Genomic DNA, 115343 nt, shown 5'->3' on the forward strand with positions numbered 1-115343 from the left:
TGTTCAATACAATAATAATTGGTCTACCAAAAAGCTCAGGGGTTTTGCTATGGCTTATGATGATCTTCAGGAGATGTTTAACCTGAAGTACTCATAAATCTATTTACACAAAAATGTTGACACTATCACGGTTTCGGTTTCTATATCTATTAAGTATATATAATGTTACATATCTACTAACATATAGACACTATTCTATGCTTTTTTCATATCTCCAGGTATAATCAGGTATTAGCTCCTCATCTTCTTGGGGCAAGGTTATTCGAGTTAATATTTCCATATGGTTTTCTTTGATGATTGCCTTTCTGTTTTCCCAGTAATCATAATATTCTGTACTTTGATAATTATACTCAGGCCATATCATATTCCATTGATTATTCTCAAGTATCCACTTACCTCCATAGCAGGATTCCCAGCCCTGATAGATGGTACATCCACCATAATACAATTCTACAGTAGTGTCATCTACACTAAGTAAATACTCATATACATCTGCCGGAAATGATAGTAATTCAGTTACCATTTCTTTCTCTGCTTCATCGATTATAGCAATATAAATTGGCTTAAAGCCGGCAACATGAGCATTACTCTCCTCCTCAATTACTACAACTTTACCATAACTGCTTCTTTTGGTGTCAATGATTCTGAATGTCCTAAGTATACCACTTTCTTTATCTACGGCTAAGTAATAAGTATCTTCGGAGAAAAATTCATACTCAGGAAATATTAGCTGTAACATTCTTAAATCAGTCAAAGGAGAGGTGGTTTTATCTGTATGATCGGATATTTCTTCCTGCTCTTTGGTTTCGTTCTCTTTGGTTTCGTTCTGTTCTTTTGTATCGTTCTGCTCAGAAAGGGATACTAAAACAAGAATGAGTAACAGAATCAGAATAGGTATCTTTGCTCTCATTATTTTGAACATTTCAATTCCGCCTTAATTGTTTTTATATCATCTTAAATATCCCAGCTGGGTAAAATAAGCATGATCCATTAACTATATCTTATAGCTATCATTATATGAAATCAACCTATTTATTAACGATCTATTATTCTTTAATCTTATTCAAAGAAACAATTAGAGCAGTATTCATGCCTACTCTAGACTAGCTTAACCTATAAAAGCGTGTGATGAGTCATCACACGCTTTTATACCCATATATTTTTGAGGTTCTTGTTCACGCTCGTAAAATTATGCTAAAACTATCATCTTACTAACTTAATTCATCCTAATTACTTAGTTGTTCTAATCTCTCAGTAACCTGCCTCATCATATCTGTATATTTCTCTTGCTTTGCCCGCTCCTCCGCCAATTTGCTTTCCGGTGCCTTGTTAACGAAGTTTGGATTAGAAAGCATACCGTTTACTCGCTTTAATTCACCTTCAAGACGTTGCTTTTCCTTCGTAAGTCTTTCAATTTCCTTCTCGATATCAACCAGATCGGCAAACGGTATATAGATAACAGCTCCCGGAATGACTGTAGATACAGCATCCTCTGGTATACCTGCTTTATCCTTCTGAATTAAAACCTCATTCGCATATCCAAGTGTTGCAAAGAATACTTTACTTTCGGTGAAAATATCCCTGATCTTATCGTTATCGGATACAACGATAACCGTTGCTTTCCTGCTCGGAGGAACGTTCATCTCGGTACGTACATTACGTATTCCTTTCACAGCTTCCTTAATCAGTTCTACTGCTTCCGACTCCTTATCATATTCTCTGTTACTATTATATACAGGCCACTGGGAAATCATGATAGATTCCTCATTATTTTGACCGGACATTTCCTGTAAAGTACAGAAAATCTCTTCCGTAACGAAAGGCATATAAGGGTGAAGCAGTTTTAGAGAAATCGTAAGTACATGCTTTAACGTCCATAGTGCTGCCGCTTTCGTCTCATCGGTTTCACTATATAATCTGGGTTTCACCATCTCAATATACCAATCGCAGAATTCCTCCCAGATAAAATCATAGATTTTTTGAACCGCTATACCAAGTTCAAAGGTTTCAAGATTTTCCGTTGCTTCCTTAACCAGGGTATTTGCTTTTGACAAAATCCACTTATCAGCAACAGTCAGTAACTTCTCATCGATTGTTTCTCCGATGTCTGCCTTCTCCAGATTCATCATAATGAAACGGGAAGCATTCCATACTTTGTTGGCAAAGTTTCTACTTGCCTCAACTCTCTCCCAGTAAAAACGCATATCATTACCGGGAGCGTTACCGGTAACCAAGGAAAGACGAAGAGCATCTGCGCCGTATTTATCAATAATTTCAAGAGGATCGATACCATTACCCAAGGACTTACTCATCTTACGACCTTGGGAGTCTCTAATTAACCCATGAATTAATACCTTACTGAAGGGCTTTTCTCCCATCTGCTTATAACCCGAGAATACCATACGGATAACCCAGAAGAATATAATATCATATCCGGTTACCAAGACATCCGTGGGGTAAAAGTAATCCAGGTCTTCTGTCTTATCCGGCCAGCCCAAGGTTGAGAAAGGCCACAGGGCGGAGGAGAACCAGGTATCCAAGGTATCCTCATCCTGTCTCAGAGTGGTATGACCACATTTCGTACATCTGGAGGGCTCTTCTTTCGCAATAATTATTTCGCCGCAGCCGTCACAGTAATAGGCCGGGATACGATGGCCCCACCAAAGCTGTCTGGAGATACACCAGTCTCTAATATTGTCAGTCCAGTTAAAATATATCTTATCAAAGCGTTCCGGTACAAACTGGATTTCACCGGATTTTACCGCCTCTACTGCCGGTTTAATAAGTTCATCCATTTTAACAAACCACTGCTGCTTTACTAATGGTTCAACCGTAGTGTTACATCTGTCATGCATACCAACGTTATGAACATGGTCCTTTACCTTAACTAGCAGACCCAACTCCTCCAGATCCCTAACCATCTGCTTACGGGCTTCATAACGATCCATTCCTGCATATTTTCCACCATTTTCATTAATTGTAGCATCATTGTTCATTACATTGATTTCAGGCAGATTGTGTCTTTTGCCCACTTCAAAATCATTTGGGTCATGAGCAGGGGTTATCTTAACAACACCGGTACCAAACTCCTTATCTACATAAGTATCTGCAATTACCGGAATCTCCTTATTAAGTAACGGGAGAATAACCTTCTTACCAATCAGATGCTGATATCTCTCATCCTCCGGATGAACGGCTACTGCCGTATCTCCGAGCATTGTCTCCGGTCTGGTGGTGGCAACTTCTACGAAACCGTCTTCTCCGGCAATCGGGTATTTGATATGCCAAAAATGTCCTGCCTTTTCTTCATGCTCAACCTCTGCATCGGAAATGGTTGTTTGACAAACCGGGCACCAGTTAATGATTTTAGAACCCTTATAGATATAGCCTTCCTCATATAACTTAACGAATACTTCCAGTACAGCATCGGAACAGCCTTCGTCCATGGTAAAGCGTTCTCTCTCCCAGTCACAGGAGGAACCCAGTTTCTTTAGCTGGGAGATAATCCTACCACCATATTCTTCCTTCCACTGCCAAGCTCTATCAAGAAAGCCTTCTCTTCCTAAATCTTCTTTTTCAATACCTTCTTTACGAAGTTGTTCTATTATTTTAACCTCGGTTGCGATACTGGCATGATCGGTTCCCGGCTGCCACAGGGTATTATAGCCCTGCATTCTTTTAAGACGAATGATAATATCTTGCATGGTATTATCTAAGGCATGGCCCATATGGAGCTGTCCTGTAATGTTTGGCGGGGGAATCACAATCGTAAAGGGTTTTTTGCTTTTATCGACTTTCGCATGAAAATAATTCTTATCCATCCATTTCTGATACAGTCTCTCTTCTATGTCCTTGGGATCATAGGTTTTAGCGAGTTCTTTTTTCATAGTAATCTCTCCTTCTACTCAAAGTGACGGTGCTTTCGTATCGGAAATATATTTTTATTCCGGTTATAATTTTCAAGAATCACTATGCATCAATTTTGTAACGAAAGCAGTCTGTCGGTGTGAAGCGACATCCATGTCACTCACACCTAAAATGTCCCTCCATGGACATTTTCCAGACTATTCGTCACAAAATCTCTGCTAGTGCTTCTACGAAAATTATAAAGTCGTACAAATTTATTTCCGATACGCAAGCACCTGTGTATTGAGAATTTGATGAATTATATACGAATTAAATATGCATATAATCCTATAATGAAAAACTATCAATACACCGTTAGTATAGGGCGCATTTTCCTATACAATAAAAAAGGTTCTGCGTCTCAAAGGACGAAGAACCGTGGTACCACCTTTATTTATGACCATGCATCGATTAGGTAAGATGCTTTTAGGTCAACTCAATGCGTCTGTAACGGGACATCCCGGCAATTCCTACACACCACAAGGCTTCAGATATGCTGTTCAGGAGCTACCGTAGGTAAGCTTGCTTTAGACCACCTTTCAGCCGGTGAGTGGCCCTCTCTGGTAAGCGGATCTTATCTATCCCTCTCCATCATTACATTTACCATATGAAATATTAGTTATATACTATGCAAAGATTTTCATAATGTCAAGTGTTTTTTCGATTTATAATTAGTATTATATCTGTTTTCTTACAATTTTATAATCATCACTTTGTTGATAATAGGGGCAATTATAGAATGTATTTCGTAAAAACTGAGACATTTCATCCTCATCTAAATTGGCCTGGCATACATAACAGTCATAGTCTTCATCGAAGTAATAATTATGACAGCTTTCACAAATTGTTGTATTATTTATCATATTATATATTCCATTCTTTTTTTGTAAATATAAAATTCATTCACTATGCGTCATCTAGTGATATCATATGTTGTCTTTTATAGCTGTTTCGTTAGTAAAATCTCATCATAAAACATTTTTCCGGTGTTGACAAATCCTAAGTCTTCATATAATTTTAATGCCACCTTATTCTCAGGTTCTACACTGGTGTAAAACAAAACATTTCCATGGCGTAGTTGAACCAGATCAAGCAGCTGTAACAAAGCTTCTCTTCCATAACCCTTTTTCTGATGTTTTTCATCTATCATTAAGCGGCACATACCCCACAGTTGAAGCTCATCATCATAGTCATACATCATAAATCCTACCATCTCATCTTCCTTATATATAGCTAAGGGATATAGATTCGCTTCATAAGCCGCTTGCGCAAGGGAAAATGCATTTGGCGCAACATAGCTCTTTTGACTGTCATGAACTTTTAGGTTAACACAGGCGAGCCAGTTATCCGACGTAATTTCTTTTAATTGAATGTTCATATTTTATCACTCTTTCCTCCACATTAATACTCAGCTTCAAATACGTAGATTAACGTAGAATCCATAATACCCTTTCTTCTTCTAGATTTTGGCTATTTATCTATGTACTTTCTTATAATATCTAATAATTTCTCCTTCTCCTTTTCCGGTACCCATTCACTCAGACGTGCAGCTGCCACCGGGATCTCCCATTTTTTAATATCTTTCATAGTAAGACCGGAAATTCTTAGATATTCTTTTCTATAGTTTTGATATATCCAGTTTTGAAGTAACTTAATAACATATCCAACAACCTTGGATATTCTGGGAACCTCAGCATATTTTAACATTAGACAGGTACGGGCAACATCAGCTTTGTAATCACCTACACAGGCTGTCATCCAGTCAATAATATATTTTCTTTCCTTATTAATAATTATATTATCAGGATGAAAATCAAAATGACATAAGAAATTCCCCTCCGGCAAGGTATCGATGTACCTAAAAATCTTTTCTTTGTCTGAATCAGACAGCTCCGTTACCTTTTTAATTTCAAACCTTAGTTTATCCTTAACAGAATAAATCTGAAAATCTACTTCTTGTTGAATTTCTTTATGGTAATGTGCTAATAATTTTGCTTGTTTTCGAACCGTCCATACTTTTGCCAACATGCATTTGAGCATAGTGATTCCGTCTACTTTTTCGTATATTGCTCCTATCCTTCCATCGGTATGAACGACTTCATAAGCTTTAGGGCAAACTCCTAATAAACGGCTCACATTTTGTGTAACGTAAAATTCATGTTCGCATGCCTCCTTGGGTATACCATCACGATAAAGCTTTAAGATCCTATCCGGAGGTATCTCATATATTTCAGCCGTATTACCTTGACCGATTAATCTACCTTTTTCTACTTTATTACTATTCTCCATAATTACCTCTCTGTGTATATTATTTAATACATTGGCCCTGTACAGAATGAACTACAAGGCTCTTTTGCATTATTTTCATCTCTTTGTTATCATTATTGAGTAATGAAATCCATTCCATAATTCTCTATATTCCTGTTAATCATCCAGTCTTTTCTTACCAAACCAATACCATAGGATTGGTTGATAGCCCAATTTACTATACCATTTATCTAAATAGGTATAATGAATGTAGGATTCATCGCAACCGTTCTTTCTCAGTTCATTGGTTCCATGGGCAACCATCGCAAGGCCTATTCCACAACTTCTTTTACTGGGAATTACTCCGACACAACCAAACATTCCTACTTTATTGTAACCATTACTACATAGGGTTGTATCATCAAAGCTTAATATCGTAAACCCTACACAGGTTCCGTGCTCCATTGCCACATAAATAGGTAAATCATATTCAAAATATGTAACCCAGTCTTCCTCCACTTCTTTTACAGCCTTAAGAAGTTCGGTCTTATCTTTCTTCGTCCAATATTCAAAGGATATATTTTTAGGATATAGCTCTATATTTAAGTGTTCCAGATTATAGTTTTTTAATTGCATAACCATCTCAAGACACCCATTATTCGCCGTATAACCAAACTTTTCAAAGAAATAATTATGTTTCTCTTGCCATTCTTTTTCTGTCGTGGGTGCACCGAGAAAAAACTTTGACGACGTGTCTCCAAGAACGATTGTATTATATCCTTTCCTCTTAATAAGCTCTTCACTTTCCAGTAAAAGATGCCGTCCATAGCCCCTGTGCTGATATTTGGGAGCTACACATAGCAATAGAATGTTGTTATCTCGTACAGCCGAAAAACCGATCAGAATATTATCCTCATGTTTTGTTATAATATTACAATTCTTATAATCAAACAGGGAATAAAAAATATCCTCTGTGATGGGAATACTAAAAAAACACTCTTTAAAGAGATTGAATATTTGACTTTTCATTTCTATCCCTCATAACCGTATTATAGATCCATATCCAAAATGTGAGAATTGGGCTTTGACCACTGGAAACACAAATTGATATATCGTGTATTTTACCTAATCTTACAACGATTGCACAGCCTACCGCTCTTTATCTTTGTTCCGCATTTTTCACAATTAAACCAGGCATCCTTTGACTCTTCTGAAAATTCTAAACGGTCCTGTCTGACCCATTCTAATAGTTTGGTTGGTGCTACATCATTCACTTCTGATATCTGGACTATGGTCGCCCTCGGATGAGTCATTATATAATCTCTTACCTGCTCAAATTTCTCTTCATCCTCCTTCACCAGTGGTGTTAAGGTGGCTTTCATATGTTTATTGTTTTGATCCTGTTCTTCCTTGGGTATCAATTTTAAGCAATCCGGACATAAATCGGGCCCATAGATATATTTAAACAGTCTTCTACAATTTTTGCAAACCTTTACTTCCATTCTGTCATCTCCCTGTTTTTTACAACACGTTGTTCTGGTTTTACATGTTATTATCCTTACTTGTTTTTATTTATTATAAATAAACATAAGACCTTTTTTATTATATGATACTAATCCTCTAACGATATATGATATCCTTGTAAGAGATACCCCACCTCATCTATGCAATCCGGGTATGCCTTTAATGTTTTCTTTATAGAATGAAGTGCTTCCTCTTTTTGCTTTGTGTTGGTATCCATGCCTTCTCTTAGTTTTTGTCTTCGTACATTAAGTCTGTGTCTGACCTCTACCATCTCTCTGTTATCTAAGATAGCTGAGGGTTGATAAATCCATATCTCTGAATCTTTGATATGAAACTTTTTCAATTCCTGAATCAATTGATTGTTATAAAACTCTAATAGCTCTGTATTGTTTTGATATCTTCTGGTCTCATCTTTTATCCTTACGTATTCTTCCCAAAGACTTTTTAAATGTTCATAACTATCCACCATATATTTGCTATAGCTATATTCTAGAAAGTTTCGGTTATTAACCGATTTAATCTTCACCTTATTCATTAGCATAATCTGTCTATTTTGTTTTATGCCTATCACTTTGAGATCATGGGTATTCTTTCTTGTCTCCATAAAAATGTAAAGAGAAGATGCCATTCCCATTAATACGGTCAGCAAAAACGGTAATGTAAGGTTAGCCTTTGTATAGTTTGACAGCAAAGCAAAAAAACCAAATAATAAAATGACGATAACAAATGTTGTAATTGAAATCCCCTTCAAATAACCCTGTTTATTAATAATATCTTTCTCTGCCTCTTGTAGCCCCTGCTTTTCCTTATCAAGATATTCGATATCCTTTTGAATCACTCCCTGGTACTGCTCACTTTCCTTTAGTGCGGCAAGTTCTTTCGGAATCTGCATTTCATATCGCTCCAGCATCCGGTATTGAATATCTGAGATATTAGAGCTTTTCTTCTGAAATTTAGAGCGTTCCTTGTTCAAATTAAAAATTTGACGGGCAGCATCCTCTAAAAGCTCTCTTTGCTCGGAAGGAATTAAATCTATCTTTTGCATATCCGTCAGATAGGAGGTAACTGCCTGATATTCTATCTTCGCTTCCTCAATACGGCGCTCACTTTCCGTAATTAATTCACAATTATCTTTAATGAACGTAATTCGATCGGATTTCGTACCCAAGCTTACAGACTTTTTTCCGTCCCTTGTTAAGGCAGTTAGCTTCGGCTCATTCTGCCCAATATCTTTTTGTCTATTTCTTGCTTTTTTAGACGAAAACAATCCCATGAATCCCATATTTTTCTCTCCTGTACCAACCATTCTTTGGTTTTTTAAAGTCTTTTTAATTCTGTCAAACAGATACTTCTATCATGCGATGAAATTACTTTTTTGTTTAATAATAGGAGTTGCACATGCTGATTTTATTTAAGCCACTTCATAAAGCTAGGCCTTAGCTATTTCTGACCAGGGACATCCAACGTTCCAATATTCCTTCTGCTTTTTGATGAAATTCATGTATTTTACCGGCTATCCTCAAGTTCTTTAAGTGCTTGATTTCATCCATCATATCACTTTCATTCGCTTCTTCAATCTCCCTATCCATCTTTTTTAGTAATTCTTCCTTTACATCATTACTTATCTGATACTCTTCACATTTTTTACAAAATAGATCTATGTTATTACTAAGTCTAATAGAGTAAAGATAATGTAGCAGGGTTTTTTCCCTATTATTTCGCTCATAGGCTTCCCGAAAGATATCAATTGCCTCCTTGCTACCCTTACTATGTATTATGGCAACCGCCAGATTATGCAAAATATCCCCGTATTCCTCCGGCGTAAGGCCTATCACTTCATCGGAGTTTAAAATTCTTTCATATTCACCTGCCGCCTCAATATATTGTTGATTTTTAAGGTAGCTGTTCGCCCGAATGAAATTCCTCTTTACCAGGGGCATATCTGCAATTTCATCAACCATTTTTAAGATGCTTTTAATCTCATATTCCGAATAATAATCCGCACTACAAAGAATCGCTGTTACCAATGTTTTCAAATCTGCGTTATTCTCTCTTAAAACCCGTAGCTTCTCTGCCCGATGAGTTAAGTTGAGCTCTGCACCAATCCAATCAATAAGAGCCTCAGAAAACATATCCTTATCTATAAAATAGATTTGCTTCCAGATATAATAGCATAGCTCTTCAATGGAATAGATACGGATACCGGTTGTTGTAAAAACATATGGTCTTGTTGTTCTTAAACCGCTGCAAAGTATCATCTTGCCCATACTTAATTTCCTCTCTTCATCAGATATCTAATAGATATTCCCAAGTAAGTCCGCTCGGAGGATAAAGATCCCCAAAACCCAGATCAGTTACCCTGATTTTAACTTTGGATTTATCAATACATGTCAAATTGATTTCCATTCTGGTCATTCTATTTGGCCTGTCAGGAAGCTTCGTAATCTGAAATCGTTCCCGTCTTATCTCTCTGGTCATAATATTACGAAATACAAATTCCAGCTCCGTTTCATCATCCGGTATTACCTCAATGGTCTGATCAATATCATACCATGGGATTGCTGCATCAGTTAAGGCAATCTCCTTCATAGAGGCATCAGAGTAAACTCGTATCCATACCGAACTTACAATCATCTCATCATTTAACAGAATGAAATCACTCAGTTTACAATCTCCAACCAGCTCCTTTGCCGCAAAACATGCACCCTTTGTATACAAATTATGTCCTAAGAATACTCTTCGACCTGTGCAAAGACTTTTTATTACCTCATCGGCCCAATTACCTTCAAATCCCTTACCGGTAAAATAAATCGTTGAAATTATCTGTTTATGTAATACATTATTCACTATATTTTCAAAGATATAGCTTATATTTAAACCATTTTCCTTTAGCATGGAATAGCTTAAGGTATCTGTAAACTCTTTTTTTTCCATACCCGCAATCATAGGTGTTACCCTACGATTAATACTGATTTGGTAATAATTTAAGCTGTTCTCATTAAAATCAAATAAAGCTACATCATTTACCCATAAGGAACGGTCCTGACTTAATGCAAAATACATATAGGCGCTGGCATGGCTCATGATAACAGCCCTGTCCTTTAAAATACCAAGTATCGATAATGCTTCATAGATACCTTCCACTACAACAGGCTCCATCTCACGAACTGTTATAACCAATTTTGTAATCGTATCTGTCGGAAAATAATTCTTAATCAGAGTTAAAGTCTTTCTTAGGAATTTTTCCATAAGATCCACACCGGATAACCTTTGTTCATAAACTTCAATCTGTTCTTTGTTACGAAGTCTGGAAATAAGCCCATCGATAAGGATACCCTCGTCATTTAAGGAACCGTTAATTGCTTCTTTACCATAATACCACAACCTTGTATCATTTTTTATGAAGAGGGCTGTTGGTATCAGGCTACTTTCTTCCTCTCTTTCATTTTGACAGATCGGAATAGGTTCAAATGTTTTATAACTATAACAACTTATTTGAGAAAAATCTTCACACAAATCATAGCCTACGATTAATTTTCTTTGAGTTTCCATACTAATCTCCATTCATCTTACACCGAAACTTTAGTCCTTAACACAATATCTGCAAATCGATTTCTTGAGTTATCTAACATATATTGAATCTGGACATCCGCTAATTTAGGGGTTCGAAATTTTTGGATATGATATATTCTGATTTAATATAATTCTCCATTAGCTCCAGTAATGTCATTTCATCCTTCATTTCCATTGCCATAAGCATTAAATTGATCTGATTAAATTTTGACTCTTCCTCCTCAGGTACTTCTTTGTCGTAATGTACATGAAAACTCTCCGTAATTGTCACATCATCCTCTGATTCCTCGGTGATATAGTATTGCAGTACTTCATTATAAAAGAGCATAAATTCTTTTACATGTATCCCAAGAAAAACATTCGGCAACCGTTCCGTAATATAATCATTTTCGCTATCATTTCTCAATATTCGATAATGAATATAAACCTGTTTTTTAATATCTGTTTTATACTCAATGTAACACTTATTTATGATCCGTTCCGGTAGTTTAACAAACTTCTCAAATTCAGGGAAGAAGGGCAATACAATACCCTTTTTCTCCAATCTATGTAGATGAAAATCTATGAAGCTAATATCTGTTTCTGAGAGTTCTTGATTTTTTGCATTATATTTTAGCCAAGCAAAAAGACAGATGTCATTTTCTTCATAGTTTATCTCCCGTCTCATTATAGGAAACAGCTCTTCATTGATCACCCTGTCATGCACCAGATATTTATAAGCATTGTAAGTAAGATAAGCCTTAACAAGAATCCGATTCGATACATTCTTATAATATTCTTGAAAAACCATAAAGCTATCCTGAACATAGCTTTCAGCGAACAGCATATGAACTAATAATCTCTCCTCCAGTTGATGGGTCTCCATCTCAAAACCTTTCGCCGCTTTCCATATGGTAAACATAGCGGCAGTGGGACCATGATAATAAGCTACAAGATATTTTAAGATAGTATCATCATACTTACCATGGATAAATACATAGTGACATAGATTTAATAGAATATCCTTTTTAGAATCCATCCCGGTGTGGGTTAACCATCCGGAACACAGCTTAACCAGACGGTTTACTGCAACTCCCTCAAATCCAAAAGTTTCTAAGGCCTCCAATGCTTTATCATAGTGTCCCCGCATAACCATATATTCTAAAAATTTAATCCGTTCTTTTGTTTTAATCTTGTTTAAATCAAGACTTAACAGATACTGTTCTAATAACTCTTCATTATAATTTTCAAAATAGTATTCTATTAATGTCATCAAACAGCGTATAACATATGCTTCCTTTAAGCCATCAATTTCTAAAACCTGCTTTCGTAAAGAAATTGCATGATCCGTTAATACCCGGTTATTGTGATATCTTTCAAAAAGATGTAATAGAAGCATTGGATGATTGCAATAAGGGGCAATACAGTCTTCATAATCCTCCGGTGGTAAAAACGATTTCATCTTATAATCGATGGAAGCTGTATATCGGTTTCCAAAGGCATCAGTAAAGAAAATCTCCGCATTCTTATTAAACAAGGTAATGATTGCTTTCCCATGTATTAAGGGTTGGCTATCTTCCTCATCTAATTCCTTATGAAACACGGTAACTCCTACCATATTGGGATTCGTACAAACCAGCTCATGTTTGAACATGATATGAGGAAGAAGATTGGCCACCTCTGCATCCACCCTTTCCTTATCGATGAACTCCTTATATAAAACAGCCAAATCCCTGCTTATGTTATGCGCCTCCAGTTGTTTTCTCGCAAATACCTCCATCTTTTTATAATAAGAACGGTAGATAGCTTCAATATTATCTTTATTTTTTATAATATTTGCATATAAGAATGCCAACTTTTTTTCGTTAATATTGCTGTTATAAATAAAGTAAAGCAGTACCGGTTGCGCCAAAGTTACTTCGGCCTCATCATCAATTGAATACATATAATATTCATAAAGTTCCGTGATACGAAGTTGTTCTTCTACCCCAAGCCGATACCATTCAAAGTATTTTGACGACCTTTTTAATCCTTTAATTAATATGCAGCATATGGCGGACAGTATCTCTGTATCTTTATACTCCCGGTATAACCTTGTTAATCCTTTAAATATAACCGGATGAAAATTTTTCAACTTATTTGCCAGATAAGTATATTGTTTTACTACCTCCGTGGAAAGGAGCTTGTATTTAATTCCAAAGTTCAAAGCCTGAATCTCAAAATATCCTAATCCCCGCAATTGAAACGGTTCTTCGTTATAGATACAGACTGCTTCAAAATACAGGATAGGACTATGGCATCCAGCCACCAACTGTTCCTTTATATCTGCTAATTTAAGGCTTTTATTCTTATCATAGCGTTTATCCGTATAGAGTAAAAACCACAAAATTCTCCAATCAAAGTTTCCACTGCTATAAAATCTTCTAATGGTATCTGTAACATAACGAATCGTATCTTCATCCTTATGATAAAGTGCATCCAAATACAAATAAGCACAATACTCTACAGTCGATTTTTTACGTAGGATCACTTCATTCTTAGCTAATTCCTCAAGCAGCTGACCTGCTACTTTGCTTTTCCCGGAGATAATCGCTAGATGTATCTTCATAAGGCCGACTAAATTACTATCTTCCCTTACAGTTATCTTCTCCAATAAATCCTCCGTTTTTACCAGATAATCCGTTAAATGTATCCGTTCAGTTCGAAAATCCAAATAATTTTTCGTTAGCAGATATTCCATCTGCCGTATGGATCTATGCTCCTTATTATCTTCTCCACCCTTGTGGTAGCTGCAAACCACATCAACTATAATTGTCTGATGGACTGTCTTGATCCATATTCGCCCATAATTTTTACCGGGTCTCATAAATTCCGGATTTAAAACATAGGAAATCTGGTGTGTATTCCCTATGAATCGGTCGGCCCATACGAATTTTTGTTCTAACTGAATAAAGGGTACATCTGTACTTACCCTTATCTCCGCATAGCCCCAATGATCTTTGGTTAGGATAAGCTTGTCCATCAATTCATCTTCATTCACACTGTACTCTACCAAAGTTTTGTCTATGCTTAAAAATATCTTTGATTTTTTATGTATCGCAATTAGAAATTCCTCTAAGGCTTGGCTGGTTGAAATGCTTTTTACAAGGTTTTTATAAGTTACTTTATATTTTTCATCATCCCGTAAGATAACCCTCTCAAAATCCTCACTGCGAAATACTTTCTTCGCTTCCGTCCAATCCATCCTTGCCAAGTTGGTAAATTGAAACAAATCTCCTACCTTACCGACGGAGGTTAAGCAATACGGTGCTTCCACATGAACTGAAAACGGTAAGGATCGTTCTCCGCAGTCGCTAATAATATTAACTTCACCTTTTATTGTATCTCCCGGATTTAAATAAGCTGCATTTAATTGATAAGTGAGCGTATTGATGGCCCCGATAAACGTATTGTTCTTCAAAGTAAAAAATCTACTGGAGGAGTATACAACACCTTTCATCTTTCTGTTAATGCTATTACTGATTGTAAAGCTGCCTTCATATGACTTCCCTGACTCGACATTTATCCTGATTTCCTCCACAGATAAATTAATATAAGGCTGCTCGTATTCAAATTCCCCGTTTGACAAACGCTCAATCTTTTCCTTCAATCTATCACCCCAGCTTAGTATTATTGCAATTTAAATAAAATCGGATATAATAGAAACAAGACTTATAAACCAAAATATAACTTGTTACGAATAATTATAATCGAAATCCCTAAAAAAATCTAGTCTATGGAGCCTTTTTTTGGCAGTATTAACAGATATACACTCCATAATTACGCATGAATTCATCGTTATTTTTATTTTCTAGGAATAAGGACCTATCTTAATATCTAACATTCTAACAACCATTAAGATAAAAAGACAGATAAAATCAGTATTATCGGAAAGGAGCATTATGATAAGACATACGGATCATTTTCACGGAAGTGATTTAGAAACAATAGAAAAGGTATATGGTATAAAGAAGGAGGAAATTGTAAGCTTCTCTGCGAATGTAAATCCTCTTGGTATTTCCCCGAAACTAAAAGCTACTCTTTCAGAGCGAATTGATGCAATCATGAGCTATCCTGACAGAGATTATACTTCTTTGAGAAACAGGATAGCTGAATATATAAGAGCGGAAGCAGATGATATTATTGTAGGAAACGGTTCTACCGAGCTAATCTCTTTATTTATACAGATCAAGCATCCAAAGAAAGCATTAATCGTAGGCCCCACTTACTCAGAATATGAAAGGGAAGTAGCCCTGGGAGGAGGCAGTACTCTTTATTACCGTCTGGAGGAAGAAAATGATTTTATTCTTGATATCCCCTCCCTTGATAAAGAACTGACCTCGGATGTTGAACTGCTTGTAATCTGCAATCCGAATAACCCAACCTCTTCTGCCATATCAAGAACTGATATGCGAAAAATTCTTGACATCTGCAAAAAGAAAGGTATCTTCGTGATGGTTGATGAAACCTATGTTGAATTTGCTGAGGATATTCGGGGAATTACATCTGCTCCTTTAACCAATTATTATAATAACCTGATTATACTTAGAGGCATTTCCAAATTCTTTGCCGCCCCCGGACTGCGCCTCGGTTATGCAATCTGTGGGAATGCCGATCTGTTAAAGGAAATGAATCAAAGAAAAAATCCATGGACGATAAACAGTCTGGCAGCGATCGCCGGAGAGATTATGTTCGCTGATGAAGCATACATTAAGGAAACCAGAACGCTAATTGCTAATGAAAGAAAACGTATCTGCTCTATCCTAAAGACAAATAAAAATGTAAAATGCTTTAATCCGATTGCAAACTTTGTATTGGTAAAAATACTAAAAGATGACATAACCTCCCTTGATTTATTCGAAGCAGCCATAAGAGAAGGGCTCATGATCAGAGACTGCTCTACCTTCCCATTCTTAAACAATAAGTATATCCGCTTCTGCTTTATGACACCGGAGTTAAATAATAAGCTACTTCAGGTATTGCTGGAGGTACTGAAGTAAATCTATCTCCAAGTAATCGGAAGAGGCTGTTTCATATTTTAGTTCTGTGTAAAGATAAGACAGAACATTGGAGGCACCACACACACTCGTTGGAGGACACATCCCCTATTTTGTTTGCCTACTTCGTACATTAATGTCCGCATTAGGCAAAACAAAACAGTGAATATGTCCGCCAAATAGTAAGGTGCCCCCCCATATTCTGCCTTATCTATATCGTTTTCTAAGCATGAAACAGCTCTGTTAACCGTTTCTAAGATTTGCAGCTAGTACCATCTTTCTTTATAGAAGAAGCTGAATTTCACATTCTTATGTTCTAAGGATGTATGATTCTCTATTCTGTAATAGACTCTAAATATCTCTTCTCTTGCCAAAACCTTATCAATTCTTGTTACGCATCCATTCAAACTCTCAATATGGTTATGTATCTTTCTTATACACCTTCTTACTCTCCATAGCTTTTCGTATACAAATACCAGCAACAAAAATACAATGACCCATAGCATATCATACACCTCTCTCCTATCTTCCGTGTAATTATCTTGTTATATCTAAAGTCATTATTTCTATACAATTATTTCCACATTATTATACACAAGATATCTTCTCCATTCAATGATAATCCGGTGGGTTTGTACGATTTATTAAAATAAAATTAAATACTCTTTTTTTATTAAATCTTTATTGACTTAATATACCATTGTGCTATAATACAAAATCATTAGGCACCTAATTAATTTGTACATAAACTATAAAGGAGATGCAGCATGGAACAAGAAAGAGAGGATATTAAGAACTTTATTGATGCATTCTCGGAGGTAATTAAGTTAATTCATCAACGCTCCTATGATAATCTGGATGAGCTAAAGCTTTATCCCGGGCAGGCGAAACTGCTGGCTTTGATTAAAGAACATGAAGGAATTACCCAAAAGGAACTCTCAGAGAAGAATTTTGTTAAACCTGCCACCATAACCGGAATGTTGAATAAATTAGAGGCGAATGGGCTGGTTAAGCGTATACTTGACGAAGAAGACAAACGTATTATGAGGGTCTATCTTACTGATGATGGCCAAAGATTAGCCAAAAAGGGTAAAGAGTTTCTATTCAGTCTAACAGGACAAATGCTCAAAGGATTTACCGAAGAGGAAGTAAAATCCTATCTTATGTTATTAGATAAAATCAAAAGAAATTTGCAGGAATAGCCATGAAATAAACACAGCACAAGCAAAAATATCAGAAAGGAAATATTATGTTTATTATATTAAAGCATCTTAAGAAATCGGTAGCTGCTATGCTAACCGTAACAATCCTGCTGATTTTGCAGGCTTATTGTGATTTATCACTACCTACTTATACCTCTCAAATAGTAAACGTCGGAATTATGCAGGGCGGAATCGAAAGCCCGGTTCCTGAAGTAATACGACAATCTGAATTAGATTTATTAACCTTATTCCTGGATGAAGATGAAATAAACACCGTATACCTCCATTATTCTCCTATGGAACAAAGTCAATACAATACCACGAAATGGTCTGATTATACCAAGAAGTATCCCGTGCTTAAAACGGAGAACCTTTATATCTGGGATAAGAATGAGGAGGATCGTCTGGAAACTATCCTATCCATCCCAATGATGCTTACCTTTGGTGCCAAAAACCAAAGCGAAGAAACCTTAGCAATGAGGGATCAGCTTCTCTCCACTCTGTCACCCGAGATAGTTAATGAAGATATGGATTTACTATCCATACTATCAATACTGCCTCCTCAACAAAGATCTTCTATTGTTAGTGGGATGAAGGACGCCATAGCTCAGATGCCGGAGATGATTGTCACTCAATCAGCGATCACCTACTTGAAAGCGGAGTATGAAGTGATTGGTGTTGATGTGGATCAGCTACAATCTAATTATATTTTATTGGCAGGTCTGAAAATGGTCGGTCTTGCCTTAGCAGCAACCCTGGCCTCCATATTGGTGACCCTGTTTGCTGCCAGAATCGCAGCTAAAATGGGAAGGGACTTAAGAAGCAGAACATTTCAAAAGGTATTATCCTTTACCAATACAGAGATGGATCAGTTTTCCACTGCCTCCCTTATTACAAGAAGTACCAATGACATCCAGCAGGTTCAGATGCTGGCGGTAATGTTAATTCGAATCGTAATCTACTCCCCAATTTTAGCAGCCGGCGGTGTATTTAAGATCTTAAATACAAATACCTCAATGGCATGGACCTTAGCGGTTGGTGTCGGTGCAATTATGACTTTAATCACAACCCTAATGGTTGTTGCTATGCCCAAATTCAAGCTGATGCAGAAATTAGTTGACCGGATTAACTTAGTAACCAGAGAAATTCTAACCGGATTACCGGTTATTCGGGCGTTTAGTACCGAAACCCACGAAAGGAAGCGTTTTGATAAAGTAAACATAGATTTAACGAAAAATCATCTGTTTGTTAATCGTGTTATGACCTTTATGATGCCGGCTCTTATGTTGATTATGAACCTGGTCTCCATCTTAATTCTATGGGTTGGAGCTGATAAAATCAACGGTGGGACAATGCAGGTTGGTGATATTATGGCTTTTATTCAATATACCATGCAGATTATTATGTCCTTCCTCATGTTAACCATGATATCCGTTATTCTTCCCAGAGCTGCCATATCTGCAAAACGTATCGATGAAGTTTTATCCGTTGAAACTGTAATTCATGATCCGGAAACAGAGGAAGAACCCATAGATAAGAAGAGAAAAGGACATCTGGAGTTTAACAATGTAACATTCCGTTATCCAAATGCCAAAGAGGATGTATTATCGGACATCAGTTTTGTTGCAAAACCGGGTGAAACGACGGCCATCATCGGCAGTACCGGCAGCGGTAAATCCACTTTAATTAATCTGATACCCCGGTTTTATGATGTAACGGCCGGAAGCATCCGTATAAATGGTGTAGATATCAGAAAGATGAAACAAAATTCCTTAAGAAACAAACTGGGTTATGTTCCCCAAAAAGGAGTTCTATTCTCCGGTTCGATTGAATCCAATATCGCCTTTGGCAAGTCCGATGCCACGAAAGAGGATATAAAATCAGCTGCCAGAATTGCACAGGCTACTGAATTTATCGAAGCAAAACCTGAAGGTTTCAATGCTCCGATATCACAAGGAGGAACCAATGTTTCCGGCGGGCAAAAGCAGAGGTTATCCATAGCAAGAGCCATTGCTAAAAACCCTGAAATCTATATCTTTGATGACAGTTTTTCGGCTCTGGATTATAAAACCGATTCCGTACTTAGAAAAACCTTGAAAGAGGAGCTCACAGAAAGCACCGTTATCATTGTAGCTCAAAGAATTAGTACGATCATGCATGCAGAGCAGATTTTAGTACTTGACGAAGGGCGAATTGTTGGTAAGGGAACTCATAAGGATCTACTTAAAACCTGTGAGGTATATCGTCAGATTGCATCTTCCCAATTATCAAAGGAGGAGTTGGAATATGAATAGAAAAGAGAAAAGACTCAATGAAAATCAACAACACGGATCCGATATATCGCTAAATAATTCCATACAAGAACAGCAGTCAATGGATTTAGATGCAGGACAAAATCCTTCAAATACAGCACTGGAACAAACCCCAGTTAGTATGGAACAGCAGCCAAGTCCGGCTGCCCCCGGACAAAAGCCTATAGGCTCTGCCCCCGGCAGACGCCCCATGGGCCCGGGTTTTGGCCCTGGAGGAATGGGCCGTCCCGGTGAGAAAGCTAAGGATTTCAAAGGCACCATGAGAAAGCTTACGGGTTATCTATCTAAATACAAGCTAGGCTTTTTGATTGTGTTTCTTTTTGCAATAGGCAGTACTGTATTTGCTATTATAGGTCCTACCATTATGGGTAATGCTACCACGGAGATCGCCAATGGTATCGTAAGCAAAATTGGCGGTGGAAGCGGCATCGATTTTAGTAAACTGGGTAGAATTTTGTTACTACTCATCTTCCTGTATTCGATATCCTCCCTATTCTCTTTCATCATGGGTCTGCTGACAACAGGTATTGCACAAAAGGTATCCTATAAGTTTCGAAGAGAAATATCTGAGAAGATACATCGGATGCCGATGAACTACTTTGATACAATGAATCATGGTGAGATTCTATCCCGGGTAACCAACGATGTTGATACCTTAAGCCAAAGCTTAAATCAAAGCTTAACCCAGCTGATTACCTCTGTTATCAGTATCATAGGTATCTTAATCATGATGCTTCGTATCAGTGTTGCCATGACTTTGCTTGCTCTTATGATTATGCCGGTTTCTATGCTTATCATGAGTAAGATCATCAAAAAATCACAGAAATATTTTAGCCAACAACAGGAATACTTAGGCCATGTCAATGGTCAGGTGGAAGAAGTATTTGGCGGTCACAATATTGTGAAAGTATTTAACAAGGAAGAGGATGCTCTGAGAGAATTTGATGAGCAGAATGCGAAATTATATGAATCCGCATGGAAATCACAGTTTCTCTCTGGTATGATGCATCCGATTATGCAGTTTGTCGGTAATATCGGTTATGTAGGTGTTGCTATCCTGGGTGGATACCTTACCGTTCAGGGAAAGATTAAGATTGGTCAGATCCAGTCCTTCTTCCAGTATATCCGTAGTTTTACCATGCCAATCGGACAGCTTTCCCAGGTGGCGAATATGTTCCAATCCACAGCAGCTGCCGCCGAACGGGTGTTTCAATTTTTGGAGGAAGAGGAAGAATCCGAGGCTCCAAAAAATGCGAAATCGATCGAAGGCCTAGAGGGTAACGTAGAATTTAAACAGGTTTATTTTGGTTATCATCCCGACAAAATTATCATTAATAATTTTAACGCAAAAGCTAATAAGGGACAAAAAATAGCGATTGTAGGTCCAACCGGAGCCGGTAAGACTACCATAGTTAAGCTGTTAATGCGTTTTTACGATGTAAACAGCGGTGAAATTTTGATTGACGGACACAATATCAAGGATTTTGACAGAAATGAATTAAGGAAGATGTTTGGAATGGTGTTACAGGATGCCTGGTTATTTAACGGAACAATCATGGATAATATAAGATACTCTAAACTAGATGCTACGGATGAGGAGGTAATCGCTGCTGCCAAAGCCGCCCACGTTGACCATTTTATCTTAACTTTACCTGACGGTTACCAGATGGTTTTAAATGAAGAAGCCAACAATGTGTCCCAGGGTCAGAAACAGCTTTTAACCATTGCTCGGGCAATACTGGCTGATCCCAAAATTCTAATTCTTGACGAGGCGACCAGCTCGGTGGATACCAGAACCGAAATCCTAATTCAAAAAGCAATGGACCACTTAATGAAGGGAAGAACCAGTTTCATCATCGCACACCGACTTTCTACCATACGGGATGCTGATTTAATTCTGGTCATGAATGAAGGAGATATCGTAGAACAGGGTAATCATGAAGAACTGCTGGCAAAAGACGGTTTCTATGCGAAACTGTACAATTCACAGTTTGAAAGAACAGCATAAACGAAGAAAGTGGCAACAGCACTTTTGGCGTTTCTGAGGTGTTGCATAATTGGTATGACGGGAGCAATATAAACCTATAATTAAGGAGGAGGTTCACAATGGAAGCAAAATATCAGAAATTGGGTATTACCTTATCATCTGAGGAAAAGAAGCAATTACTTGAAGAAATTGTCTATTATTTTGAAACAGAGCGGGATGAGAAGCTTGGAATCATTGGATCTGAAAATATTCTGGATTTCTTTATGGACACTCTGGGTTGCTACATCTATAACAAAGCACTGGATGATACGAAACTATGGTATAGTAAAAGAATGGAGGACATCGAAGGAGATTTCTATGCCTTATATAAAAACCTTAATTAATTTCGTTATAGTCATCTTAGAAGAACCAACGAAACGAAATAATCGAAGCGTTTAGAAGAGTCTGTTGAAAATTGAACACAAGGGGTCTGACTTACCGTAATACACTGTTTGACGAACATGTTGTTGATTTTGTCTGCACAAAGCGAACAAATATGTTCGATAAGTGCAGACAAAATCAATGATATGTCCTTCAACCTGTGTGTGAGGTAAGTTATACCCCTTGTCACTTCGATTTTCAACAGACTCTTTCGTTACACTGATGATTCTTACATAAAATTTCTCTCTGATTACTTCCCATTTTTTGATGCTTCAATCTGTTCTGCAAGATCATTTAGATACACCCATCGCTCCATTTTATCCTCCAGTTGCTTAATCAGAACACCTTTCTTTTTCATAAGCTCATTTAATTTGGAATATTCGGTTGCGGATTTCTCAATCTCGATTTCTGTCTCTTCGATTTGATTCTCTATCTCAGCTATTACTTCGTCAATCGTTTCAAACTCTCTTTGTTCCTGATAGCTGAATTTAAGCTTCGTATCTCTCTGCTTCCAGGTGGCTGTTGCGGCAGATACTTTTTCTTTAGAAGAATTCGCTGCTTCCCCTTTATTATCCATAGCTTCTAAATCAAGAATTTCTCTGGCTGCTTTATAATCCGAAAAATTACCTTCATATTGTCTGATTACCCCATTGTCTTCGAAGGCAAAGATCCGTGTCGTAATCTTGTCCAGAAAATAACGGTCATGGGATACGGTTACTACAATTCCAGAGAATGTCATCAGATATTCCTCTAGAATATTTAAAGTCTGAATATCCAGGTCATTGGTGGGCTCATCCAGAACCAAAACATTGGGTGCTTCCATCAGTACCTTTAATAGATACAATCTTCTCTTCTCTCCCCCGGAAAGTTTGGCTATGACCGTATATTGCATGGAACCGGTAAACAGAAATTTCTCACACATCTGGGATGCCGTCACCGTACCCTCCGAGGTCTGTATATACTCTGCTGTATCTTTAATATAATCAATTACTTTTAGACTTTCATCCATATATTCATTTTCTTGAGAAAAATACCCCAGCTTTATGGTACTTCCCATCTCTACACTACCTTCATCGGGAACTAACTTACCGGTAAGTATATTAAGTAGGGTAGATTTACCGCAACCGTTTGGACCGATAATGCCAATCCGGTCTCCGGGTAACAGGATGTAGGTGAAATTCTGAAATAATACTTTACCGTCATAGGCCTTCCCAATTCCATCTAATTCAATCGTCTTCTTACCCATTCGGGATGATAAGGCATTTATTTCAACTTTCCCGTCCGTCTCAATTACTTTCCGATCTCTTAACTCTTCAAAGCGTTGGATGTGTGCCTTTTGCTTTGTAGACCTGGCTCTGGCACCTCTTTGCATCCACTCTAACTCAACGCGAAAGAGACTCTTGGCCTTCCTCTCTGAGGCAAGTTGCATTTCCTCCCTCTCAGCCTTTAATTCAAGAAACTTCGAATAATTTGCTGTATAGGAATAGATGCTTCCTTTATCAATCTCAATAATTTTATTGGTTACCTTGTCAAGAAAATACCGGTCATGGGTTATCATGATAAAGGCACCGCGGTATTTCGCCAGATAATCTTCTAACCATTCCGTCATTGTGCTATCCAAATGATTGGTGGGCTCATCCAGCACCAAGATATCTGCCGGTGTAAGAAGCGCCCTTACTAGAGCAACCCTCTTTTTTTGACCTCCGGATAGCACTTTGGGTGTTCCTTCCGGATCGGTTATACCCAGTTTTATCAGCATTGCCCTTGCTTCACCCTCCAGATTTCGGTACTCCTCTTCTGCCTTCTGACCCTGAACCACATTTTGAAGAATATTCAAATCCTCATCAAATACCGGAGTCTGGGACAGATACGAGATCCTAACCTTCTTTCCTTTCGTAACAACCCCATCATCAGGCTCTTCCAGACCCGCTATTATTTTTAACAGTGTTGATTTTCCTGTTCCGTTAATACCGATGACTCCGATTTTATCTCCCTCATTAATACCAAGGCTTACATGATCAAAGAGCATTCGTTCTGTGTAGCTTTTACTCATATTCTCTATTGTTAGTAAATTCATAATTTCTGAACCTTTCTATCGCATATCCATTTATGTCTGTTTATCGTATCATAAGAACCTATAAAAGTCTACAAAGAAAGAACAAGGTCAATCTTACAGAAACCATAATGATCAATCTACTATATAATAAATTGTATATACATATAAATGTATATGAGGATGTTGTAATATGAATATGTCTGGGTTTTAACTTACCCTTAATATTCATTTTACAACATCCCCGTTTATCTCAGCTTTTTCAAAACATATCGATTATCCTCATGGATATAAGTAGCTATATAATTAACACCATTCTTGTATTCGATGTCTTCATTAGCCAAATGAACCGAATCATAATAATTCTTCGTATCCGCATCCGCCGGGCCGCTAATTTTAATACCTATATTCAAATTCTTTCCTTCAAAGATTTGTGGAACATTGGCGGTTATTTTTAGAGTATCTTCTGACATCCCTTTTATAAGGTGAATTTGTTCTTTATCACATTGGAATTTTGCCACAATTCCGTTATTTTCAATGATCAGCCAGGTTACATACTCTTCTTTTATGGCTGAAAACCCTGTATTTTTTACTGTTATTTTTACATCGAATTGCTTTTTTATCTTTAAATCTTTTGGGAGTGTTACACTTTTTAAGCTATATCGATACCCCAATCGGTTGTTGATATCATCAAAAGCGTTCCTCCCATTCAAAGTTTCTTTCTTCCAGCTTTCTAGGACCTCTTTATTATATCTGGAATTTAAGTAAGTTAGATTTAGCTTTTCAAATTCCGCTGTTGCATTTGTTGCGGAGGAAAATACACTAACTTTTGGCATCTCGCCTCCGTTCATATGATGTGACATATTTTTTGAAACCCACTCTAACTCCTGAGTACGGGAATACTTCGGATCATCGTAGGTACCCATATCACTGTCCGTTGACAGTAGTGCATCATTGTGAAAGCCTAGCCTCTGAGTATCCAATCCTGCTTCTAACGCATCCCGAATAAACCTCGGCCTTCTTACATTTATAACTATGTTGTTGTCTAGATTTTTTATCAATTCACCCAGAATCGTATTTCTGTTTTTCTTACTTTGTTGTTCCTCCTCCGGTAACAGATTACTGTGGTGCCATTCACCCCAGGGTCCTAAAAACCCTGCCTGTACACAGAGGATATTACTTCTATATTCATTTACTATTGGAGCTATCTGCCTAATATGACCCAGAGTAATTTCGATATCTTTGGGATCTTTATATTCATATTCTGCTTCAAACCCATAAGCTGCACGAAATATCACTTTAATCCCATATTCCTTGGCTGTTTCCAAAGCTTGTCTTAATTCCTCAAGCTTTTCTAAACTGATTGGTTCCCTTACATAATCTTTGATATCATATCCCATCAAAGCCAGCGTGATACCTTCTTTACGAAGTGTTTCCAATTTACTGATCCTGCTACTGTCAAACTGAATATAAAAACCTCGTGCCGGGTTTGTCAGGGCCTCCTGGCTTTCTGTAAATAGTAATTTAATTTTTTTAGCATATAGTATCATATACATTAATCCAAATATGAAAAGCACAATCACTAATGCGATGATTATTTTTTTCGCTGTACTCATCAATCCCTGGGACCCCTTTTAATCACTTATTCACCGAAATCTCCGGTGTATTCAACCAAAGCTGCACTATAAACACCTTCCACTTCTGAAAGAAGAGTTACAAAGGAGGTGTTATCCACTTTTGCTTTCACTTCAACGGTTAATTCTGTCTTTCCACCAAGTACTGTTTTATTTTTCAAAACATGTTTTACGTTAACAAGTATTTTTTGTACATCCTCATTTGCTTCGTTTTTGAATTTTACAATTAACAGATAGACTCTAGCTGTATTTTTATATGTAATTAATAGAACATAGATTACTGCGATAACAAAGGTAGATAAAAAGGACATGAAATAAAGCCCGGCTCCACAGGTAATACCGATTGATATGGCCCAGAATAGAAAGCCTACATCTAAGGGGTCCTTGACCGCTGTACGAAACCGTACAATTGAAAGGGCACCTACCATGCCTAAGGATAATACGACATTCGAACTGATGGTAATAACGATAAAAGTAGTGATAAGAGAGACAAGTACAAGCAGTATATTAAAATTGTTATTATAGATGATACCCTTATAAAACTTCCGGTATATAAAATATATGATCATTCCGCAAAGGAATGACGAGATTAAGGCCATTAACACATTCGGTATCTGTAAATCCACCGCATTCCCTTCCATAAAACTTTTTTTGAATATATCTGAAAAACTTTTCATACTTGTGTTACCCTCCTATTTAATTTCCTACACATCACATATTTTGATATGGCGCACTTTTGTGCTTTGGATATTTGAATCAGATCCCATATGTATTTTGGGATAAAGTCATCATATTTTACTTCTAAAACCATTAAGCCCTGAGGTAAAACTTCCATTGTCTCATATTCTTCACCAAACATATCCAGAGAAAAAAGAGAAGCAGATATATTTTTATCAAATGTTATCCTTACGTTTCCAAGGTCGGATACATAGGCTTCTCTCAGATATTCAACAACTGTAACCGGTGCAAGCAATCTGGAATTATGATAAGCGTATAGTTCTTTGCACACTGCTTCCTTCCGGTTTAATAAAAAATCATATTCATCATTTAAAATCCGGTTGTATTCTTCCCGATTTAATGTCGCACTTTCCTTTGCAATAAAGCTATCGAATTTACTCTTGCACTCTAGTTTAATTATGTTATCACTTCGATCATAAATGCGTATTCGGTATTTACGACGAAATCTTGTTCCATTCACTTTTTGTTCCAGGGCTGAATGAAATACATCATCAAAATACAGACTACTGATCAAATACCCTTCTTCATCCACCATATTCTCATCCGGCTTTAGGAGATATCGAAACCGTTCTCTTAAGGTTCGATAGACTTCGTCTGTGATATAATATTTTAACTCATGTCGTAATTTATGATTTTGGTATTTCATAATCATGTCCTCCTATTACTGCAATACAACCTGCCGAATTCCATATTTGTAGACCTTCTGACTTTCATTTTTATAATAATCCAGACTGATCTGTCTGTTTCCTTCACTATCAGTTGCAGTAACTTCCAGATAATACGTACCCTCAGGTATTGGTTTTGTATAAGCATAGTATGTGTCAACGATTCCCTCTTCACTAAATACAATATCCTGCATTGTATGATCCCTGGCCAAAGTAATGCCATAGGTAATCAAATCTCCTTGATAATCATGGGAGGCTTCCCACCGAAACTCGGTAGTCGTTTCTTTTGTCCGCTCCGGTTCGCTGACAAAGAAAGGCATAGGATATTTTAATGAACCGGAATATTTCTCATAATTTAGTTGTATCTGCTCATAAAACTGATCATGGTAGTCCTTGTATTCACTGGGATCCATGGATGAAATCAAAAGATCCGGAGGCAAATACATCGTCTTGTTTAATACAGTTTGATAGGAATTAAGTAAATTTTCTACCCTGCTTTTTGAAAAAGCAGTTTCCAGCAGTTCCTCGACTTTTTTTGTTAATTTTTCTAAATTTCCATTCTGCTTAAAGTATCTGCGATGCAGCTGTACTCCTGTTAATCTTTGTATTCCTTTTAAGGTATAAGGAGTTGCATTTGTTGATTCGAACTCTCCAAACTGAAAGGTACCGTCATAATCCCAGGGAAGAAAATACCAGGTCAGAGAATTCGTAGGATTATATAAAATGTAGTTATGTGATATTGTATCTTCATTTCCTAAGAGGATATTACAAGCTAACCAGGTAAGATAATTCTCCTCATTAAAATATGTGGTAAACACCTGATGAAAGTCTTTGTTTGGATCATTGACCTCTTCTAGCATCTTTAATATCTTTGAATGATCTTTCCCTTCCCTTATGGAGAGAACACTTTCAAATTCTTCTTGATTATAAGCCGGGTCATCAACGTTCTTTAACTGGGGTGTCAGTCGAAACTCAAAATTAGTTGCCTTATATAAAGTACCATTATCATCAAATCCTCTTATTCTCAGATAATTTTTATTTGGCTGTTCCACATGGGTATAAAGTCCATAGTATTCATACTCCTGATTATCGGCGGGTAACGATGCATCCCTTATATATACTACCATAAAGTTCGTTCGAAGACTTGCTATGTTCTCAATACGGGACATAATATCCATGCTGAATTTATTGGCAATCTTACTGTCATCAAATTGATGCTTATTTAAATTCAAAACAGATTGTCCGTAAAAGGTATCTGCTCCGTCTTTCATCTTAATTCTATAAGATTTATAGGACGCACCCCTTGAGGAATTACCTCTTACTTGAATGGTTGCATTCACTGAATTTATATTTTGATTTTGATTTAGCTCATCCTTTTCATTCACAATCTGTACATTGGCATTCAAAATCGGATTATACTTTTTATCCAATGATTTATGTAAATCAAAAGCCGAAAAGTTTAGGATATCGCCCTCTTCATCTTCCGTAGGAAATACTGTTATATATACTTTGGTTAACTTCTTCGGATCTTGGTCCAGATATATGTTTTTATTTTCTCTAAGAGCTGCCCCGTTCAACAAACTACTCTCCAGGGTCCAATCATCCATAATCACATCTGATGAGTATAATTCTTCTGTATCATATTTTGTATTTTGATATAGCATATAGAACGTTATAACCGATATAACCATGAGACCTAGTATAATACCGCTGATTGTAGTGTTTTTTAACTTCATAAGATACACGCTTCCTTCCTTGCTGCCTACTTTAAAATACCGCAGAATATATTGGCATTAATATCTTTTAATATATACTTTAATCTTAAAAATGCATAGATCCATCCGACAATAGCTCCGGTCAAGGGAGCGATTGCATAATAACCATTGCCTAATTTAATCGCAATTAAGGAGGCTATTACTGTTACACCAAAAAAGAGTGCGGTTGCTATAAAGCTACCGAATTGATCTGAAAAATAATATAGAAATACAACAGTAAAATACATTGAAAATATAGCATAATATGCAATTCCCAGCAATAAGAAAAAGTCTAAGGTTAATCCGCCTATCCCTAACATGGGAAAAAACATAACAGATAAACAGGTTAAAATTATCGTTATGATAAGCTGTATTTCATAGATAAAAAACAAGTTGATATGTATGGTATTGTTCATGTTTTTTCTGGCTTTTTCAATGACGGCATAGTTAGCATTGTTTAATGCCATCACGTACAATTTATATTTTTCAAAAAACTGTGTTTCCACTTTTACCGTATATATCACAATAGCAGAGAGGTTAACTATGACTGCTAAAAAAGTGGCCATATCATAGGACGGTGCAACATGAAACAGAGTAACCACGGTTGCTATGTCAGAATAAAACCAAAATATAATATTGGATATATATAACCCCAATACATAGAACAAACCACTCAAAAATAATTTAGGATATTTTATGTAATACTTAAGAAACTCAAAATATCGGTGATTTGATTTTTCAAAAAATGTTATGATATAGTAAATCAAAAATACGTTAATAAGCAAAAAGCCAAGAGCTAAACTGTAGATAATACAGTTAATTACCGATAACCCCATATACCGTTGAGCAATAAAAAATATTGCTACAGCGGATAAAAGTCCTACAAAAAAGGATGCTGTTATTTTGGCATATTCTTTGATTGCAGAAATAAAAGTCATGATACAATAGGTTACTGTTATCATAATACCAAATAAATAATATCCAATAAGAAATACCGGATTAATGTCATATTTTGCAAATAAAACAATACATATAATGAAATTAGGAATTGCTGCTGCAAAGGAGCCGATCATTATGGTTCCAAACATAGTAGCGGGAATATATTCATCTTTTTCTATGAATATCATATCGGATATAAAACGGGTACTGATTGTATTTAGGGCTCCGGATATCATGGTTGCAAAAATAAACAGATAAAGACTGGCAGAAGAAAAAAATATTTGCTCCTTATAGGGTACATCGAATATATTCATCACATATCGAATTCCCAAGAGTAACAACATAAACATGATCGTAGGACCTATCGTTGTCATAGAAGCATAAATGACACCCTTGACCTTGCCGTGAATCGTTTCATCCTTAAATATTTTTCTTAGTTCAAATCCTACGCCTGCCATGAAAGGCTCCTCCCATTTCTATATACATGTCTTGATATTGATTTAGGAAATTCTCTTTTTGGTAATATTTCATTACTCGATTACAACCGATATCACCCATTACTTTTCTAAGCTTTTCATTCGTTGCTAATGAAATAATCGCATTTGCAATAGAATTAATATTCATCACCGGAACAATAATTCCAGCTTGCCCTAATTGATCGGAAGGACTTCCATACAGAAGTTCCATGCAGCTGCCAACATTAGTACAAATCTGTGGAATTCCTGCTGCCATTCCTTCCAAAACAGCCAGGGGCTGACCCTCACTGATGCTGGTTAACAGCATGATATCTAACTTAGGAAGGTAATCTGTCACATTAACTCTTCCTTCAAATACTACATCTTCGATACTCATCTCTTCAATTAAAGCAACACATTCCTTATAATATTCCAAGTCCTCATCATAGGGCCCTAAAATGAATAATTTAAGATTCGGGATCTGCTTTTTGGCAATATCATAAGATAATAAAGTTGTCTTTATGTCCTTAATCGGTACTACTCTGGCTAGGATACCTATATGAATAAACTCGTTCTTTTGCTGTGTTCTTCTGGGGATTAGACTAAGCTTATCTGCATCTATTCCATTGGGTATAATCCTTATTTTTTCTAACGGACAGCCCAGTTCCACTTGTAGGGTCTTATTGGTTTCAAACAAAGAAATCACTTTATCGGCTTGTTTGTAAGCAATACGGGAAAGCTTATTAAAAAAGTCAATCCAGATTTCTTTATAGATACCTACGACCCAATCAGATTTAATAATCTCTTCTTCCCGTTCTCTGGTATAAATCCCATGCTCCGTCAGCAGAAAAGATTTCTCAAACAAGTGTGAGGCTACACCGCCAAGTACCCCGGCATAACCGGTAGATACTGCATGATATACATCCGCCTTCGGTATCTCATGGGATAATATATATAGCAACGGAAAATACATGGACCTGATATTCCATAAAAATGTGCTAAACGTAATTCTTGTATAAGCATTCTTATAGATTTCTACAACGATATCAAAGAAATCCTTGCTCATAATAATATCTGTAAGACGTTCTCTATGTATCTTGAGAAATTGCAATATATCCTCCCAATTTATCTTATCATTGGATTCCATAAGAAAGGTTTTGAGTATGGCTTTATCCTTGGTATCTAATTTGATTTTTTTATGTTTATTTACAAACTTGATATCATTTAAATAAACCGTCTTGACTTTTACTATATTAGAAGGAAGTTCATATTTATAATCTTTCATTTCCTCTCTGCTGGTAGCAATGGACCAGATGACAAATTCAATATCCTTATGTTCACTAATCAACATCTGTACCCAACCGGATACTCCTCCCGCAATATAGGGATAACTTCCTTCACAAATGATACATACCCGCATAGTAACCAACCCTTCCGGTAATTTATAATAACGCCTTTATTAACATAGGATAACTCTCACAAAACTTCTATGTTTCGTACATTATTTTTCCAAATGAACTCTATAAATGTATTTTCTGTCGCCGTTTATACTCCTATTGATAAAATATTATAAGCTCCGGCTCTATTGCTTCTATATAATAATAACTGTCATTAATTTTCGTCGCTTGTCCGCCGGACAGTTCTTTGATATTTTTATAGCTTCTTAAAAAAAAGGCTTGTCCGCTTCTAAAATCACTACAGTAGACCTTAATATAATCTTCTTTATATTCCACCGACATTTTAAGGCTATAATAAGCCTTCGTATTCTTGGCACTCTCAGATAGGGTTTTTGCCTTTAGCCATGATGTCGTCCCAAAATAAGCCTCTGCCAGATCATTAAATTCATCACTTAACCGGGTCCAGCTACTGTCTTTCTCCTGAAATAACGTACGTATATTAAAACTATGGGAAACTACTCCGTACAGTGAAAGCCCGGATAAAAATTCATAGAACATTCCATGGCTTTTGCTAAATCCTGAACTGATTACAGGATAGTGGACGAAACTATCCTTAACTTCAAACTTCTGAATCGTCTGCGTTGTTTCATCTCCCTGGTAAAATCCTCTTACTGTATAGATCCCACCCAATACCTCGCTTACTGTTTTTAAAATATCCTGATTTGTTTTCCCATATAATACAGAATACCCGCTGATTTTATAGTTGGGGAACATTCTTTTGAACTCGTTATAATAGTGTGACAATAAATTCGTACGAAATGAACTTGAATTAGAAAAGTCTCCTTGTAGAATAACTTCTCCATGATAACGAAGAATTTCCTTTAGTAAATATTTTGTCAAACGTTCGTTTTCCAACAAAAGATTGTTCTCTTTATCAACAAAGCTTAAGATACCTGCCGTATATTTTATATCATACCTGGAGGAACTTCTTAGAAGCTCCGGCCATAAAACATCTCTTAAAAACGACTCTGCCCCTCGGCCATATAACTGATTGGACTTGATATCATCCATACTTTGGATAGGAGGAAACTCATCCAAATAAACCGTTTTTACACCGATTACCGGATAGATTAAGTCTCCCTTTAATTCTCCTAAAGCACTGCTAAAAAAACCCCCGCTGCTAATGTTATCCATCAAAGAGCCATTGATCACTACTACCTTTCCTCTTTCATAGCCGTGACTATATATCATCGGTACTTTGTTCGTATCCTCCATCAATACGTTTACCGAAGGATTCAGCGTTAAATTTGAAGATGAATTATATCCACTATAATCAAAAGTAATCTCAGGATAGGGCATAAATTGTCTGTTTATATGCAATTGTTTCGTCTCAACCGGTGTTCCCTTCTCCATAATTCCCCATATCGGATAAAGATACGAATCCTTAGATCCCTCAGGAAGTCCCGCAGCAAAGAGTACTTTTCCACCGTTACTGATATAGTTTGCCAATTGCTTTAAATCCATAACCTTGCTTGGTGTTTTTGTACAAATGATTAATATAGGTTGTTTTATCAGATCATCCTCGTTAATGATTATCTTTTCACTAAACTTAAGTTTCATATAGGATAATGCCTGCTTAACATTCGTTATTATATTTTTTTCGTACTCATCTTTAGCATCCCCTACAATATAATAGATATCGGTTTTCATTGTTTCAGGTAGTGATGTCTTAACCAAAATTAACTCATCCTGAAAAGTATTAATGTCCTTTGTGGGTTCTGTTGTATAATTACTGACATTAAATAATAAAAAAGCAATTGAAATCGTAGTTATGATAATAATGATTAAGATTAACCGTTTTGTAGATAACATACAGGTCACCCCCTCGCAATCCAGAATCTAAGCTGATCGAGTCCTATTGCCGACAAAACCACCGTTGAATTTCTTAGTCTTTGTAATACCTTATCAAATTCATTTTTATTTTGAAGTCGATAATAAATCTCTAGAAGACGCATGTATATATCTTCATCTTCAAATTCACTTAACCTATTTTTTGCTACTTCTTCTGCTTCATATAACTGATTTAATTCCAGATAGAAATCTATCAAATGAATATAGTCACTTTCTAATGTAACCGTTGAATACTCATTCATTGTTTCCTGTATAAGTTTTATATACTTATTCATTTGTATAAGTCGATCCCTACTGGAGAGTACACCGCTATCAATAAAGTTATATAGTTTATCCAGATAATCTCTACGTTTTTCAGGTGATTCCTTACTCTGAAGAAATACAGTTTCTGATTTTTGAAGCTCATTTCTAAGTTTTCTAGCTATTTCCATAGTTGCAGCTGCAGCATAATGAGAGGTTTCTGAATCACTGTCCTCAAGGGCTGACATTGTTACTTTGTAATTGTCAGCCATATTCCCTTTTAGTAATTCTAGTAAAAGATTTCTTTTTTCTCCGGTTTGACTTACCGCTAAAGCCTCATCGAAAGGAACTATATTTAATTCCTCCTCCACTTTCGGTCTGGCGGCATAATCTTCTCTTAACTTCATTGATATAATATCATCCTTGTTATATAAATTAGTCTTATGTATCATGCGAAACATAAAATGAGGTATATAATAAATTGCAAATCCAAAAACGGGTACAATAAAAAACATTGTCCCAAATAAAATTCCCTGTTTTTTGTCTTTACTTTTCAAAAGAAAGATCAAAGTGAAAATAGTATTTAGAAAAATAATAAAACCGATGATCTCCATCCTTACCCACTTTCTTATGTTCATAAAATAAATTAAATGAAATATATGTATCATTATAAATTGATAATTTCTGCCTCAATATCATTTTGTCTTAGTCGCTCTAATACGTATCCCACTTCATCAAAGGAGGTATTATTCAGTAATACAAACAGTTCCCTTTTCTCATTAACTCCAAAGAAATCTGTATTGCGGGTTGAATTTACCACCTTATAATAGGTATCTTTGATATCTTCTTCTGCTTTTAGTTTAATAATACTGTAGTCTGCAATTCCTTTTTTCTTACCTTCCTGCTTGATTTTAATGAGCTTTTCAAACTCCTTCGCATTTAATATCTCCGTTTCATCAATATACTGCGATGATCGGACTGCAGCCTCATATTCCTTTGCTTTTGCTATGGAAGATGATATCAACACAGTAAGGGTACGGAATAAGTTTAGTTGATATAAATTAAGACTTTTAAACTTCATTTTATTAATTATGATAATAGCAATGCATTTTCCCTCATGGAAAATCGGTGCCGCCAAAGAGGGCTCCTGATCATCCCATTGGGAACCGATAAACAATTCATTGCTATTGATCTTGTCCCTCATAGCGGGATATTCCTTTAGGTTGATTGATTTACCTTTAAAAACCGCATCCGGTTTTGAGGATGCAATCAGACGAATATAACTGCTCTTTTCGTTACCAAGATATACTGCTACCGTATCCGTATCCATAATATCCTTAATAACATCAATTGCTTCTGCAAAGATTGTCTCGGGTTCCAGAACGGTCAGTCTACTTATGATGGAATATAATTTAGGTAAACTTGTTTTATAGGTTAATATCCTCTTCTCATACTCACGTTTAATTAATATATTATCTTCATTAATTTCTCTTATTTCCTGATATTCTTTCCTTAAATACTCGTACTCCGTATCTTTCTCCTGTAACATAGTACGATAATGATCAACAGCATAGCCTACTGCAATTCCCATAAATATATATCTAGCCAGGGTCATAATAAAGTCTATATTCGTTAACACATTTAAGATATTCCATCCTGCGATACCATGTTGCCCCAGATAAAATCCAAAAGATAAGATTACCGATAGCATGGATTGGCGAACACCAAGTAATAAAGCGATTAAGATGATGTAAATCGTCATGACGTCCATAGTTTTCAAAAAAGAATGATTTGAAAACAGCATAGTTATAAGCGCGAATAGGATAAAGACAATTATGTTCTCCAGGGAAATTAATATTGGTTTCTTTGGGATTATTCTTCTTATTTTTGGTATTTCCGGTTCTTGTTGGTAGGTTAAATTCATATCGCTCTGACTTATGACAGAAGAAAATCTATGGTAACCTACCCATTCCAGTTCGGATTTGATCTTGTCCGCGTTCATAGCGTAGGAGATGATTTCCCCCTCATATGGTTCAATCTTTGCATTGATTTTCAGAGTTTCTTTTAATATCACAGCCACCTGATATTCACTCAGTGCATCCGAACATCCAACATTATAAATGAAGCTTGGAGTATAGTCTTTGGCCCGATAAATAGCTTCCACACAATCTTTAATATGAATTGGATAGAGGATTTTATTCTTATTCGCTTTATAGATACCCTTTCGATAATAGTCCTTCACAATATTCGATACAAAATCCTGCTCTTCCTCCATAACATGGGTGCCATATATATTTTCCAACCGTAATATCACTGCATTCATTTGATGTTTTTCATGAAAACCCATTACCAGCTCTTCACCGATGCTACATAATTCCCCTTTGTAGGTAGTTGGATGCTTTAAATCCGTTTCTTTATGAGTAAGATTCCCTACCGAATATACTTCATTGGTGGATAGGTAGATAAACTTATTAACATTGTGAATACTGGAAAGGTTTAATATATTTAATAAACGAGATAAGTATTCATTGGTGTCAGTACAATACTGCCAGGTTTCTTTTAGGAATATGTCTCCAGCAAAAATAACAACATCCGGGCTAATACTTGAAAAAATTTTCTTTAGCCCTATGTCGTTACTATTATACTTATACCATTTATAATGCAGTGCAGGCTTTGTATATTTATCAAAATCCTGTTTTGCAATGATATATACTTGATCCTCTTCTTTCACTAATCTGTCTACCAGCTTAGAAGCCAAAGAGTTACAAGTACCAAGATAAATAACTTTCATCAATATATTCTCCCGTGAACTATCAAGCAATAATAAGTCAAATAATCCTGTACCTTTTAAGCTATTCTTACATATTTTACCATGCTAATGTTTAAAACGCAATAAAATACAAGTATTTTTTTGTCTATTGATACTTAATTTTGTAGTTATTTGTTCATTATAACAGATTAACTGATAAAAAACAAAAGAAGCTCAAAATGAAACTTTTGGGAAAATAATAAGGGATTGTTACAAACTTATAATTTTTGCAACAACCCTTATTATTGTCTGTATCATTTTGAGCCTTTTATGGTATATCTATCTGCTTTTTTATTTTTTTATAATTTCTTCTCTGCCCGGGCCGTTAGACACCAAGGTAATTGGCACTTCCAGCTCCTTTTCGATAAACTCAATGTATTTTTTACAATTTTCGGGCAGCTCTTCATAATTTCTTATGCCTCTAATATCCTGTTTCCATCCGGGCAGATACTCATAAATCGGTTTTGCTTTCGCCAGCTTAACAGTTGTCGGGAAATCCTTCGTTACCACTCCGTCTATATCATAGCCGACACAAACCGGAAGCGTATCCAGATAACCAAGTACATCTAGAACCGTTAGTGCCACCTCCGTTGCTCCCTGCATTCTACAGCCGTAGCGGGACGCTACTGCATCAAACCATCCCATTCGTCTGGGTCTTCCTGTGGTTGCACCGAATTCACCGGCATCTCCACCTCTTCTGCGTAATTCATCTGCTTCTTCACCGAAGATTTCACTGACAAATTCACCAGCTCCAACAGCGCTTGAATATGCTTTTACAACTGTAACCACGTTCTTTATTTCATAAGCAGGAATTCCTGCTCCGATTGCACCATATGCTGCTAAAGTAGAAGAAGAGGTAACCATCGGATAAATTCCAAAGTCCGGATCCTTAAGAGCTCCCAGTTGTCCCTCTAACAGAATGTTTTTACCTTCTTTAATTGCATCATGCAGATAAGCAGATACATCACATACATAAGGCTCTACCATATTTCTATATTCAATCATCGTTTCATATAATTCATTCGGATCAATTGCAGGCTTGTGATAAAGATGCTCTAAAATAACATTTTTTAATTCACATACTCTTGCTATTTTTTCCTTCAATACTTCATCATCAAAAAGCTCAGATACCTGAAAACCGATTTTCGCATATTTATCTGAATAAAATGGCGCGATGCCGGATTTGGTTGAACCAAAGGATTTACCTCCCAGTCTCTCTTCCTCATACTGATCAAAAAGTATATGATAGGGCATCATAATCTGTGCCCGATCAGAAACCTTAATATTTGGCTTTGGTACTCCGAGATCCACCAAAGATTTGATTTCATTAAATAAGTAAGGGATATTCAGTGCCACTCCGTTACCGATAACACAAGTCGTATGTTGATAAAAAACGCCGGATGGAAGTAAATGAAGAGCAAACTTACCATAATTATTGATGATTGTATGCCCTGCATTGCTGCCGCCTTGAAAACGTACAATAATATCCGCTTCCTTGCCTAACATATCGGTGATCTTACCTTTTCCTTCGTCGCCCCAATTCGCTCCTACAATTGCTTTTACCATAATGAATCCTCCTTGGATGATGCAAATAATTACTATTCAAAGTGATACTCCTTATTTAGTATCAATCTGCATCAAAATCTGTATTCTTATTACTTCATAAGTATATATCACTTGATTATATAAGTAAAATCAATATATATTATGCATTGCATAACGAATACTTATACCTCATAAATTAATAACCAATTTTTATATCCGTTCTACTGTTAATTTTATTCGCACGGTATGCAATTGTTAGTAAATAATGCTATAATTAGTGAAGGTAGATAAAGATTTTCGTTTATCTCATAGAAGAATTTGCTAAAGAAGAAAGAGGATTTAGACATGATTATTGCGAAAGCCACACCGGCCAGCTTAGATGCTGTATATGAGATTGTTCATACAACAATAAAGAATATTTATCCGAATTATTATCCTACAGAAGTCGTTGATTTCTTTCTGAATTATCATAACACTTCGAAATTAGAAGCTGACATTAATAATGGTAATGTCTATGTATTGTCAGTCGACGACATATTTGTCGGAACCGGCAGTATCATTGAATCGAATAATATCGGACGACTGTATGTGAAACCGGAATATCAGGGCATGGGATACGGCAAAATAATTATGAACGACTTGGAAGAAATTGTTGCTTTAAATTTTGACACCGCTGTGATAGAAGCTTCCTTGCCGGCCTATGATTTCTATCTCAAACATGGCTATAAGCCTATGGAATATCATAAATACAAAGTAGAAAACAACCGAATCTTGTGTTACTACATTATGAAAAAAAACCTTAAAAACAATATAGATAATGAAATGGGAAATGCATGAAGCAAAGTAAAAAAATTAATTTTTAATTAAGAAGAGTGGAATCTACGTGCCTGTTATACTCTCCCAATAGTTACGCAACTCCTCATCCTGCGCCTTCGCTTCCTCTACTTCTTTGTTCGTCATTTTTATTAATTCCTGTACATCGGCATCGTTATTCCTATCATCAAAGTATGCTTTTAATTTTTCATCCATTGGCTTATCATTGATCTTTAATTCTCCCGTATGATCCGTAACCACCAATATCTTAGAAAGATTAGGAGCTAAGGTTGTGATACCAGTTATTTTTGTTTCATAATAGATATACACAATGTAAACGCCTTCTTCGTAACTTTTTTTTATATAACATTTGATATTGCGATAATCCTCTTCATACATTGTATCTTTTTCCAACTGTTCCAGTGAAATTATATTCATTGGATCATTCGAAAGGCTTTTTAGTTTATCGATATCAAGATTAATCTTTGCTGCAAAATAATTATAAACTAATTCTTCTATTTCAGGATATCCGTCTTCTTCTATCCCATATACCTGATATTGATTTGAGATCGGCGAAAGTGTTGGGTCTACTTGTGATGTTGACGGTATTGCTACAGAAATCGTACTTTCATCCTGTTCATTAGGAACAGAAAGATTCTTTTGCATCATTTTATCCTTATTAGAATCTACTTTCTCTATCCGATTCATTTCTTTCATGTCCAATGTTTCTTCTGTCCCGGTTTTCATCTGGCTTAAGGATAGTGCAATGATTCCAATTCCCATATTTCCCATAATCGTGAGTAAAATAATTTTTTTATGTCTTAATTTCATCTGTTCACCTCAAATTACTTTCTAGATTGCTTAATTACTTCTGATGGGTATTATACCAATATTTGTTACATAACACAATCAATATTTAATATATTTGTAATATTTATTTAATATAGCAACATATTTATTAATATATGTGTAATATTTAATACAACCCTTATACTCATGTATATGTGTGGATGTTTGATACAATACAAACTTCTATGAATCGTTTATATGACTTATGTTATGTATATAAAATCTGTGTTACGAATCATAATTCAAGGGATTGTTCCAAAAATAAATAATGGGAATATAATTTACCTTTCACAGATTGAAGGATATTTTACGATTTTGTATGCCTTGTTCAAACACTTCTGTTCGCACTCGGTATAACAAAACCAGCAACATGTCCTCATACAGTGTATTACGGTAAAATCATATTCCCAGCTTACTATTTTGATAACAGCCCTTTCATTTGCAATGGTGCCGCTTTATACTTATACATATAAAACAATATTTTTTTATTTTACGTTGTTTAATGATCCGGCACCAGTTAAAACATTCTGGTAAGACTGCCTCCCTCAGAAAGTCTTTCTACAATATCTCTTGAAGCCAACTCTATAAATTCTAATGTTCTCTCATAGCTTATATAAATGGGGTTTAAGCAATCATGTTTCTCTACAAAATATTTTTGGATAACCCAATTTCTACTGTTTGTTAATTCCTGTTCACTTAGCATATTTTTTATTTCGTACGATTTTACGTTCTCCAGTTTTGCTCTGATTTCCGCCATTTCCTTATAGTTGCTCATCAAAAGATAATCATTTCTGGTCATATCCTCAACAATTCTATGGAAAAATTCCCTGTCACTCTGACTAATTCCTAACGTCTTCATGGTTTCAACAAATTCATAGCGAAGGGTCCGCATATATAATTCGTCCGTAAGAATATGTACCACATAACCACGATACAGATCCAATACTCCTCCTTCCTTTTTTCTTGAAGTCAGAATAAAATCTGTAACCCTCTGATGAAAAAGCGCAAGATTTTCTTCTTTAAGAAACTCCATATCCCGAATATCGTCTCTAAGATGCGTATGCCTTTTATCCTCTCTCACAAAACCTTCCCTTGCATGAATCGCATCAGGAGCAATTGAGCCGGCATAGAACATCCCTTCCTCCTTAATAGTTCCTTTCGGTAGTAGCTTTTGTATTTCTCTGGCAATGATTAAATGCGCTGCAATTCCTGCCATACATACCTCCTAAATAAAAACTAGTTGTAGCATAGATTTATGAATATATTATTAACACTAATCTGCGACTTTCATAATCTATTTCGTTGTACTTCCAAAACCACCGTTTCTGATTTCTTCCACTTCATCATCTACGGTAATACCATACTCAACAAAGATTCCCTGCATAAATCCTGTGCCTTCATCAAGCATCACAGATTTACCTTCCTTACTGTCATTTGTAATTTTGCAGAAAATATGACCCTCATTGTCAGAATGATAATAATCACTATCAATAATACCCACCGTATTATTCATCTGTAAACGGTACTTAAACCCCAATCCGCTTCTGGGGTAGCACTTTAATACCCAGCCTTCATCTATTCTTACTCTGATACCGGTAGGTATTTTGATGGTTTCTCCCGGATTAAGAGAGAATTTTAAAGGGCTGTAGAAATCATACCCGGCAGATCCTGTTGTAGCCCTTTGGGGTAATTTGATTTTACTATAAATATTTTCTATATTTAATTGTACCTCATCCTCTATGTTATTGTGCGGATAGAAGGTATCAATCCAGCTTTCCCGAAACTGTTTCAAACTTACTTTTTCAAACTTAGCTATTCTCTTCATAGTATCCTCCAATATTTTTTGCTATATATAATAATTTCTGAATTTTAGTCTAAATGTTACAAGAACCCATCTGTTTACATCCAATTAAGTATCTATTTATAGGTTGTTGTACAGTGGATGTGACTTATCGTAATACCAAAAGATTATTTTGCATAAGCTTCTCATAATCCTAACATACCTAATAATTCTTTTGCTGCCTTGGAAATAGGATTATGATTTCCTATGATGATGCAAAAATGTCGTTTTGGAATTTCTTTTTCAAATCTAAGCTCAATAAGCTGGTTCCTATCGATTAGCTCTTGTGCAAAATCCTTCACCACGCAGCCAATACCCAGATTTCTTACGGCAAACTTAACTATAATATCACTCATGGCCAATTCAAACTCCGGCTTTAATCTTACATTATTCTCGCTTAAAAAATCATCCAGGTATCTTCGGGTACTGGTATTACGCTCCAGACATATGGTTGGAAGTTTTTCTAAGGACTGATATCTAAGTACCTCTCCTTCTAATTCCCGGAATCTGGAGCCTGCAACAAAAATATCTTGAATCTCTCTTACCCTAATAACCTCTGTCTCCGGTCTTGCCTGAAAGGGTTCACTTACAACTCCAAAATCTATCTTTCCCTCATATAGAAATTCTAAAGTTTCCGGGGTAGGCGCATTGGTTACTGTAACCTTGATTTTGGGAAACTTCTCATGGAATTTCTCCAGATAGGGAAGAAGATAAAATTGTAAGGTCATATCACTTGCACCAATTCTAATCTCTCCATTCTCCAAATCTAGCATTTTTCTAAACTGCGCTTCCCCAAGCATAATATATTCATAGCCCTTTTGCACATAAGATAATAGCACTTCACCCTCCGGTGTGAGCTTCACCCCTTTGGGTACACGAATAAAAAGTCTGCTTCCTAAATTCGTTTCTAATAGCTTAATCGCTTGGCTAACTGCCGGCTGAGAGATACATAGCTCCTCCCCTGCCTGTGTAAAACTTCTTGCCTTCGCTACGTGATAAAATATTTTATAATATTCAAGGTCAATATTCATATAATATCTCCTTATGTTTTATCATAAATCTATATGCAATAATTATATCATCATCCTATATATACTGCAAACTTTAATATCCTTCGGTTTGTGTCAAGTGCTTATTCTGTCTATGGCTTAACTAATGATTGCTTCTTATTTTTTTCTAATCTAATTCTAATCCTGGAAATATTGCACAAAGGAGTTAAATATGGTAATCTGTATTTGACCAAAACAGTCAAACGTAAAGAAATAAACAAAAAATGGTATATGAGTAAAGGTAAAAGAGGTGATCCAGGTGTATGAAAGCTTCGAGAATCTGGAAGAGCAGAAAAAAATAAATATTATTAATGCAGGCTTTAAGGTATTCGGAGAAAACGGATACCAAAAAGCATCTGTCGATCAAATCGTGAAAGAAGCGAATATATCAAAGGGCAGCCTGTTTTACTATTTTGAATCAAAAAAGAATTATTATATGTATCTGTACGATTATTGTGCAGAGCGGATGAAACTCCTGATTGATGACCCGGGAGAAGATGGCCTTCCTGCCTATATCCAAAAAACAGATTTTTTTGAGCGTCTGGATGCCATTCAAAAGCTCAAGATGAAATATGCAATCACATACCCACATATAACTGAATTTATGAAAAAGGTAATTATTGAAAACTCTCCATCCATAAAAAACGAGATACAATCTTACAATTTAAAGTTAATAAAGGAACGCTTCGATCATTTCTTCTATAAGCTTGATCTACATAAGTTTAAAGAAGGGGTTGATCCGAAAATGGTGATGCAATTACTAATCTGGTGTTCGGAAGGATGTGCCAGCCAACTGTATATGAAAAACAGACTGGATCCCTCCATAGAGCGGGCTTCCCCCAATTTTCAAGAAATACTGGATTTATATAATTCCTATGTGGAATTATTACGTAAGAACTTTTATAAAGAAGAGTATCTATAAGTAATCGGCATTCAAGTATGCTGCATTGCCTGATATAGCAAGAGTAAGGTTTTTATGATTTAAATGGCAAACCCACCTTAATAACTAGGTAGGGATACCTCATTAACGATGAATAACTTTTAATATAGAAAGGGGATCAATTATATGTCCATTATTGTTATTAAAGAATTAACGAAAGACTACGGTGATCATAAAGGAATCTTTAATCTTAGCTTTAGCGTAAAGGAAGGAGAAGTATTCGGATATTTGGGTCCGAATGGAGCCGGTAAGACTACAACGATCCGCCATCTGATGGGTTTTCTAACTCCTGACAAAGGTACCTCCTCCATACTTGGTATGGATTGTCGTACACACAGTGCTGAGATTATGAAACAACTCGGTTATCTTCCCGGTGAGATCGCTTTCTTTGATGGAATGACCGGTATGGAATTCTTAAAATTCATGGGGGAAATGAGAGAATTAAAGGATACTACCTACCGTGATAAGCTGATTGAACAGTTCCAATTAGATACCAGCGGACGAATTCGAAAGATGTCCAAGGGTATGAAGCAAAAGCTTGGTATTGTTTCGGCTTTTATGCACAATCCCAGAGTCTTAATTTTAGATGAACCCACCAGCGGCTTAGATCCACTGATGCAAAAAACCTTTGCTGAATTAATTCTTGCAGAAAAAGCAAAAGGAAAAACCATTTTGATGTCCTCCCATAGCTTTGATGAAATAGAGCGGACCTGTGATCGGGTTGGCATTATACGAAGAGGTGATCTCGTTGCAGCAGAGGATATTCACATCCTAAAAGAGCAAAGAAGAAAAACTTATCTGGTAACCTTTGATGCAACCTCCTCAGCAGAGGAATTTGCAAAGCTGAAATGCTTCGATGACATAACCGTTAACGGTCAAAGAGCCAAGGTTAGTATCCTTGGTAATGTATCAAGTTTCGTTCATGCTTTAAGTAATTTTACTGTTCTGGATCTTGATACCGAAAACAGCAGTCTTGAGGATATCTTTATGCAGTATTACGGAGATTCTCAGGAAACTTCAAAAAGCTTATAAGACAGGGGGAAAAATATATGTTTAGCAAATCATTATTAAAAGCAACCATAAAACAAAACTATATTGTATTTCTAATAATTTTAGCAGTTATGATGATGTATATCACAATCATAGCCGGAATGTATGATCCATCAATTCAAGATACCTTGGATGAAATGCTTAAAATGATGCCGAAAGAACTGATGTCAGCCATGGGCTTTACCTCCTTTGGTAACACCTTATTGGAGTTTATATCCTCTTATTTCTATGGCTTCCTAATTTTATTGTTACCGATGATATATACCATTGTTGTAGCCAACCGCAGTATTGCTTCCCATGTGGATCGTGGTTCCATGGCATGCTTGTTATCCACTCCGAATACCCGTATGAAAATCGCTCGCACTCAAGCTTTCTTTTTATTAGTCAGCATCACCTTACTGATTGGTTTCCTTACTTTAGCAGGCGTAGGTATGAGCGTAATATTATTCCCGGGAGAATTGGACATTCCAGGCTTCTTACTATTAAATCTCGGTGCATTAATTCTTTACTATGCCTTAACCGGGTTAGGTTTCTTTGCTTCCTGCCTGTTTAATGACACTAAGAATTCCTTGGCGATCGGCGCCGGTTTACCTGTTGCTTTCCTGGTTTTACAGATGTTATCAAATGTAGGTGATAAAACAGATTTCTTAAAATACTTTACCTTATATACCTTATTCGATCCCGAGAAGATCGTACAGGGAGAAGGTTATATCCTTTCCTTTATTGTTTTATTCCTTGTTGCCCTGGTAACCTATAGTGGTGGATTATATGTATTCAATAAAAGGGATTTACCTTTATAATAAATAAATGTAATAATCCGGCCAAAGCTCTCAGGTATAAGCTAACTAACTATCTATAAATCCGTTATCAAAAATATCACCTGGTTTGAAATTCTCATCTAGCTTCTGTATGTTTTGTTGATATCTTTACCACTTTTTATCAACTCATCATAGTCGCTATGCTATGAAGATCATGCCAGGTGATATTATGTACTATAAAACCTATTTCCTAAGATTATTTAATTAAATATATCAAAACAGCAGTCTATTCACAAGTTCTTTCATATCAAATTACTCTAAATTTAGTTCCATGAATCCGACGGTAAATGGAAGATGTTCGAATTTCTTTGTACCGGTATGTCGAAATCCGTATGCCGTATACCAATCCTTAAGCCTAATGTTCTCTTCAACAATACCTATACCAATCCACTTTCCTCCTAGTTCCTTCACTATCTTTCGTGCTAAATCCAGTAGGGTTTTCCCATACCCACAGTGTCTATGAGATGGTGTCACCGTCAACTTCTCGAGATAATAACTTTCATTATCTGCTTTCTCAAGTTGCATAAATCCAATGAGGCTGTTATCACAGAATAATCCATACATAAGATTTCCTTTCTCCTTATCCGCTTCCAGTCGCTCTTTTTTAATAAAAGCGCCATTGGACGGACAGTTTTCTACGGTAATACCAAATTCGTTGGCAACTGTAAGAAAGCCTTCTCTTATGATCCGAACACATTCATCTAAATCTTGATTAACAATTTCCCTAATATGTAGAATCATACCAAACAACCTCCCTTATTAAATCCTTTTAATTATGTTTTTCCATTATAATCCATATATAATATGAAATCAACAGAGTTATCCAACTCTTCAATATTATTACACTATTGCATAACATAAATCGTTAAAAATATTGATAAATAAATCTTATTTATCGAAAACTAATCTTGAGGAAGACTTTCCTCAATTTTTAGGTTTCAGGTAATCGTTTGCCTGATTAATTAAGGGAGGCTAATGGATATTTAAGCTATAGGTATTACAAATTTATATGAGACAAGCTTTACTAAGATGAGTAACTGATGTGTTTTTTTGAAAGGCTGGTAAAAGATGAATCGAGTTCAGTACAATGTAAACGGCTTATTAAACAATCAGATAAAAACCCAGGTAAAAAATGTTTTGAAAGACGTAGAAGGTGTTAAAAATGTAAATGTTAACCTGGAAAGAAGCTCTATCGAAGTAGATTATAACAATACCGCGGATGAAAAAGAAATCAGAAATGGTATTGAGCATGTCGGATGTAGAATAATGTAACCTTAATCTCCCAACCCGCATCCATTCACTAAGCTTAATATAGCAGCTAATAAACGAAAGTTTTAGCTGCTATATTATTTTTTTATAAGGGATATTGCATGAAAAACTTAGAGAAGAAGTGCATAGAGTTCCCACACACCACTCGTTGGAGGATACATACTTTGATTTGTTTCCCTGTTTTACATACATTAATGTTCGTAACAGCCAAACAAATCAATGCATATGTCCGCCAAATAGTGTATTACGGGAACCCCATGGCACTTCTTCTCTTTTACTATAATATGATTAATCAATCCTTAAGGATATCATTAGTTATACTTTTATATCCGCTTTTAAACCTAATAAATCTTCGTTATCCCTGAGTATCGGATTTATAACCTCTTGAATGAATTCTTCTGTCTGCTCTTTTGACCTTCCGGTATACTTTGTCGGGTCCATCGCTTTCTTCAATTCCTCAAGACTCATATGAAAGGCAGGATCTTTTGCTATTAATTCCAATAGATTATTTTCGAGACCTTTTTCCTTCACATTCTTACCTGCCTCCATAGAAAGGGTCCGTATTCTTTCATGAAGCTCCTGTCTGTCACCGCCTGCCTTCACTGCTGCCATCATGATATTTTCGGTAGCCATAAAGGGAAGTTCCTGCATTAGACGTTTTTCAATCACCTTCGGATAAACGACCAGTCCGTCCACTACGTTTAAATAAAGATCTAATATACCATCAACCGCAAGAAAAGCTTCCGGTACGCTGATACGTTTATTAGCTGAATCATCCAAGGTTCTTTCAAACCATTGAGTTGATGCTGTAATTGCAGGATTAAGTGCATCTACTATCACATAATTAGCCAAAGCTGCTATTCGTTCACTTCTCATAGGATTACGCTTGTATGCCATAGCGGAGGATCCAATCTGATTTTTTTCAAAGGGCTCCTCAATTTCCTTTAGATGCTGTAACAAACGAATATCATTGGAGAACTTATGGGCGCTTGTTGCAATACCTGCTAGAACATTCAATACCCTGCTATCTATTTTTCTTGAATAGGTTTGACCGGATACCGGATAACAACCGGCAAACCCCATTTTTTCGGCAATTTTTTGATCCAGCTCTTTTATCTTTTCATGATTGCCGTCAAACAGTTCCAGAAAACTGGCCTGTGTACCTGTTGTACCCTTTGATCCTAGCAGTAACATACTGTCAATGGCATAATTTAAATCATCATAATCCAGTTTCAATTCCATTAACCATAAGGTAGCTCTCTTACCAACGGTGGTAGGTTGGGCAGGTTGAAAATGGGTAAAGGCTAAGGTTGGTAGCGATCTGTATTCCATAGCAAATTCAGAAAGCTTTGCCATCACATTCACCAGCTTTCTCTTTAAAAGCTTTAAGGCGTTTGTCATAATAATAAGATCTGTATTATCTCCCACATAACAGGAGGTTGCACCCAGATGAATGATACCTTTGGCACCGGGGCACTGCTCCCCGTATGCATATACATGGGACATTACATCATGACGAACCAGTGCTTCTCTCTCCTTGGCAACGTCATAATTAATGTTCTCCTGAAAGGCCTTTAACTCCTCTACCTGTTCCTCGGTAATACTTATTCCAAGTTCCTTCTCTGTCTCAGCCAATGCTACCCATAACTTTCTCCAGGTTTTAAATTTCATATCCGGAGAAAAGATATACTGCATTTCCTTACTTGCATAACGTTCCGATAAGGGACTCATATATTTATCATTACTCATGGTTATCTTTAGCAGGAAATCCAAAGAAACGGTATTTCCTACTAAATCTATCCCCCTTTCTGTTATTTATATAAAATAAAATTTCTGGTAAATTATTCTTGTAGTACCATAATTTCAAACTTATTATTACTTATCAGGTGCTGAACCGTATTCACCTTTTTAAATCCTATTTTGTTGTATAAGGCTATCGCTCTTTTATTAAATGTCGCAACCGTTAGCCGATATTTCTTCGCATTAAAATGATTTATACTATATTCGATACCGGATTTTAAAAAATCATATCCAAGCCCTTTTCCGCACAAATCAGGACGCATACCGAAACCTATATCCAAAAAACAGCTGGTATAAGCCTCTGTTTGTTTTACTGGTATTTGTGCTGACTTACCAAAACAATAATATCCGATTATCTCATTCTGGTTGTTATGTGCCATATAATAATCACCATTTAATAACTCTTTTATTGTCTCTTCATTCTCCTTAAAACTATATACAGCATAAATGTCCTCATATTCCCATTTTGCTATATGACATGCTGCATTAAGATCCATCGGTGATATTACATACATACGATAACCCCTTAACTAAATAACTTTAAAATCGTAAGAATACGACATAGGTTACTGCTCATATTCTCCACGGATATTCTCACTTGGTGGTTCAATGGGATAATTACCGGTAAAGCAGGCATCACAAAATCCCGTATCTCCCCCAAGCATGTCAGATAATCTTTCCACGGATAGATATCCCAAAGAATCTGCACCTATCAAATCCCTAATTTCCTCAACGGAATGCTTATGGGCAATCAGTTGGTCACCGGTTGGTACATCCGTTCCAAAATAACAGGGATATAAAAACGGTGGTGAGCTAATTCTTACATGTACCTCAGTCGCTCCGGCACTCTTTAACATTTTAACAATTTTAGCGCTGGTTGTTCCACGAACAATCGAATCATCTATCATAACAACTCTTTTTCCCGCCACTACCTCAGGAAGAACATTCAGTTTAATTCGTACACTGGAGGCACGCATGGATTGCTTTGGCTTAATAAAGGTTCTTCCTACATAGCTGTTTTTCACAAATGCCATGCCAAAGGGAATTCCTGCTTCCAGGGCATATCCCAAGGCTGCGGCATTACCGGAATCCGGTACACCGACAACAACATCCGCTTCTACCGGATGGGTCTGGGCTAATATTCTTCCCGCCATTATTCTTGAGTTATAGACACTAACGCCATCAAACCGGGTATCCGGTCTTGCAAAATAAATATATTCAAAAACACATTTAGCGATTTTTTGATTACAAAGGGATGTATCAGAATGAATTCCTTTTTCGTCAATCATAACAACTTCACCGGGTAATACATCACGGATAAATTCTGCATCTGCTGCATTCAGGGCAGCTGTTTCTGATGCTAAGATATAAGCGTTATCCCTCTTACCGATACATAAAGGATGGAACCCAAATGGATCTCTTGCACCGATTAATTTTCTCGGACTCATAATTACCAAGGAATATGCCCCGCTCAGCTTCTTCATGGCTCTTACAACTGCCTCTTCGGCCGTCTTAGAATTAAGTCTTTCTCTGGCAATATGATAAGCAATTACCTCTGTATCGATAGTGGTTTGGAAGATTGCTCCTGTATATTCTAGTTCTCGCCTAAGCTGTGGAGTATTTACCAGATTACCATTATGGGCCAGGGCAAGGGTACCTTTAACATAATTTAAAACCAAAGGCTGCGTATTGTGTATGCTACTTTCACCGGCAGTGGAATACCGCACATGGCCGACACCAATGTTACCGTTCAAACTTTCCATCTGCTCCGGTGTAAATACTTCGCTTACCAGCCCCATACCTTTGCAGGATCTCACTTTGCCCTTTGGTCCATTGGTATCACTCACTGCGATACCACAGCTTTCCTGCCCTCTGTGTTGCAGTGCAAACAGACCGAAATATATAGTGGAAACAACATCATTCCCATCCAAATCATAAACTCCAAACACACCACATTCTTCATGTAATTCGTCCGGAATATACCCGTTATTCTCTATCATCATGAGTTTTTCCATCCTCCCATTATAATAAACATCTATATCATTATCTGAATAAACATCATATTCTTCGCTATTTCTAGTTTCTATTCTATTGCTTATATTATTCTACATCAATAGTATATTTTTGTAAATGAATGTTAGATATTAGCAAGAGGCTGTTTCGAATCCGATTCCTATCCCTGTATCCGCTATTCACGAATAAAATCCTTATAGACTTTTATGTGAATGGACACTTTGATAGGAAACTCTTTCGAAAACAGCCTCATCTTATTCATTATTTTATACCTAACCTTTTAAAAACTTCCTGATAGGCATCCTCTACTTTACCTAAATCCCTACGGAAGCGGTCCTTATCTAATTTTTCATGGGTATTAATATCCCATAATCTACAGGTATCTGGAGATATTTCATCCGCCAGTATAATCTGACCCTTGTATCTGCCGAATTCCACTTTAAAATCAACTAACTCAATTCCACACTCAGCAAAATATCTGCAAAGTATCTCATTGATCTTAAATACAAGTTCTGTAATACGGTCTATTTCTTCCCGGGTCGCAATTCCCAAGGCAATTGCATAATAATCATTAATAAATGGATCACCTAATGCATCATCCTTATAGGAAAACTCTAAAGTTGGTGCAAGTAGTTTTCTTCCCTCTTCAATTCCAAGCTTTTTAGCAAAGCTACCGGCAGATACATTTCGTATAATCACCTCTAAAGGTACAATCTCAACCTTCTTAACCGCTGTTTCACGGTCGCTTAATTCTTCGATGTAATGAGTAGGCACTCCTTCTTTCTCTAAAATACGAAAGATATGATTTGTCATCTTATTATTAACAATGCCCTTTCCAAGAATCGTTCCTTTCTTCTGTCCGTTAAAAGCCGTCGCATCATCCTTATAATCAACGATATAAGTATCTTCCACATCAGTGATATAAACCTTCTTCGCTTTTCCTTCATAGAGCATTTCTAATTTATTCATCGCAGTGCCATCCATCCTTTACTATATTCTTCATATAATACCTAAGAAGCTACCCGTTACTCTTATAATTATAAAGGATGAAGGTAATTAAGCAATAGTTTTTTCTTGATCGCACGGCTATTTAGGGAATTTTGTCCATTTGCACAAAATATAACATAAAAAGCCACACTTTATCATCAAAATATAGATAGTTATCAATACATCTATAAATAAGACTTATAACTATCTATTAATTTGATTAATAACTGAATTTTTCAACAAAAAAGAGTGAAGGCCGTTTTAAATAAACAAAGGCAAATAATTAACCTAACACATAAATTGACGGACATAATTTCCATTTTGTATAGCTTGTTCGAACATTTTTGTTCGCAATAGTCATTACAAAAGCAGCAACATGTCCGTCAAACAGTGCATTACGGTAAAATCATATTCCCAGTTTAACTATATAGAAACAGCCCGTTATTCTGTCATAATTTGAATACTTTTTTTGCAACATTCTCTGCGGCATGTCCATCTTCAAGACTACAAAATCTCTCATAAAATTCATCATATTTTAACTTATATTCCTCATTGATATCATCGATGTTACGAATAGCTTCCACTACCTCCTCACTGGTATAAAGTAGGGGGCCGGGAACCTCCGTTTCGATATTCATATAAAATCCCCGCAGCATATCACGGTACTTATCCAGATCATAGGTATAGAATAAGATCGGTCTCTTTAAATTCGCATAATCAAAGAATACAGAAGAATAATCCGTTATTAGCATATCAGATATCAGATATAATTCAGATATATCATCGTATTTGCTTACATTATAAGCAAAACCCTCTAAACCGGTCACATCCAAAGCATCCGCAATAAAATAATGGGTCCTTAAAAGCACTGCATATCCATCACCCAACTCCTTTTTCAGCAGACGTAGATCCAACTTTAAAGCAAATTTATATTCCCCTCTTCCATAATACTCATCATCCCGCCAGGTTGGCGCATATAGTATGGTTTTCTTACCCTCCGGGATACCCAGCTTCTTTTTTATGGCTGCTGCCAGTTCTTCTTTATCCGGACTGTGTAGAATATCATTACGGGGATATCCGTATTCCAACATCTCTTTATCAAATAGAAAGGCACTTTTAAATACTTCGCTGGAAAATCGGTTCGCAGAAACCAAGTAATCCCAGACTCTGGATTGCTTATAAAATTGAGCCTTATAAAGAGGTGATGCTCCCATTACTTCCTCTTGGTCAAATACCAGTTTCTTTAATGGCGTTCCATGCCAGGTCTCTAAAAACACATTGCCTGCTCTCTTTTTAAACCATTCCGGTTGCCTTACATTAAAAATATTATACTTGCATCTGGCCATATAATAGGAATACCGTATACTGAATCTTTTTACCTTGGTTGGTCCGTATGGAATTTTGGTTCTTTTGTTAACCACCCAAATAAATCTGTATTTACCCGGATAGTTCTTACAAAGATATTCATAAATATATTTCGGACTATCCGAATAGCTCTTTCCGAAAAAGCTTTCACATATTACCCAGTTTTCCTTCATCGGCATCTTAATAAAATGCTTTAAATATAAATAATAAGAAAATACCCTTTTATTTTTCTTAATGCGTTTATATTTTTTTAATCCAAGACGAATATTTACATGCATCCTGGTCTTTTTTATATCACCCTTTAACAGACTTCTAACAATTCTTTTCTTATATCCTTTTAAAGAAGCGATGATGTTTGGATCAACCTCCTTCATACATTCCTGCATGATTGTAAAGTGTTCCTTCCGCCAAACTTCATTTTCACTTCTTCGAAGTCTCGGTGCATAAGTTCTTGTATAGTAAGTAATGAATTTATCTTCTAAGTATTTTGTTAGTACATGATTATTTTCAATTGATTGCTTTGTATTTTTATAGGTCCTTATATATTCCTCAAATCGATCAGATGCTTTTAACTGTGATAAAGACGGATAATGAATTGGGTCATTATGTCTTCTTTTTATATAAATTGCCTCTTCAACAAAGGAAGTAACTACGGCCAAATCCAGTGCCTTTAACATAAAGGGTGCATCTGAGAAGAAGATTAGGCTCTCATCAAACTCTATCTCATGCTGATTTAGGAAATTTCTACTAAACAAAACTCCAAGGACAGAGACATTTCTTAATCCCTTCCTTGATACAAATAAGTTATAATATGCCTCAGCTTTTCGCATAGTAAGTATGTTTTCAATATCTGCATCCTCAAATTGCTGTTGGATCTTAAAAATCCTTTTTTGTTTTTTTGTAAGTTTAACTTGAATTTCAGTCTCTTCTAGTTGAACTGCCTCCTCTAGCTGTTCCAATTGAACTGACGCTTCTTGCTGCTCTATCTGTTCTGTCTGGTCCTGCTCTTCTTCTATAGCTTCTTCCAGGTTCTTTTCATCAAGAGCTGCTAAGTAGACTTTTCTCCGGAACCAGGTGGAAGCTTTTCTTCCATATGTGAAATCAGCTCCCTGTTCCTGTGCTTCTTTTAAAAGCATCGGAAGGGTTCCGTTTATTATATAATCATCACTGTCTAAAAAATATACATATTCACCCTGTGCTGCTAAAAGACCTGCATTTCTGGATGCCGCAACCCCGCTGTGTCCCTTTAAATTCTCCTCTGCGGCCTTGTTACCAAATTTGCGGTCATGACTTACAGGCTCATTTAATTCAATCGTCCTAATATTAATATCTTCATAGGAACGAATTAACTCACCCAGATCTTCCTTAACATGATCTAGAACTAATACTGTCTCATACCCGGTCAAACCTTGATCTCTAATACTTTCAAAGCAATCCTCTAAAAAATGTATTCCTTTATGGAATGGAACTATAATACTTAATTTCACGTTAACACCTATACCTTTCCCCTACGGAGTAATAAAAAAAATATATAATTAAATACAATTCTCTTCCGCTATCACAAGTAGGTACTTTTGAGCACCTATAAATAAAAGTAGACATTTATATAAAGCTCTATTTTAAAGCTATTTTCTAAGAACAATTCCAATCAGCTTGTCCATAAATCCGTCATATAGTTTCTTCACAAATGTGCTAGAATAAACAATTGTAATTAAGGCTGTCATAAAAACAGAATACAGTAGATAAAGATAGGGTTGGTTATAAAAAACCTTCAACTTTTCCAATAACGGTATTGTGAACAAATGTAGGATATATACGGTCAAGGTACCGGTTCCAATCTTAGATAAAAGGCTTTTCTTATTACTCATCAGATTTATTATCACAGCTGTCATAAGCAGTGCTACTGCATATACAATCAAGCGAAAAAACATTCCCTCAAATTCTGAATTCTCAGGATATGCCTTTCGTAAATACAAAACCTCCACCTTAAATATATCATTGCCAACTATCCATGTTGAAAAACTCCCTACAGCAACAATTACTAATACAGAAATAACCTTGGGTAACTTCCTAATTATTTTAACATGTTCTTGTGTACAGTAATAACCCATGAGAAAAAAAGGAAGAAAACAAACTACTCTTCCTAAGGCCATATAATTGGAAAACTCCTTACTGTAACCACTTAATAAGCCTATAACAAAACTAAGAGGTAACAAATATCGGATTTTAATCAAATCCTTTAAGAAAAACTTCCATAAAAACAAGGCCAAAAGATACCATAGACCCCATAACGGCCGAAAAAAACGAAATCCAAAATAAGGTTCTCCGATGATAAACATCTTAAACAAATAATTAAATACATTCAAAACCAGATAAGGCATTAAGATAGCTTCAAATGCATTGTTTCTGCCTTTTTCCAGATTCTTTGAGAAATATCCGGACACAAAGGCCATGGCAGGCATATGAAAAAAAAACACAAAAAAGTAAAGGCTTTTTATCAAATCATACTTAGATATCATTGAAGTCAGTAAATGCCCCCAAACAACTAAAACAATTAATACTGCTCTCATATTATCAAAGACATAATCTCGTGGCAGTTGTCTATCCAATGATATGGGATTTTTGCTTACTGGTACCTTCATATACTTGGCTCCTTGTTTCTTATATTGCTCCCATTTTCTAAGTTTCTTAGAAAAAATTTTTTTCGTAATTAAATAACATAATGATTTTAGCAAAGAATGTCTTAGGATGCAATAATTATTATTTTTCTAGTAAATATTGTAATTTTGATTATTTGAAATTCACATAAATAAAAAACTAAAAGGACCGTCCCAAACATCCGTCTACGATATAATCGGTCCATCTCCTTTTAGATCATTTATAAGCCAACGTATTATGCCAGACAAATCATACGAAATTTTGCACAATTTGATATTCGACTTATAAGTCTAAAGAACGGAGTATCCCCCATAAATTGCAGTCGTAAATGCTTTGAAACAGCCCTTATGAATTAAGTATAAAATATTTGTATCTATTGTACCTATAAAATGGGACTATAAGTATATCATAAATAGAAGTATCGTGATTTACATGATAAGTAAGATATCATTAACCTCTTTCATGCTATCCTCCGGCAGATAATTCTTCTCCATTTTAACACCGTTAACATAGAATTCTTTATATCCGCTTTCAGCTCCGGATTCATTCTTAACCTTGATTGACAGCTTTTTACCCCGGAAGGTCTTTTCCATAGAGAATTCCCTCCAGTCACTCGGAATACTGGGAGCTATCGTAAGTCCGTTAAGATCCGGCCTCATACCCAAGATACCTTCCACGCATCCTACCATAACCGTGGACGCAGTACCTGTCAACCAGTGGACATGAGCTCTTCCTTCAAAAGGACTAGCAACACTTTCAACAAACTGTCCGTGAGCATAAGGTTCGATCACTCTGATTTCGGCATGATCATTCATTGACGCCGGACTGGACTCGGTAAAGTATTCAAAGGCACGGTTACCATGTCCCATCAGTGCTTCGGCTAGTATGATCCATCCCTGAGGTTGGGAGAAGATACCTCCGTTTTCCTTCGTGGTTGGATTAAATAAAATAGCAAGAGCACCCTCAAAGGCATGGTCCACATAAGGCGGTGCCATAACTCTGACCCCGTACTTCGTGTTCAATTCCCTGTGTACACTTTCCAAAGCCTTCTCAGCCTGTTCCCTCGTAGCCAGACCACTGATGACTGACCAGGATTGGGGATTTAACCACATGCTGGCTTCCGGATCTTTTTTCGAACCGATTACCTGACCATCTTCCTTAAATCCACGGATGAAGCGGTCATCCTCCCAGCAGTAATTGTTAATCGTATCCTTAAGTTCCTTTTGTACTCTGTCTATATATGCAATATATTCCTCATCCTTCTTATCCGTAGCGATATCCCGAATCACAGACATAGCATAATAAAGCTGGAGAGCCACAAAGGTAGATTCCCCTTTCTTACCAAGTCTTAAGCAGTCATTCCAGTCTGCATGAAGCCCTGCAGGCATACCATGTACACTTAGGCGCTCCATTGAGAAATTAATTGCCCTTTTTAAATGATCATATACCGTTCCTTCGTCCTTGTTGGCATATGGGATAACCTCATCTAAGAAGGCTTTATCTCCGGTCTCAGCCATATATTTATAAACCGTAGGGAATAACCACAACGCATCATCCGCACGATAAGCAGGATGACCTGTCGCCTGAACATAAGAGAAATCATCCGGTGTATCCTCATGTCCGGCATTATGATTAAATTTAACCAAAGGAAGACCGCCGCCATTATCCACCTGAGCGGATAGCATAAATACGATTTTATCCTTAGCCATCCCAGGATCCAGATGTATAATACCCTGAATATCCTGAACCGTATCTCGATAGCCATAGCCGTTTCTAAGACCGGCATAGATAAAGGAAGCAGCTCTGGACCAGATAAAAGTAATAAAGCATTGGTATGCATTCCAAGTATTTAGCATTGCATTAAAGCTCTCACTGGGAGTCTTAACTTGGAAGTTGGATAACTTACCATGCCAATAATTAATAAGTTCATTTAATTCCGTATCTATAACGCTTAAATCAGAATAATAATCGAGTATTTCTCGGGATTGTTTATCATTCTTTTGTCCTAACAAAAATACAAATTCCCTGCTCTCTCCCGGCTGTAAGGTCATCTTCGTATGAAGCGCACCGCAGGCGTTGGAATTATAATTTAAAGTATTGTCGCAAGCCCCCATCTCTACTGCAATCGGATTCCCATAGCTGCGATAACTTCCGATGAAGGACGATTTATTACCGTTATAGGACTCAACCGCTGCTCCTGCTAGGCCGAAGAATCTTTCCCTAAAGTTGGTGCCTTCTTCATTCTTTTGATCATTTTCATTGATCGTCTGTAATATCTTATTGCCTTTAAAATAGGTCTTTGTAATAAATAAAGTATATTGCAGATTCACCTGATCATTTTCATAATTACTTTCATTGGTAAATTCGATAAAACCAAAGGTCGAGATATTTCTAGGTCTGTCACCGGTATTCTTAACCGTAACCTTCCATACCTCATGGGTTTTATTAAGCGGAACATAATAAAGCACCTCGGAAGCGATATCCTTATACTGTGCCTTAATCTTCGTATAAGCAGTTCCATGGTGACAGGCACTCTGGTATTTATCATACCCTTCTCCCAAAGGTTTTCCCACTGGCTGCCAGGAAGCAGACCAATAATCCGTTTCATCGTCATCACGAAGATAAACATATCTCCCCGGCTTATCCTCTTGATTAAAGATGTAACGGGATATTCTTCCGTTAGCACCGCTCTTTACAAAGCTGTAGCCCCCTGCATTGTTTGATATGATTGCCCCGTATTCCGGAGAGCCGAGATAATTAGCCCAAGGTGCCGGTGTATCCGGTCTGGTAATCACATACTCTTTGTTTTTCTCATCAAAATAACCGTAATTCATATAACCCTCACTCCTTTATAATTATTTATATTGTTATGCAGAATACTCCTTTTCTTATCATCCTTTATCCATAGGCAATTTATCGCTGCGTTTCCTATCCTTCGGATATCTATCATTGCCCTTTTTTAAGATAGTTGAAATGATTTTTCCCTCATCTTTATGAATTATCCTGCTATAATCTTACTGTTATAATCTATATTAAATTAGTTAGAACCACCAAGCTTAGACTTATAAATTCTTCCTAAGTCTACTGTTTGAAAACATTCATTCGTGGTTCTTTTTTGTAATAAGCTCTTCTTAGCAGATAAACTTTATCAGGTTTATTTCCAGATTCTATAATTACCGCTAAGTGCAAGTAAAGCAAACAGATAAAGGCAATTATCATAATATCGGCGGTCTCCCTTTCGAAGCGGCGTATTCCAGAACAGTTCCACACATTCCTTCTGATATTTCCCTTTGCTGGCCAAGGATGCCTGTGCATTGGTTGCTATGATTGCAACCGGATGAAGCGCCTTCTCCTCAATAATTGAACCGTCTATTTCATAGATTAAATCGCTTTTCCCTTTCACTGTCTCACAAAAGAAGGTCTGTATCTTATCTGCACATTCGCTCTGCCATTCATCCTTACCAAACCATTCATAATCAAGACCCAGATTCGCCGGTACCCGGTAAGCATCGCTATAGTATCTTTCTCTGTTATCCTTCCTATAAGGGCTGCCATCATAGTGGGAATATTCCGGTGCAAGGCCGGTTACAGGATGACAGGCTTTGTGTAGATATTCCCTGCTGGCTGCGGCTGCTTCCTTCCAAAACTCCCGATCCTCCGGGTCTGCCCACTCTGCAAATAATTCATAGAAATGGGGCAGATGATAAGACGGATCAGTAAAATCACAATTTGGAATAAATTTTATCAATTTATTACTCGGTTCCCACATCGGATCTCCCGGGGTTCCGTTCTCTCCCTTATGCACACATTCGTGAAGGATAGCCTTCGCTTCTTTGGAATAATTGTAAATCCCTTCTCCGTCACCCCAGCGATGAGAGGCAAAGAATAAAGCCATTGCAAAATACTCTTCTCCGTCCGGGGCAGGACCTAGTGCATTCTTAGTACCGTCCGGCTGAACCGACCATGCAAAGTAACCGCTGTTATATCCGCTCTCCATCCACATATATGTCTTAGAAAAATTCCAAAGACGGTCAAATTCTTTCTTCCAATCCCTCTGAACGCACATCATCATAGCATAGGACATTCCTTCGGTTCTGGCATCATGATTACCCGTGTCCTCAAAATACGCCATGTCATTGCCAACCTCGTGATAGAATCTTTCCTCATCAGGACCATAGAATATTGTCTGATATGCTTCCTCTACTTTTTTCTCAATAGCATCTTCATCATAACCAAACTCTTTGAATAAATTTCTGTACTCTCCGGTATAAAAAGCACCTTTCATGATAAACTCCTTTCAAACCATCATTCGGTTTCATAGCGAATTTGTCCAGCTTAAACCATAACAATAAAATATTAAAATCGCCATCTTATCTTTGTATATCTCTTATATTCTAAAGTGTCTGTCATACCGATACAATGTCGTTACTTATCCTTTTTTTGTAATATCTGTTACTATTAACCTAACTTCTTGCTGCTTTACTTAAAATATCCTTTAATTCCTCCACAGTAAAGTTGTAATGCTTACTACAGAAATGACAGTTCACTTCGATTGTCTCATTATCATCAATCATTTCCTGAATATCCTTCTGTCCAATGGATATAATTGCTTTTTCCACCCTCTTTTTACTGCAATTACATTCAAAGGAGGCAGGAAACTTACCGGTTATCTCTAAGCCCAGTTCTCCCAGTATATATTCCAGTATCATTTCCGGTGTCATTTCCTTATCTAAAAGTTTGGTTATGCTGTCAATCTCGCCTATTTTTTTCTCAAGATGATCAATCACCTCTTCGGAAGCAAAGGGCATTAATTGAATGATAAAGCCTCCTGCCCGTCTGACGGTATTATCCTTATTCATCAGTACTCCCAGGGCAACACTGGAGGGTACTTGCTCACTGGTAACAAAATAATAAGTTAGATCCTCCGCAATTTCACCGGATACCAGATGGGTCTGACCGGTATATGGTTCTCTGAGTCCAAGATCTTTAATTACCGTCAAGACCCCGGCACCAATCGCTCCGCCTACATCCAGTTTCCCCTTATCATTAGCAGGAATTATGATTTCAGGATGATGGGCATAGCCCTTCACAGTTCCCTTAGAATCAGCCGTTACCGTAAGACCTCCTATGGGGCCGCTTCCCTTAATCTGAAGAGTTACCAGATCCTTCTCCCCCTTCATCATATTTCCCATCATTAATCCCGCCGTTAGAAGGCGTCCCAGTGCCGCTGTAGCTACAGGGCTGGTTCCATGAATATGTCTGGCGTGCTCCACTAACTCCCTTGTGGTTGCAGCAAAAGCCAGTATCTGTGACTGTGCTGCATTCGCTCTTATTATATAATCTGTCATATAAAATTCCTCCATATAATACATTATTGAAAGCACAATTCCTATCTGATACAGTAACAGTCGACCGTAATTATTATCTACTGCACTTTAAACTTCCATATGAATAAAACTTTAACACTGATTATTCATGAAACAGGTATGGCTACATGAATAATCTGGGTTTAATTCGAATCCTATGGAATATTTGATATTTCCATATGGTAACCACCTTACATCATTATCTGCCAAACCATTATTATTATTCGATAACCTCTTCATAACATTCCTTGTAGTATTAGATCCACATGCTATAAGTACTATCGAAATTAACAATCGAATAGATTGCTGTGCAAAACACATGCAACAGTAATCTTAGCTCCGGATATATGCGTAGCTTTTTATGACAGATTAGACCAATAGTTCACTGAACTATATTTATGAGGGAGGTCACTCCCGGGGCAGATATAATTTATCCTTCTGTCTTTTTTCCCGGGCTATGATATAAACCCTTTCGCTATCTGGTTTGGGTTTTTTTTCTGTCAGGGTATCATATGCCGCAACCCATTCCATACCTGCTTTCTCTATCAGAGCCTTTATAACCTCCAGATCATATGCTCTCCTGTAATGGGTTTCCTCATATTTCTTATATATTCCTGCATCTTCGTCCTGCGGAAGAAACAAGGTTAAATTCACTTCATTCATCATCTCATCTTCGTAATAAGTATTCTCCCAGATAAAACTGCCCTCTTCTCGGTTCTCCGCTATCGTATGATCTCCCAATATCTCCTCATATTCATATCTAGTATCCAGATCAAAGATAAATAGTCCGTTTTCATCCAGATAGTTATTGACTAGAGTAAATACCTTAAGAAGCTCCTCCTCCTGAAGGATATAATTCATACTGTCGCAGACGCTGATAACAGCAGCGACCGTTCCATAAAGCTCAAATTCCCTCATATCCTGACAGAGATATAAGATACCATCCTCTCGATCGGCACTTATTTGCCTGGCAATGGATAACATCTCCTGGGAATTATCAATTCCTATCATATCATAACCCTTGTCCGACATTAGTCTGGTCATACTGCCGGTTCCACATCCTAGGTCAAGCACTAATCCCTTATCAATCTTATGTTTTTTTAATAAATATTCTACATAATCCGCCCAAGAATCGTATGGTACATTGTCCATAAAGATATCATAAACGGATGCAAATTCAGTGTATGGTTGCATTATGGCAGCTCCTTTCCTCCTGGTCTGTAAAAATCGTGATTTATTAATTAACTATAATCATCCAAATATAGTGAACTACCACTCAGCTATAGCTAACTGGATATCAGCTAAATCGCTTTAAAATATAATCTTTCCTAACAAACTGCTAAAGTTACTTTTCTAGTATTATAACTGATTCTTCCTTAATTTATCAATGATTCTATATTTTACTGATTATCTATTTTATCATAATAAATTTTGCTAATCAAACGAAACATGCATCGAATTGTTTTCGATGTAGTGACAAAAGGACGGTTGCTGACAGGACTACCGGTAAATGGGATACCATTTTGAAGAGCCGGTTACAGTTTACTAGCACTTCTAAGGTATCTTCACTCACTTAAAGTAATCAGACCGCACAAAAACTCCTTACGAAATACAGAGAAAACCTACGCAGTAGCTTTCCTCTGTATTTCCCTCGTCAGACAGTTTGTGCTCGTGCGAATTAGCGCACGTCTGATTTTATCGTTCGCTCAGCTACCTAAGAATTGCAGGTAAACTGAAAATGCTTTCAAAACAGTATCCCATTACCGTCCGTCCTGTTAGCAACCTGTCTATCGATAATTTTAGGATACTAATGATGCCAAATGCTCTTTCTTGCCTTTCTCTATCTTAGCTTTTGCCATCGTTAGACCAACAAGGAATGTTACTCCGATGAATGGTTTCATCTTGTAAATCAGTAACATCCTTATGCTCAAACACAAAACTGGCGAGAAAAGTATTCCTCATGGCTCCACCAGACAGTCATTTCTTCTTTTTCCCACAGTTGTTTCGCCTTGATTTCACTAGATTTTATGGCGATTTATTTTTTATCATGCTAAAGCCTTGGTATTGCTGGCTTTCCTTTCATCGAAAATGAGTCGTATCTTGTTTGTGGTGTTATTAAAAAAATCCCCTTGTTGAAACAGCTAATAATCCTGTTTCATACAAGGGGAAAATTCTTATATTAAACTTTAGTTCTTCGGCAGGTAATTACTCATCTACCGATAACACTTTTTGTAAACTTAAGCCATCCTAAATGCTTATACCATCTTATCAAACATTTCCTTTAAAGAAGGATAGAGCTGTTTGAATACATCATATTTTTTATTGTATTTATCAACAATGGCAGCATCCTGTTCGGTTGTATCAATTACTTTGATCAATTTCGTGGTTGCCTCTTCTACGCTGTTATATTTACCACAGCCTACACAGGCAAGGATAGCCGCACCAAAAGCCGGGCCTTCTTCTGAATTGATTTTATCAACCTTAACGTTTAATACGTTAGCTATAATCTTACACCATAACGGGCTCTTTGCACCACCGCCGTTAATTCTGATTCTTTCAATGTTAACACCTAAGGATTTTGTAATTTCAAAGGAATCGCGAAGTGCAAAGGCAACGCCCTCAAGTACCGCCTGCGTCATATCTGCTCTCGTAGTATCCATTGTCATACCGATAAAGGTTCCTCTGGCATTGGGATTGTTATGAGGCGTACGCTCACCCATCAGATAAGGTAAGAAGTATACATTATTCTCTCCCAGTTCAGTGATGTCTTTTTGTTCTTTCGCATATTCCTTGGTTCCGATAATTTCATCCATCCACCACTTATTGGAAGCTGCTGCAGAAAGCATAACACCCATAAAATGATATTTACCATTCGCATGACAGAAGGCATGAAGGGCGTTCTGATCATCTACTGCAAAGTTTTCTGTAGAGATAAATACAACACCGGAAGTACCAAGAGATACATTACACTTGCCCTCGCCTACGACACCGGTGCCAACGGAAGCCACCGCCTGGTCACCACCGCCTGCAATTACTTTAACATTCTCAGACAAACCAAGATCCTTAGCAGCCTGTCCGTTCATATTACCAACCACCTGGAAGGACTCAAAAACCTTCGCCATCTGCTCTTCCTTCAGGCCGCAGATATCAAGCATCTCCTTAGACCAACGTTTATTCTTCACATCGAATAACAACATACCGGAAGCATCTGATACATCGGTACAATGTACACCGGAAAGCTTATATGCAATATAATCCTTCGGAAGCATTACTTTTTTAATTTTAGCAAAGTTATCCGGCTCGTGTTTTTTCACCCATAAAATCTTAGGAGCAGTAAAGCCGGTTAATGCCATATTCGCGGTATAGCTAGAGATTTTCTCTCTGCCGATTTCAATATTTAAATAATCGCATTCTTCTTGCGTACGACCATCATTCCATAAAATAGCCGGACGGATTACATTATCATTCTCATCTAAGATAACCATTCCGTGCATCTGACCGCTGAAACTGATACCCTCGATTTGTGATTTATCACAATCCTTAGTTAATTCTTTAATACCATCTACTAAAGCGGTATACCAATCCTCCGGGTTTTGCTCAGACCAACCGGGCTTCGGAAAATATAGCGGATATTCCCTTGTTACGATACTCTTAATGTCTCCTGCCTCATCCATAAGAAGAAGCTTAACGGAGGATGTTCCTAAATCTACACCAATGTACAACATTTGTGTTATTCTCCTTTCAAATCATAAATTTTCTTGGTATCCATACACCAGATTTATTGTATTTTCCTTCGTACCAATCATTGATTTGTTGATTAAACTATATCAGTTTAAATATAGCAATTAGACCAACCTATGTCAAGAGACATATAGCTTGAATCTTTTACGTTAATTAATCTATATCGTACACAAATAATTGTAACACATAAAAGTCATTAATATTTCATATTGTTCGCATAATTTATTGTATTACTTTATTTTCAAGAAAGCTTAAGATCTTCTCGCAGTATTCTGTATCCTCAGCCATTTTCTTATAATCACCATCCTTTAAAACCATATGCTCTTTGGAATAACGGAGCCAGGTCTCAACCTGGGGGTTCATTTTTTCTAATCTCTTCAGGTTTTTTACAGGTACCAGTGAATCTCCATCACAGGCTATTAAAAGTACCGGTCTTTCTTTTGCATTCTTAATCTGCTTGGCGGGTTTCATATGTTTAACAGCCTCATTTCCAAATTCCAGTTTCAAGGCAGCTTGTATGGAAGGTTTTACCAATACCCGAATAAAACCGGGAAAACCATAGCTTTCCATATGGTCAAGTACAACTTCTTCAAAACTGGAATACGCAGATAATGCAATTGCTGCATCTATCTCTTCAATCTGTCCTAAAGAGTTAATTGTAATGGCTCCACCCATGGATACTCCAAGTAAAACGATAGGAACGTCCTGGTATCTTGGATCGTTTCTTATAAAACGAACCGCCGCCCTCACATCCTTTACTTCTTCATAACCTAAACATATCCGATCGCCTTCGCTGTTTCCATGTCCTCGGACCTCCAGTAACAGGGAAGCATAACCTTTCTCCTTCATGAAAGCGGCATGCCCGTAAAAATACGTTACAGAAGGCTGCGTCATGCCTGATATATATATGATGATAGCTTTCGGCTGTTCCCGGTATATTTCAGAGGTCCATAACCGATATCCATCCTCCGTTATCAAATATCTCCTTGTTTCCTCAATTCCAAAGTCAGAAGCTTCATAAATGTCCTGTAACGGACGACTCTCCAGCTCATATCCCAGATAATTTACATGACGGTTTACAAATATGGGTATGACAATAAAGGGAGTTATCATAAGTAAAACCATGGAAGCCAGTAAGATAATTACCGTTATCTTTACAACGACTGCTTTTCTTGATCTTCCTATCTTCTGTCGCATATCATTCTCCAAATACAGTTTCTCTCGATACAAGTAATGATATCCAAAATGTCAAATTCAAATACAATCAAATCACAATCACTCTGCAATACTTTCACCGGATAAATATATCTTTGCAACAAGTCCATAATATGCTAATATTAGGTATATTAAAAATTTGTCAAAAGCATTGAGTGTTTTATAAGCAATCTTTTACTATGCAAGATATCTTACCATAGCGACAGATGGATTATTTGCAGAAATTGTGCACAGCAACTTTTTACACTATAATCAATAAATATATTTAAATAAAGGGTGACAATAATGGTAACAGGCAGTAAAGAACTTATCAGGGACATCAATACAAATCTTGTATTGGAGACGATCATTAACCATGCTTCTATTTCCAGGGCTTCCATCGCAAAGCATCTGGGTCTGACAAAGGCCACCGTTTCGGCTATTGTACAGGATCTGATTAACAGAAAACTGGTAATTGAAATTGGAAGCGATGATACGAGTCTCGGACGTAAACCCATTCTCTTAAGTCTTCATAAGAAAGCCGGATACGTGATATGTATTGATATCGGTGTAGATACCATCTCTGCGCTTGTTTCAGATCTTACCGGAGAAGACCTAAGCTTAAAACAGATTAAGACTCCGAAAAATATAACCGGCCTTGTAAATGTATTAATACAATTAATAGAGTCTATGAAACTTCCCAAGATAACACCTTATGGTCTGGTTGGCATAACCCTGGGTATCCATGGCGTTACTATGAATAATAAAGTTTCTTTTGCCCCCTATTATAATTTGACCGGTATTCAACTAGCAGAAGGCCTGGGGCAGTATTTTAATACACCTGTCTATCTTGAAAACGAAGCGAACCTATCTGTAATAGGAGAAAAAGCTTTTCAATATGATTATGTTAACATAGCGAATATCAGTGTACACTCCGGTATCGGACTGGGAATTATCATCAATAATCAGTTATATACCGGCTATAATGGTCGCGCAGGTGAATTCGGTCATACCATCGTTGAGATTGATGGCAGGCAATGTCCTTGTGGAAACCTGGGCTGCCTTGAACAATATGTATCCGAAAGGATATTATTACAGGAATTTGCAGATAAGAAGGGATTATCAGAAATTAGCTTTGATACTTTTAAGAATATGTATGAAGAACAGGACCCTGATGCAATTCAGATTATGAACCGATTTATCAAATATATGTCTGTCGGTATTAATAATATATTAAATGCCTATAATCCTGACATAGTTATTATAAACAGCTCCTTTACCATACATTTTCCTCAGGTGACGAAGCAAATTGAGGATGCATTAAAAAGCAAGATGAATAGCTATATCAGCATCTGTCCATCGGCACTACAGGATACCTCAATCTTACTTGGTGGTATCTGCGTAGCAATTAAGGGCTTTTTAGGAATTAAACACTTGAAGCTTAATCATGTCGAGTACAGGTCACAGTCATAAAGAGTAAAAGTTGTCCAATGCCAAGGGTTTACCCTTGGCATTTCCCATAATCGATAGGCTTCATTAGCTGCGAATTCCAGATGACGTAATATAGTTTCCACAGGCAAAGATGTTATGCTATATTAACAGTTAACTATAAACCTAACCTCCTATTGTAACAAACCAAAGATTGAATTTTTTGAAACCCTTCGCTTCGATACAATTGCAGTACTCTTTCATTCGTCGCATGTACGACCAAGCCTACTTTTACCACCTTATTTGAAAATGCAGCCTTGATTGCATATATCAAAAGATCTCTTCCTAAACCAAGACCTCTATATGCTTTATTAATACTTAGCCATGATATATAACCCATCTTGATTCCTTCATCTATATATATTTCTATATGAATCGTTTCGATTGGTTTATCAATGTAAAAAAGAGACTGACTAATAATTTCAAGCCAATCTCCACATATTTGCTATAGCGTCCACTCATGACATTGAATCTCATCAATTCTACGTTGCATAATTGTTGAGAGACATACCTAAACACTGTAACTTAACTTTCAGTCTTTCCCTCTTGGGTCTGTTGTTTTTTTAGTTCTCTGTTTCTCTTCGTCATAAGGCCACCGATACGTCCGGATTCCTTAGCCGTTAGTGATTTCCAACCATTTGTCATAACTTTATCCAAATAGCCCAGTTCACTAGCTATCTCATATTTCAATTCTTCTTCAGGTTTCAGATTATTTAAGTCGATTTCTTTTTCCTTTTTCTTACCCATAAACACACCTTCTGTCTGCAAGTTTTATTAAGATAAATTTGTCACTTTTCTAGAGTTTAACCAAATTACCTTAATCTATTCGAATTTCCTTGCCAAGATAGAGGGAATAGATAATCATCTCTTTTACTTTTTTCTTGAGAATCTGCTCTAAAGCTTTACGGTAATACTGAAGCTGGACTTGATAACGTTTTACAAAAAGAGATTCCTCATCCAGTCGATCGGATTTGTAATCAAGCAGTACAAGACCATCCTCTTCTTCAAAGAATACGTCTATGATACCCTGTATTAAGATCAATTCATTACTATCCAGATCCTTTTGTATTTCATCTGCAGGGATACCCATTACAAACTGCTTTTCTTTATACAGCTTACCCTTAGCCTGTGCAATACGCATTCTTTCAGCCACATCGCTCTGGATAAACTTAAATATATAATCTTGTTTTAACTTTTTAACTTCCTCTGTTTTTAATTGTTTTCTCTTTACCATATCATTTAATTGCAAGCTCAGTTCTTCCTTACTTCTAATATCATTAAGATCCATAAGCTCAAGCACCTTATGATAAAGCGTACCTCGATCCGTTCCGGAGGTTACTGTCTCTTGGTCTTTTAAAAACTCAGGGATGGTAGCCTCCAATTCCGGTTCAACCAATTCGGAGATTACTTCCTCAGAACTATCAGCTTCCGGGGAAGTAGAAACCACTGCTCCCTCATCACTGAGGAAGGGAGTTATCCCATTTGAATTATCTTTGTTTAACTCCAGATAGAGGTTTTCACTTTGCTCCTCATCAAGAAACTGCCCCAGTTTCTTTAGTTCGGAGACCGTCATCTTCACCCGCAATGAGGCTGCATTTTTGTAAGGATATATAAAGTTAAATCTTGTTTTAATTTCTTCTCGAATATCTGTATTATATACCTGCTCGGGGTTTAAGCTATTTAATTCTTCTTCATCCTTACTAAGAAAAACCTGCTTAATCAATTCTTCCTGTAGAAATTCATCCTTATGTAGGATACGAATTATAAAATCGTCGATCTGACAACAACCGCTCTGACCCAACTGATCCGTTAATCCTGACAGCTTATTCATAATCGCAGGTAGGATCAGATCCAGATAAGATTTGGAGGACATGATTTCATAAAAACTAAAGTCCTTTTTCACCAGCTCGTCTCTTGACTTTAGATATCCTGTCATAATCAGCTTTTCTTTCGCCCGGGTCATAGCAACATAGAAAACTCTAAGCTCTTCCCCCATATTCTCAATCTGAACCTTCTTTTGAATTACTTTTTTAAGTAAGGTTGGAATTTTCGTTCTGTTTTTACTATCTATATACTCCGGCCCAACTCCATACTCCGAATGAAGAACAATTTGATTTCTTAAATCCTGGGTATTAAACTGTTTACTTAAGCCTGCAACAAATACAACGGGAAATTCAAGTCCCTTACTTTTATGAATACTCATTATCCTTACTGTGTTGTCCTGCTCCCCCGAGGTTGACGCTTCACCAAAATCAACTTCGTATTTGTGAAGCTTCTCCATGTAACGGATAAAGTGAAACAGGCCTGTATAGCTACCTTTTTCAAAACGAACCGCTTGGGATACCAGCATATCAATATTTGCCTTACGCCTATCCCCTCCGGGCATTGCTAAGACATAATAATAATATCCGGTCTTTTCTAAGACCTCTAAAATCAGCTCATGAATTGGAATATATTTTACCATCCTCCGAAAGCTGCCTAGCTGAGTTATAAACTCTTCCAGTTTCTCACAAAGTTCTACGTCACTACCCTCCCTGACATAAGCATTCACCGCTGTATACATACTGCCAATTCGATGGGATGCCCTGATCATGGCAAGCTGTGTCGTTGTTAGACCGACGATGGGCGAATATAAGACGCCTGTCAGAGGAATATCCTGTCTGGGATTATCAATTATCCGCAGCATGTTGAGTACTGTCATAATCTCAATGGTTTGAAAATAACCCGTACCCGTATCCGCATAGGCAGGTATTCCCTCCTGCATTAGGGTATTCACTAATATTTCAGACCATCCTGACATACTTCTTAGCAATATTACAATATCCTTATAGGTGGCTTTATAATGCGTAAGCGAATCCCGATCAAAAAGCTGCAGACCGTTCTCCGGATCCACCAGTTCCTTAATTCTTTTTGCAATTGCCCTAGCTTCCAATTCCTTCTTTGTATAGACGATCGCCTCCGCATCTTCCTCTTCCATGACACTATCGCTTTCATAATCGATCGAATGTTCCATTCCCGATGGATTACCTTCCTGCTCTTTACTTGCTTTTCGTTCCTCTTCCGTCACCAGTATAAGTTCTACATGATTAGAGATACGGTCGATATAATCATATTTCTCTGCATCTGATTGTTCTGTATGAGTTTCCTCTGTATCAGATTCTTCCTTATTAAATTTTTCCGTGTCAGATTTCTCCACAACAGTTTCTTCGAAAACCTTTGTACTAATATTTTCATGCACAATTAGAGACTTATTCTCTGCATTCGCTAACAATTCTTCGAAAAGTTCACCGTATTTTAAGGAAGCCGCTGTATCATAAGTAATATCACCGACTGCCTCCGTCATAATCTGTTCAAATATCACATTAACACAATCAAGAACTACCCTCCGGCTTCGAAAGTTCTTGTCTAAATCAATTCTTTGATTTGGATTCACTTCTCCTGACGGCAGTATATCCTCTGTTGAATAGCACTTATATTTATTAAGGAAAATCTCCGGCATGGCAAGACGAAATTTATAGATGCTTTGTTTTACATCCCCCACCATAAAACGGTTTGCAATGCCAAGATGCTCTCTGGAGATAGCTTTTAGTATTGTCTCCTGTACCAGATTACTATCCTGGTATTCATCAATCATAATCTCTTCAAATTGTTCGGATATCTCTAAAGCCGCAAGGGAAGGAACTTTGGTGTTCTCCTTCTCTTCAACCAGAATCTTTAAGGCAAAATGCTCCAAATCATTAAAATCAATCAGATTCTTCTCGTCCTTTTTCTTCGCAAACTCCTCCATAAAATCCTGAGTGAGTTCAAACAAAACCTGCATTACCGGGCGGACAGCCTGCAGATCCTTTAACATCTCCTCGGGTGACTGGAAGAAATATTGACCGGCCAGATCCTTGATACCCTTTTTTACCTCTTCCCTTAATGCCTTGACCTTGTCCTTCAGCCATGGATAAACTCCATCCTCTTTCTTGCCGGATAATCTGGCATAGGTGATATCCTGCATCAGCGTATAATAATCCTGAAATGAGCTTGCTTTTTTTAGCTTCTCCAGTAACTCCCGGTCAGCAACCAAAGCGGTATTATAAGCCAACGGTCCACCGGGACCATTACATACTTCAATCGCCTTAGCATTAATCTTTTGTAGATCGCCAATTAAAACTACAACATTCGCTAGCAACTCCTGAATCCAAGTCGAAGCATTCATATCCTCTAAGGAATCCACCTCAAACATCCTTAGTTTATCTTGAAGCCATTCCTTCGGCCAAGGATCACTCATAGCAAATTGATAGAGCATAAGAATAAGCTCTTCCACCGGCGCATCGGATTTTGAATGAGAATAACTTTCGATAAACTCATGAAAATCCTCTCTTCCCTCTTCGTACCAACGCTCCAATACGCTGGATATTACATCCCCTTTCATAAGGGTGATTTCCGATTCTTCTGCAATTTTAAAAGAAGGGTCAAGATCAATCCGGTGAAAATAATTACGAATAACATTGAGACAAAAGCTATGTATTGTAGTGATTTGTGCACTTTGAAGCAGGGAAAGCTGCTTTTGCAGATGTTCATTGTCCGGTTCCTCAAGAAGCTTTTTGTCAAGGGCTTTTCCAATTCGGTCTCTCATCTGGGCTGCCGCAGCATTGGTAAAGGTTACAACTAGAAGACGATCTATGTCCATAGGCGCATCTCCCTCTGATATCATCGTAATGATACGTTCCACTAATACAGCCGTCTTTCCTGAGCCGGCTGCTGCCGAAACCAATAAATTCTTGTTCCTTGTATCGATTACTTTCTGTTGTGCCTTAGTCCAAGCCATAGATCCACCAGCTTCCCTTCTATCTGTGTATAATATCTGTATCATAATAAATATTACATGTTATTTTTCATGTATGTTTCAATTTTATATCACCTTTGCAATTTATCAAAACACATGAAATCCTACCTAGTATGTATAGAATAACCAGTCCATTTACTTATTGTGTTAACCAACTTAAGTATATAATCATTCTATTATTTTTATATTCCCTTTATATGCATGTAAGATATACCATACAATGACCGGTTTTGCTCAACCTAATGCTTGCATATTACAAAAGAGCTTTTAACAAATCTGTCCTTCGCTAAACTAATTCTACAAGATATTATGTTATTGCTCATCTCCCCAGATTTCTGCTTTGATTTCCTCCACAGATTTCTTTTCAAGATTTCGGTATGCATGTCCTGGCAATCTTAAATCAAAACCGCAGGCACTTTTATACTCACAGTAATCACAGGCAGTGCGGTTACCCATGCGATAGGGATTTAACCTGGTGTCCCCCTCAAGGATCTGCTTCCCATCCTCCACCAATTTTTGATTTACATAGGAGGCTAAGGAAGATAGCTGTTCCTTCTTAACCGTAGCAGAGCGCTTATTAAGCTCCCCTTCCTTATTGGTCTCGACTTGGATAATGTCCGATTTTACGCTAGCCCGTAAGCCCCCATCGGGTCCTGCCAGCTTTTGATCCATTAAACCGATAATCTGCTTATCTTCATTGATTAGTCCGTTCATCTTAAGGCTTTTAAATATCTCATCCTCTGCCTGTTCCGATTTCGCCACGATCGGATCATCAATATGATAATAGAAGATACCGGAAGGAACAATCTCCTTGTCCTGATACTTCTTCTTCAGATATTCTATAGCTGCACTAAGGTACACAGCTAATTGCTGCTGAAGTCCGTAATATACGCTTCCGATATCAAAGGTGGTATTGCCGGATTTGTAATCAATCACCCGAACATAGACCTTATCGTCTTCCTCATATAGATCCAATCGATCAATACGTCCGGTAAGAGCCATAATCGGGTCGGGGATGTGATAAAATGCCATCTCATAAGCCATCGGTTCAAATGCTCCCTGTTTGATCTGGTTACACAGAGCCCATAAGGTACGAATGGTAATCCGTTCAATTCTTTTAATGATATATTCATTTCGTTTGTTACTTTTTAAGAAGCTGTTCTCATAATCCTCTACGGCCTTTGCCACACTCTCAATTGCCCACGCAGTACGAACTTCTTCCGGTATTGTATGCCAGGTATATTCACTCAAGCTAATCCGCTTTGAGAATGCATCAATCGCATTATGAAATATATTACCGATGTCCGGAACAGCCAACTTATATTCCCGTCTTTCCTCCAAAGACAAACCATAGGTCATAAAATGAGCAAAAGCACAACCGGCATATCGCTCCAGTCTTGTTACGCTTCCCTTTAACTCCTCACCATACAATAATCTGGCTGCCTCCTTAGAGATTCCGTTTTCTTTATTGATATAAAACGCTCCCTGCATCAGCTTATGAAGCATGCGGTTGGTTTCCTCCCCTTGGCGGTAATAAAGAAATAATTCTTTCCATAAATCAGAAACCTTATTCCCATGATCTTCTCGTAATCCATGGGCCAGGTAGGAGATACCGTCATCCCTTAAAATATACTCCAAATCTTCCTTCGTCTCATCTTCATTTATAATCTTAATCTTAGGAAACAAAGATTTTAGTTTACCGATCAAAAAGGATGGATTAACGGATTTTCCTTCTCCGTTCACCTTATGATACGTTATGTATAGCCTGTCCTTTGGTTTCGTCATATTCAGATAGATATAAAACTGTTCTGTAAAGGCCTGTTGTCTCTTGGTTGGTGCTAATTCTATCTCGTGACTACATAATAGTTCTCTTTCACTGTCGGATAAAATGCCTCCGCTTCCGATGGCCTTTGGTATCATTCCTTCATTAACACCGATAAAAAACAGTACCTTGATATCCTTCAATCTGGTTCTTTGGGTATCACCGACAACGATTTCATCCACTCCGGGAGGAATTAAACCTACCGTTGCCTCCACAAGACCGGTTTCTATAATCTCCCCAAATTCTTTGAGGGTCAGATGCTCAGAACCCAGCAGTAGAACAATCTGATCATACAGCTCAATAACAATGCGATATATCTGTTCGTATTCCTTCGCTAATAAAGGCTGATTCGTATTGTTGAATTCTTCTCTGTATACCAGAAGCTTTCGTTCTATATCAAGTCGAATTCCTAACTCATATAAAGCAGTGGTATAATCCTTACAGGTTAAATCCCTGTCTTTCAAAACCTCATAAAGGGGCTGGATTTCTTTAACTAGCTTTGCTCTGATGGCATTGATACGTTCCAGGTCAATTGGTTCTTTACTCCGGTAAGCTCTGGAAAAGTTCTCTAGGTATCGTTTACTTCCCCGAATACCTGTAGCTAGGATATAGTTTTCCAATAAATCAATCTCTTCTTCTATAAGTTCCGATAATCCGGTTCTAAGATAACGGAACACACTTTCATAGCTGTAATCCTCCGCTACAATTGCAATCGAGGAACGTAAAAGTTCTGCAAACGGATTACCGAGTATCTTCTTTTTATAATCTATAAAGCATGGCATTCCTGCCTGTAAAAACATTCGTTTTGCGATTCGTCCATAGGTCTCTATATCCCCGGTCACCACAGCGATATCCTGATAACGGTATCCTTTTTCCCTGATCAGGGTTTTAATCTCTCTGATCACATAAGAAACCTCCATCTCCGTATCTTTCGTTGCATGAATACTGATCTCATCCTGCTCATCCTCATAGCTTTCATAAGGATAACGGAATAAATTATGCTCTAAGGATGCCAGGGCAGGAGACCTTAGGAACCGATAAGGTACCTTACTATCACTTCTTGCATCTGCATAAACCGGATATTCGATAGGGATATCATTTTCCTTAGCAATATGATACAACTTGGTAATCGTCTTTTTACTAAGGCTAAATATCTGATGCTCCAAAGCTTTTCCTTCCAAAGTTTCTCTTGGATCGATGGTAACTGTCACCATCACCTTCTTCGCATATGCCATCATTTTCTCCAGAAGTTTATATTGACATGGGGTAAAGCCGGTAAAACCATCCAAGCAGATCACACTGTTTCTCAGCCACTCAGAACGGTCGATTACCTTATTTAAGACCACCAGAACTTCCTCAGCGGTAATATAGCGTTCCTTCATATAAGTCTTAAAACCCTCATAGATTGTAAGGATATCATGAAGCTTCGCTTTTAATAACGTTTTTTTCTCCGATATTTCCATCAATTTATCAAAATCCTCAGGTCCGATATTATATTGATAAAACTCAGACAGTAAGGACTTAAGCTCATTAATAAATCCCAACTTATGTACATTGGAACCAAATAAAACCAAGTCTTTCTTTTTCTCTGCTACTACTTTACGAATCACCATGCTTTTACCGGTATCCTCTAAAATCGGGTATTCCTCTCCCCCAATTTCATCAAAAATCCTGTATGCAAAGCGCAAAAAACTTAAGATATCCACATTCATGACTCCGTGGTCCGGATGCATGGCTACGATATCCTTCTGCGTCTGCAGGGTAAACTGTTCCGGTACAATAACTAGATAGTTTGTCTCTGTGTTTATTTTTGATTGTTCAATCACTTCACGGTATAACTGATAGGATTTGCCTGACCCGGCACTTCCAAGAAACAATTGTAAGGACATAAAATATCCCTCCATCATTGGAATTAATTTGCATAAATTATTCACGTGTTTAATAATATATAATAAGATTAAGACAAAGAAGCAAATCATGCTCGGAGGATAGATATGGCAAAGACAAAAATAGTCGTTATCCAATTAAAAGAAATTATATATACGGTAATCTTTGTAGCATTAGGTATTCTTTTGATCCTACTCCTAATCTCCATGTTCTGGCCGGATAAGAATGAGAGTGCGCCAACTTCCGGCAATCTATACACACCGGGGAAATGGACCTCCTCCATTGAATTAAAAGATGCTGCAATTAATTTGGAGGTTGTACTGGATAAGGACCATATTAATTCCGTACAGTTAATTAACATGGACGAAACCGTAACCACAATGTATCCCCTCGTACAGCCCGCCTTAGAAGAAATTGCCCTGCAATTATACAATGACGTTCCGATTGACCAAGTAAAGCTTTCCGAGGACAGCCGATATACCCAGACGCTACTGGTTGAAGCCATTAAAACTGTGCTTGATAAAGCCAGTGCCACAGCAACGCCGACACCTTAATACTTACATAGCACCTTTCAGGGGATGCTGTAAAGCTTACTACCTCCGTAATGAGCTTTACAGCATCCTCAATCGCTTAGGCACATATTTATATGAAAACTAAATTTGTGTACTTACCGTAATGTTCGGCCATCTCCAAATTAACAATTCATAGTCAAATCTGCACTTCTTAATTAATTCTTTTATGGTCGGAAACGTTGCATGTTTTAATCCGTAAGATACTTCTCATAGGGGGATGTTTCATTCATAAATATCATACCTATAATACCGGGACCCGTATGGGCTCCGATGGCACATCCCACATAATTATCCAGATAGGATCTACACCCATAGGTATTACTTAGCTGTTCCTTCATAATCTCCATAGTTTTCGCATCATCACCATGGGCAATTCCAATGGTCTGTTTCTCAAGGTTTTTTCCCCGTTCACCTACGATTTCTATCAGTCGTTTTAATGATTTTTGCCTTCCCCGAACCTTTTCTATTGATTCTAATGCTCCGACATCATTCACCTGTATAATCGGCTTAATATCCAGTAAACTTCCTGCAATTGCCGATGTCTTACTAAGTCTTCCACCTTTTAAAAGATACTCCAGAGTGTTCACAGTAAAAATATGCTCCATATGCTCACAGTGCCAATGAATACCGTCAATAATCTCCTGCTTGGAAGCTCCATTCTTTTGCATCATTAAAGCATAATAGGTAGCCAGACCAAAGCCTAGGGATGCACACTTCGAATCAATAATGGTTAAATCAAAATCTGGATATTCTTCTAATAACTCCGTCTTAGCTATGTTAGCTGCATTATATGTACCTGCTATTCCAGTGGAAAAGCAGATATAAATCACTTCATCCTTTGCCTTAGCATAAGGAAGGAAATTATCATAAAACATCTGTGAGTTGATATGATAGGTTTTAATATCTTTACCGCTGCGTAAAATATCATAAAATTCCTCAGGAAAGATGGTACTACCGTCAAAGTAATCCTTCTCATCAATAACAACCGGTGTTGGTATTACATGAAGATTGTATTTTTCTATCACCCATTTGGGGGTGTCGGATGCCGAATCCGTAATTATCCTAAGTGCCATATTAAACCTCCATTATCAATTTGTCTTTTGTCTCAACTTCATATCTTGTCATAATTTAATTTTTCTATATTTTTACTTGATTATTTATTTTTATCTCTTTATCTTTTTTTCTTAACCTCATTATCACATCTATTACTTTATCTAGCTATTATAATTTCTATCATTGACTATTATAGTTCCTCCAATTCCTTTAACCACATAGCTGCAGATGCATCACTAGGCATCCGCAAATCTCCTCGTGGAGACACAGAGACACTACCCACCTTCGGTCCATCCGGAAGACAAGAGCGCTTATACTGTTGAGAAAAGAATCGGCGGTAAAATACCTTTAACCATTTTAATATTACTTCATCCCCATAGGTACCTGCAAATGCAATTTTTGCTAAGCGGTATACCTTCCTCGGTTCAAAACCGAAACGTAAAATATAATAAAGAAAGAAATCATGAAGCTCATAGGGTCCCACGATATCCTCTGTTTTTTGCATAATCTCTCCGTCCTTTGGCGGAAGAAGCTCAGGGCTTACCGGGGTACTCAAGATATCCGTTAAGACTTCCTTTAATTTTTGATTATCGGAAATCTTTCCAAAGTACTCCACCAAAAAACGTACCAGGGTTTTAGGAACCGATGCGTTCACACCATACATAGACATATGATCTCCGTTATAAGTAGCCCATCCTAAGGCTAGTTCTGACATATCCCCGGTACCTACAACAAAACCATTGTATTTTCCTGCAATATCCATCAGAACCTGGGTCCGCTCTCTTGCTTGAGAGTTTTCATAGGTGAGATCATGTTGATTGAGATCGTGACCGATATCCCGAAAATGTAATTCGACCGCCTCCCCTATGGGAATTTCAAGTAACGTTGTTCCGATACATTGTGTTAAGGCAATCGAATTCCGATAAGTACGGTCGGTTGTTCCAAAGCAAGGCATCGTAACCGTTATGATTCCCTTTTTATCTAATCCCAGCATTTCAAAAGCCTTCTGGGTAACCAAGAGTGCCAGAGTAGAATCAAGTCCTCCCGATATTCCCAGTACCACATGTTTGGCTCCGACGTTTTCGATTCTGGTTTTTAAGCCTCTGGCCTGTATCTGTATAATATCCCGACACCTCTTTTCCCTGTTTGAAAGATCAGAGGGAACGAACGGTGCAGGATCAATATATCTGGTTAATTCAAGTAACGGTAATTCATAATCTTTAGCATCCTCAAGAAAGGAAAATGAAACCTGTACATGCTTCGCGGTGTCTTGACCCAGATAGGTATTCATACGCCTGCGTTCATTTCGAAGCTTAATAAGATCCAGTTCCGTAAGAATCATACCGTTTTCAAAGGGTACGGACTCCTTCAGGATAATTCCGTTTTCCGCTATCAGATTATGCCCTGCAAAGACCAGATCCGTAGTCGATTCACCTTCACCGGCATCGGAATAGATATAGCCGCAGACTAATCTGGCAGACTGGCTTTTCACCAATGCTCTGCGAAAATCATCCTTACCGGTTAATTCATCACTGGCAGAAAGATTCGCAATCAACGTAGCTCCGGCAACACAATGAGAAATGCCCGGTGATAATGGAATCCAAAGATCTTCGCAGATTTCAACTCCCAATATAAACTCCGGCATATCTTTACACTGAAATAAAAGCCTTGATCCGAAATAAACTTCCTGCCCTAAGAATTCCACTAATACCGGATCTTTCATTCCCGAGGTAAAATGTCTTGCCTCGTAAAACTCCGTATAATTAGGAATACTCATCTTAGGCACCAAGCCAAGCACCCTTCCTCCTTGAATGACTGCCGCTGTGTTATAGAGCTTTCCTTTGTAATAATACGGAAATCCCACCACGATCACCGGTTCCTTGCCTTCGCTAAACACTTTAATACGTTCCACCTGCTTTAGGGCACTTCGCAGTAACGTATCCTGTAAAAATAAATCCCCACAGGTATAACCGGTAACACAGAGTTCGGGAAATACGATCAACTTAACCCCTTGGTCCTGTGCTATCTGAATTAACTCCATGATCTTTGTAGCATTATAGTCACAATCTGCCACTTTAATTACGGGAGTTGCGGCAGCAACCCTAATAAACCCGTCCTTCATAGCCTGCCTCCTACTTATATCTTAGAAAAACAATATTTATTTCGTTCTATAATTTGCAATTCATTATATTAAGTATAACACCAATTCTACCCATCCTATATCAATTTTAGATATAAATTTATTTTGATGGTGTTTTTATCGTCTTAGATACTTATGAATCTGTTTTTTACGTATCATTTATGAATGAAATATGTACTTTCTTAATGCTCATTATAGTTATCCTGTTAAGAAAAAACAAGAAAAATCTTTGATATTGGGTAATTAAGGCAGAACAAAGAGTTTGCCTTGGCAAACTCTCGCGCCGAGCGCGATCGGTAAAACCGACAAAATTCCTTACGCGCGAGTGTGCATCCTACCTGGAAGGTTTTTATTATGTAGGAAATTCGGAGAAATTTCCTACATAATAAAAAAAGCGGCCGAAGCCGCCTTCCTCTTTAGTAAAAATATTATACCCGAAATGCCGTTTCCTGTATTTTGACTCCTAGCTAAGCTAGGTGGGTAACCGCACATAAGCTTCTGCCTTCCGCTGCAAACGGCGGCCTGACATCCACTTATAGATGTAGGAATCCCGTATTACATCATGTAGGTTCAAAATAACAGGAGTGTCGCACATCTCAGGACTATTTCTAAATTTATTATAACCTATCATATGTGAATTTTCAAGGTATTTATCCTATAATCTGTATGGTATATCCTAGAAGTCATTACTGTTCACTCTCACATAATAATTGGGCACAATGATTTCGATAAATGATTCCGAAAAGGTGTATTTGCATTCGTCAGTACTTAGGTTCTGTATTTTAGAACCTTATGTACTGCTACGTAATACAACTAAGCGAGATCGGCTCCGTGTCGGAATCCATTGTCGAAATAATATCCTCTACTTTGACTGGGGAGTGAGCAGTAACTAGAAGTCCATCTCATAAGCTGAGAAGATAAAACTAAATTCAGTACCTTCACCCGGAGCAGAACTTACCTCAATATTGCTTCCATGCTTTTGAGCAATCTGTTTTGCAATCGCAAGTCCCAAACCGGAACCGCCGGCATTTTGCCGAAGGTTTGATTTATAAAACTTTTCAAATATATTACTTATCTCTGACTCATCAATTCCGATTCCTTCATCACGAATTGATACTTTTATTTTGTCCGTCTTTGATAAATTTATGTGTACTGTTTTATTTTCATCAGAAAATTTTATCGCATTATCAAGGATTACCATAAACATCTGTCTGAGACGATCATAATCTCCCAGTATCATATAAGCAGGACTTTCTTTAGTCACCTTAATATTTATTTTTTTCTTTTCTGCAATCGTTCCGGCGCTGCGGATGATATCATCAAAAACCTGTACCAGATTTACCGGTTCCTTCTCAATGGCAAAATCCGGATTTTGCATCTTGGATAACAGTAAAAGATCTCCTACCAGACGCTCCATCGTCTTACATTCGGATAGCATCCTGTCATAATACTGTACAAGTTTATCTTCTTCTTTTACCACTCCGTCTACCAGGGTCTCAGTATAGGCCCTCATAACTGTGATCGGCGTTCTCAGCTCATGGGACACATTAGCAAAGAAATCCAGCCTCATTTGATCCAAATTCTTTCGTTGAATATCATTTTCCAATAATTTCTCAGATAAGATATCAACTGTTTTTGCCAGGTCACCTATTTCATCATTTCGTTTAATCCCTGTCTTACTGTTATAGTCCCCCGAGGCCAATTCTAGGGCTGTTACTCTCATTCTTGAGATTGGCAAGGACAACTCGGTAGCGAATACGATGACGATTACAAAGGATATCGCTAAGGCAACAACACTACTGAACACAATCAATGTCATACTGTCAGCTACTACCTTCTTCTGCCCCTCCACCATCAATTTCAGTAAGACCGCACCTACGATTTCCAGGTTCTCTCCATAAACCGGACGGGCAACCGTAATCATAGGCACACCATATATTTCATCATCACCGATTTTTGAAAGTTTACTAAGATCATTACTTTTACTAAAAGCCCTATTGATGATGTCTACATAACCCGTATCAATCATTTCCTTATAGGTATTGGTTATCATACTCTCATCCATCGGTTTTGAAGCCGTCGGATTGGGTATTGTCCAGATATCCAAGTCCGTCATTTCATATAAAATATTCGTATCCTCTAAAAAATCGTCGTATTGTCTGGTGATAATGTATTCCGTTGCTTTGGCAGAAAATCGTTCTGCCTGTTCCTCTAACTGCTCCTTATGATTTCTCATAGTAGTATCTTCATACAGCTTCATGAAAATCAAACCGATTAAAACTGCCGTCACTAATAACATCACTGCATAATTCAAATACAGTTTAAAAAACAGACGGTTATAAATACGTACTTTATTTTCTTTTGCCATAGCTACCTCTATTCTGCCTGAAACAAGCAAGATAAATTAAGCGGGGAAAATCATTTCCATATAAAATTACATGGAAGTACCATTCTGCCATTAAGGGTCCTGCTTATGTCATACCAATCATTTATTTGCATTTTACGCATTGATGCAATGATAAGGTACACACTTACTCAGCTTATTACCAGGCAGGGATAATACTTCCATGACTATGGATTTCATCAAAATTCCCTGATTAAATAGTTATAAAAATTATAAATTATTGATGCCTACCGTTAGGTAAAGCGTTACTCTACTACTTTTCTACAACCTCAAACTTATAGCCAACACCCCAGATTGTCTTAATCGTCCAGGACGGATGCTCTTCAACATCCAACTTCGCTCTGAGTCGTTTTATGTGCGAATCAACGGTTCTACTGTCTCCGAAATAATCAAATCCCCATAGACTGTCTAGTAAATTGTCCCTTGTAAATACTTTATTTGGATTACTGGCCAGTGTCCACATTGTTTCGATTTCCTTTTTTGTCAGAGATATCTTAGTACCTCCGATATGTAAAGTATATTCATCCAGATTAATATCCAAATTACCGACACTTATTACATTCTCTGAGGAAGCTTCTTTGGATGCTTTTGTCATTCGTCTCATGACTGCCCGTACTCTTGCCATTACTTCTCTGGGGCTGAAGGGTTTGACAATATAATCATCTGCACCGATATCAAGTCCCATGATCTTGTCAAAATCTTCTCCACGGGCTGTTATTAAAATAACCGGTACGTTCGATTTACTTCTGATTTTTCTGCAAACCTCATACCCATCTTCTTTCGGCATCATCACATCCAACAATACAACTTCAGGATTATACTGGGTAAACATCTTTATCGCTTCTTCCCCATCACTGGCAATCACAGGTTCAAAGCCTTCCATCCTTGAGTAGGTAGATAATATGTCCGTAATATCCTGATTGTCATCAGCAATTAATATATGCTGCATAATCAAAATCCTCCTTCAAAGTTCTTTTCCCATCTTCTTCCTATGTGACTTGCATGTCTATAATGCCTGTTTAAACATGATTTTAGATGAATTGGTACCCCAATTCATTAATTAATAATAATTTAATATTTATAGTATATATTATATAGATAAGATAACTGTAAAACAAGTAGAAAAATTTAATAATTATTAGAAAAACCCAGAAAAGGAATACTTATAATAAGAAAAAGTATGGATATTTATATATTTTTTTACAATATGACACTTTTCTGACAAAAACCAATGCTATAGTTTTATTATGATAAATAGGATGTGACATAAGTAGTTTCCAAATCTCGGAGGAAGTGCCATGAAAAAGATATTTTCAATCAAGGGCTTAATATTCCTTGGCTTACTTCTTTTCTTTACCGCCTTCATACCATTAACCCAATTCGGTGTTAATAAAGCATATGCATCCAGTATTGAAAAGGAGAAAAAAGAGGATTACAGACTGAACCTAAAGAGCATCCCCCTAGTAAAGGGAAAATCATTTACATTAAGAGTTTATAATGTAAGTGAAAATGCTAAGGTTAGCTTCAAGTCCGCTAATACGGAAATTGCTTCTGTCAATAATGATGGTACTATTGTTGCCAACAATGTAGGTTTTACTACGATCACTGCAACGATTGAAGATGGTGAAAATCAAACACCTTTAACCTGTGATGTTACAGTAGGCCCTCCGGCCTTCAGTGTTAAAATGACCCGGTCAAGAATTATATTAGGCTTAGACAATTCCGACCAGTTAAGAGTAATTTTAAAACCCAGTAACACCACAGAGGTTGCAAGATTTTCCAGTTATAATTCTTCAATTGCATCTGTCAGTACAGGCGGACGCGTTATAGCAAAAAATATCGGCTTAACTTATTTATTTGCTGAAATTGATGCAACCAACTTAGACGGTAGCCGTAAATTTGCGGCATGTACGGTAATTGTAACCCGTCCTGAAGATGCTCCGCTATTAGAGAATTATTTTTCAGATCATCCTGAGATGTCTCTGATTTCTGAAGCGGATTTATTAAGTGCATTGAATGAATTCTTTAACAAAGCTTCAGAAGTGGCCCCTACGGTTACTCCAACCGCTGAAGCAACCTCCAAATCTTTGGTGGAAGCTCTTGATCAATTCTTAAATGAAAAGTTTGACCTGGCGGCGAAACGTAAAGCTTGGGATGAGGCGATTGCAAAAGCAATGGCAAATCAGGCAGAAGTAATTATAGACAGTACAGCGAAATAATATGACACAAATATATTATAAAGGGGTGTTCAGCAGAACATCCCTTTTTATTTTTACTTTAAAATATTAGAAAATGTTATATAATAATATCATACAATAAAAAGGAAGGTGATTTCAATGAACTTTAAATTTGCACATAATAACTTTAATGTATTAGATTTAGATAAGTCTCTGGAATTTTACGATAAGGCTTTAGGACTAAAAGAAGTTAAGAGACATTCTCCGGAAACAGGTGAATTTGTATTAGTTTTTCTTGGAGACGGTTCTACACCTCATCAGCTGGAATTAACCTGGCTTAGAGACTGGGACCGCCCATATAACCTAGGTGACAATGAGTTCCATCTGGCATTTGTAGTTGACGATTACGAAGCAGCTTACAAAAAACATAAGGAGATGGATTGTATCTGTTACGAAAATCCCGGTATGGGCATTTATTTCATCAGCGATCCCGATGGGTATTGGCTGGAGATCATTCCGAACCGGAAGTAATCCAGATAACACCAGTGACAACCATAAATTCCATTCTTCTTGAAGTCTGGAATTTATTTTACCGTAAAAGTCGGATGATATCTTAAAAAACTACGGTGTTTATCACATCAAGTACTTAAAACAAAGGGTGTGATTATTAATCTATAAAAAACCGTTTTCCGCCATCGCAACTTAGGTTGTGATAGTTGTATTTTTCTGCAGCAACCCTATGTACCGCTATGTGCTGCAACCGAGTGAAAACGTGTCTTTCGTTGGATAATAATTACACCCTATTTTTAAGATATAACATGTGATAAACAACAGTAACGTAAAAAGGTTGGCGCAGAATATAGGTGAATCAAGAGAAAGAGGAACATTGGTGTCCCCTTAATACACTATTTGGCGAACAAAACCCTCGATTTGTTTTTCCTGATACGAACATTTATGTACGAATCAGGAAAATAAATCGAGGGTTTTGTACTCCAACGAGTGTGTGTGGGGACTCAATGTTCCTCTTTCTCTTGATGGAATATTTTGCAACAGCCTCCACTACATCTATCATGATTACCCAATCTTCGCAACATCCACCAATGTCAAGTTTTTCAGATCTTCATTCTCCATACTGGTAAGCAATGCATTGGCCGTATCCAGGGAGGTAAAACAGGTGACTCCTGTTTCTATTGAAATTCTTCTAATCAAAAATCCATCCCGTGCTTTATCTCTTCCTTGCGTTGGCGTATTTATCACCAGATCAATCTGATGTTCCAGTATTAGATCTAGAATATTGGGACTACCCTGCTCAATTTTACGTATTTCTACTGCAGTGATCCCATGTTTATTTAACATTGCGGCAGTTCCCTCGGTTGCATAGATCTCATAACCCAGTGCTTTTAACCTTTTTCCGATTTCTAAAGCCTCTTCCTTATCCGAATCCTTCACTGTCATTATCATCTTCCTATGCTTCGGAAGATTAACACCGGCTCCTAAAAATGCTTTATACAATGCTTCATGGAATTTCTTTGCTATTCCTAAGCATTCTCCGGTTGACTTCATCTCCGGTCCAAGACTTATCTCAGCACCTCTTAATTTCTCAAAGGAGAATACGGGCATTTTAATGGCAATGTACTCTGATTCGGGCCATAACCCGGGAGTATATCCTAAGGATTTTATTTTATCTCCCAGAATAACCTTTGTTGCTATATCAACGATGGGAATACCGGTCACCTTACTAATATAGGGCACGGTACGGCTTGATCTGGGATTCACCTCTATTACATAAACTTGTTCCTGATATACGATAAACTGAATATTGATTAAACCGATTACATGAAGAGAATTGGCTAGCTTCTTCGTATAATCTACAATCTCTTTTTTTGCCTTCTCACTGATATTTTGAGAAGGGTAAACAGAGATACTGTCGCCGGAATGGATACCGGCTCTTTCAATATGCTCCATAATGCCGGGGATGAGGATATCCTCTCCGTCACAGACGGCATCCACCTCCACTTCCTTACCCATCAGATACTTATCTACCAGGATTGGGTGTTCCTGAACCGTTTGATTTATGATACTCATAAATTCTGTAATATCATCATCGGATATGGCAATCTGCATACCCTGACCTCCAAGAACATAAGAAGGTCTTACCAGTACCGGATATCCCAGTTCATTGGCTGCCATTAAAGCTTCTTCGGTTGTATACACCGTCTTTCCTGCGGGTCGGGGTATCTGACATTTTTCCAGTATCTTATCAAAAAGTTCCCGATCCTCCGCGGCATCTACATCTTCTGCCGAGGTACCCAGAATAGGGACCCCCATTTTAAGCAAGGCCTGCGTCAGCTTGATGGCTGTCTGGCCGCCGAACTGTACCACAGCTCCATCCGGTTTTTCCATATCCACAATATTTTCTACATCTTCCGGAGTTAGGGGTTCAAAGTATAGCTTATCGGCCACATCAAAATCTGTACTTACGGTCTCCGGATTATTATTAACAATAATCGTCTCACATCCGCTTTTTGATAATGCCCATACACTGTGTACAGAACAATAGTCAAATTCAATGCCTTGCCCAATTCGTATAGGACCAGAACCAAGTACCATAATCTTCTTTTTACCTTCGGTCTTTTCTACCTCATTAAAACTGCCAAAGCAAGAATAGTAATACGGTGTTTCCGCATCAAACTCTGCTGCACAGGTATCCACCATCTTATAAGCTGCTATTATGTTATTCTCTTTTCTTATGCTCTTAATCCGGTCCGAAGGTATCTTCGTTAACTCTGCAATCACACGATCAGGAAATCCTAATTGTTTTGCTTTTCGCAAGAGTTCAATAAAGTCTACGAGGATATCTTTCCCATCTTTCTCCATCCTGCCGACCTTAAGCAGTTCCTTTTCTGTCTCCACTAAGATAGCAATTTTATCAACGAACCACAAATCAATCTTTGTAACTTGATGGATTTCTTCATAGGACATACCTCTACGGATTGCTTCTGCTATAACAAATAGTCTTCTGTCATCTACCTGATACAATGCGCCTCGAATTTCTTCCTCAGTCATTCGATCATAGTCACCATACTTTAGGCTGTAGATATTCTGTTCAAGGGAACGTATTGCTTTCATCAGCGCCGCTTCAAAATTCGTACTGATAGCCATAACTTCACCCGTTGCTTTCATCTGGGTCGAGAGCGCTCTCTTAGCCGTAATGAATTTATCAAAGGGCCACTTTGGTATTTTTACTACGACATAATCCAGGGTAGGCTCAAAGCTGGCATAAGTTTTCTTCGTAACTGCATTTTGGATTTCATCCAAATGATACCCGAGTGCTATTTTCGCTGCAACCTTGGCAATCGGATATCCGGTAGCCTTTGATGCCAATGCTGATGAACGACTAACCCTCGGATTTACCTCAATAACACAGTATTCGAAGGTATCCGGATGAAGGGCATATTGTACGTTACAGCCCCCCGTAATATTTAATTCAGTTATGATATTAATAGAAGCACTTCGAAGCATCTGGTACTCTTTATCTCCCAGGGTCTGGGAGGGTGCAACTACAATGCTGTCTCCGGTATGAACTCCCACAGGGTCTATGTTTTCCATGTTACAAACAGTAATACAGTTTCCTTTACTGTCGCGCATAACTTCGTATTCTATTTCTTTCCATCCTGCAATAGAGCGTTCAATCAGGCATTGACCTACACGGCTAAGGCGAAGTCCGTTCGAACATATATCAACCAGTTCTTCCCTGTTATCCGCGATACCGCCGCCACTGCCACCCAAGGTATAAGCCGGTCGAACCACAACCGGATATCCAATACTTTCAGCAAAATTTATTGCATCTTTCACTGTGGTAACTACTTCACTGGGTGCACAGGGTTCTCCAATACGCTCCATCGTTTTCTTAAATTCCAGACGGTCCTCTGCTTTTTTGATTGTTTCGGAAGTGGTTCCGATTAATTTGACATTATGATCTCTTAAAAATCCGGATTCCTCCAGTTCCATTGCTATATTTAGTGCTGCCTGCCCACCCAGCGTAGGGAGTACACTGTCAGGCTTTTCTTTTATAATAATTTGCTTTACAAAATCCGGTGTCAAAGGCTCTATATAAACAATATCCGCGATATCTTTATCAGTCATTATGGTAGCGGGATTTGAATTTACCAAAACCACACATACACCCTCTTCTTTCAAAGAACGACAAGCCTGGGTTCCTGCATAATCAAACTCTGCTGCCTGCCCTATGATGATCGGCCCGGATCCAATTACTAATACTTTTTTTATGCTTTCCAATTTAGGCATTATCCTTGCACCTCCATCATATTGATAAATTCATCAAATAAAAACTCACTGTCCATGGGACCTGCACAAGCTTCCGGATGAAACTGTACAGAGAATACTTTTTTATCCAAATAACGTAGTCCCTCAACGGTTTTGTCATTTACATTGATAAAACTCACCTTAGCCCTTTCCTTTGGTATACTATCTTCTTTCACCATATATCCATGGTTTTGCGTTGAGATATACACTCTACCGGATTTTAAGTCCTTTACCGGATGATTGGCTCCGCGGTGACCATATTTCATTTTCTCAGTATCACCACCATTGGCAAGAGCCAGTAGCTGATGCCCGAGACAGATAGCAAATATGGGAACATCACTATCATATAGTTTTTTCACCTCAGCTATGACCTCTTTGCATTCCTTTGGATCTCCCGGTCCGTTGGATAGCATGATGCCATCCGGTTTATCCATCAATACCTCTTCACTTGCGGTGAATGCCGGATATATGGTAACCTCACAACCTCTTTTTGCCAGGGATCTGGCTATGTTTAATTTCATGCCGTAGTCCATTAAAGCTACTTTATATACCTTCTGGCTTTCTTTCGCTGCAGGTATCACAATTTTTTGCTTTCCTGTTGTCTTTTTTATAACTTCGGCTACCTTATACTGATGGATTTTTGACAGAACTTCTTCCTTATTAAAATTCTCATTTGTAGTAAGCATACCGTTCATAGTTCCTTTGCTTCTTAACAGCTTAACCAATGCTCTGGTATCAATGCCTGCAATGCCGGGAATATTATTCCTTTCCAAAAAACTCTGAATACTTTCTTCGTTACGAAAATTACTGGGCATTCTTGAAAGCTCCCTGACTATAAAAGCATCCACCCAGGGTTTCTTAGATTCCATGTCATCCTTACAGATACCATAGTTACCAATTAAGGGATAAGTCATAACTACACTCTGTCCCGCATAGGATGGATCCGTCAGTACCTCCAAATACCCTGTCATTCCGGTATTAAATACGATCTCACTGATGATTTCTTTCTGTGAGCCTATATGCTCACCCGTAAAAATATTGCCATCCTCCAGAATTAAGAATGCTTTCATTGTTTCACCTATTCCTTTCTGTATAATTATATAGATTTACATAAGAAAAGAGTATATGCCCCTAAACAGGGGATATACTCCGTTGTATATCGACTGATACATAATAAAATGAATTGGTCCTTCAATTCATTCTGCTGTATATTTTATTGATAGCCAATGCATATTTATGCATATTTTTGATTAATTTTTAAAATCTTAACATATTCAAACCATAATTACAAGTGGTTTTTATAAATTTTTATAACTTTCTTTATTAATTTAATGAGCTTACATAATTAATCACAATTTTTATCACATAACATAAGTTAGTATTAAAATGAGAGGATTGAGGTTCATTCTTTATGTATATTCATTTTCCCTCTGATAACAAGATAAATAAGAAAGTCAGTTCACGTAACGTGAATTTAGGGACTTCTGATAAAATAAGGGTTTATCCTGCGCAGATGGAAACCCAGTCTCTGGGTAGCCTTCAGGTACGATGTACATCCTTGGGATTTATACCGATTGAAAACGCAACTGTAACAGTTACTTTACCGGGCGAAGCAGATAACATAATAGAACAGCTTACGACCGACGCATCCGGACTTACGGAGATACTTCCCTTACCAGCACCACCGGTTGCCTATAGCCAAGAGCCTGTACCGGAACAACCCTATTCCCAATATGATATCCGGGTTAGCGCCCCCGGCTATGAGACAGCCCTGTATTCCAACGTAGAAATCTTCCCTGATATATTAGCCGAGCAAGATGCAACCTTGAGTCCATTAGAATTAGAAACGGATGAAGAAGAACTATATGTGATACCACCACATGTTCTATATGGTGACTATCCGCCTAAAATTCCGGAGGATCCAATTAAGCCAGTCGGTGAAACTGGGGAGATCGTGCTGACTCAGGTCGTTATTCCTGAGTTTGTAATCGTTCATGACGGACCGCCTAACAGTCCTTCAACCAATTATTGGGTGCGCTTTCGTGATTACATTAAAAACGTAGCTTCCAGTGAAATCTATGCTACCTGGCCGGAAGCTACAATTTATGCTAATATCCTTGCTATACTGTCCTTTACCTTAAACCGAGTATATACGGAATGGTATCGTGGCCAGGGTTATAATTTCACTATTACATCGTCTACCGCATACGATCACAAATGGATTAACGGCCGAAATATCTATGCTAATATCGGTGTATTGGTTGATTCTGTCTTTGTAAATTATCTTTCTTACCCGAATGTAAGACAGCCGATATTAACCCAGTATTGCGACGGAGTTAAAGTAGAATGTCCCGGTTGGATGACACAATGGGGTTCTAAATATTTGGGCGATCAGGGATATTCAGCGATACAGATTCTACGAAATTATTATGGAGATTCTATGTTCATTAATACTGCAGTTGAAGTATCCGGAGTACCTTCTTCCTGGCCGGGTACCAATTTAACCACAGGCTCTAGAGGAAATAGTGTGCGAACTATACAAGAACAGTTAAATCGAATCGCCCAGGCATATACAGCAATTCCAAGGCTAGCGGTGGATGGAATCTATGGTCCCAGAACAGCGGAATCGGTTCGTACCTTTCAACGAATCTTCAGCTTACCGGTAACGGGTGTCGTGGATCGTGCTACCTGGTATAAAATTTCACATATTTTTGTAGGCGTAACAAGAATAGGTGTATAATTATCACATCTTATTTTTATTCATCATACTCTATTATTGAATGAATGATCGAGGTAACTATATGAAGTATATCAATACCTTTAATAATGATACTAAACCAAAAATACGCGTATATCCAACACAAATGGATACACAGAATTTTGGTAGGCTACAAGTACGTAGTACCACCGAAGGACTCGCTCCCATAGAGGACGCTACAGTGACAATCTACTCCTCTTCATTTCCCGATGAAATTATTGAACAATTTACTACCAATACATCCGGTTTAACTGAAGAGATAGAGCTTCCGGCTCCCCCGCTTGAATACAGCTTAACTCCCGGTTCTACGGTTCAACCTTATTCCGAGTTCAATATAAAGGTTGAGGCTCCGGATTTCGCACCGGTCACCGTTAATAACGCCGAGATACTTCCCGGCGTAACTGCGCTTCAAGACACCACCTTAAGTGCAGCCGAAACCTTAAACGGTGGAGAATTATTTGTTATTCCTCCTCATACCTTATTCGGAGACTATCCTCCCAAAATTGCCGAATCAGAGATAAAACCTGTTGGAGAAACCGGAGAAATCGTATTAGCCGCTGTTGTTATTCCTGAATTTGTAGTCGTCCATGACGGACCACCAACGGATACAGCCGCAGCGAACTATTATATCAGATTCCGGGATTATATTAAAAATGTAGCTTCCAGTGAAATTTATGCTACCTGGCCGGCACAGACAATTAATGCCAATATTTTAGCGATCCTTTCCTTTACGTTAAACCGGGTATACACAGAATGGTATCGAAATCAAGGCTATAATTTTACCGTTACTTCTTCTACTGCTTTTGATCACAAATGGATTTCAGGAAGGAATATCTATAGTAATATTGGTTTAGCCGTGGATGAATTATTTGTTAACTATCTATCCAGACCAAACGTGAAGCAGCCCATATTAACCCAGTATTGTGATGGTTACAGAGTTCAATGTCCTAACTGGATGACCCAATGGGGCTCAAAGGATCTGGGAGAACAGGGATTAAGTGCCATTGAAATATTAAGAAACTTTTACGGGGATTCTATCTATATCAATACTGCAAAGGAAGTATCCGGGGTACCGGCTTCCTGGCCGGGGTCCAACTTAACCATTGGTTCCAGTGGTGCCTCAGTAAGAATGATTCAGGAGCAATTAAATCGGATCGCCGACACCTATACCACAATACCTAAAGTTGCCGTAGACGGACAGTTTGGAGAAGGAACTGCAGATGCAGTAAGAGCATTTCAACAGATATTTAATTTACCCCAGACAGGAATAGTAGATTTCCCTACCTGGTATAAGATATCCGGTATCTATGTCGCTGTAACCCGAATTGCAGAATTATAAGAAATAATAAGGACATTATATTATTTTATTAATATGGAGCTACATTTCTGACCTATTTGAACTCTGTTTAAATCATCATGGTAAACAATGTATACATATACATTTGTTATGATGCCAAACAGAATTACCAATAAGATAGAAATGAAGCTCCATTCACTTCATTTATTTATTTGATATATTAGGAATACTTATATTTAATTACCTAGTAAGGCAGATATCCCTTTTCTAGCTTGATCATTTTTTGCTCTCATAGCGAACATCCGGTATTGATTAAGAATCTGATCTTTCTTTAAATCAGATACAGACTTTGCAACATCTGCATCTTCAATTCGTGAAGAGCTCTCAGCCAAATTCAAAGCAGCATAGTTATTATATTGTATGGTATGCTCCAGACGATTACTATTCGCTCCAATGCCGGATCGATACTTATTCACCATGTTTAGAGCCTGATCTATTTTACTGATATCAATCTCTTTCGTTACGTCATAATCAGCAATACCTAAGGATTCTATGGTAGAATCTGATAATTCAATCTTCATACCTGATCCGTCCGGATTCGTAGCAAGCATTTTATCTGTCATACTACCGTCTAACAACTTAAGTGTATTAAACTGCGTTCCCTTTGCAGCATCCTGAATAGATGCCTTTAAGCCTTCTATTTCATCCTGGATCGCACTCTTCTCACTGTCTCCATAGGTAACATTCATGGCCTGAAGACTTAATTCACGCATTCTTTGAAGACTATCGGTTATGCTTGAAAGTCCTCCTTCTGCCACCCGATACATATCCTGACCGGCTTCGGCATTCTCCGTACCCTTATTGTAACCGTTTTCCTGTGAATTCAATTTTTCTACAATTGCTAAACCTGCTGCATTATCAGATGCTGAATTTAATTTCTTCATAGTTGATAGTTGCTCATATGCTTTTGAACTTACTCCCGATACGTTCACATTCATCACCTTCCCAACAGATAAACCTTGGTTTTATCCTTAAGTTACTGCAATTAACTATTCTCTTTAAGAGAAGTAGGTAATCTTTACTATATTATACCACATATACATAAAAATTCAAGTAAATTGACAGATAGTAATCAAAACAAGCAATAATCTTTAAATATTCAATCACTTCTTACCATTAGTTCAGTCTATACACCTCTGTTTTTAATCGCGCAGATATCGTTCTTAACATATTAATCACAAAACTCACCATTGAAACTGATATGGAACCCGTTTATCCAATGTATCAAACTCATATCCTTTTTCACTTAGTAATGTAATAATATCCGGAAGTATTTTAGCTGTAGTATCATTGATAGCCGAATCATGAAGTAAAATGATAGGATAATCCTGGTTTTTTAAGTCCTTCTCTATATTTTGGCGGATAGAATATGCTGTCGGTTTACCAATAGAATCATTAGCACTTACGTTCCAGTCATAACAGGTAAAACCTCTTCGTTCCATTTCTTCTATCAGTGCATCCTTAATTTTCTTACTGTATCCATTATTACTTCCAAGCGGAAATCGGTAAATACTAACTCGCTCTCCTGTTATCTCATAAATCTGTTGATAAATCGTATTAAAATCATCTAAATATCGTTCAATCGAACAATAGATTTCATTACATATATGTGAGTAAGAATGTATTCCAATCGTATGGCCTTCATTTACCATTCGTTGTAGGCAATCCTCTCTCTCCGCAGTAATGGATGTACCAACGAGAAAAAAGGTTGCTCTCACATTCCTTTCTTCAAGGATATCTAATACCTTAAAGGTATTTTCACTTGGACCATCGTCAAAAGTAAGATATGCTATTTTTTTACCCTTTTCCATCGGTTTTGGTATACAGTATTCCGTATATAAATCCGGGTAAAGTTTGGTATAATCAGGCATTTCATCTGAACTGGTCTGGCTGCTTGTATCCTTTTCTCTATGCATCATATTTTCCATCTCAGCCATTAACTCAATACTACGTTGCCCGTTCACTATTCTCTCCGACACTACCTGCTTTTGTTCCAGCCTTTCTTTTCCTTCAACTAGTATGTAGATAAACAATATACCGATCAAAAGAAATGCTAAGCCTGTAAAAAACTTGTTCATTCGCGATTTTCCTTCAAAGTTTTCTTATTATCTATCATATGCAGGCGATAGTCGGTATATTTTAAGTCCATCTGATTTCATAAAAACTTTCTTTAATTTTGGATTGCCATCCTTTTTACCTGTGTAAGACCCTGCCTTACTGCCGGTATCATAAGAATCAGTATTGTTATAATAGCCTCCGGCGCGATATAGGATGCATTATATCCCAATGAGTAAATAATAGGATTTTGATCCCCTGCATATTCAGAGAAGAAGATAATACCGGTTAAAACATGACATAAGTATCTTCCGAATACTGCGAGGATATAACCCTTAATAATACCGTACTTGGATTTAGCAAAAACACCACTCAGACCTAAAAATCCAAATGCAATCGGATAATCCAAGAGAGGTTGTATAAAATGAATTGCATACGGATCCAGAACAAAATCTAGAAGACCATAAGCTATACCGGTCATAACACCAACCCTTGTTCCGTACAGATAACCGATAAGACTGATAAAGAACATACGAAACAGGGTAATTGAACCTCCAAAAGGAAATTTATAAACTGTATAGATTGATGTAACTACCGCCAAAGTCATAGCAACAGCACTGAAAGCTAACTGCTTTGCATTCGCTTTTGTCCGATTACCTCCACTAAAGACCAGCATCGCTATAAATAATAGAGCAATTATAATTAACAGAGTTATATTGCCGGCCATTGTCGGCGTATAATCCGTGCCCCATTCTGTAACATTAGTGTCAATTAAAAAATCAAAAACCTTTTGAAACATAAAAAAACCTCCTTTAGTTGCTTAGGAGGGACCACTTGATTGCTTCCTTCCGCCGGTATTAACCGGATCAAGTAGTGAGGGTCAGTGTATATATCATACACCTCTCAGCTCGTCGCTCCCCTAGCATAAATTAATGTTATATTTTTTACATGTACAACGTTTCAAAATAACGATACATATTTTTAAGGATGATTTATCATATAAGTTATCGGACAAACATAGATATAGTTAAATACACCTCGAATAGATCCTTACTATATAAGAAATCATACCGGATAATATGCATTAGCATCTACTGAACGCTATACTTGTTTATCATATACAATAAATGAAAGGTTGTCAATCATTGATATAGATACCATAATTATATAAAATAACTATGATATATAGAACAGTAGGATAAAATGTATTTCAGTAATTCAGATAATGAAATAAAGGTACTTATATGATACAATCATAGTATGAATTGCTCTCACTTATTAATCATAAATCTTCTTTATCGTTCCTATGTTATCCGGACACCCGGTATAATTGTTACTCAAATTTCATATCGTATCATACATAAAAAATCCAATGTAGAAGGTTGATCATTATAATCCTTTAAAACTCTTACAAGATAGGATGGTCTTTTATGAAATACAAAAAGAAAAGGAATGTCTTAAAAAATAAAAAACTCAGATTACCGGTTATACCAGCTGTTATGTTGATCCTGGCTGTTTTCTTATTGTTATCCTTAAAACCAAAAGATAGTATTGCCGGCAATTCCCACAGTATAAATGCAATCCGCTGGAGGAATGTGAATGAAACTACCTTCTCTAAGGAATTTCCATCTAATCCTGGAATAGCAAATGATAACAAAGCACAAACCTCTTTTCCGGAAAAGAACACAATTTTAGAGGACGAATTATTATCTACTCCACCGAATCCATCTCATAACGACCCTCTACCTAAAGATGTTCTTATGGATAAAGATATAAAAGATGATATCCATATGATGCAACCCAATGAAGATATACAACCTCAAATTCCATTACATAACGAAACAAAATTAATCGCTATTGATGCCGGTCATCAAAAGCAGGGAAATTATGATAAGGAGCCAATTGGTCCAGGAGCAGAGATTATGAAAGCAAAAGTAAGTTCCGGTACCAAAGGGATCGTTACCGGAATAGCTGAATACGAGCTTAATCTCACCGTTTCCAAGAAGTTAAATCAAGAGTTAATAAACCGCGGTTATGAGGTTTATATGATTCGGAAAAGCCACGATGTCAATCTGAGCAATAGAGAGAGGGCTATCCTTGCTAAAGAAAGTAATGCAGATATCTTCCTTCGTATCCATGCCAACGGCTCTGAAAACAAGAAAGCAAACGGTGCATGTACCATATATCCTTCAAAGAATAATTCCTATGTATCCTATCTAAGTGATGAAAGCAAAATTTTATCTGAAGCAGTCATTCAGGGTATCTGTGAATCTACGGGAGCGAAAAATAATGGAGCTGTTACCAGAGATGATATGAGCGGTATTAACTGGTCCTCTATTCCGGTCACAATTATTGAGATGGGTTATATGACTAATCCGAAGGAGGACAGGCTCCTTCAGACAGAAAGCTATCAGGATAAAATAGTGGAAGGTATCTGTAATGGTATTGATCAATATTATGAAGCTTTGGCGGAATAAATTATAGAAAAGCTTTCTTCAAATTCGGAGTCGCCCTCCTTGCCATTGGCCACTACCGGGCGCACAAGATAATAAACTCCTGTTTGTTCGAATTATCTGAACAAACAGGAGTTTTAATAACTGTATCAGTGGCTTTCCACCGTTACGGCGTATTATGTGAATAATGATTTACTTTATTACATCATTCCCATTCCGCCACCACCTGCCGGTAGAGCCGGTTCATTGGATTTAATGTTAGCAACAACAGATTCTGTTGTTAATAAAGTAGAAGCAACACTGGTTGCGTTTTGAAGTGCACTTCTGGTTACTTTCGTAGGATCAAGAATACCTGCTTCAACCATATCTACATATTTTTCAGTAAGTGCGTCAAATCCTATTCCCGGATTGCTTTCTTTTACCTTACTGATAACCACAGAACCTTCTAAACCTGCATTGGATACGATGCAGAACAGAGGAGATTCCAAAGCCTTTAAGATAATATTCGCACCGGTCTTCTCATCTCCTTCCAAAGTTGCTGCTAACTGTGCAACCTCCTTGGAAGCGTGGATAAACGCAGAACCACCGCCGGCAACGATGCCTTCTTCTACTGCTGCCTTGGTTGCTGCAAGAGCATCTTCCATACGGAGCTTATTCTCTTTCATCTCAGTCTCGGTAGCAGCACCTACTCTGATAACAGCTACACCACCAGCCAGTTTTGCCAGTCTTTCTTGTAATTTTTCTCTATCGAACTCAGATGTAGTCTCTTCAATCTGTGCTTTTATCTGATTGATTCTTGCATTAATCTCTGCTTTATCACCTTCGCCATCAACGATAATTGTATTTTCTTTCTGTACTTTAACGGATTTTGCACGGCCTAACTGATCCATAGTAGTTTCTTTTAAGTCAAGTCCCAACTCATCAGAAATTACGGTACCGCCGGTTAAGATAGCAATATCCTGTAACATTGCTTTTCTTCTGTCACCATAGCCTGGTGCTTTAACAGCAACTACGGTAAATGTTCCTCTTAATTTATTGATAACTAAAGTTGTTAATGCTTCGCCTTCTACATCTTCAGCGATAATTAATAATTTTGAACCGGATTGAACAATTTGCTCTAATACCGGTAAGATCTCTTGGATATTGGAGATTTTCTTATCTGTAATAAGAATATAAGGATTCTCTAGTACCGCTTCCATCTTATCCATATCTGTGCACATATAAGCGGATACATATCCACGATCAAACTGCATACCTTCTACAAGATCCAGTTCTGTCATCATGGTCTTGGATTCTTCAATGGTAATTACACCATCGTTAGAAACCTTCTCCATAGCATCGGCAACTAACTGCCCTACGGTATCATCACCTGCGGAGATAGCCGCAACTCTGGCAATCTGCTCTTTTCCTTTTAAGGTTGAGCTCATCTTTCCAATTGCCTCCACCGCTACTTCAGTAGCTTTCTTCATACCCTTTCTTAAAATAATAGGGTTTGCTCCTGCTGCTAAGTTCTTAATACCTTCACTAATCATAGCCTGCGCTAAAACAGTAGCTGTAGTTGTACCATCACCGGCAACATCATTGGTTTTGGTAGCAACTTCTTTCACCAACTGTGCTCCCATATTCTCAAAAGGATCTTCTAATTCTATCTCTTTCGCAATGGTAACACCATCATTGGTAATAAGCGGAGTGCCAAAAGACTTATCTAAAACCACATTCCTTCCCTTAGGTCCAAGGGTAACCTTAACGGTATTCGCTAATTTATTAACACCTGTCTCCAGTGCTGCACGGGCATCTGCACCGTATTTAATTTCCTTTGCCATATCTATCTTTCCTCCTTAATTATTCTTCAACAACCGCTACAATATCATTTTGTTTTACGATAATAAACTCTTCATCCTCAAGTTTCACTTCTGTACCGGCATATTTGGAATAAATCACCTTATCTCCAACTTTAACCTGCATTACTACCTCTTTACCATCTACTACTCCACCGGGGCCAACAGCAATAACTTCTGCCTGCTGTGGCTTCTCTTTCGCCTGACCGGGTAAAACAATGCCTGATTTCGTTGTTTCTTCGGCAACTAGTTGTTTTAAAACTACCTTATCTCCTAATGGTTTTAGCTTCATTACAATTCCTCCTTCAAATCGTTTTAGATTCTCTTCTTTGATTATTAGCACTCGTCTTAATTGAGTGCTAACTGATAGATAATATATTAGTAAAATTGCCTTTAATATGCAACTTCCCTTCTATTCAAAAACCACAACAAATTCAGTAATTGCTCTTGTTATCTCATAAATACTTACTTTTTCTCAATTTTTCTTTTTTTATCAAGGTATTTTAATCAGATATTTCCCTGTCTCACTCATATAACAAGCAAAAGAAAAAGTTATTACCATTCTGGCAATAACTTTTCTTCCTTTCCATATACTACATTAGTATATTCCAGTTCAGGTACTTTATACCACAATTTCAAATATTTATATGATTTCATAATAATTCAAAAGCACCTTCTGTGCTTTTCGGATATAATATATAATTTACACGCGAACTTTGTTAGCCTAATAATAAAACAGGAGATGCACGAAGCACCTTCAGCCTCATACATCTTTAGATTATATGATTCATTTTTGTCAGTGTTCGGGGCAGGGCATCCTTTGAATTTTTCCAAGGCTCATTGGCGTATCGATAATCAAACTTATCTATAAACCAATCCAAATCATCCCTAACTCTTTTCAGATTTTCAAGGAATAATGTATTTAATTCCGTAATAAATCTGTTTAGCTCCTCACCGCTTAAATACTGTGGCGCAGCCATAGAAAGCGTATTATAATGTTCGGTGCAGAAACCTTTGGAAGCATTGAATTTTTGCCGGAATACATCTTCATTATGATACAGATGAAATATCGTAGCAATATATCTTTCAAAGGTTCCATCAATTTTGCTGCAGATATAACAGGAGTTCTCTATATGCTCCAGATAAGAAACAACTTCAGATGCTTCCCCCTTCTTTTTAAATAAAGAGGGTACACTAATTTTGGATTGATTGCCTGTCTTCTTCTCCACATCCTTAATCACTTTATCCATATGACTTTTTAGTATTAATGCAAGTCCCAGACGATTCTGATGCTTATATAATAGCTCCACATGAGTTTTACAAAAACCCATTTGTGAAGTAACTCCACGCACATCATCCTCCATATAACTGGGTCCCATTGTAAAATCGATTGCTTTTGTCTCAAGAGATTTTCTCATGACACAGACCGGACACTCACAGTCTGTATCAAATGCCTCATTCACAGGTATGGTGTGTAATTTTTCTTTCAAAATAATTTCCTACCTTTTCTCTTAATAACACAAGCCAACGCAGTATTTTCATATGTAAGCCTGTATTTTAATACTTGGTTTCTATATAAAAGTTATTCTAAACTTACTTAACTATATTATATTTATTTATTATCCTTAATTAATTCTTTGATCTCTCTTGCCTTAGCTTTGATCCGTTCATGGGAATCTCTTGAAGTAAGGACCTTGGAAATCCACCTGCCTGCCGCATCTGTTTTACCGCATCTTCTTGCTAATTCAGCAACAAGAAGAGTAATTGTACTTTCATCCATTCCGCACATAGGAAAAGATTCTTTACTGAATGCTTCCTCAAATCCATCATAAGCATTCGTTATAAACTCCATCTCTTCCTTCTCCAAACTGTTGACTAAATTCTTATAGTCCGGTAAATCCTTAGATAAAGTTTCATTTTTCCCTCTGATTAACCAGGCAGTTTTCAAACAGGTATAAGCCCGTTCAGATGTCTTCGCTTTTTTTACTATGGAGTTAACCAAAGCCAGCTTATGCCTTGCAATTGCCTCATCATAGCTAAGGACATCACCGGATTCTTTTAATCCTCGAAACGCAACTGATATATTTTTCTTAATAAGGGCCGCTTGCACATTGGTTACATATTTGAAAAATCTGTTTAATGCCGCAAACCCACAATGCGGACATACAATCGCATCATATTTAAGCGGATCCATAAACTGGTATTTCGGCCTTAAGTCCGAATCTAGGGTAAGTAATTTTACTTTACCTGACTTAACTGCTTTTGACTTGAACTCTTTATCACAAACAGGACATGTATATGATTTATCAAAGATACTATCCTCTTCAGAGAAAGTGGGTTTTTCTTCAGCAGCTTTTTTTGCTGCATCTTCTTTCTCCTTTTCATCATATACATCTATTTTGGATAAATTACCAAGCCCAAACGCTTCTAACCCTGAAAACAAATTAGACATTGACCTAACCCCCATTTCTTCTTAAAATTCTTCGTATACTATTTCTCCGGTTTATAAGAACTCTTCATTGATACAATTCTGTTATAAACAGGATGTTCCTTGGTGGTATCTTTACAATCCAGACAGAAGTAACCCTGCCTTAAAAATTGATAACTGGCCGGCGGTTCGGCTCCAGAAACACTGGGTTCAATATAACATTCCTTTAATACAGAAAGAGAATTTGGATTTAAGTTCAAGCTTCCATCCTCGTTATAGACTCCTTTTTCTTCATCCACGATATTCTCATATAAGCGAACCTCGCACTTCCTAGCTGTCTGTACTGCAACCCAATGAATCGTTCCCTTAACTTTTCTGGCATTAAAACCGGATCCACTTCTTGTCTCGGGATCATAGGTACAATGTACCTCCAACACCTTACCGTTTTCGTCCGTCACATAATCATGGCAGGTTACAAAGTACGCATTCATCAGACGTACTTCATTTCCCGGGAACAGTCTAAAGTATTTTTTAGGCGGCTCAATCATAAAATCATCTCTCTCTATATAGAGATACTTTCCAAAGGGAACTTTTCTTTCCCCCATTGCTTCATTTTCCTGATTGTTAGGCGCCTCCAGATATTCGATCTGATCCTCGGGATAATTGGTTATTACCAGTTTAATCGGATCGAGTACTGCCATTACCCTAGGTACTTTAAGCTTGAGATCCTCTCTGATACAATATTCAAGCATAGCATAATCTACAGAACTATGACTCTTCGAAACACCGCATAGTTCCATAAACATTTGTATGGATTCAGGTGTAAAGCCTCTTCTTCTCAGAGCACTGATAGAAACCAGTCTGGGATCATCCCAACCGTCTACGATACCATCCTCCACTAATTTTTTTATATATCTTTTTCCGGTAATTACATTCGTAAGGTACATCTTGGCAAACTCAATCTGCTTCGGCGGATTCTCATACTCCAGTTCTCTAACTACCCAATCATATAGCGGTCTGTGATCTTCAAATTCCAAGGTACAGATGGAATGTGTTACACCCTCAATGGCATCCTCAATCGGATGTGCGAAATCATACATAGGATAAATGCACCACTTATCTCCTGTGTTATGATGAGGGATTTTAGCAACGCGATAAATCACCGGATCACGCATATTAATATTAGGTGAAGCCATATCGATTTTTGCTCGAAGAACCTTGGAGCCATCGGGATATTTACTATTCTTCATTTCCTCAAAAAGCTTAAGGTTTTCTTCAATGCTTCGATCCCTGTATGGACTGTTCTTTCCCGGCTCTGTTAACGTACCACGGTATTCCCTGATTTCCTGCGCCGTAAGATCACATACATATGCTTTACCTTTCTTTATTAGTTTCACTGCTGCCTCATACATATGATCAAAATAATCCGATGCAAAGAACAAGCGGTCTTCAAAATTACCACCAACCCACTTCACATCTTCGATGATGGAATCTACAAATTCCGTCTTTTCCTTAGTCGGATTTGTATCATCAAATCTTAAATTAAATTTTCCGCCGTATTTTTTGGCCAATCCATAGTTTAAAAGTATGGATTTAGCATGTCCAATATGAAGATATCCGTTTGGCTCCGGCGGAAATCTGGTAACAATTTTATCTACTTTACCTTCTTCCAGGTCCTTATCTATAATAAGCTCAATAAAATTTTTTGAAACCACTTCTTTTTCTGTCGGTTCCATTTCATTATTTTCAAATCTATCTTTATTCTCCATGTTATTCCTCCCGGTAAAATTCAACAATAATAATATAGCCTTACATTAATTTTTATTCGTTATTTTCAAAAAGCTATTCATTTTATGATATTCAATAACGAGATTGTGGTTGTTTTTAAATACGTTAGGGTTATCGTTTCCCATTATCTGATTACATATGTTATATAATACCACAAAATTTTTTAAGATAAAAGTGCGAATTTAAAATACAATCATAGACAATGAAATAAAATTAAAAGGTTGTTCATAGATATATACACTAATCTGTATATATCTATGAACAACCCTAAATAAATCAATTTTATAATATGTATTTACATTGCGCGGTAAAATATGTGGTCACCGATAATCTTATAATCATCATATTTCTTTTTTATACTGGAAGCATATCTGTTATTGGCACGGAAGCATAGGTAACTACCTATATTATTCTCACCTTCAAGAGCAGCTTTTGCCGCCTTAATTGCCTTTTTCATAGCTTTTTTCTCCGCTTCCGGATTCGCACCGGTGAACTTACCGGTATCATATCCCTTTAATGCTTTATCAAGCATACTTAAGCCGGTTTTTTTACTCTTAATCGTAACGGAAAACTGTACTGCCCACTTTTTATCATAAATAACTTCTTCTACAGTATCAACATGCCAGTACACATCGCTCTTTGCGCGATTTAGTACAACATTTGCTACAGCCAACATACCATTGTAGGATTGATTTCCTGCTTCCGCATAAATTAAGCTGGCTAATAATCTTAGATCCTTTTCAGAATAGGAAGGCTTAACTGCTTCCTCTGTCTCTTCTTCTGTTACTTCATCTTCAATCGACTCTTTAATAACAATGTCTTCCGGTTCTTCCTCTATATAATAAACCTGACCTTGTTCATCTACAAAATATTGTTTTTCCTCTAATTCTTCTGCATCTAAATCAGTTTCTTCATAAACTTCTGTATCTGCACCTTCTGTATATGTCCCATCTAAATCCGTGTCCGCTGCCAAAGAATCTTCAACCGGTGTCATTGTGCCTATATCCTGCGACGCAACACTGTTTTGATCTTGTAACGCTTGTGCACCGTCATATGTAGTAGTTTCCTGTATCTGTTCAGTTTCTCCCGGTTCAGATGCATAGGCTACCACATCACTAAGGCAGAATGTCATAATAAGAGCGGTTAAAAATGTTACAAGTGTTTTTTTATTTAGTTTCATACCTTCTCCTTAAATAATTATTACATATTTGGGATTTGTATAATATTTTGTTAATAATTACTTAATAATTATATCACACTTACGTAAAAAATCAACCATTAATTCTTTATCTATTACATGGAATTCCGGCTCCTTGGTAAATTAAATGAATGAAGCGGTACAATCCTAAGTAACTAATATTGTAAATCCATAAAAAATAGGATTGTCCATCCATTATAAACAAATAATAGGACCGGATACAGGATTCCCACACATACTCGTTGGAGTACACATCCCTTACTTTGTATCCCTTATTCGAACATAAATGTTCGTATTAGGTGATACAAAGTAAGGAACATGTTCTCCAAATAGTGTATTAAGGGAAACCCTGTATCCGGTCCTATTATTTATAATGGTGAGCAATCCTATTTTTTATTCTGCATGATCCTTCCTATACTTAGCCAACAGAAGATCCAGCATACGTCCATAGCTTTTCACTCCATCTGCTTGTGCATTGGCTTTTAGGTAAGTATCATTAACTTTATTGGCAACCGTACTAACCACAGTATCTTCATATTCCACCCAATATTCCACGTTTGCCCGAATATCCTTTAATACCTCTTTGGAGCATTGATTCATAACTTTAAAATATAGATCGGGGCTTTGTTTGTACAGAGCATTCCTTGCAATTGTAAGTGCCAACATGGTACTACTATATTTTATCTCTACGCTGTCAGATTCCATCCCTGCCAGATAAGCGATATAATTGGCTTCATCCTCTCTCATAAATCCTCTTAGATGAGCCATCTCATGTAACATGGTTGCTGGAATGGTATAATCCGGAATATCTACATTCACATTAGCCTCCATAGTAAACGGTATGAAGATACCGGTAATCTCTGTATAAGACATAACAGATGACAGCATGATGGGCTTTGCTTTTCCATATCTTCCTCCTAGCACACTATATTCTTTGGATAGCTGCCTCATGGCCTGCTCTGCCTTTTTTGCCAGTTGATAATTACTTTCTGATAGTTGAAAGACGCCCTCTTCATCGGTTACCGGGACTTTCGCCCGTAATTCGTTAGCCTGAATAGCTAGACTTTCCGTTAGAGCATATAGTTCGTCAACACTGGATTCCCGTACCTCAAGTTTCGCATAATGACTGAACGAATATCGATGATAATTAATACCTGCAAATATGGTAAAGAGAAATAATAAGACACTTACAGAGCATAGAATATTCAAAATTCCTTTTAATAATATTGTCTTTCGTTCATTTTTCTTTTTTATAAACCTATATAAGAAACGTATGAATAATAGGAATACCGCAAACGGCAGAAGCAGCACAAGTATCTCCGCTAATGAAAACGGTAATATACCGGTAATCAGTGATATGATTTGTGAAATCCATTTATAGATATATCTTGCAAAAACCTGTTCCGCAAAGAAACTGCTATTTCTTGCAACCACAGTCAAAATTAAGGAAACAGGAAGTAAGATGAGCAAATAAATCCTTTTAAGTTTTAGTACCTTCTTCATACTATTATCCCCCTATTAGTGAAAAAAGCATCTATAGTTCCCCTATTCCATAATAACATAAAAAGCCTTAATCTGCAATAATTTGGGGCTTTTTCTGACGAGTAAATGATTCCCAAATGATGTTTTTTGGTGTAACAAAAAGTCATTCCTGACGAAGCTGTATCAATGTCCGGTAAAGTATCCGACTTTTTACTGACTTTCGAAAGGAATGACTTTTCATTTTAAGTAAATTAGAATTTAGGAACAACTGCTCCTTCATAAGTATCATTAATAAAATCTCTTACCTTATCACTTTTTAACGCTTCTATCAAAGCTTTAATATCATCTCTGTCTTCATCTCCGCTTTTTACAGCAATAATATTACCATAGGTTTCGGCAGCGACAGAATCCTTCTCTTCAAATGCAATTGAATCGGTGGCTACATTAAGTCCTGCCTGTATCGCCACGTTACCGTTAATTACTGCCAGATCCACATCCTCCAGAGAACGGGCCAGCTGTGCAGCCTCAATCTCAACAATTTCTAAATTCTTAGGATTTTCAACGATATCATTGATAGTGGCATCCAGTCCTGCTCCATCTGCTATGGTGATTAAGCCCTGTGCTTCTAATAGTAGTAAAGCTCTGGCTTCATTGGTTGCATCGTTAGGTACAGTAATCTGAGCACCGTCAGGTAAAGCATCAATGGATGCTGTCTTACCGGGATAAATTCCAATCGGTTCATAATGAATGATAGCTACTGATTTTAAATCCAGCCCTCTTTCCTCACTGAATTGATCAAGATAAGGTTGGTGTTGGAAGTAATTCGCATCTAAGTCACCGGCATCCAAAGCCAGATTTGGTTGAACATAATCTGAGTATTCTACAATCTCCAGTTCATAACCTTTCTCACTTAAAATTTCTTTGGCTATCCCTAATATCTCTGCATGGGGGGTGACACTGGCACCAACTACTAATTTCTTATCTTCTTTTGCAGCACAGCCGCTTAGTAACACCGTAAATACAGTAAGTAATACTACAATTGATACTATTCTTTTCATTATAAAATCCTCCTTCTTTTTCGCGATTCATTTGCTCTTTCAGACTACAGCCGTTTTGATATACCGCTTTATCCTATCCTTATCGGGAAAGCCTAACATCTTAATGTTAATTGAATCTTTTTACTTATTTATCTATCTGATTTTTTATCGATATTTAATTTAACTTTTTCATTTAATCTCTACTTGTTTTAAACATTTATTATGATTTTACTATGATTTTATTTGTGCTTCCCATCTTACATTAATCGTATTTAAATATTTATTCATCCTTTACTTTTGCTCCAAACTTATTAATTCATTGTTATCTCTATTTTAATCTTCTGTCCGATCGTTTCATCCATCTAGCGCCCAGCTCTTGAAACACCTGAACTATAAGAACCAAAATAGCTACTGTTACCAGCATGATATCTGTCTTATATCGATAATAACCGTAATTAATCGCTATGGTACCAAGTCCCCCTCCTCCGACAAAACCTGCCATAGCGGAATAACTTAAGATCGTTATAACGGCAATAGCACTTCCCATAATCAAAGAGGGCTTCGCCTCAGGAATTAATACCTTCAGGATAATCTGTTTTGGAGAAGCTCCCATGGACTGTGCGGCTTCTATCACCCCCTGGTCTACCTCTTTTAGTGAGGATTCCACCAATCTTGCAATGTAAGGTGCGGAGGCAATGATTAAGGGAACTACAACTGCGTTTGGTCCGATGGTGGTTCCTACAATTGCCCTAGTAACCGGCATTACCGCTATCAACAAGATGATAAAGGGAACAGAGCGTATTAGATTTACTATGATACCTAACAGTTTATTTAAGGAGACGAATGAGGCTATACCGTCCTTATCCGTGATCACCAGCATAATACCAAGGGGTAATCCAATTGCATAAGCTATCAGTGAAGAAAAAATTGTCATATATAAGGTCTCTAAAATTCCTTCCCCTATCATCTTTAGAACTGTCTCATTCCACATGGCTTTCCACCTCCTCGTTTTTTATCTTGTTTGTCTGTAGATAAGCATATATCTTCTTTCTGCTTACTTCATCATCCGGAAGCTGAATAATCATCTGTCCGAAGGCCTTACCGTCAATATCCTTTGTATCGGCAAAGAGTATGTTCACCGGTGCTTTGCATTCCAATACCATATTTGCAATTACCGGTTCAAAGGAGGTCCTTCCGTCAAAGATAATGCGGAGTTTATGTCTTCCGGTAAAGGATTCAATATGACCTGCACCGGAGAAAACCAGTTGCCTGGCGATTTTTGATTTCGGTTTTGCAAAGACTTCTTCCACTTCTCCTACCTCTGCTATCCTACTTTGATCAATAATAGCAACTCTGTTACAAATCTCCTCTATTACACTCATTTCATGGGTTATGACAATTACGGTAATATTCGTTCTCTGATTGATTTCCTTCAGTAAACTTAAGATAGACCGGGTTGTTGTCGGGTCAAGCGCACTGGTAGCTTCATCACACAATAACACTTTGGGATTAGTAGCCAAGGCTCTGGCTATGGCTATTCTCTGCTTTTGTCCACCGGACAGCTGTGCAGGATATGCATTGGCCTTCTCTGACAGACCTACAATATCCAACAGTTCCAATGCCCTCTGCTTTGCTTCCTTTTTCGATATTCCGGCAATTTCAAGCGGAAAACAGATGTTTTGTAAAGCGGTCCTCTGCATTAATAGGTTAAACTGTTGAAATATCATTCCCATGGACTGCCTTACCTTTAAGAGTTCTTTCTGTTTTAGTGTAACGATATCAGTTCCGTCGAATATTACAGATCCGGCAGAAGGCATCTCTAATAAATTAATGCAACGCACCAAAGTACTTTTTCCAGCTCCGCTAAGGCCTATAATTCCAAATATTTCACCTTCATATATGGAAAGATTAATATCTTCGAGAGCTTTTACCTGGTTTTGCTTATTATGAAATGTCTTTCCAAGCCCAATCAGCTCAACCATTGTTTTCCTTGTTTCCAATCTTGTCACCTCCAATGCGTTCATTTATGGGATAATCTGCTACGCTTTTTAATAAACCATACTCTTTCCCTTAATCTAATGAGATTAAGATTTTTATGCTTTATTCATTCTTTCTAAGTAAGTAAACAATTTCTAAAGTCTTCATTGCACTTTGACATAAAAACCTGCAGTATTTTTATGTCTGGTTTTATTTATATCAAATAATAGGATTAAAGGTAAACACAAAAAAACTAATTGTCTTATGCGTGAGTGAGCATCCCAAAGCGCATTTAATTCGCTATGCAGAGCGTTTTCAATGAATAAGCTGATTCCTATACAATAAAAAAAACAGGATAGCCATGACAGCCTCCTGTTTATATTTTCATATTATTCATAGAAGAAAGTAGATACACTATTACTTTCTTGGCAGCATGAAAACATCACATTCACCTATCATTGCGTAAATATGTCTCTTGGGCATGTAGCACATACCGCACATATATTGACACATGACATTCATTGATGTTCTCATTACTTACCTCCTATTTCCTATCATTTTGATATAAATGTAGGGCTTAGTATATTATATAATATATTTCTTGTCAATACCTTTTTTTAATTTCCTTTATATATTATTTTTGATATTCTTAATAAATAATAATGTGTTTGTTATCTTTTTTTACTTTCTTTTACCTTATTACTTTACACAACTAATCGTTTCTTAAGATAACTTAATCGTAAGAACTACAATCGATTAAAGTTTTTTAGGTATAGCATATTCTCGATTGCCAGATGACCTTGCCACCAATTCTTAGCGATTGGCCATTGCTCAGGATACTCTCCCCAGTTCCAGTTAATATCCCACACACCTTCCTTATTTCTGGACTTTTCTATAAATTCACATTCATAGTCGGCTATCTCTTTGATCCCAAGATAGAACATAGACTTTGGTGAATTTAAGAACATCGAAGGCTTACAGATATAATCGGTGACCCAACTATCCTTATTTGTAGTAATTGTTCTTTGTATGTGTTGGTTCAGTAATTCCTTAGTCTGTTCCACCGGATATAAGTTGGTTATGTTTGCCTGTTCACAATATTCTAACAAGATAACATAACAGGCTAATGTATGCATAGAGATTTCTGTCTCATTATTTAGATAAGTAATTGCATCTTTTACAATCCTTTCACACTTTTTAAATAGTGTGGAACCTCTGTCAGCGTAACATAAGGCAAATCCCGCTAAGGCAGCCGTAGGGTTATAGCCGGGATTTTTCATACGATCCTTATCTGCTGTCCACCAAGGAGCATGGGGGTAATCATTATTAGATAAAACTACATTGTACCACATGGAACCGTTAAAATCCGCACCGCTACCTAAATATGTTAATATTCCTTGAATGATCGGATGGTTTTTATCGGTATATTCAATTTCTTGTAACAGCTCTATCGCTGTCATTGTCTGAATCGGTGTCGATAATGGATTCCAAGAGTCTGCTTCCAATCCCCTACCAAAGCCTCCATCCTCATTTTGATATTCCATAAGTATCTGCAAAACCTCGTCTGCATTACCATATTCAAAATGATACTTCCATCTAGCAATATCCAAAAGTCTGGCATTTCGATAAATCCAATTCCTTACCTCACGATACATATTATTATTCTTGTTCACATTTCTACCTCCTAATTCCCTTTCCTTTCGTTCTTCCGATTTTCTTCGATCATTTTATAACAGCTTCCTGATAAGAATAAGATATCTCATTCTTATCTTGCAATTCTATTATAAAAAAACGAACAGGACACATGTATGTCATGTTCGTTAACTGATTCTTGTTTTTATGTATCTGAAGGATGATAAGTACGTTGTAATTTCTCCACAATCTGACCTATCTCCTCTCTAATCTTTGGCGGAGAAACCACCTCTGCCATATCACCAAAACCTAATACCCAACTCACCAAAAAATCCTTGTTCGTAAAAGACCTTTGAAATAGGAGTTTCCCACTGTCGGTTAACGTATAACAATTTACACCATACTCATCAATGAGTCGATATTTAACACGTTCATCAAAAAGTATTTCTACCTGTAACTCATCTGTAAAACATTCGTTTAGATTTTTCTTGTCTTCAGGGATGTTTCTTACGATATATTTCGTTCCCGTATCAGACAATTCCCATAGTCGATTAAGCTTGAATAACCGGAAATCGTTGCGATCCAGACAATAACCAAAGAGATACCATGCTGACCAACGAAAAGTAAGGTAATACGGTTCTACAATACGTTTTGTATCACCCTTATTACTATAATACAAAAAAGTAATTATCGTATTATTATGTATAGCTTCCTTTATCAATGGTATTTTATCGGTTAAATCACACTTATAATAGGAGGCCAGATCAATAATAATACTATCTCTTAAGGAAATGATACTATCCTGATTCACAAAGAACTTATTTAAAAGTTGCTCACTGGTATTGTCTTTGGATATACTGTCAAGACCCTTTAAACCGGCAATCAGATTAATAAGCTCGTCCCGGGTCAGTACACTTTTATTAATACGATAACCTTCCTCTAGAGAAATACCACCATTCCCTCCCTAGGTCGTTACCACCGGGATACCTGTCATACACAAATCTTCAATATCACGGTTAATAGTTCGCCTTGATACCTCAAATCGTTCGGCTAGATAAGGTGCCGTAACCTTATCTTTTTGGAGTAATATCATAACAATACCAAGTAAACGATCGATTTTCATAATTACCTCCATCCACTGTCCGTAGTCACAGGTTACAGTAAAACCTAGAACAATTTCATCTGGTCATTTCTAAGAAGCTTTATTTCTTTGGTTTTAATTTTTACATTTGGATTTACCGTACCAATTAGTAGATCTGAATAAGAATTATGGCTATGATAGTTCTTTTCAACAGAAGATGCGTTATCATTGGCATAGCAGTATACACATCCGTTTTTACAGGTATTATACACTCCGATATCAATGCTTTGAATACAGCCGCACCCTGTACGCTGATTGTTATCTTGCTTAGCATCAATAGAATATCCACAGACCTTCTCAATCGTTTTTTGATCAATACAGCTGGAAGGCTTAATACCGTACTCTTTAAGATCCAGTTTTTCACAACAGGATCTAATTTCAATACCATAATCTCTACCAATGTCCGAAAAATAGCGGGCTAACTGATACTTTTCATCATCCGTAATTTCTCTAATCAGATGCTTACTCACGGCTTTTTTTAGCTTTGAATATAGATCAACAAAACTTATTGTACAGATCTCTGTATAATCAGTTAGCTGTTTACAAAGAGCTTCAAAACTATTTCTATGATATTCTATCGTAATAATATCATTTAAAATCACCGGGTCATATCTTAATAAAACCTTCTCTTTGCCGATTTTTTCAGAAAGCATGAGAAACGTCCTGATAATATCCTGCTTATCTCTCAAGTTCTGTTCTAATTCCTTGTTATATGGGGTAAGGGTAAATTGAAAATAGTATTGATACCCCATGGCATCAAGCTCGGGAAGCTTGTCTATAATATTAGCCGGATCTTTCGTCCAGAATACGATACAGTCTATGACCTTCGGAGATAATGTTATTTTACTTACCTGGAGGGGGTTCATGGGATTTCTAGTTAGAACATACCCTTCTTTTAACCGATTCATAAACCAATCCGAATAAAATGCCGGTAGATCCGTTCTTCGAGATGCCGATAGAATCATATGATCTTACTCCCCTCTTTTCTTAATTCTCTTTTTTAAACCTATTTTCTCAACTTACTTTCTGACCCATTTTGTCATCCCTGCTCCGACATGTTCATTGGGTCGTTCTTCGAAACCAAACTTCCGGTAAAAACTCTCTTTTCCTTTTGCCGACATAAGGCATACATACATGAGCTCCCCGGCCTCAAGGTTGTTATCTATGTACGACATAATCCTCTCTATCATTGTTTTCCCAATACCCATTTTCTGATATGTTGGTAACACTACAACATCGAGAATGATAGCTACACAGCCTCCATCCGTCACCAAGCGGGCCATGCCTACGGTCTTGTCTTCCACTATGGCCGATACTAAAAATACACTATGATCTATCCCTTTTTGCGCCTGCCGCTCAGGCAGCTTCTGCCAACCGGCAGAGTCTCTTAGAGTATTATAATCCTTTAAAGAAATGGAATGGCTGTATGTGACATTCATAAAGACTAACCCCCTTGTCTGATATTACATTTTAGATATCATTTATATTGATATACCACTTTGGAATTATATTCGCTATGTTATCGTAATACATAAGTACATCCAGCAATAGCTTTAGAGCCCCTCTATGTATTATGCGATTATAATATTTGCTTGAATTAATTCGTTTTTGTATCCCTATATTTTACCAGAGCCTTTCGATAAGTTCAACTATAATAAAGAGGCGGTTTGTGTCAAGTTAAAGTAGGACAGCGTCCTCAGAAAAATAGTAAGTTTATCACATCAATAATGAAATACAAAAAGGGTATGATTATTGCATAATAATCATACCCTTTTTGTAAGACCTATAGTGTGATAAACAACACTAACGTAAAAAGGACGTCCCACATTTAGTGCGACGACCCCATAATAAATCGAGGTGACAGGATTTGAACCTGCGGCCTCTACGTCCCTAACGTAGCGCTCTAGCCAAGCTGAGCCACACCTCGAAATTTTTTATGTCCCAATTTTTATGGAACATTTTCTCCACCCTATACATTGTATGAAAAGAGCGGATAAGCTGTTGAGGGGAGTCGGACCCCCGACCTCTTCATTACCAATGAAGTGCTCTACCACTGAGCTACAACAGCAAACCTAATTGCTTGAAATTGTTCTATATCTCTTTGAGTACCTGATTTAACTTCGTCTTAATCCTTGTCAGTGCATTATCGATTGCTTTCGGTTCTTTGCCTAAGACTTCTGCAATCTGTACATATTTCAAATCCCGCATATACAAGCTTAAAACCTGTTTCTCAAGGTTGCTCAGACGCCTTACAAGTTCATATTCTATCATACTGGTATTCTCTTTGTCAATAACTAATTCTTCGGGATTTGCTGCATTTTTCTGGTATATTATGTCAACTAAAGTTTCTTTTTCATCATTATCATTATTCTCCCCATAAACCGGTGAGTATAATGAAATATATGTATTTAAAGGAATGTTCTTTTTTCTGTTTGAAGCCTTAATTGCACTATAAATTTGCCTCGATATACATAAGTCAGCAAAGTTAAAAAATGAACTCTTCTTATTCCTATGATAATCCCTGATTGCTTTATAAAGACCAATCATACCCTCCTGTATCAGATCATCCTTATCACCGCCGATTAGGAAGAATGCCTTGGCCTTATTTCTTACCAGATACTTATATTTTTCAAATAGATAATCCATTGCAGCCTGATCTCCCTTTCTGATTCTGGCAACGATTTCTTCATCCGATAAAGTCTCATAATTGATTACAGTATCCATCAAGGCACCTCCTACTCTTAGAAAAGTATTATTTATTAAAATCTGATATTAACATATAGATAAAAATGTTTTCATCGCATCCTGGTAGCAATTAATGCGATAAACACTTTTAAGTAACATTTATATTAAAATATAAAGTTAATTAACTTAGTCTTTGTCGAACAATTTCATATGCCAGCACTCCCATTGCTACAGAAGCATTTAAAGAATCTACCTCACCATACATAGGTATTCTGGCAATATAATCACATTTTTCCTTAACCAATCTTCCTACCCCTTCGCCCTCGCTACCGATGACAAGACCAATAGGACCTTTGAGATTAACGTTATACATTAATTCACCGTCCATGTCCGCACAGACAAACCATAGACCTTTTTCCTTTAATTCCTCAATTGTGGCTGACAGATTCGTAACCTTGGCTACCGGTAAGTAGTTGATTGCTCCTGCAGAGGTTCTAGCAACTGTAGCTGTTAATCCTACTGCCCGGCGTTTTGGTATAATGATTCCATGGGCTCCGGCCTGGTGCGCAGTTCGAATAATTGCACCCAGATTATGAGGATCTTCTATGCTATCCAGTAAAACGATAAATGGCGCTTCGTTTTTCTCCTCAGCAGCTTTTAATATATCTTCCACCTCAGCATATTCATACGCTGCTGCATATGCGATAACCCCCTGATGCTTACCTGTCTGGGA

Annotated in this window: 88 protein-coding genes, 2 tRNA genes, 1 other RNA gene and 1 riboswitch (1 of these 92 running past the window's edge); of the genes, 18 read left to right on the plus strand and 73 right to left on the minus strand. The window is 37.2% G+C overall.

Features of this window, described 5'->3' with window-relative positions:
* Positions 1-190 precede the first annotated feature (190 nt).
* Positions 191-922, minus strand: a complete 732-nt coding sequence (locus I5677_RS11400) for a hypothetical protein (RefSeq protein ID WP_197661722.1) — start codon at positions 920-922, stop codon at positions 191-193.
* Between the two features lie 304 nt (positions 923-1226).
* The gene (locus I5677_RS11405; RefSeq protein WP_197661723.1) at positions 1227-3887 is read right to left on the minus strand and encodes a valine--tRNA ligase; all 2661 of its coding nucleotides are present in this window, start codon (positions 3885-3887) and stop codon (positions 1227-1229) included.
* A 397-nt stretch (positions 3888-4284) separates the two neighbouring features.
* On the opposite strand from I5677_RS11405, the gene I5677_RS11410 reads away from it, so the two are divergent.
* Entirely contained in the window at positions 4285-4422 is a 138-nt protein-coding gene (locus I5677_RS11410; protein WP_197661724.1) for a hypothetical protein, read from the plus strand.
* A 161-nt stretch (positions 4423-4583) separates the two neighbouring features.
* On the opposite strand, the gene I5677_RS11415 is transcribed toward I5677_RS11410, so the two are convergent.
* From I5677_RS11415 to I5677_RS11455, 9 genes are all read right to left on the minus strand, one after another.
* Positions 4584-4769, minus strand: a complete 186-nt coding sequence (locus I5677_RS11415) for a DUF6472 family protein (protein ID WP_197661725.1) — start codon at positions 4767-4769, stop codon at positions 4584-4586.
* A 77-nt stretch (positions 4770-4846) separates the two neighbouring features.
* Positions 4847-5284 carry a GNAT family N-acetyltransferase gene (locus tag I5677_RS11420; RefSeq protein ID WP_197661726.1) on the minus strand — a complete coding sequence of 146 codons (438 nt, stop codon included), beginning with the start codon at positions 5282-5284 and terminating at the stop codon, positions 4847-4849.
* 92 nt (positions 5285-5376) lie between these two features.
* On the minus strand, positions 5377-6195 hold the full coding sequence (locus I5677_RS11425; protein WP_197661727.1) for a phosphotransferase family protein: 819 nt from the start codon (positions 6193-6195) through the stop codon (positions 5377-5379).
* Between the two features lie 135 nt (positions 6196-6330).
* Positions 6331-7182 (minus strand): GNAT family N-acetyltransferase, encoded by an 852-nt coding sequence (locus tag I5677_RS11430; protein WP_197661728.1) that lies wholly within the window; start codon positions 7180-7182, stop codon positions 6331-6333.
* Positions 7183-7274: 92 nt separating this feature from the next.
* Entirely contained in the window at positions 7275-7655 is a 381-nt protein-coding gene (locus I5677_RS11435; protein WP_197661729.1) for a hypothetical protein, read from the minus strand.
* 110 nt (positions 7656-7765) lie between these two features.
* A complete protein-coding gene (locus tag I5677_RS11440) occupies positions 7766-8959 on the minus strand; it encodes a hypothetical protein (RefSeq protein ID WP_197661731.1) in 1194 nt (397 codons plus the stop codon).
* Positions 8960-9113: 154 nt separating this feature from the next.
* Positions 9114-9944, minus strand: a complete 831-nt coding sequence (locus tag I5677_RS11445) for a tetratricopeptide repeat protein (RefSeq protein ID WP_197661732.1) — start codon at positions 9942-9944, stop codon at positions 9114-9116.
* Positions 9945-9963: 19 nt separating this feature from the next.
* Positions 9964-11229, minus strand: coding sequence for a DUF5716 family protein (locus tag I5677_RS11450; RefSeq protein WP_197661733.1), 1266 nt, complete (start codon positions 11227-11229; stop codon positions 9964-9966).
* Positions 11230-11329: 100 nt separating this feature from the next.
* Positions 11330-14878, minus strand: coding sequence for a DUF5717 family protein (locus tag I5677_RS11455; protein ID WP_197661734.1), 3549 nt, complete (start codon positions 14876-14878; stop codon positions 11330-11332).
* A gap of 292 nt (positions 14879-15170) precedes the next feature.
* Between I5677_RS11455 and I5677_RS11460 the strand changes: the two genes are divergently transcribed.
* Entirely contained in the window at positions 15171-16268 is a 1098-nt protein-coding gene (locus tag I5677_RS11460) for a pyridoxal phosphate-dependent aminotransferase (protein WP_197661735.1), read from the plus strand.
* 263 nt (positions 16269-16531) lie between these two features.
* On the opposite strand, the gene I5677_RS11465 is transcribed toward I5677_RS11460, so the two are convergent.
* A complete protein-coding gene (locus I5677_RS11465; protein WP_197661736.1) occupies positions 16532-16771 on the minus strand; it encodes a hypothetical protein in 240 nt (79 codons plus the stop codon).
* Positions 16772-17032: 261 nt separating this feature from the next.
* Here I5677_RS11465 and I5677_RS11470 point away from each other — a divergent pair, with 261 nt between their 5' ends.
* The 4 genes from I5677_RS11470 to I5677_RS11485 all read left to right on the plus strand — a co-directional run bounded on the left by I5677_RS11470 (position 17033) and on the right by I5677_RS11485 (position 22149).
* Positions 17033-17467, plus strand: a complete 435-nt coding sequence (locus I5677_RS11470; protein ID WP_197661737.1) for a MarR family winged helix-turn-helix transcriptional regulator — start codon at positions 17033-17035, stop codon at positions 17465-17467.
* Between the two features lie 47 nt (positions 17468-17514).
* Positions 17515-19761 (plus strand): ABC transporter ATP-binding protein, encoded by a 2247-nt coding sequence (locus tag I5677_RS11475; protein WP_197661738.1) that lies wholly within the window; start codon positions 17515-17517, stop codon positions 19759-19761.
* 208 nt (positions 19762-19969) lie between these two features.
* Positions 19970-21787, plus strand: a complete 1818-nt coding sequence (locus I5677_RS11480) for an ABC transporter ATP-binding protein (protein ID WP_197661851.1) — start codon at positions 19970-19972, stop codon at positions 21785-21787.
* A gap of 98 nt (positions 21788-21885) precedes the next feature.
* Entirely contained in the window at positions 21886-22149 is a 264-nt protein-coding gene (locus tag I5677_RS11485) for a DUF2164 domain-containing protein (RefSeq protein WP_197661739.1), read from the plus strand.
* A gap of 287 nt (positions 22150-22436) precedes the next feature.
* Here I5677_RS11485 and I5677_RS11490 read toward each other — a convergent pair whose 3' ends face one another.
* The 11 genes from I5677_RS11490 to I5677_RS11540 form a co-directional block, all read right to left on the minus strand.
* The gene (locus I5677_RS11490; protein WP_197661741.1) at positions 22437-24263 is read right to left on the minus strand and encodes an ABC-F family ATP-binding cassette domain-containing protein; all 1827 of its coding nucleotides are present in this window, start codon (positions 24261-24263) and stop codon (positions 22437-22439) included.
* Between the two features lie 224 nt (positions 24264-24487).
* Positions 24488-25855, minus strand: a complete 1368-nt coding sequence (locus tag I5677_RS11495; RefSeq protein ID WP_197661742.1) for a DUF4832 domain-containing protein — start codon at positions 25853-25855, stop codon at positions 24488-24490.
* 26 nt (positions 25856-25881) lie between these two features.
* Positions 25882-26550, minus strand: a complete 669-nt coding sequence (locus I5677_RS11500) for a DUF4956 domain-containing protein (protein ID WP_197661744.1) — start codon at positions 26548-26550, stop codon at positions 25882-25884.
* Positions 26547-27257 (minus strand): polyphosphate polymerase domain-containing protein, encoded by a 711-nt coding sequence (locus tag I5677_RS11505; RefSeq protein ID WP_197661745.1) that lies wholly within the window; start codon positions 27255-27257, stop codon positions 26547-26549. The genes I5677_RS11500 and I5677_RS11505 overlap by 4 nt, the downstream gene beginning before the upstream one ends.
* A gap of 15 nt (positions 27258-27272) precedes the next feature.
* Entirely contained in the window at positions 27273-29012 is a 1740-nt protein-coding gene (locus tag I5677_RS11510; RefSeq protein ID WP_197661751.1) for a CotH kinase family protein, read from the minus strand.
* Positions 29013-29038: 26 nt separating this feature from the next.
* The gene (pelG, locus tag I5677_RS11515) at positions 29039-30427 is read right to left on the minus strand and encodes an exopolysaccharide Pel transporter PelG (protein WP_197661753.1); all 1389 of its coding nucleotides are present in this window, start codon (positions 30425-30427) and stop codon (positions 29039-29041) included.
* Positions 30408-31844, minus strand: a complete 1437-nt coding sequence (gene pelF, locus I5677_RS11520) for a GT4 family glycosyltransferase PelF (protein WP_197661755.1) — start codon at positions 31842-31844, stop codon at positions 30408-30410. The genes pelG and pelF overlap by 20 nt, the downstream gene beginning before the upstream one ends.
* Positions 31845-31977: 133 nt before the next feature.
* Positions 31978-33693: a DUF2194 domain-containing protein gene (locus tag I5677_RS11525; protein ID WP_197661767.1), complete on the minus strand. Its 1716-nt coding sequence runs from the start codon at positions 33691-33693 to the stop codon at positions 31978-31980.
* A gap of 5 nt (positions 33694-33698) precedes the next feature.
* Positions 33699-34610, minus strand: coding sequence for a type IV pilus assembly protein FimV (locus I5677_RS11530; protein WP_197661769.1), 912 nt, complete (start codon positions 34608-34610; stop codon positions 33699-33701).
* Between the two features lie 29 nt (positions 34611-34639).
* Entirely contained in the window at positions 34640-36763 is a 2124-nt protein-coding gene (locus I5677_RS11535; RefSeq protein WP_197661771.1) for an NAD-dependent epimerase/dehydratase family protein, read from the minus strand.
* Positions 36764-37072: 309 nt separating this feature from the next.
* Positions 37073-38347, minus strand: coding sequence for an adenylosuccinate synthase (locus tag I5677_RS11540; protein WP_197661773.1), 1275 nt, complete (start codon positions 38345-38347; stop codon positions 37073-37075).
* Positions 38348-38671: 324 nt separating this feature from the next.
* Between I5677_RS11540 and I5677_RS11545 the strand changes: the two genes are divergently transcribed.
* Positions 38672-39163: a GNAT family N-acetyltransferase gene (locus tag I5677_RS11545; RefSeq protein WP_197661775.1), complete on the plus strand. Its 492-nt coding sequence runs from the start codon at positions 38672-38674 to the stop codon at positions 39161-39163.
* A 42-nt stretch (positions 39164-39205) separates the two neighbouring features.
* Here I5677_RS11545 and I5677_RS11550 read toward each other — a convergent pair whose 3' ends face one another.
* The 4 genes from I5677_RS11550 to I5677_RS11565 all read right to left on the minus strand — a co-directional run bounded on the left by I5677_RS11550 (position 39206) and on the right by I5677_RS11565 (position 42859).
* Entirely contained in the window at positions 39206-39970 is a 765-nt protein-coding gene (locus I5677_RS11550) for a hypothetical protein (RefSeq protein ID WP_197661777.1), read from the minus strand.
* A 535-nt stretch (positions 39971-40505) separates the two neighbouring features.
* On the minus strand, positions 40506-41204 hold the full coding sequence (locus I5677_RS11555) for a hypothetical protein (protein WP_197661779.1): 699 nt from the start codon (positions 41202-41204) through the stop codon (positions 40506-40508).
* Between the two features lie 78 nt (positions 41205-41282).
* A complete protein-coding gene (locus I5677_RS11560; protein ID WP_197661781.1) occupies positions 41283-41813 on the minus strand; it encodes a dCTP deaminase/dUTPase family protein in 531 nt (176 codons plus the stop codon).
* A 161-nt stretch (positions 41814-41974) separates the two neighbouring features.
* Entirely contained in the window at positions 41975-42859 is an 885-nt protein-coding gene (locus tag I5677_RS11565) for a LysR family transcriptional regulator (protein WP_197661783.1), read from the minus strand.
* 277 nt (positions 42860-43136) lie between these two features.
* Here I5677_RS11565 and I5677_RS11570 point away from each other — a divergent pair, with 277 nt between their 5' ends.
* The 3 genes from I5677_RS11570 (at position 43137) to I5677_RS11580 (ending at position 45667) form a co-directional block, all read left to right on the plus strand.
* Positions 43137-43799 carry a TetR/AcrR family transcriptional regulator gene (locus I5677_RS11570; RefSeq protein ID WP_197661785.1) on the plus strand — a complete coding sequence of 221 codons (663 nt, stop codon included), beginning with the start codon at positions 43137-43139 and terminating at the stop codon, positions 43797-43799.
* A gap of 144 nt (positions 43800-43943) precedes the next feature.
* Positions 43944-44849, plus strand: coding sequence for an ABC transporter ATP-binding protein (locus I5677_RS11575; protein WP_197661786.1), 906 nt, complete (start codon positions 43944-43946; stop codon positions 44847-44849).
* A gap of 17 nt (positions 44850-44866) precedes the next feature.
* Entirely contained in the window at positions 44867-45667 is an 801-nt protein-coding gene (locus I5677_RS11580; protein ID WP_197661787.1) for an ABC transporter permease subunit, read from the plus strand.
* Positions 45668-45937: 270 nt separating this feature from the next.
* Here I5677_RS11580 and I5677_RS11585 read toward each other — a convergent pair whose 3' ends face one another.
* Positions 45938-46426 (minus strand): GNAT family N-acetyltransferase, encoded by a 489-nt coding sequence (locus tag I5677_RS11585; protein ID WP_197661788.1) that lies wholly within the window; start codon positions 46424-46426, stop codon positions 45938-45940.
* A 327-nt stretch (positions 46427-46753) separates the two neighbouring features.
* On the opposite strand from I5677_RS11585, the gene I5677_RS11590 reads away from it, so the two are divergent.
* Positions 46754-46957 carry a heavy-metal-associated domain-containing protein gene (locus tag I5677_RS11590; RefSeq protein ID WP_197661789.1) on the plus strand — a complete coding sequence of 68 codons (204 nt, stop codon included), beginning with the start codon at positions 46754-46756 and terminating at the stop codon, positions 46955-46957.
* 312 nt (positions 46958-47269) lie between these two features.
* On the opposite strand, the gene purB is transcribed toward I5677_RS11590, so the two are convergent.
* From purB to I5677_RS11650, 12 genes are all read right to left on the minus strand, one after another.
* Positions 47270-48703 (minus strand): adenylosuccinate lyase, encoded by a 1434-nt coding sequence (gene purB, locus I5677_RS11595; protein WP_197661790.1) that lies wholly within the window; start codon positions 48701-48703, stop codon positions 47270-47272.
* 92 nt (positions 48704-48795) lie between these two features.
* Positions 48796-49269, minus strand: coding sequence for a GNAT family N-acetyltransferase (locus tag I5677_RS11600; RefSeq protein WP_197661791.1), 474 nt, complete (start codon positions 49267-49269; stop codon positions 48796-48798).
* A 51-nt stretch (positions 49270-49320) separates the two neighbouring features.
* On the minus strand, positions 49321-50757 hold the full coding sequence (purF, locus tag I5677_RS11605; protein ID WP_330617911.1) for an amidophosphoribosyltransferase: 1437 nt from the start codon (positions 50755-50757) through the stop codon (positions 49321-49323).
* Positions 50758-51028: 271 nt separating this feature from the next.
* Complete coding sequence (gene purC, locus I5677_RS11610) at positions 51029-51736, minus strand: phosphoribosylaminoimidazolesuccinocarboxamide synthase (protein ID WP_197661792.1); 708 nt, start codon at positions 51734-51736, stop codon at positions 51029-51031.
* Between the two features lie 467 nt (positions 51737-52203).
* Entirely contained in the window at positions 52204-54606 is a 2403-nt protein-coding gene (locus I5677_RS17435) for a bifunctional glycosyltransferase/CDP-glycerol:glycerophosphate glycerophosphotransferase (protein WP_197661793.1), read from the minus strand.
* Between the two features lie 138 nt (positions 54607-54744).
* Positions 54745-55761: an acyltransferase family protein gene (locus I5677_RS11620; RefSeq protein ID WP_197661794.1), complete on the minus strand. Its 1017-nt coding sequence runs from the start codon at positions 55759-55761 to the stop codon at positions 54745-54747.
* 444 nt (positions 55762-56205) lie between these two features.
* On the minus strand, positions 56206-58611 hold the full coding sequence (locus I5677_RS11625; protein WP_197661795.1) for a GH36-type glycosyl hydrolase domain-containing protein: 2406 nt from the start codon (positions 58609-58611) through the stop codon (positions 56206-56208).
* 320 nt (positions 58612-58931) lie between these two features.
* A complete protein-coding gene (locus tag I5677_RS11630) occupies positions 58932-60062 on the minus strand; it encodes a glycosyl hydrolase family 8 (protein WP_197661796.1) in 1131 nt (376 codons plus the stop codon).
* A 178-nt stretch (positions 60063-60240) separates the two neighbouring features.
* Entirely contained in the window at positions 60241-61125 is an 885-nt protein-coding gene (gene hslO, locus I5677_RS11635; RefSeq protein WP_197661797.1) for an Hsp33 family molecular chaperone HslO, read from the minus strand.
* A 426-nt stretch (positions 61126-61551) separates the two neighbouring features.
* Positions 61552-62337, minus strand: coding sequence for a class I SAM-dependent DNA methyltransferase (locus I5677_RS11640; protein WP_197661798.1), 786 nt, complete (start codon positions 62335-62337; stop codon positions 61552-61554).
* 1061 nt (positions 62338-63398) lie between these two features.
* Positions 63399-64868: a xylulokinase gene (xylB, locus tag I5677_RS11645; RefSeq protein ID WP_197661799.1), complete on the minus strand. Its 1470-nt coding sequence runs from the start codon at positions 64866-64868 to the stop codon at positions 63399-63401.
* Positions 64869-65106: 238 nt separating this feature from the next.
* Positions 65107-66081: an alpha/beta hydrolase gene (locus I5677_RS11650; RefSeq protein ID WP_197661800.1), complete on the minus strand. Its 975-nt coding sequence runs from the start codon at positions 66079-66081 to the stop codon at positions 65107-65109.
* Between the two features lie 303 nt (positions 66082-66384).
* On the opposite strand from I5677_RS11650, the gene I5677_RS11655 reads away from it, so the two are divergent.
* The gene (locus tag I5677_RS11655) at positions 66385-67551 is read left to right on the plus strand and encodes an ROK family transcriptional regulator (protein ID WP_197661801.1); all 1167 of its coding nucleotides are present in this window, start codon (positions 66385-66387) and stop codon (positions 67549-67551) included.
* Positions 67552-67684: 133 nt separating this feature from the next.
* Here the strand turns inward: I5677_RS11655 and I5677_RS11660 are convergent, their stop codons facing one another.
* The 4 genes from I5677_RS11660 to addB form a co-directional block, all read right to left on the minus strand.
* On the minus strand, positions 67685-68008 hold the full coding sequence (locus I5677_RS11660; protein WP_197661853.1) for a GNAT family N-acetyltransferase: 324 nt from the start codon (positions 68006-68008) through the stop codon (positions 67685-67687).
* 83 nt (positions 68009-68091) lie between these two features.
* Complete coding sequence (locus I5677_RS11665) at positions 68092-68313, minus strand: small, acid-soluble spore protein, alpha/beta type (RefSeq protein WP_197661802.1); 222 nt, start codon at positions 68311-68313, stop codon at positions 68092-68094.
* 70 nt (positions 68314-68383) lie between these two features.
* The gene (locus I5677_RS11670) at positions 68384-72427 is read right to left on the minus strand and encodes a UvrD-helicase domain-containing protein (protein WP_197661803.1); all 4044 of its coding nucleotides are present in this window, start codon (positions 72425-72427) and stop codon (positions 68384-68386) included.
* Between the two features lie 285 nt (positions 72428-72712).
* The gene (addB, locus tag I5677_RS11675; protein ID WP_197661804.1) at positions 72713-76111 is read right to left on the minus strand and encodes a helicase-exonuclease AddAB subunit AddB; all 3399 of its coding nucleotides are present in this window, start codon (positions 76109-76111) and stop codon (positions 72713-72715) included.
* Positions 76112-76216: 105 nt separating this feature from the next.
* Here addB and I5677_RS11680 point away from each other — a divergent pair, with 105 nt between their 5' ends.
* The gene (locus I5677_RS11680) at positions 76217-76663 is read left to right on the plus strand and encodes a hypothetical protein (RefSeq protein ID WP_197661805.1); all 447 of its coding nucleotides are present in this window, start codon (positions 76217-76219) and stop codon (positions 76661-76663) included.
* 206 nt (positions 76664-76869) lie between these two features.
* On the opposite strand, the gene I5677_RS11685 is transcribed toward I5677_RS11680, so the two are convergent.
* The 5 genes from I5677_RS11685 to I5677_RS11705 all read right to left on the minus strand — a co-directional run bounded on the left by I5677_RS11685 (position 76870) and on the right by I5677_RS11705 (position 83227).
* Positions 76870-77754 carry a DegV family protein gene (locus I5677_RS11685; RefSeq protein WP_197661806.1) on the minus strand — a complete coding sequence of 295 codons (885 nt, stop codon included), beginning with the start codon at positions 77752-77754 and terminating at the stop codon, positions 76870-76872.
* Between the two features lie 170 nt (positions 77755-77924).
* The gene (locus tag I5677_RS11690; RefSeq protein WP_197661807.1) at positions 77925-79856 is read right to left on the minus strand and encodes an NAD(+) synthase; all 1932 of its coding nucleotides are present in this window, start codon (positions 79854-79856) and stop codon (positions 77925-77927) included.
* A 445-nt stretch (positions 79857-80301) separates the two neighbouring features.
* Positions 80302-80480, minus strand: a non-coding RNA gene (gene ssrS, locus I5677_RS11695) — 6S RNA.
* 283 nt (positions 80481-80763) lie between these two features.
* Entirely contained in the window at positions 80764-82242 is a 1479-nt protein-coding gene (locus tag I5677_RS11700; protein ID WP_197661808.1) for a sensor histidine kinase, read from the minus strand.
* Between the two features lie 289 nt (positions 82243-82531).
* Positions 82532-83227, minus strand: a complete 696-nt coding sequence (locus tag I5677_RS11705) for a response regulator transcription factor (RefSeq protein WP_197661809.1) — start codon at positions 83225-83227, stop codon at positions 82532-82534.
* A 349-nt stretch (positions 83228-83576) separates the two neighbouring features.
* On the opposite strand from I5677_RS11705, the gene I5677_RS11710 reads away from it, so the two are divergent.
* Together I5677_RS11710 and I5677_RS11715 are read left to right on the plus strand one after the other, a co-directional pair.
* Complete coding sequence (locus I5677_RS11710; protein WP_197661810.1) at positions 83577-84497, plus strand: Ig-like domain-containing protein; 921 nt, start codon at positions 83577-83579, stop codon at positions 84495-84497.
* Positions 84498-84614: 117 nt separating this feature from the next.
* Complete coding sequence (locus I5677_RS11715) at positions 84615-84986, plus strand: VOC family protein (protein ID WP_197661811.1); 372 nt, start codon at positions 84615-84617, stop codon at positions 84984-84986.
* A 543-nt stretch (positions 84987-85529) separates the two neighbouring features.
* On the opposite strand, the gene carB is transcribed toward I5677_RS11715, so the two are convergent.
* Together carB and I5677_RS11725 are read right to left on the minus strand one after the other, a co-directional pair.
* Entirely contained in the window at positions 85530-88763 is a 3234-nt protein-coding gene (gene carB / locus I5677_RS11720; protein WP_197661812.1) for a carbamoyl-phosphate synthase large subunit, read from the minus strand.
* Positions 88763-89851, minus strand: a complete 1089-nt coding sequence (locus I5677_RS11725; RefSeq protein WP_197661813.1) for a carbamoyl phosphate synthase small subunit — start codon at positions 89849-89851, stop codon at positions 88763-88765. The genes carB and I5677_RS11725 overlap by 1 nt, the downstream gene beginning before the upstream one ends.
* A gap of 443 nt (positions 89852-90294) precedes the next feature.
* Here I5677_RS11725 and I5677_RS11730 point away from each other — a divergent pair, with 443 nt between their 5' ends.
* A complete protein-coding gene (locus I5677_RS11730) occupies positions 90295-91521 on the plus strand; it encodes a peptidoglycan-binding protein (RefSeq protein WP_197661854.1) in 1227 nt (408 codons plus the stop codon).
* A gap of 61 nt (positions 91522-91582) precedes the next feature.
* Positions 91583-92878 (plus strand): peptidoglycan-binding protein, encoded by a 1296-nt coding sequence (locus I5677_RS11735; protein WP_197661814.1) that lies wholly within the window; start codon positions 91583-91585, stop codon positions 92876-92878.
* A gap of 194 nt (positions 92879-93072) precedes the next feature.
* Here the strand turns inward: I5677_RS11735 and I5677_RS11740 are convergent, their stop codons facing one another.
* From I5677_RS11740 to thiT, 3 genes are all read right to left on the minus strand, one after another.
* On the minus strand, positions 93073-93828 hold the full coding sequence (locus tag I5677_RS11740; protein WP_197661815.1) for a flagellin: 756 nt from the start codon (positions 93826-93828) through the stop codon (positions 93073-93075).
* 252 nt (positions 93829-94080) lie between these two features.
* Positions 94081-94974 carry a polysaccharide deacetylase family protein gene (locus I5677_RS11745; protein ID WP_197661816.1) on the minus strand — a complete coding sequence of 298 codons (894 nt, stop codon included), beginning with the start codon at positions 94972-94974 and terminating at the stop codon, positions 94081-94083.
* A 92-nt stretch (positions 94975-95066) separates the two neighbouring features.
* Positions 95067-95750: an energy-coupled thiamine transporter ThiT gene (gene thiT / locus I5677_RS11750; protein ID WP_197661817.1), complete on the minus strand. Its 684-nt coding sequence runs from the start codon at positions 95748-95750 to the stop codon at positions 95067-95069.
* Between the two features lie 27 nt (positions 95751-95777).
* Positions 95778-95882, minus strand: a riboswitch (TPP riboswitch).
* Positions 95883-96381: 499 nt separating this feature from the next.
* Here thiT and I5677_RS11755 point away from each other — a divergent pair.
* The gene (locus I5677_RS11755) at positions 96382-97428 is read left to right on the plus strand and encodes an N-acetylmuramoyl-L-alanine amidase family protein (protein WP_243456579.1); all 1047 of its coding nucleotides are present in this window, start codon (positions 96382-96384) and stop codon (positions 97426-97428) included.
* A gap of 176 nt (positions 97429-97604) precedes the next feature.
* Here the strand turns inward: I5677_RS11755 and groL are convergent, their stop codons facing one another.
* The 19 genes from groL to rlmB form a co-directional block, all read right to left on the minus strand.
* Positions 97605-99227 (minus strand): chaperonin GroEL, encoded by a 1623-nt coding sequence (groL, locus tag I5677_RS11760; protein ID WP_197661818.1) that lies wholly within the window; start codon positions 99225-99227, stop codon positions 97605-97607.
* A 19-nt stretch (positions 99228-99246) separates the two neighbouring features.
* The gene (locus tag I5677_RS11765; protein ID WP_197661819.1) at positions 99247-99534 is read right to left on the minus strand and encodes a co-chaperone GroES; all 288 of its coding nucleotides are present in this window, start codon (positions 99532-99534) and stop codon (positions 99247-99249) included.
* A gap of 481 nt (positions 99535-100015) precedes the next feature.
* A complete protein-coding gene (locus I5677_RS11770) occupies positions 100016-100732 on the minus strand; it encodes a DUF6062 family protein (RefSeq protein ID WP_197661820.1) in 717 nt (238 codons plus the stop codon).
* Positions 100733-100854: 122 nt separating this feature from the next.
* Positions 100855-101694, minus strand: coding sequence for a DUF2225 domain-containing protein (locus I5677_RS11775; protein WP_197661821.1), 840 nt, complete (start codon positions 101692-101694; stop codon positions 100855-100857).
* 38 nt (positions 101695-101732) lie between these two features.
* Positions 101733-103439: a glutamine--tRNA ligase/YqeY domain fusion protein gene (locus I5677_RS11780; protein WP_243456580.1), complete on the minus strand. Its 1707-nt coding sequence runs from the start codon at positions 103437-103439 to the stop codon at positions 101733-101735.
* A 314-nt stretch (positions 103440-103753) separates the two neighbouring features.
* Positions 103754-104638 carry a cell wall hydrolase gene (locus tag I5677_RS11785; RefSeq protein ID WP_197661822.1) on the minus strand — a complete coding sequence of 295 codons (885 nt, stop codon included), beginning with the start codon at positions 104636-104638 and terminating at the stop codon, positions 103754-103756.
* Between the two features lie 411 nt (positions 104639-105049).
* Positions 105050-106159 carry a DUF3810 domain-containing protein gene (locus I5677_RS11790; RefSeq protein ID WP_197661823.1) on the minus strand — a complete coding sequence of 370 codons (1110 nt, stop codon included), beginning with the start codon at positions 106157-106159 and terminating at the stop codon, positions 105050-105052.
* A gap of 230 nt (positions 106160-106389) precedes the next feature.
* Positions 106390-107196 carry a MetQ/NlpA family ABC transporter substrate-binding protein gene (locus I5677_RS11795; protein ID WP_197661824.1) on the minus strand — a complete coding sequence of 269 codons (807 nt, stop codon included), beginning with the start codon at positions 107194-107196 and terminating at the stop codon, positions 106390-106392.
* A gap of 307 nt (positions 107197-107503) precedes the next feature.
* Positions 107504-108166 carry a methionine ABC transporter permease gene (locus I5677_RS11800; RefSeq protein ID WP_197661825.1) on the minus strand — a complete coding sequence of 221 codons (663 nt, stop codon included), beginning with the start codon at positions 108164-108166 and terminating at the stop codon, positions 107504-107506.
* Positions 108156-109157 (minus strand): methionine ABC transporter ATP-binding protein, encoded by a 1002-nt coding sequence (locus I5677_RS11805; RefSeq protein ID WP_243456587.1) that lies wholly within the window; start codon positions 109155-109157, stop codon positions 108156-108158. The genes I5677_RS11800 and I5677_RS11805 overlap by 11 nt, the downstream gene beginning before the upstream one ends.
* 741 nt (positions 109158-109898) lie before the next feature.
* Positions 109899-110825 (minus strand): hypothetical protein, encoded by a 927-nt coding sequence (locus tag I5677_RS11810; protein WP_197661827.1) that lies wholly within the window; start codon positions 110823-110825, stop codon positions 109899-109901.
* A 164-nt stretch (positions 110826-110989) separates the two neighbouring features.
* Positions 110990-111595: a helix-turn-helix transcriptional regulator gene (locus tag I5677_RS17245; protein ID WP_330617914.1), complete on the minus strand. Its 606-nt coding sequence runs from the start codon at positions 111593-111595 to the stop codon at positions 110990-110992.
* Positions 111596-111748: 153 nt separating this feature from the next.
* Entirely contained in the window at positions 111749-111907 is a 159-nt protein-coding gene (locus tag I5677_RS17250; protein WP_243456581.1) for a helix-turn-helix transcriptional regulator, read from the minus strand.
* Between the two features lie 44 nt (positions 111908-111951).
* Entirely contained in the window at positions 111952-112890 is a 939-nt protein-coding gene (locus I5677_RS11820; protein ID WP_197661828.1) for a DUF1848 domain-containing protein, read from the minus strand.
* Between the two features lie 54 nt (positions 112891-112944).
* Positions 112945-113364: a GNAT family N-acetyltransferase gene (locus I5677_RS11825; RefSeq protein WP_197661829.1), complete on the minus strand. Its 420-nt coding sequence runs from the start codon at positions 113362-113364 to the stop codon at positions 112945-112947.
* 413 nt (positions 113365-113777) lie between these two features.
* A tRNA-Pro gene (locus tag I5677_RS11830) sits at positions 113778-113852 on the minus strand.
* A gap of 69 nt (positions 113853-113921) precedes the next feature.
* Positions 113922-113993, minus strand: a tRNA-Thr gene (locus I5677_RS11835).
* A gap of 23 nt (positions 113994-114016) precedes the next feature.
* Positions 114017-114649, minus strand: a complete 633-nt coding sequence (sigH, locus tag I5677_RS11840; RefSeq protein ID WP_197661830.1) for an RNA polymerase sporulation sigma factor SigH — start codon at positions 114647-114649, stop codon at positions 114017-114019.
* Between the two features lie 142 nt (positions 114650-114791).
* A protein-coding gene (gene rlmB / locus I5677_RS11845) for a 23S rRNA (guanosine(2251)-2'-O)-methyltransferase RlmB (RefSeq protein WP_197661831.1) crosses the window boundary here: on the minus strand, positions 114792-115343 show its 3' portion. It continues 189 nt past the right edge of the window; the window shows 552 of its 741 coding nt (coding positions 190-741); the start codon falls outside the window, past its right edge — the gene reads right to left on this strand; it ends in the stop codon at positions 114792-114794.

It is taken from the genome of Mobilitalea sibirica, assembly GCF_015999265.1.
In the GTDB taxonomy this organism is placed as follows: domain Bacteria; phylum Bacillota; class Clostridia; order Lachnospirales; family Lachnospiraceae; genus Mobilitalea; species Mobilitalea sibirica.

Bases quoted from the DNA above. Each gene is read 5' to 3' on its own strand.
- I5677_RS11400 (WP_197661722.1), bottom strand. From the start codon at position 922: ATGTTCAAAATAATGAGAGCAAAGATACCTATTCTGATTCTGTTACTC.
- I5677_RS11405 (WP_197661723.1), bottom strand. From the start codon at position 3,887: ATGAAAAAAGAACTCGCTAAAACCTATGATCCCAAGGACATAGAAGAG.
- I5677_RS11415 (WP_197661725.1), bottom strand. From the start codon at position 4,769: ATGATAAATAATACAACAATTTGTGAAAGCTGTCATAATTATTACTTC.
- I5677_RS11420 (WP_197661726.1), bottom strand. From the start codon at position 5,284: ATGAACATTCAATTAAAAGAAATTACGTCGGATAACTGGCTCGCCTGT.
- I5677_RS11425 (WP_197661727.1), bottom strand. From the start codon at position 6,195: ATGGAGAATAGTAATAAAGTAGAAAAAGGTAGATTAATCGGTCAAGGT.
- I5677_RS11430 (WP_197661728.1), bottom strand. From the start codon at position 7,182: ATGAAAAGTCAAATATTCAATCTCTTTAAAGAGTGTTTTTTTAGTATT.
- I5677_RS11435 (WP_197661729.1), bottom strand. From the start codon at position 7,655: ATGGAAGTAAAGGTTTGCAAAAATTGTAGAAGACTGTTTAAATATATC.
- I5677_RS11440 (WP_197661731.1), bottom strand. From the start codon at position 8,959: ATGGGATTCATGGGATTGTTTTCGTCTAAAAAAGCAAGAAATAGACAA.
- I5677_RS11445 (WP_197661732.1), bottom strand. From the start codon at position 9,944: ATGGGCAAGATGATACTTTGCAGCGGTTTAAGAACAACAAGACCATAT.
- I5677_RS11450 (WP_197661733.1), bottom strand. From the start codon at position 11,229: ATGGAAACTCAAAGAAAATTAATCGTAGGCTATGATTTGTGTGAAGAT.
- I5677_RS11460 (WP_197661735.1), top strand. From the start codon at position 15,171: ATGATAAGACATACGGATCATTTTCACGGAAGTGATTTAGAAACAATA.
- I5677_RS11465 (WP_197661736.1), bottom strand. From the start codon at position 16,771: ATGCTATGGGTCATTGTATTTTTGTTGCTGGTATTTGTATACGAAAAG.
- I5677_RS11470 (WP_197661737.1), top strand. From the start codon at position 17,033: ATGGAACAAGAAAGAGAGGATATTAAGAACTTTATTGATGCATTCTCG.
- I5677_RS11475 (WP_197661738.1), top strand. From the start codon at position 17,515: ATGTTTATTATATTAAAGCATCTTAAGAAATCGGTAGCTGCTATGCTA.
- I5677_RS11480 (WP_197661851.1), top strand. From the start codon at position 19,970: ATGGGCCCGGGTTTTGGCCCTGGAGGAATGGGCCGTCCCGGTGAGAAA.
- I5677_RS11485 (WP_197661739.1), top strand. From the start codon at position 21,886: ATGGAAGCAAAATATCAGAAATTGGGTATTACCTTATCATCTGAGGAA.
- I5677_RS11490 (WP_197661741.1), bottom strand. From the start codon at position 24,263: ATGAATTTACTAACAATAGAGAATATGAGTAAAAGCTACACAGAACGA.
- I5677_RS11495 (WP_197661742.1), bottom strand. From the start codon at position 25,855: ATGAGTACAGCGAAAAAAATAATCATCGCATTAGTGATTGTGCTTTTC.
- I5677_RS11500 (WP_197661744.1), bottom strand. From the start codon at position 26,550: ATGAAAAGTTTTTCAGATATATTCAAAAAAAGTTTTATGGAAGGGAAT.
- I5677_RS11505 (WP_197661745.1), bottom strand. From the start codon at position 27,257: ATGAAATACCAAAATCATAAATTACGACATGAGTTAAAATATTATATC.
- I5677_RS11510 (WP_197661751.1), bottom strand. From the start codon at position 29,012: ATGAAGTTAAAAAACACTACAATCAGCGGTATTATACTAGGTCTCATG.
- pelG (WP_197661753.1), bottom strand. From the start codon at position 30,427: ATGGCAGGCGTAGGATTTGAACTAAGAAAAATATTTAAGGATGAAACG.
- pelF (WP_197661755.1), bottom strand. From the start codon at position 31,844: ATGCGGGTATGTATCATTTGTGAAGGAAGTTATCCCTATATTGCGGGA.
- I5677_RS11525 (WP_197661767.1), bottom strand. From the start codon at position 33,693: ATGTTATCTACAAAACGGTTAATCTTAATCATTATTATCATAACTACG.
- I5677_RS11530 (WP_197661769.1), bottom strand. From the start codon at position 34,610: ATGAACATAAGAAAGTGGGTAAGGATGGAGATCATCGGTTTTATTATT.
- I5677_RS11535 (WP_197661771.1), bottom strand. From the start codon at position 36,763: ATGAAAGTTATTTATCTTGGTACTTGTAACTCTTTGGCTTCTAAGCTG.
- I5677_RS11540 (WP_197661773.1), bottom strand. From the start codon at position 38,347: ATGGTAAAAGCAATTGTAGGAGCGAATTGGGGCGACGAAGGAAAAGGT.
- I5677_RS11545 (WP_197661775.1), top strand. From the start codon at position 38,672: ATGATTATTGCGAAAGCCACACCGGCCAGCTTAGATGCTGTATATGAG.
- I5677_RS11550 (WP_197661777.1), bottom strand. From the start codon at position 39,970: ATGAAATTAAGACATAAAAAAATTATTTTACTCACGATTATGGGAAAT.
- I5677_RS11555 (WP_197661779.1), bottom strand. From the start codon at position 41,204: ATGGCAGGAATTGCAGCGCATTTAATCATTGCCAGAGAAATACAAAAG.
- I5677_RS11560 (WP_197661781.1), bottom strand. From the start codon at position 41,813: ATGAAGAGAATAGCTAAGTTTGAAAAAGTAAGTTTGAAACAGTTTCGG.
- I5677_RS11565 (WP_197661783.1), bottom strand. From the start codon at position 42,859: ATGAATATTGACCTTGAATATTATAAAATATTTTATCACGTAGCGAAG.
- I5677_RS11575 (WP_197661786.1), top strand. From the start codon at position 43,944: ATGTCCATTATTGTTATTAAAGAATTAACGAAAGACTACGGTGATCAT.
- I5677_RS11580 (WP_197661787.1), top strand. From the start codon at position 44,867: ATGTTTAGCAAATCATTATTAAAAGCAACCATAAAACAAAACTATATT.
- I5677_RS11585 (WP_197661788.1), bottom strand. From the start codon at position 46,426: ATGATTCTACATATTAGGGAAATTGTTAATCAAGATTTAGATGAATGT.
- I5677_RS11590 (WP_197661789.1), top strand. From the start codon at position 46,754: ATGAATCGAGTTCAGTACAATGTAAACGGCTTATTAAACAATCAGATA.
- purB (WP_197661790.1), bottom strand. From the start codon at position 48,703: ATGAGTAATGATAAATATATGAGTCCCTTATCGGAACGTTATGCAAGT.
- I5677_RS11600 (WP_197661791.1), bottom strand. From the start codon at position 49,269: ATGTATGTAATATCACCGATGGATCTTAATGCAGCATGTCATATAGCA.
- purF (WP_330617911.1), bottom strand. From the start codon at position 50,757: ATGATGATAGAGAATAACGGGTATATTCCGGACGAATTACATGAAGAA.
- purC (WP_197661792.1), bottom strand. From the start codon at position 51,736: ATGAATAAATTAGAAATGCTCTATGAAGGAAAAGCGAAGAAGGTTTAT.
- I5677_RS11620 (WP_197661794.1), bottom strand. From the start codon at position 55,761: ATGAAGGTACCAGTAAGCAAAAATCCCATATCATTGGATAGACAACTG.
- I5677_RS11625 (WP_197661795.1), bottom strand. From the start codon at position 58,611: ATGAATTACGGTTATTTTGATGAGAAAAACAAAGAGTATGTGATTACC.
- I5677_RS11630 (WP_197661796.1), bottom strand. From the start codon at position 60,062: ATGAAAGGTGCTTTTTATACCGGAGAGTACAGAAATTTATTCAAAGAG.
- hslO (WP_197661797.1), bottom strand. From the start codon at position 61,125: ATGACAGATTATATAATAAGAGCGAATGCAGCACAGTCACAGATACTG.
- I5677_RS11640 (WP_197661798.1), bottom strand. From the start codon at position 62,337: ATGCAACCATACACTGAATTTGCATCCGTTTATGATATCTTTATGGAC.
- xylB (WP_197661799.1), bottom strand. From the start codon at position 64,868: ATGTTGTACATTGGTGTAGATTTAGGAACATCCTCCGTTAAGCTTCTT.
- I5677_RS11650 (WP_197661800.1), bottom strand. From the start codon at position 66,081: ATGCGACAGAAGATAGGAAGATCAAGAAAAGCAGTCGTTGTAAAGATA.
- I5677_RS11655 (WP_197661801.1), top strand. From the start codon at position 66,385: ATGGTAACAGGCAGTAAAGAACTTATCAGGGACATCAATACAAATCTT.
- I5677_RS11665 (WP_197661802.1), bottom strand. From the start codon at position 68,313: ATGGGTAAGAAAAAGGAAAAAGAAATCGACTTAAATAATCTGAAACCT.
- I5677_RS11670 (WP_197661803.1), bottom strand. From the start codon at position 72,427: ATGATACAGATATTATACACAGATAGAAGGGAAGCTGGTGGATCTATG.
- addB (WP_197661804.1), bottom strand. From the start codon at position 76,111: ATGTCCTTACAATTGTTTCTTGGAAGTGCCGGGTCAGGCAAATCCTAT.
- I5677_RS11680 (WP_197661805.1), top strand. From the start codon at position 76,217: ATGGCAAAGACAAAAATAGTCGTTATCCAATTAAAAGAAATTATATAT.
- I5677_RS11685 (WP_197661806.1), bottom strand. From the start codon at position 77,754: ATGGCACTTAGGATAATTACGGATTCGGCATCCGACACCCCCAAATGG.
- I5677_RS11690 (WP_197661807.1), bottom strand. From the start codon at position 79,856: ATGAAGGACGGGTTTATTAGGGTTGCTGCCGCAACTCCCGTAATTAAA.
- I5677_RS11700 (WP_197661808.1), bottom strand. From the start codon at position 82,242: ATGGCAAAAGAAAATAAAGTACGTATTTATAACCGTCTGTTTTTTAAA.
- I5677_RS11705 (WP_197661809.1), bottom strand. From the start codon at position 83,227: ATGCAGCATATATTAATTGCTGATGACAATCAGGATATTACGGACATA.
- I5677_RS11710 (WP_197661810.1), top strand. From the start codon at position 83,577: ATGAAAAAGATATTTTCAATCAAGGGCTTAATATTCCTTGGCTTACTT.
- I5677_RS11715 (WP_197661811.1), top strand. From the start codon at position 84,615: ATGAACTTTAAATTTGCACATAATAACTTTAATGTATTAGATTTAGAT.
- carB (WP_197661812.1), bottom strand. From the start codon at position 88,763: ATGCCTAAATTGGAAAGCATAAAAAAAGTATTAGTAATTGGATCCGGG.
- I5677_RS11725 (WP_197661813.1), bottom strand. From the start codon at position 89,851: ATGAAAGCATTCTTAATTCTGGAGGATGGCAATATTTTTACGGGTGAG.
- I5677_RS11730 (WP_197661854.1), top strand. From the start codon at position 90,295: ATGGAAACCCAGTCTCTGGGTAGCCTTCAGGTACGATGTACATCCTTG.
- I5677_RS11735 (WP_197661814.1), top strand. From the start codon at position 91,583: ATGAAGTATATCAATACCTTTAATAATGATACTAAACCAAAAATACGC.
- I5677_RS11745 (WP_197661816.1), bottom strand. From the start codon at position 94,974: ATGAACAAGTTTTTTACAGGCTTAGCATTTCTTTTGATCGGTATATTG.
- thiT (WP_197661817.1), bottom strand. From the start codon at position 95,750: ATGTTTCAAAAGGTTTTTGATTTTTTAATTGACACTAATGTTACAGAA.
- I5677_RS11755 (WP_243456579.1), top strand. From the start codon at position 96,382: ATGAAATACAAAAAGAAAAGGAATGTCTTAAAAAATAAAAAACTCAGA.
- groL (WP_197661818.1), bottom strand. From the start codon at position 99,227: ATGGCAAAGGAAATTAAATACGGTGCAGATGCCCGTGCAGCACTGGAG.
- I5677_RS11765 (WP_197661819.1), bottom strand. From the start codon at position 99,534: ATGAAGCTAAAACCATTAGGAGATAAGGTAGTTTTAAAACAACTAGTT.
- I5677_RS11775 (WP_197661821.1), bottom strand. From the start codon at position 101,694: ATGTCTAATTTGTTTTCAGGGTTAGAAGCGTTTGGGCTTGGTAATTTA.
- I5677_RS11780 (WP_243456580.1), bottom strand. From the start codon at position 103,439: ATGGAGAATAAAGATAGATTTGAAAATAATGAAATGGAACCGACAGAA.
- I5677_RS11785 (WP_197661822.1), bottom strand. From the start codon at position 104,638: ATGAAACTAAATAAAAAAACACTTGTAACATTTTTAACCGCTCTTATT.
- I5677_RS11790 (WP_197661823.1), bottom strand. From the start codon at position 106,159: ATGAAGAAGGTACTAAAACTTAAAAGGATTTATTTGCTCATCTTACTT.
- I5677_RS11795 (WP_197661824.1), bottom strand. From the start codon at position 107,196: ATGAAAAGAATAGTATCAATTGTAGTATTACTTACTGTATTTACGGTG.
- I5677_RS11800 (WP_197661825.1), bottom strand. From the start codon at position 108,166: ATGTGGAATGAGACAGTTCTAAAGATGATAGGGGAAGGAATTTTAGAG.
- I5677_RS11805 (WP_243456587.1), bottom strand. From the start codon at position 109,157: ATGGTTGAGCTGATTGGGCTTGGAAAGACATTTCATAATAAGCAAAAC.
- I5677_RS17250 (WP_243456581.1), bottom strand. From the start codon at position 111,907: ATGAAAATCGATCGTTTACTTGGTATTGTTATGATATTACTCCAAAAA.
- I5677_RS11820 (WP_197661828.1), bottom strand. From the start codon at position 112,890: ATGATTCTATCGGCATCTCGAAGAACGGATCTACCGGCATTTTATTCG.
- I5677_RS11825 (WP_197661829.1), bottom strand. From the start codon at position 113,364: ATGAATGTCACATACAGCCATTCCATTTCTTTAAAGGATTATAATACT.
- sigH (WP_197661830.1), bottom strand. From the start codon at position 114,649: ATGGATACTGTAATCAATTATGAGACTTTATCGGATGAAGAAATCGTT.